Consider the following 115,343-nt stretch of genomic DNA (forward strand, 5'->3'; position numbering starts at 1 on the left):
ACGCTGCGGTACGGCCAGATCAACCTGCTGATAGCGGTGGCGGTGCTCTGGGACCTGACCCGCCGCGAGGGCAGCCGGTGGGCCGGCCTGGGCATCGGCCTGGCGACCGCGGTGAAGCTCACACCGGGGCTCTTCGTGGTCCTGCTGCTCGTCGCGGGCCTGCTGCTGTGGCGTCGGGACCGGTCCTGGAACCAGTGGCTGCGCACGGCGGTCACGGCGACCGGGGTGTTCCTGGGGACCACGCTGGCCGTGGCGCTGGTCCTGCCGGCGGACTCGAAGCGGTTCTGGACCCAGACGCTGTTCGAGACTGGCCGGGTCGGCTTCGCCGAGGAGACCGGCAACCAGTCCATCCGCGGCGTCCTGGCGCGACTGATGCACACCGACGACCCCGGCATGTGGTGGGCGGTGTCCGCGGCCGTCCTGGGCGGTGCGGCGATGGTCCTCGCCGTACGCGCCGCGGTGCGGGGCGACAAGGCGGTGGCCGTGGTCGTCTGCGCGTTCACGGCCCTGATGGTCAGCCCGATCTCGTGGTCCCACCACTGGGTCTGGTGCGTGCCGCTGCTGATCCTGCTGGCGGACCGCGCCACGCGCGCGTGGCCGGTGACGGGGGCGGTCGCCCTCGCCTTCGCCTCGTTCGCGCTCTGGTGGGTGCCCCACGACCCGGGCCGTCCCGAACTGGACCAGAACGCGGGGCAGATGCTGCTCTCGGCGATCTACCCGCTGACGACGACGGCGCTGCTCGTGGGGTACGCGCTGACGCTGCGGCGTCAGGCCGTGGCGAAGGAGTAGAACCGCTTGAGGGTGCAGTGCTCGTCCAGGAGCCGGCCGTAGATCGGCTCGCCCTCCAGCTCGCGGTACGTCTCGATCGGGTCGCCTTTTATGATCAGCGCCCGCGCGCACTCCTCGCACCAGTACTGGAAACCGGTGTTGACGGGATCCATGTCGCGCACGATGGGCGTGCCGCTGCCGCACCAGTCGCACTTCCGCCTGTGTGCACCCATCGATCAGCTCCAGCCGTGGCCGCAGGCCGTGCACCCACAGGACGCCCCGCCGTTGTCGCCGAGCACTTGGGTCACCCTCCCGTCCGGAGCTCGTCCCCCTCCGGCCGTCCGATTCTGCCATGGCCCCGCAAGAGGGTCAGCGTGCTCGGCGCGGCAGCCCCGCCGAGGCGGCGCCCACGACCGAGGCGGCGGCCAGGGCGAGGGTGGTGACCCACAGCGCGTCGGCGGAACTCTGTGCTCCGGGAGCGGCGAGGCGGCCGAGGAACAGCGTGCCGAAGGTGGCGACCCCGATGAGCTGGCCGAGCTGGGTGACGGTGGCGAGCAGACCGCTGGCGTCGGCCGCGTCCTCGGCCCGTACGGTGGCCAGCGCGCCGGTCAGTGCCGGGCTGAAGGCCAGGGAGAGGCCCGCTCCGAGCGCGCCCAGGGCCGGGTAGAGGCCCCAGCCGCCCGAGTCGCCGTCCCCGAGCAGCCCGCCGATGGCGACGACGGCCGCGGCCGCGAGCAGGAACCCGCCCGGGACCAGCGCGCGCTGCAGCCGGGCCGGCCAGCTCCGCCAGGTCAGCCCGACGGCACCGAACACCACGGCAGCGGGCCCGAACGTGAGTCCGGCGCGCAGGGCGCTGTGTCCGAGACCACCCTGGAGGTGCAGGGTGAGGGTGAACAGGAATCCCGCGTTGACGCCCATCGCCACGGTGATCCACAGGACGGCCCGCCCCATGCCCGGGATGCGCAGGACCCGCGGGGCGATGAGCGGCGCGCCGCCGCGGCGGGCGAGCCCCGACTCGTACGCGCCGAAGGCCGCCAGGAACACCAGGGAGGCGCCGAGGGAGAGCCAGGACCACAGCGGCCAGTCCTGCTCCTGGCCGAGGACCAGGGGGACGGTCAGGAGGGACACGGCGGCCGCGAGCAGGAGCAGGCCCGGCAGGTCGAGGCCACGCGCACGCGTGGGCACGCCGCGGGCGTCCCGGGGCAGGAACCTGGCGCCGAGGACGAGCAGGACGAGCCCGATCGGGACGTTGACGAGGAAGACCGGCCGCCAGCCGGCGCCGAAGAGGTCGGCGCTCACCAGGATGCCGCCGACGACCTGGCCGGCGGCGGCGCCGGTGGCCAGGACCGCGGAGTAGGCGCTGAGCGCGCGGACCCGGTGCTCGCCGGTGAAGTTGCGCTGGATGAGGCTCAGCACCTGCGGGATCATCAGGGCCGATCCCGCGCCCTGCACGAGCCGGAAGGCGATCAACTGGCCGGTTCCCGCCGCGAGTCCGCAGGCGAGGGAGGCGGCGGTGAAGAGGGCGAGGCCGCCGAGGTACATGCGCCGGTGCCCCAGCAGATCGCCCAGGCGGGCTCCGGTGATCAGCAACACCGCGTAGGCGATGGTGTATCCGGCGATGACGAGCTGGAGCGCGGCTCCGGAAGCGGCGAGTTCGGTACGGATGGTGGGGGCGGCGACGTTGACGATGAAAACGTCGAGGAGCGCCATGAACTGGGCGGCGAGCACCACGCCGAGCAGTACTCCGGGGCGGTTGTCGGTGCCACGGTCTTTACTGAGTACGGGACGTGTCGTGGTCGGGGTCATGCGACGAGCGTGACGGCGATCCGGTACGGGTAACGAGAGCCCGCTGATGCTGGTACTGACAGCACCTGGCAGCGGCGGCACGGGGACTCGACCATGGGGGTGTGACGATTGTGGCAGCAGCACCGACACAGCGGCGCCGACGGCCGGAACTGGCCGCGTTCCTGCGCAGCCGCCGCGCCAGGGTGACACCCGAGGACGTGGGCATGCCACCAGGCCTGCGCCGCCGCACGCCGGGGCTGCGCCGCGAGGAGGTCGCGCACCTCTCCGGGGTCGGCGTCACCTGGTACACCTGGCTGGAACAGGGCCGGCCCATCAACGCCTCCGCGCAGGTCCTCGACGCGGTCGCCCGCACGCTGCGGCTCGACCGGCCCGAGCGCGAGCACCTCTACCACCTGGCCGAGGTCCCCTACGCCCCGGACCGGCCCCCCGCGGCCTCCGAGGTGGTCAGCCCGGAGATCCAGGGCATCCTCGACGCCCTGGACCCGCACCCCGCCGTGCTCTACAACGCGCGGTACGACGTGCTCGCGACCAACGTGAGGTACGAGCGGCTCCTGATGCAGGGCGGGCAGGGCCTGGACACCGGCCCGTTCGGCATACGCAACGTGCTGTGGGCGCTCTTCAGCGTGCCGGGCCCCCGGTGTCCCGTCGTCGACCGGACGCGGGAGCTGCCGCTGATGGTGGCCCAGCTGCGCGGCGCGTACGGACGCCATGTGGGCGAGCCCGCCTGGGAGGAGTTCGTACGGCGCCTCGGGGACGCCAGTCCGGAGTTCGCCCGGCTCTGGCGTAGCGGCGACGTGGTGCCGCCGGGGACCCGGGTGAAGACCTTCCGTCACGAGCGGGTGGGCGAGGTCCGGTTGACCTCGGTCTCCCTCTCCGTCAACGGGATGCCGGAGTGCCGGATCGTCGTCTACACGCCGAACGACGAGGAGAGCCGCCTCGGGATCGAGTCCCTGCGCGAGGAGCCGTGACGGCGTGGGGTCACGCCTGCGAGGGGACGTCACATCGGGGCGACAGGACGGCAAGAGATCACAACGACGAATCCCGCCCCCTTGCGGGGACGGGATCCGGTAACTGTGGAGCTAAGGAGAATTGAACTCCTGACCTCCTGCATGCCATGCAGGCGCTCTACCAACTGAGCTATAGCCCCTTGTGTTCTTCCGTTCTCTGCGCTCTGCGCTGCGAACAAGAAGAACTCTAGCCTGTGACCTGCCGGAAAGTGAAATCCGGGTCCGACAGGCAGGCCTCCGGCGTCAGTCGTCGTCGCCGAGGACCGGCTCGGGCAGCGTGCCGGCGTTGTGCTCCGTCAGGCGCCACCCGCGCACGCCCTCGCCGAGGACGGACCAGCAGCAGTTGGAGAGGCCGCCCAAGCTCTCCCAGTGCCGGGCCTCCAGACCCAGGAGCCGACCGATGGTGGTGCGGATCGTGCCGCCGTGGCTGACCACGACGAGGGTGCCGTCCTCGGGCAGCTTGTCCGCGTGCGCCAGGACCATCGGAGCGGCCCGGTCGGCCACCTCGGTCTCCAGCTCGCCGCCGCCCCGGCGGACGGGCTCGCCGCGCTTCCAGGCGGCGTACTGCTCGCCGTACCGCGCGACGATCTCGTGGTGGGTCAGCCCCTGCCACTCCCCCGCGTACGTCTCGCGCAGCGCGGAGTCGTGGACGACGGTGTGGCCGGTCAGGGCGGCGAGCTCGGCGGCGGTGGCCGCCGCCCGCTTCAGGTCGGAGGCCAGGATGGCGTCCGGCTTCAGCGCGGCCAGCAGCCGGGCGGCACGGCGCGCCTGGGCGACGCCGGCCTCCGTCAGCTCGATGTCGGTCGAGCCCTGGAAGCGGCGCTCCAGGTTCCAGGAGGTCTGGCCGTGGCGCCAGAGCACGATGCGGCGGCCGCTGCCGCCCTTGGTGGTGCTCAGCTCAGCTCACCGTCCACCTCGTCGGGCAGACCGGCGGCGTGCTCGGAGAGGTCGACACCGGTCAGGGCGGCGTGCTCGGCGCCCTTGCCCCGGGTCTTCTGCGCGTCCTCGGGCAGCGGCAGCTCGGGGCAGTCCTTCCACAGCCGCTCCAGGGCGTAGAAGACGCGCTCCTCGCTGTGCTGGACGTGGATGACGATGTCGACGTAGTCCAGCAGGATCCAGCGCGCGTCCCGGTCGCCCTCGCGGCGGACCGGCTTGGCGCCGAGGTCCTTGTTCAGGCGCTCCTCGATCTCGTCGACGATCGACTTGACCTGGCGGTCGTTGGGCGCGGAGGCGAGCAGGAAGGCGTCGGTGATCGACAGCACGTCGCTGACGTCGTACGCGATGATGTCGTGCGCGAGCCGGTCGGCGGCCGCCTGGGCGGCGGCGTTGACGAGCTCGATGGAACGGTCCGTTGCGGTCACAAGCAGGCTTTCGTCGGCGGTCCAGTACCCCTCCAGGGTCTCACGGACCGCCGACGGCCCCGCCAACGTTTTCCGGAGCGCCGCTACGAGGCTCCCGGGACCTTGTAGTCCTGGCCGAGGATCACGGTGACCACGGCCGCTCCCACCGGCTTGCCCTTGGTGACGCTGCCGGCCGGCAGACCGAGCGTCTTGGCCACCTCGACCGCCGTCGGCTTCTGCGCGTCGTCACCGTAGACGACCTGCGACTTCGCCTGGGTGTTCCCGGTGCTGCCGCCCACGAAGGCGTAGCCGCCGTTGATCAGGACGACCCGGGCGGCCTCGGTGGCCTTCTTGCCGGAGCCGTCCCGCACCGAGACGCGGGGCACGTCGCCCGCCTCGGGGGCGGTGACCTTTCCGCCGAGGATGTCCTTCACCACACTGTCGCTCGCGCCCTCGGTCAGCGTGCCGTCCTGACCGACCGGAAGCAGGGCGGTCTTGTGGTCGCCGATCTTGGCGTGCTCGGCGAGCTTGGCGAGGGAGGCGGCGAGGTCCTTCTCGGGGAGCGAGGGGTCGAGGATCTGCTGGAGGGTCTCGACGGTGACCGTGGCGACCTCGGGGTCGGAGGAGATCTTGCGCAGCACCCCGTACATGACCTGGCCGAAGCGCTGGAGCTGCTTGGCCTCGGCCTCGCCGGGCGCCCGGTAGGTGGCGTAGGCGACGGCGGCGCGGCCGTTCAGGGTCTGCTTCTCGCCCTTCCTGACGAGCGGCTCGGCGCCCTTCTTCGGGTCCGGCACGTCCGTGTCGGTGTCCGTCTCGATGCTGCTGACGGCCTCGACGAGGTTCTCGAGGTACGGGGTGTCCAGGCGCCAGGTGCCGGTGATCTTCGTCCCGAGGAGGTTGTCGATCGACTCCCGGGTGCCGCCGGAGCCGTCGTCCTCGACCGACTTGCCGAGGGTGGTCGCGCCGCCCTCGCCGTCGGCGACGACGACGGAGTTGGGGAGCAGGATCGTGGTGCCCTGGCGGGTGGTCGTGTTGTCCACCAGGAGGGCGGTGGAGGTGCTGCCGCTCTTGAGGTCGTGGAGGTGGACGACGATCGTGTCGCGCTTCTGCGGACCGGTCGCGGTGTTCCCCTTCTGCTCCGGGGCGGACGTGCCGGGGAGCAGGCCGGCGGACCAGAGGTAGCCGACGCCGCCCACTGCGGCGAGCACGAGGACGACGACGAGCGCGGTGATCCGGTTGCGGCCCCGGCGCCTGGCCTCCTCGCGCCGCTCGGAGCGGCTCTCGGTGAACTTGAGCCAGTCGATGACGTCCTCGGAGTCCTCGTCGGGCTCCTCGATGAAGGAGAACTGCTCGGTGCGGTACTCCCGGTCGTCGTCGGCCTGCCGTGGCGGGGCGGGGCGCTCGGGGGCGGGCCGCTGGCCGGGCACGCCGGCCGGGGCCGCGACGGGCGCGGCCGGCGGGGCGGACGGCGCGGGGGCGGCCGGGGCGGCCTGTGCCGGGGCCGGCTCGGCCTGGGCGGCCCACTGCTGCCCGGTGTCGTAGGCCTGCGGGTAGGCGTAGCCCTGCTGCCCGTAGGGGTCGTACTGCGGCTGCTGGGCCTGGGCCTGCTGCGCCTGCGGCTGCTGGGCGTACGGGTCGTAGCCGTACGCCTGCTGGTCTTGCTGGGGCTGGTGCTGCTGCTGTTGACCGGCGTACGGGTCGTAGTGCTGAGCGGGCTGCTGGTACACCGGCTGCCCGTACTCGTCGTAGCCGATGATCTGCGGCTGCTGCGGATAGTACGGGTCGTACGGATGCTGCTGGTCGTTCACCGGTGCCCCTCCCCGAAGCTCACTCGCCGCGGTACAGCTGGCGTTTGTCGATGTAGCGCACCACGCCGTCCGGAACCAGGTACCAGACGGGATCGCCCTGCGCGACCCTCGCCCGGCAGTCGGTGGAGGAGATGGCCAGCGCGGGGACCTCGACCAGCGAGACGCCGCCCTTGGGCAGTCCGTCGTCGGTGAGGTCGTGACCCGGCCGGGTGACGCCGATGAAGTGGGCGAGTGAGAAGAGCTCCTCGGCGTCGCGCCAGGTGAGGATCTGCGACAGCGCGTCGGCTCCGGTGATGAAGAAGAGGTCCGAGTCGCTGTTGAGAGAGCGCAGGTCCCTCAGGGTGTCGATGGTGTACGTCGCGCCGCCGCGGTCGATGTCGATGCGGCTGACCGAGAACTGCGGGTTGGACGCCGTGGCGATGACGGTCATCAGGTACCGGTCCTCGGCCGCGGAGACCACCTTGTGGCTCTTCTGCCACGGCTCCCCGGTCGGTACGAACACCACCTCGTCCAGGTGGAACAGGGCGGCCACCTCGCTCGCCGCCACCAGGTGTCCGTGGTGGATCGGGTCGAAGGTTCCGCCCATCACGCCGACTCGGCGCTTGCCACGCCCGCCAGTAGGCACTTCCTGCTCTCCCATGCGTGCAGAGCCTACTGGCACGGCGGCGGGCGCCTGATCAGAGGTCGCCTGATCAGCGGTCGCGGTTGAAGCGGGTGGTGATCCACAGCAGCAGGAGCAGGGCGCCGAGGGCGCCGAAGCCGGTGAGGTACGGGTTGAGGCTGTCGTGGTTGCCGCCGCCGTGCTCGGCGCCCTCGGCAAGGGTGACCAGGTTGACAGCGGTGCTGTGGAGGCTCATCTTCGGCAGACCTATCGATCGGGGATGGGAGCGGAGACTTCGCGCACATCGTATGCGGGCCGTCCCGACGCGCTCACGCCGACTCAGGCGTTGGCGTCGCGGTCGGTGCCGCCGTCCGTGCGGCTCGCCGGTCCGCCGACCGCGTCGGCGGTGTCCGCGTCGTCGCTTCGGTACCCGCGCAGCAGGAACCAGGCGAGCAGAGCGCCGCCCACGAGCGAGACGATCAGCACGATCCGGATCGTGCTGCCCGGCCCTTGTGCGGCGGCTTCCGCGAGCAGGGCGGCGGCGTCTGCGGTGTCCGGCATGTCGGTCGTGCTCCCAGGTCGTCCTCGGTGCCCGAGTTATCCACAGGCCCCGGCACACGGTAACGCCAGCCCCTACGCTGGGTTCAGTCAGGGGGACGAGCACCGACTCGTACGAACAGGGGGCATCCATGACCGAGAACGACCAGGGGAACGTGCCGAGCAGGCAGCGGAAGCGGTTCCCGGGCATCTCCTCGCGGGCCTACGAACATCCGGCGGACCGATCGGCCCTGGTGGCCCTGCGGAAGCTCAGCGGCTTCGACACGGTCTTCAAGGCGCTCAGCGGCCTGCTGCCCGAGCGCAGCCTGCGTCTCCTCTTCCTCTCGGACTCCGTCCGGGTGAGCGACGCGCAGTTCAGCCATCTCAACGACATGCTGCGGGACGCCTGTTACATCCTGGACCTGGAGAAGGTCCCGCCGATGTACGTGGCGCAGGACCCGAAGCCCAACGCGATGTGCATCGGCCTGGACGAGCCGATCATCGTCGTCACCACCGGCCTGGTGGAGCTCCTCGACGAGGAGGAGATGCGGGCGGTCGTCGGCCACGAGGTGGGCCACGCCCTCTCCGGCCACGCGGTCTACCGCACGATCCTGCTCTTCCTCACGGGCCTCGCCCTCAAGGTCGCCTGGATCCCGCTGGGGAACGTGGCGATCATGGCCATCGTGACGGCGCTGCGCGAGTGGTTCCGCAAGTCGGAGCTCTCCGCGGACCGGGCCGGCCTGCTGGTCGGGCAGGACGTCCAGGCGTCGATGCGCGGCCTGATGAAGATCGCCGGCGGCAACCACCTGCACGAGATGAACGTGGACGCGTTCCTCGCCCAGGCCGACGAGTACGAGAAGTCCGGGGACCTGCGGGACTCGGTCCTGAAGATCCTCAACGTGCTGCCGCGCTCGCACCCCTTCACCACCGTCCGGGCGGCGGAGCTGAAGAAGTGGTCGGAGAACCGCGACTACCAGCGGATCATGGACGGGCACTACCCGAAGCGCTCGGAGGACAAGGACACCTCGGTCACGGACTCCTTCCGGGAGTCGGCCGGGCACTACGCCGACACGGTGCGGACCAGCAAGGATCCGCTGCTGAAGCTGGTCGGGGACATAGCCGGCGGTGCCGGTGACCTGGCGGGCGACCTGGGCGGCCGGCTGCGCAGCCGCTTCGGTTCGGGTCAGGGGCCCCAGAAGCCGGACGCCGGGAAGGACGGGGCGGGCGGCGCCCCGGACGGTCAGAGCGAGGGCTGAGCGCCCGGCGCGAGGGCTCCGCACAGCGAGGGTGCGGCGGGCCGACCCGTGGCGTACGGGTCGGTGACCGCCGGGCCGCCGCCCGTGTCGGAGCCCCGGGCTCCGGCGAGGAGCGGCTTCAGCGAGCCGGTGGTGTCGGCGCCGCACGCCTGCGGACCGGCCTCCACGGTGCTGGTCAGCAGCTCGGCCCGGTGCATGCGCAGGTCGTCGCGGTCGAAGCGGAAGTGCACCTGGCGGTGGACCGTGAAGAGGGACGCCGCGGCGACCGGTCCCGCGCCGTGGGCGGCCGGGCGCAGCGCGTAGGTGTACGTGTGGTCCGCGGTGACGTCCAGGGTGTCGGGGCCGGTCTCCTCGAAGCGCAGGGTGCCCTGCACGCGGGTGGCGGGATCGGCGAGGACGACCCGCTCGGGGTCGAAGCGGACGAGCCAGCCGGCGAGGGCGTGGCGGCCGTCGTCGGCCGGTGACTCGACGCTCCGGTCGAACTGCTCCAGCTGGTCCGGATCGAGCAGCAGCCGGGCGGGCCGGACGGTCTCCCCGGACAGGACGTCGGGCTCCAGGGAGGAGGCCACCAGGTACTCCTTGGCGATGCCGAGGGCGGCGACGACCTGGCTCTCGGCGAAGTGGGAGGTGCGCCCGGCGACGGGCAGGTTGATGCCGGCGGCCCCGGTGCGGTACTCGGCGGCCGGGCTGTGCGCGAAGAGTCGCGCGGGCTCGCCGCCGGGGACGGTGTCCCGGGGGGCGAGCGGGACCACCGTGGTCCGCAGCGGTTCGGCCCGCTGGTCGACGGGAGGCTGGTACGGGTTGCGGACGCCCAGGTAGATGGCGGTGCCGAAGGCGAGGAGGATCAGCAGGACGAGCAGGACCGCCTGGCGGGAGCCGGTGCGGCCCTCCCAGGCGGAGGGGCGGCTGCGGACGGCCCGGGCGTGCTCGCCCATCCGTTCCTGGGCCGAGAACTCCTGGAGGCGGGCAGCACGGACGAACGCCTCGTCGAAGACGACGGATCGGTACTCGTCCTCACCACCGCCGGGGAACCCCTCGGGTGTCCCCTCAGGCGGGTCGCCACGCCCTGCCATACCTTCAGGGTAGGTCTGCGGGGGCTTCGGTAAACGCCCAGGTACACGACAAGTTCGGAAGAATTCCGCCGTCGGGGTGTACGGGCGGCGGGGAGACCGGGCGGCGGGGGACCGGGCGGCGGCCGCTATTCGGGTACGGCGGACCGGAGCGCGGGCGCGACGGCCGCGGGCGGAGCGGGGAGCGGCTTCGGCGTGTCGACGCCGGTGGTGGCGGGCGGCGGGACCTGGTCGTCGCGATTGGCGGCGGCGCCGCGGTAGACGGCGCTGAAGGCGAGGGCGACCATGCCGATGCCCATGACGAGGGCGAGGATCCAGGCCACCGGGCGGTGCCAGCGCGCGCTGCCCCGGTAGGGGCGCAGGGCGCCGCCGTGGCGCCCGTAGGGGCTGGCGTCGTCGCCGACGTCGTCGGGCTCGTAGGTGAGGCCCAGGGGGTCGCGGCCGTCCTCGTACGGGTCGTCGTCGACCGCCCCGATCCCGGCGCGGGCGCGGGCGGCCTCGGCCTCCGCACGGGCCTGGGCCGCGGCGAGGAGCCGTTCCACCGCCGTCGGCTCGTGGACGGTGGCGGCCCGTACGAACTCCTCGTCGAACACCACGGGGGCGTAGACCTCGTCGGCGCCTCCGCGGTCGACACGGTCCTCGGGGTCCCCGCCGTCCTGGAACGGCCTGCCCCCCACGTCGTCCGGCACGGATTCAGAGTAGACCCGCGAGGTGGTTTTGGGCAGGGAGAGTGCGAACCCTCCCTGCCCGTACCGAAAGGAGGTGTTACCGCACGTGGCCGTCGCCGGTGACGATGTACTTGGTCGAGGTCAGCTCGGGAAGGCCCATGGGGCCCCTGGCGTGCAGCTTCTGGGTGGAGATGCCGATCTCGGCGCCGAAGCCGAACTGTCCGCCGTCCGTGAACCGGGTGGAGGCGTTCACGGCGACCGTGGTCGAGTCGACCAGCTGGGTGAAGCGGCGGGCCGCGGCCTGCGAGGTGGTGACGATCGCCTCGGTGTGACCGGACGACCACATACGGATGTGCTCCACGGCCTTGTCGAGGGAGTCGACGACCGCGGCGGCGATGTCGTACGAGAGGTACTCGGTCTCCCAGTCCTCGGCGGTGGCCGGTACGACGGTGGCCTTGGAGCCCTGGGAGAGGGCGAGGACGCGCTCGTCGGCGTGGACGGTGACGCCGGCCTCGGCGAGGGCGGCGAGGGCCTTGGGCAGGAAGGCCTCGGCGACGTCCCGGTGGACGAGGAGGGTCTCGGCGGCGTTGCAGACGCTGACCCGGGAGGCCTTGGAGTTGATCAGGATGTCGACGGCCATGTCGAGGTCCGTCTGGGCGTCGACGTAGACGTGGCAGTTGCCGGTGCCGGTCTCGATGACCGGGACGGTGGACTCCTCGACGACGGTCCTGATGAGGGAGGCGCCGCCGCGCGGGATGAGCACGTCGACGAGGCCGCGGGCGCGCATCAGCTCGCGGACCGACTCGCGGGACTCGCCGGGGACGAGCTGGATGGCGTCGGCGGGCAGTCCGGCGCCGCCGACGGCGTCGCGCAGGACGGTCACCAGGGCGGTGTTGGAGGCGTACGCGGAGGAGGAGCCGCGGAGCAGGACGGCGTTGCCGGACTTGAGGCAGAGGGCGGCGGCGTCGACGGTGACGTTGGGCCGGGCCTCGTAGATGATGCCGACGACGCCGAGCGGGACGCGGACCTGGCGCAGGTCGATGCCGTTGGGGAGGGTCGAACCGCGGACGACCTCGCCGACGGGGTCGGGCAGCGCGGCGACGTCGCGGACGTCGGCGGCGATGGCCCGGACGCGCTCCGGCGTGAGGGTGAGCCGGTCGATGATGGCCTCGCTGGTCCCGGCTTCGCGGGCCTTGGCGATGTCCTCGGCGTTGGCCTCGACGATCTCGGCGGCGCGGACTTCGAGGGCGTCCGCGATCGCCAGCAGGGCGTCGTCCTTGGCCGCACGCGGGAGTGGCGCGATTTCGGCGGCGGCGCCACGGGCCCGGTAGGCGGCCCGGGCGACCGGGGAGAGGTTGTCGAGGGGCGTGAGCGAGGTCATGCCCGCAGGGTACTTGCCCTCCTGCGGACATCCCTCACGTATCCCGCACTCCGAGACGTACCCCGGCAGGGGGACGGGCCCGGTTCCCGGGCCGTGTCCCCGGCGCCCGGCGCCCTGCCTCCGGTGCCCGGCGCCCTGCCTCGGGCACCCGGTGCCGGGCCCCTGGTGCTCAGTAGGGGTGGACGCCGACCGGGGCGGCCGGCGGCGGGCCGTAGCCCTCCGCGATCCGCTGGTGGTAGGTCTCGCGGTCGATGACCTCCAGGCCGACGATCTCCCAGGGGGGCAGCTTGGCGGTCTGCCGGTGCTCGCCCCAGAGGCGCAGGGCGACGGCCGCGGCGTCGTGCAGGTCGCGGGCCTCCTCCCAGTACCGGATCTCGGCGTGGTCGTTGGCGTAGCGGCTGGTCAGCAGGAAGGGGTGGTCGTGGGCGAGCTGTTCGAGCCCGCGCCGGACCTCCTTCAGGGGCGACTCCACACCGGAGACGCTGAGGGTGATGTGCCAGAGCTTGGACTCGGGCTGTTCCTTGGCTCGTGCCTCACGCGTCTCGCGCGACTCACGTGTCTCGGTGGTGGTCTCGGTCTTCCTGTCGGTCGACCTGTCCCGTGCCTCGTCGAAGTCGGCTCCGGCCTCGACACTGGTCAGGGCACGTTCGGCAGTCCCGCGGGGCGGTGCCCCTGGGCGCGCTCGTCTCACCGGCGGCCTCCTGTGTGATGCGTGTGGTGCTGTACCCCGCCTTGGTCTTACCCCCGAGACAAAGTTGACCAGCCCGAGGCGGCACATGGGGCGGTTTTGGTAAAGGTCCCTTCCGGATGGCCAGACTTTCAGCCGTTTCGGCGGGGGCGGTCAACCGGGTGTGGCGCGGTCAGCCGATGACGACCAGGTCGTCGCGGTGCACGACCTCGCGTTCGTACTCGGGTCCGAGCTCCGCGGCCAGCTCGCGGGTGGACCGGCCGAGCATGCGGGGGAGTTCCTTGGCGTCGAAGTTGACGAGGCCGCGGGCGACGGCGCGGCCGGCGGCGTCGCGCAGCTCGACGGGGTCGCCGGCCACGAATTCGCCTTCGACGGCCGCGACACCGGCCGCGAGCAGGGACTTCTTGCCCTCGACCACGGCGCGTACGGCTCCGTCGTCGAGGGTCACGGAGCCCTGCGGGGTGGAGGCGTGGGCCAGCCAGAGGAGCCGGTCGGCGGAGCGTCGGCCGGTGGAGTGGAAGTACGTGCCGGTGTCGCGGCCGGCGAGGGCGTCGGCGGCGCGGCTCGCGGAGGTGAGGACGACGGGGGTGCCGGCGGCGGCGGCGATGCGGGCGGCCTCGACCTTGGTGACCATGCCGCCGGTGCCGACGCCCGCCTTGCCGGCCGAGCCGATCTCGACATGGGCGATCGACTCGGGGCCGGTGACCTGCGCGATCCTCGACGTGCCGGGCTTGGACGGGTCTCCGTCGTACAGCCCGTCGACGTCGGAGAGGAGGACGAGCAGGTCGGCGCGGACGAGGTGGGCGACGAGGGCGGCGAGCCGGTCGTTGTCGCCGAAGCGGATCTCGTCGGTGGCGACGGTGTCGTTCTCGTTGACGACGGGGAGCGCGCCCATCGCGAGGAGCTGGTCGAGGGTCCGGTACGCGTTGCGGTAGTGCGCGCGGCGGCTGGTGTCGTCGGTGGTGAGGAGGACCTGGCCGACGCGGACGCCGTAGCGGGCGAAGGAGGCGGTGTAGCGGGCGACGAGGAGGCCCTGGCCGACGCTGGCCGCGGCCTGCTGGCGGGCGAGGTCCTTGGGGCGGCGGGTGAGGCCGAGGGGGGCGAGGCCGGCGGCGATGGCGCCGGAGGAGACGAGGACGATTTCCTTCTCGCCGCCGCTGCGGACCTTGGCCAGGACGTCGACGAGGGCGTCGACGCGGTCGGCGTCGAGGCCCCCGGAGGCGGTGGTGAGGGAGGAGGAGCCGACCTTGACGACGATCCTGCGGGCCTCCGTCACGTACTGCCTCGTCACGTCCGTCTGTCCCGTCACCTGCGTCGTCACCTGCGTCGTCCTCACTCGGCCCCACGGCCTCACCCGGCTGTCCACGGCCGCGTGCTCCCCGCCGCGGCTGCCAGGCAATCTACGCGAGCCGGGAGGGCCGCCGCTCGTCCGTTTCGCTCTCTGGACCGGGCGCGGCAGGGTTCTGCCGGGCGTTCCGGGGGACCAGGATCCGCCGGGAGACGAGGTAGGTGAAGGGGATCGCGACGACGGCGGCGACGAGTGGCGCGATCCGGTCGTCCATCCCGGCCCAGGTGACGAGCGCGTAGAGACCGACGCTCTGCACCAGGTAGTTGGTGACGTTGGTGAGGGGGAAGAGGGCGAACTTCTTCCAGGTCGGCCGGGTGCGGTAGGTGAAGTAGGTGTTGAGGAAGAAGGAGCCGATCATGCTGAGGAGGAAGGCGAGGGAGTACGCGGCGAAGTACGGCATCCACGGGTGGAGGAGCAGGTAGCACCCGAAGAACGTGCCGGTGTTGACCCCGCCGACGAGGGCGAAGCGGAGTATCTGCGCGAGCCGCTCCCGCCGTGGGGAGGCCTCCGGACGCGCACCGGCCTCCGGGCCCGCACCGGCCTCCGGACGCGAACCGCTCCCCCGGACCGGGGTCATCAGCGCTCCCGGTCGGCGGTCACGACGCGGATGCGTTCGGCGGCGGCGCGCTCGGCGGCCGCGCGGCCGAAGGAGCGGTGGGTCTCCTTGACGAGGAAGTGCGGGCGCCGCTTGGTCTCGTAGTAGATGCGGCCGATGTATTCGCCGATCAGTCCCAGCATCACCATCTGCACGCCGCCGAGCCCCACGATGATCGCCACCAGGGTGACGTACCCGGGGGCGGTGACGCCCTGGGTGAGGGCGGCCGCGGTCACCCAGACGGCGTAGAGGACGGCGAGGCCGCTGAGCGTCATCCCGAGCCAGAGGGCGATGCGCAGGGGCCGGTTGTTGAAGGAGATCAGCCCGTCCATGCCGTAGTTGACCAGGGAGCTGAACTTCCACTTCGTCTCGCCGCCCTCGCGTGCGGCGTTCTGGTAGTCGAAGGTGACGGTGTCGAAGCCGATCCAGGAGAAGAGTCCCTTGGAGAAGCGGTTGTACTCGGGCAGCGAGAGCAGGGCGTCGACGGCGGGGCGGGAGAGCAGCCGGAAGTCCCCGACGCCGTCGGTGAGTTCCACGTCCACCCAGCGGTTGACGGCCCGGTAGTACACGCGGCTGAGTGCCGAGCGGAGTTTCTTGTCGCCCTCGCGGGTGCGCCGGGCCATGACCTGGTCGTGGCCCTGGTGGTAGAGGTCGAGCATCCGGGCGAGCAGCTCGGGCGGGTGCTGGAGGTCGGCGTCCATGATCACCACGGCGTCGCCGGCGGATTTGCGCAGGCCCGCGAGCATGGCGGCCTCCTTGCCGAAGTTGCGGCTGAAGGAGGCGTACTGGGTGCGGTGCGGGTGCCGTGCGGCGATCTCTCGCAGCTTGCCCAGCGTTCCGTCGGAGCTGCCGTCGTCCACGTAGCAGATCTCGTAACCCACCGGGAGGGTGTCGAGCACCTGTCGCATACGGGCGTCGAACCGCTCGACGACGTCCTCCTCGTTGTAGCAGGGGACGACGACGGAAAGCCTGGTCATGGAACGGTCACTCCAGAGGAATGGGCGAGAGTACGTCCTGACGGACCGCCACCGAGCTCTCCTACGAGCAGCTCGGCCACGGTACGGAGCGGCGGTGACGACCTGGCGTCGCCCGAGTGACCGCCCCCGGTCGGCATGTCGTCCATGCAGCAAAGCATGCGGGGAAGATATTGATATACGTGGCATTTTTACCCATTCATCACCCATTAGGGCGACGCGCCACGGACCGTGGACGGCTGGAGCGATGACCGTTGAGCAGGACCACCATCTCGGAGCACGGTGACGCGCGGGTGCGGGAGGACGGAGCGGACGCCGACGGGGACGGCCTCCGCCGGGCGTCGTCCGGGGTCGCCCTCGTGGTCGCCGCCGGCGCGGCGGCCCTGCTCGCGGTGGGGGCCTTCCTCGGCCTCTACGTGCGCCCCACCTCGGACGACTGGTGCGCCCTCTGGAAGACCCGGGACATGGGCGTCCTGGGGATCACCGCCGACTTCTACAGCACCCAGAACGGGCGCGTCACCAACGCCTTCCTGACCGGCCTCCTCTACTCCGACGACATGCGGGGACCGAAGCTGCTGCCCGCCGTCCTCGTGGTCGCGCTCGGCGGCGGCCTGTTCTTCCTCGGCCGCGCCGCCCTGCGCGCCCTGGGCCTCCCCCGGCCGCCCGCCGCGCCGCTCGTGGCCGCCGCGGCGCTCCTCCCGGCACTGCTGTTCTTCGCCGGCACCCGCTCGTACCAGGTGCTGCTGTGGGCGCCGGCGACCATCTCCCACACCCTGCCGAGCGTGATCGGCCTGTGGGCCGTGCTCGCCGCCGCCCGGGCCGCGCACGGCGGGCCGCGGTGGGCCCGGGGCGCGGCGGTGGGATCCGCGCTGGTGACCGGGGTGGCGCTCGGCATGCTCAGCGAACCGTTCACCCTGGTGGCCGGGCTGCTCGCCGCCACCACCGGCGTCCTCTGCCTGCCCCGGCTCGGCTGGGCCAGGGACCGGTACGTCTCCACCTGGTGCGCGGCGGCCTGCCTCGGGCTCGCCACCGGCCTCACCCTCCTGTACACCTCGCCCGGCGCCCGGTGGCGGCGCGCGCAGCACCCCCAGGAGCCGCTGTCGACGGCGCAGATCGGCGAGACGTTCCACGACTGGTGGCGCGTCTGGCAGACGATCGGCGGCCAGGGGGCGTACGCGGGAGCCGTCGCCGTCGGCGTGCTCCTCGGCCTGGCCCTGGTCGCCGTCCGGCCCGAGCGGGACCGGACCGGCGGCCGCGACCGCCCCGCCGGCCTCCCCCCGCGCCGGCTCCTGCGCGTCGTGGCGCTCCTGCCGGTCCCGCTGATCGCCCTCGCGAGCCTGGCCGTCGTCCACGGGCTGCGCAGCGGCTACGGCGACACCGGCTGGGCCTACGGCCGCACCTGGACGAGCTTCCTGTTCCCGCTGCTGCTCGCCCTCTGCGCGTACGGCACGTGGGGCGGGTACCTGCTCGGCCGGCGCCTCCTGGCCCCCGTCCCGCGCCCCGCCGGACGGGCGGCCGCGCTGGTCGCGGCGGGCGCCGTCTCCCTCGGCGCCGCGGCCGCCCTGGTGCAGCCGGTGTACGGGCTGACCACGGCCACGGTGGTGCGGAGCGTCGCCTGGGACCAGCAGAACGCCCGGATCCGCGCCGAGGCGGCGGCGGGCGCCCGGGACGTCGCCTACCGCCCGCTCCTCATCGGCGGCCTCAGCGAACCCCTGTTCGCCTCCTCGTACCAGCGGGACTGGGCGGCGCGCTGCACCGCCACGTACTACGGCGTGGACCGCATCCACCGGCCGCCGGACACGCCCAGGACGCCCTAGCCCCCAGCGGGCACGCGAAGGCGGGGTGCCCTTTCGGGGGCACCCCGCCTTCGCGTGTGGACCGGCGGCGTCAGCCGGCGGCGCGGGCCGCGCGGTTCGCGCCCCAGCCCTCCCAGGCGGAGGTGATCATGGAGCGGACGTCGTACTGCGCCTTCCAGCCCAGCTCCGACTCGATGCGCTCCGCCGAGGCGACCACGCGCGCCGGGTCGCCCGGGCGGCGCGGGGTGACCAGCGGCTCGACGCTGTGGCCGGTGATCTCGTTGATGAGGTTCACCATCTCGCGCACCGACACGCCCTCGCCGCGCCCGATGTTCAGGGTCAGCGTGGCGGTCTCGCCGGCCTCGCCCGCCGCGACGAGCGCGCGGGCGGCGGCCAGGTGCGCGTCCGCGATGTCGGCGACGTGGATGTAGTCGCGGATGCAGGTGCCGTCCGGCGTCGGGTAGTCGTCACCGAAGATGCGCGGGGACTCGCCGGCGTCGAGGCGCTCGAAGACCATCGGCACCAGGTTGAAGACACCGGTGTCGGCGAGCTCGGGGGCCGCGGCGCCCGCCACGTTGAAGTACCGCAGGCAGGCGGTGGACAGGCCGTTCGCCCGGCCGGTGGCACGCGCCATCCACTCGCCGACGAGCTTGGTCTCGCCGTACGGGCTGAGGGGCAAGCACTCGGTGTCCTCGGTGACGAGGTCCACGTCGGGCATGCCGTAGACGGAGGCGGAGGAGGAGAAGAGGAAGCTCTTCACACCCGCGGCGGCCGCCGCCTCGAGGATGACCTGGAGGCCCGTCACGTTCTCGCGGTAGTAGTAGAGCGGCTTCTCGACGGACTCGCCGACCTGCTTCTTGCCGGCCAGGTGGACGATGCCCTTGATCCGGTGCTCGCGCAGCACGCGGTCGAGGAACTCGCGGTCGAGGACCGTGCCCTGCTCCAGGACGATGCCCTCGGGGACGCGCGCGGGGTTGCCGGTGCTGAGGTCGTCGACCACGACGACGTGCTCGCCGCCCTCGGTCATTGCTTTGACGACGTGGGAACCGATGTAACCGGCGCCGCCGGTGATGAGCCAGGTCATTCGGACAGTGTAGCCACAGCCTCCGGGCCCCTCCGGGGCTCCGGAAGAGGCCCCGGACACACGGGAGCCCCGCCCGGACGCCCGGCCGGAAAGGCTTCCGGCGGGCGTGCGGGCGGGGCTTCCGGTCGGCTCTAGCGGTCGATCTGCTCGAACGTCGACTCCCACTGGTCGAGCACGTGCGGCAGGGCCAGGTGCGCGACGTGCTCGCGCCCGGCGCTGCCGTACCGCTGCCGCAGCGCGCCGTCGTCCATGAGCTCGCCGAGCGCGGCGGCCAGGGCCGGCACGTCCGCCGGCGGGACCAGGGTGCCCGTGACGCCGTCCGCGACGAGTTCCCGGACACCGCCGGAGACGTCGAAGCTCACACACGGCACGCCGCAGGCGGCGGCCTCGGCCAGCGCCATCGGCCGGCCCTCGCGCTCACTGCTGATCGCGACGATGGACAGCTCGCGGTAGGCGGACGCCATGTCCTTGGCCGTGCCGCGGAAGACGACCTGGTCGGCGACGCCGAGGTCGGCGGCGGTCATCCGCAGCTCGCTCTCCAGCGGACCCTCGCCGAAGAGGTGCAGCTCCCAGCCCTCGCGGCCCTTGTGGGCCTGCGCGAAGGCCTCGATCATCCGGTCGTACCGCTTGATCGGGTCGAGACGGCCGACCGCACCGATCTTGCGGGTGTCGAGCGGGGCCTTCTCGTCCGGGTAGAACGGCAGCGGGTTCGGCATGACCCGCACGTTCGGCACGCGCTGGTTGACGAACTCGACCGCGTCGCCCTCGGAGAGCACCAGCGTCTGCTCGAGCTCCGGGTAGTGACGCCGGATCAGCGACAGGTTGGCGCTGCGCTTCGCCTGCGCGAAGGACTCGTGGTACTGCCCGATGCCCTTCAGGTGCCGCCACTTCAGCGGCATGGTCCAGTCCACCGCCCACGGCGAGCCGAAGACGATGTAGCCGTCCCGCACCTCGGCGAGCTTCCGCTCCAGCTCCGCGCGCGCGTGGTCGCGCTCGGCCCGGGCGCGCCGGGTCTCGGCGCGGCGCGCCAGGCTGAGCCGGTCGCCGACCGTCCGCACGGGCGACTTGGGCTCGACGGGCGCCGGGTAGAGCGTCGAGTGCCGGTAGGTGCGCTCGGCGTTGTACGGGAAGGGCTCGGGGCTCGGACGGATGCCGATCAGCTCCACCCGGTGACCGCGCTCCCCCATGCCCTGGGCGAGGGTGTGCAGCACCCGCTGGGATCCGCCCATCGAGTCGACGTCGATGCCGACGAAGAACACGTTCTTACGGGCAGGGGAGGCCTCAGTCATGGGTGCCGCCTTCGAAAAAAGCGTCGACCACCATCTTGCTGGCGTGGCCGGTCTCGTACGAGCAGAACATTTCCTGGAAGCGCGCGTACCGCTGCGCGTGCCGCTCCTGGACGCCGTCCAGGTCCCGCACGGCGGCCGCGAGGTCCTCGGTGGTCGTCAGCATCGGACCGGGCGCGATCTCTTCGAGGTCGTAGTACGTGCCGCGGTCGCCGCCCCGGTAGGCCTCGTAGTCGTCCGTGTAGAGCAGGATCGGACGGCCGGTGTTGGCGTAGTCGAACATCAGCGACGAGTAGTCCGTGAGGACCGCGTCCGACAGCAGCATCAGGTCGTTGATGTCGGCGAACGTGGACCCGTCACGGAGGAAGTGGCCCAGCTCCGGGGCGATCTTGAAGTTGTCGTACGGGTGGGTGCGCACCACGACGACCCACTCGTCGGACAGGTGCGGGGCCAGCTCCTCGAAGTCCACCCGGACCGACTGGCCGGTGCGGCGCGCCGCGTCGCGGAACGTCGGGGCGTAGAGCAGCACCTTGCGGTCGGCCGGGATGTGCAGGGCCTCGCGGGCGGCGGCCACCCTGGCCTGCTGCTCCGGCTCGGCCCAGCGCACCAGCACGTCGTTGCGCGGGTAGCCGGAGCGGATCAGGTCGGCCGAGACCTCGAAGGCCGGCACGAAGGTCCGCTCGAACTCGGCGCTCGGGCAGACCAGCGCGTCCCAGCGGGCCACGCCCGCCCGGAACTGCTCCTGCTCGGCGGCCGACGCCTGGCGCAGCGACGGCACGTCGAAGCCCATCGCCTTGAACGTCTGCCCGTGCCACGTCTGCAGGTACCGGGTGCCCTTGGGCTTCGGGTACAGGTACGGCAGGTTGTGGGAGTCCACCCAGTACGTGGCCCGGGCGAGCGCGCGACCGTACGCGAAGCTGCCGCGCCGGACGAGCGGGACGCCCTTCGGGAACGAGGTGCGGTTTCCGGAGTACGCCCAGACCACGTCGATCGGGAGGTTCCGGCGCTTGAGCTCCTCGTAGATGTAGCGGGGGTTGTCCGCGTAACCGCGGCCCTCCATCGCCTCGAAGACGGCGAGGCTGCGCTTGCGCGGCAGCTTGGAGACGACGTCGTACGCCGTGGCCTTGCCCTCGTTGCCGACGAGGATCTTCTTGACCTTGCCGACCTTGGCCTTCGCCTTGCGGGCGTACGGGCCGAGCGGTTCGAGCGACTTGAGGACGCCCGACCGCTGCCAGGTCACCTCGAGGCGGCCGGCACCCTTCTGCTCCGCCCTGACGCGGAGGTAGTGGATGCCGAACTTGTGGTACGTCACCGTGGCGCGGTAGTCGGGCTGGTCGTGCTCGGCCAGCAGGACGTCCGTGCGGCGGGCGCCGTCGCGCTCCAGGGCGACGACCGGGTGCCTGCGGGTCGCCACGCCGACCTTGCCGACCGGCACCTTGCGCAGGTCGAGCTCGGCCGCGGACACGTACTGGCCGTCGCCGTCGGGGCGGAGGACCAGCGGCACGGACAGCGGCTTCTTGTGGGCGGCCAGCTTGATCGAGGCCACGGTGCCGTCGGTGATCAGACCCGCCGGGTCGTACGTGCGGATCTCCAGGCACAGGACCGGGCCGCGCATCTTCACGGAGGTCAGCTCGTGGCGGAGGCGGCCGCTGGTGAGGACCTGGCGGCCCATGTGCCACTCGCTGATGTCCAGCTCGGTGCGGCTCGCGTCGTCGGCGGGGGCGACGGCACCCCAGTAGGCGACCTCGCCCACCTCGGTCACGAAGCGGGGGGCGAGCTGCGGACGGCCCAGCTGGCGGGCGGCGACCTGGAGCTCCTCCAGGCGGCCGGTGCGCAGCAGGTGGATGCAGACGCGCTCCTCGCGGGAGAGCCGGGCGTAGGTCTCGTCCGCGATCTCGTCGAGGTACGGGTTGACCACGTCGGCGAACTCGGCGATCCACTCGAGGTCGCGGAAGACCAGGTCGCCCAGGTACAGGCGGAAGTCGTGGCGGAGGAACTTGTAGTCCTTCTCGGCGCGCAGGCCCGCGCGGCCGGTCTCCTCGAACCAGGCGTCGATCAGCCGGGCGACGCCGATGCGGTCCACCACGTTCTGGATCTTGTGGCGGCTGGAGGAGATGGAGACGCTCTCCGGCGCGAGGCGCCAGGTGTAGACGGACCACGGGACGACGGCGAAGGACTCCGCGAGCGAGAAGGCCTGCGCGGAGAACAGCTGGTCCTCGTAGTGGATGCCCTCGGGGAAGGTGAGGGCGTTGTCCCGGATGAAGGCGGTCCGGTAGAGCTTGTTCGTCGACAGGTGGTCGAAGAAGTACTCGGGCCGCTCGGCGATGCCGTTCACGACCCGGCGCTCGGTGAAGAGGTGCGGGTACCAGAGGCCGGTGGTGTTCGTCTCCTCGAAGAGGCGGGTCACCTCGCCGGTCACGAAGTCGACGCCGGTCTCCTCGGCGACGAGGAGCAGGCTCTTGCAGGCGTGCCGGGGCAGCTCGTCGTCGCTGTCGAGGAACATGACGTGCGGGGCGCGCGCGACCTCGATGCCGCGGTTGCGGGGCGCGCTGCAGCCGCCGCTGTTCTGCTCCAGGCGCACGTAGCGCACGCGCGGGTCGGAGGCCTCCAGGGAACGCGCGACGTGCTCGGTGCCATCGGTCGAGCAGTCGTCGGCGATGATCACTTCGAGGTTGTTCAGGGTCTGGTCGAGCACCGACCGGACCGCTCGCGGGAGCCGTTCCTCATCGTTGTAGACGATGATGACGACGCTCACATCAGGGACGTCGTTAGTCGGCATCCAAGTCCTCTCACAAGTGCGTGCGGCCAATCCGGCACCTGGCCGACTCGCCACGGCGCTGCCCGCGCCCCGGGTCACGGCGCGTGTCGGCTTCGGTGGTGTCGGGTGCCGCTCCAGCTTGTCCGATCAGCGCCACCCAGCGACCGGCAAGACTACCGGCGGGATGAATTGTTCCATAATTGCTCCGCCGCACCTTCGGTGATGTTCACCGCATCGCAAGGAGCCTCTTGAACCGTCCCGACAGCACCTGGCGGGCGCCGACCGCGCCCCCGGCGAGCCGGAGGACGAGCCCGCGCCGCGCCGAGGCCACCACCTGCACGAGCAGGGGCCGCCCGAGCCGCCCGGCGACGACGCCCCGCCGTCCCGCGAAGCCCCGCGGGGCCCGCACCTCGACACGCCCGGTCGAGCCGTCCGCGTACCGCAGCTCGGCGTGGAGCGACCACGCGGCGAGCCGGCCCGGCCGGAGCAGCCGCGCCGTCGGCACCCGCACGGTGGCGGTCCAACCCCCGGCGGCGGGGACCAGCGGCGCCTCGACCGGCAGTTCCTCCGCCGACACCCGCTCGGTGAACTCCACCTTCAGGGCGGTGGGGCGCAGCGCGCCGACCCGCCCGTACAGGTCGTGCACGGTCAGGGTCAGCCGGGTCGTGGCGCCGACGGCCACCACCCCGTCCACGGCGACCGGCAACTCGGCCGGCGCCAGCTCTTCGAGACCGTCCAGCGGTACGTCGGCGGGGGCGGCGGCCAGCACCGGGGTGCCGTCCTCGGCACGGGGGTACGGAGGGACCAGCCTGGGCGTGGGCGCGGCCAGCTCGACGAACCGGGACAGCTCGCCGCCTTCGGGCGTGTCGACGAGGGCCGTGAGCGCGGCGTGCAGCCAGCGGGACGGCGCCTGCGCCGCCGCGACGGCGGCGGCGTCGAAGCCGGCCAGGTGGGCGCGGGTCGCCTTCCACCAGTCGGTCCGGTAGGAACCCGTCCGCTGCGGCAGTTCGCGCAGGTACATGGGGAGGTCGTAGTCGAGGAACTTCGTCTGCGCGGCGAGGGCCAGCGCGGGGCGGTCCGCGGCACGGAACACGTCGACGACGGCGGCGTGCGCGGCGATCCGGTGCTCCCAGTTCGCCAGCGAGGCGCGGCGCAGCGAGATCGACAGGGTCGCGGCCTGGCGCCGCACGTGCCACACGTACACCGGCGTGTCGGTGACCGCCAGGCGCGGGGCGGCGGCCTGGACACGGGCGCTGAAGACGAAGTCCTCGTAGTGGAAGGCGCCGTCGGGGAAGCGGATCGCGTGCGCGTCGAGGAAGTCGCGGCGGTACAGCTTGTTGACGGACAGCGTGTCGAGGACGAACTCGGGGTGCTCCTCGATGCCCTCCAGCACGGCCCCCGGGAGCGTCGCCCCGCGCGAGACGTCGTACAGCGACGGCGCCCACACCGTCTCGCGGCCCTCGGGCAGCTCCCGCCGCACGCACACGCCGGCGACGACGTCCGCGCGCTCCGCGGTCGCGACGGCGAGCAGCCCGTCGACGGCGCCGGGCACCAGCAGGTCGTCGCTGTCGAGGAACAGGACGTACGGGTGGACCGCGGCGGCCACACCGTCGTTGCGGGGCGTCCCGCAGCCGCCGCTGTTCTCCGTACGGATCAGCGGCCGGACCCTCGGATCGTCCGCGAAACCGGCGAGCACCCCGGGCGTGTCGTCCCCGGACGCGTCGTCCACGACGACGACCTCGCCGACCGCGTCCCCCTGCGCCAGGGCGGACCGGATCGCGTCACCGACGCACGCCGCGTCGTTGTACGCGATGACGACGACACTCACACGGTCCGCGACCTGCGGGGCAGCACTCTCACTCACCCCAGAATCCTACGGGAGCCCCTCCCCCGCCCGGCCCGCCCCCGAAACCACGGGGCGGACCGGGGCGGACCCGCCGGAAGGGCCGCGCCGGACTCCGACCGGCGGAGCGGCGCAGCGCCCGGACAGGGCCCGCTAGAACGGGTTGAACTCGTCGTACTCGCGCTGGGAGTCGTCGCGGGCGGCGTCGCGGTCGCGGCGGCGCTGGGCGGCGGGGCGCGGGGCTTCGAGACGGTGGTCCTCGCCGCGGCGGCCGAGCATCTCGGCGCCGGCCATCATGGAGGGTTCCCAGTCGAAGACGACGGCGTTGTCGTCGGAGCCGATGGCGACGCCGTCGCCGGCGCGGGCGCCGGCCTTGAGGAGGCGGTCCTCGACGCCGAGGCGGTTGAGGCGGTCGGCGAGGTAGCCGACGGCCTCGTCGTTGTTGAAGTCGGTCTGGCGGACCCAGCGCTCGGGCTTCTCACCGCGCACCCGGTAGACGTCCTCGGCCTCGTCGTAGGTGACGGTGAAGCCGGCGTCGTCGACGGCCTTCGGGCGGATGACGATACGGGTCGCCTCCTCCACCGGCTTGGCCGCGCGCGCCTCGGCGACGATGCCGGCGAGGGCGAAGGAGAGCTCCTTGAGGCCCGTACGGGCGACGGCGGAGACCTCGAACACCTGGTAGCCGCGCTCTTCGAGCTCCGGGCGGATCATGTCCGCGAGGTCCTGGCCGTCCGGGATGTCGATCTTGTTGAGGACGACGATCCGGGGCCGGTCCTCCAGGCCGCCGTACTGCTTCAGCTCCTCCTCGATGATGTCGAGGTCGGAGACGGGGTCGCGGTCGGACTCCAGCGTCGCGGTGTCGAGGACGTGGACGAGGACGGAGCAGCGCTCGACGTGGCGCAGGAACTCCAGGCCCAGGCCGCGGCCCTGGCTCGCGCCGGGGATCAGGCCGGGGACGTCGGCGATCGTGTAGACGGTCGAGCCGGCGGTGACGACGCCCAGGTTCGGGACGAGCGTCGTGAAGGGGTAGTCGGCGATCTTCGGCTTGGCGGCCGAGAGCACGGAGATGAGCGAGGACTTGCCCGCGCTCGGGTAGCCGACGAGCGCCACGTCGGCGACCGTCTTGAGCTCCAGGACGATGTCGCCGGACTCGCCGGGCTCGCCGAGGAGCGCGAAGCCGGGGGCCTTGCGGCGGGCCGAGGAGAGGGCCGCGTTGCCGAGGCCGCCGCGGCCGCCCTGGCCGGCGACGAAGGTGGTGCCCTGGCCGACGAGGTCGGCGAGGACGTTGCCCTGCTTGTCGAGGACGACGGTGCCGTCGGGCACGGGCAGGACGAGGTCCTGGCCGTCCCTGCCGGAGCGGTTGTCGCCGGCGCCGGGCTGGCCGTTGGTGGCCTTGCGGTGCGGCGAGTGGTGGTACTCGAGCAGCGTGGTGATCGCCTGGTCGACGACCAGGATCACGTCGCCGCCACGGCCGCCGTTGCCGCCGTCGGGTCCGCCGAGCGGCTTGAACTTCTCCCGGTGAACGGAGGCGCAGCCGTGGCCTCCGTTACCCGCGGCGACGTGCAGCTCGACGCGGTCCACGAAGGTGGTCATGGGTGTGCCTCCAGAGAGTTACGTGCTGAATGTCTATCTAGTAACACGCGAAAGGCGGACCCGCTTCCCGTACGGGAAGTGAGGTCCGCCTCCGCAAAGAGTTCCGATCAGGCGACCGGAACGATGTTCACGACCTTGCGGCCACGGTGGGTGCCGAACTGCACCGCGCCGGCCTGCAGGGCGAACAGCGTGTCGTCGCCACCGCGACCGACACCCGAGCCCGGGTGGAAGTGGGTGCCGCGCTGGCGGACCAGGATCTCACCAGCGTTGACGGCCTGACCGCCGAAGCGCTTCACGCCGAGCCGCTGGGCATTGGAGTCGCGCCCGTTCCGGGTGGACGATGCGCCCTTCTTGTGTGCCATGTCTCAGTCCCTCTTACTTCGCAGCCGCGGGGATACCGGTGACCTTGATCGCCGTGTACTGCTGGCGGTGACCCTGGCGACGGCGGTAGCCGGTCTTGTTCTTGTAGCGCAGGATGTCGATCTTGGCGCCCTTGTGGTGGTCCACGACCTCGGCCGTGACCTTGATGCCGGCCAGGACCCACGGGTCGCTGGTCACGGCGTCGCCGTCGACAACGAGCAGGGTCGAGAGCTCGACCGTGTCGCCAACCTTGGCAGTGGAAATCTTGTCAACCTCAACGATGTCGCCGACAGCAACCTTGTGCTGGCGACCACCGCTGCGCACGATGGCGTACACGCGGATCTCTCTCTCACTCGGGATGGAAACCTCTGAAGCCAGCCGCTCGCACGGGCCCGGGGGCCCGCGGCGTTCCGGAATCGGACGAGCGGCCTCTCCCGACGAGCGGGAGGGAGGTGCTCAGAGGCGCGACGTGCCGATCAGACACGCCGACGGTCTAGGTTACGGGCGGCTGCCACAAGGGGTCAAATTCGCCCGAGCGGGTGCGGGCCGCCCCCGTGGAGGGACGGCCCGCACCCGGTGGATCAGTCCTGGGCCGGAGCCGCGGTCTTCTCCGCCGCCTTCTTGGCCGGGGCCTTCTTGGCGGTGGTCTTCTTGGCCGCGGTCTTCTTGGTCGCCGCCGTCTTCTTGGTGGCGGCCTTCTTGGCCGTGGCCTTCTTGGCGGTCTTGCGGGCCGCCGTCTTCTTGGCCGGGGCGGCCTCGGCGTCGGCGTCGGCCGGCGCCTCGGGGGCCTCGGCCGGAGCCGTGGTCACCACGACGACGGCGGCCTCCTCGGCGCCCGCGGGCGAACCGGCGGGAGCGGTGGCCTTGCGGACCACCCGGCGGCGGGCACGCGGCGCGGCGGCCGCGGGGGCCTCCTCGACGACGGGCTCGGCGACCGGCTCCACGACGGGCTCCGGCTCCGGGGCGGTCTCGACGACCGGCTCGGCGGCGACCTCGGCGACCGTCTCCGTGGTGGAGACGACCGGGGAGGTAACCCGGCGGGTCGCACGACGGCGACCGCGCGGGGCCGGGGCGGCGGTCTCCTCGACCACCGGCTCGGCCGGCGCCTCGGCGACGGGCGCGGGTTCCACGACGGGCGCGGGCTCCTCGACCGGCGCCGGGGCGGCGACGGGCTCCGGCTCGTACACGACGGCCTCGGTCTCGACGACCGGCGCCGGGGCGGCCGGGGCGGACACCCGGCGGGTCGCGCGACGACGACCGCGACCGCGGGTGGCGGCGGCCTCGGCCTCGGCGGCGGAGCCGTACAGCTCCTCGTCCGCGGCGATCGGCTCCGGCAGGGCGATCGGGGCGGCGAGCTCCGCCGCGACCTCGGCCTCGGTCTCGACCTCGGTGTCGACCTCCGCGGCCTCCACCTGCTCGTGCTCGTGCTCGTGGACGTGCTCGGCGCCGCCGCGACCGCGCTTCTTCGAGCGCTTGCCGCCGCCACCGCCGCCGGCGGTGGCCGGCTGCTCCATGTGCACGATGACGCCGCGGCCGTTGCAGTGGACGCAGGTCTCGGAGAAGGACTCCAGGAGGCCCTGGCCGACCCGCTTGCGGGTCATCTGCACCAGGCCGAGCGAGGTGACCTCGGCCACCTGGTGCTTGGTCCGGTCCCGGCCCAGGCACTCCAGGAGGCGGCGCAGCACCAGGTCGCGGTTGGACTCCAGGACCATGTCGATGAAGTCGATGACGACGATGCCGCCGAGGTCGCGCAGGCGCAGCTGGCGGACGATCTCCTCGGCCGCTTCGAGGTTGTTCCTCGTCACGGTCTCTTCGAGGTTGCCGCCCTGGCCGGTGAACTTGCCGGTGTTGACGTCGACGACGATCATCGCCTCGGTCTTGTCGATCACCAGCGAGCCGCCGGACGGCAGCCAGACCTTGCGGTCCAGCGCCTTCATGAGCTGCTCGTCGATCCGGTAGGTCGCGAAGACGTCGACCTCGCTGGTCCACTTGGACAGGCGGTCGGCCAGGTCGGGCGCGACGTGCGAGACGTACCCGTGGATGGTCTCCCACGCCTCGTCGCCGCTGACGATGACCTTGGAGAAGTCCTCGTTGAAGATGTCGCGGACGACGCGGACGGTCATGTCCGGCTCGCCGTAGAGCAGGCTCGGCGCGGACGTCGAGATCTGGTCGGCCTTCTTCTGGATGTCGGCCCACTGCGCCTGCAGGCGCTCGACGTCGCGACGCAGCTCGTCCTCGCTCGCGCCCTCGGCGGCGGTGCGCACGATGACGCCCGCGTCCTCGGGGACGATCTTCTTGAGGATGGTCTTCAGACGCGCGCGCTCGGTGTCCGGGAGCTTGCGGCTGATGCCGGTCATCGAGCCCTCGGGCACGTACACCAGGTAGCGGCCGGGCAGCGAGACCTGGCTGGTCAGGCGGGCGCCCTTGTGGCCGATCGGGTCCTTCGTGACCTGGACGAGGACCGACTGGCCGGACTTGAGGGCGCTCTCGATGCGGCGCGGGCCGTTGCCCATGCCGAGTGCCTCGAAGTTGACCTCGCCGGCGTACAGGACGGCGTTGCGGCCCTTGCCGATGTCGACGAAGGCGGCCTCCATGGACGGCAGGACGTTCTGGACCTTGCCCAGGTAGACGTTGCCGACGTACGAGGTGGCCTGCTCCTTGTTGACGTAGTGCTCGACGAGCACGTTGTCTTCCAGGACGCCGATCTGGGTGCGCTCGCCGTTCTGGCGGACGACCATCACGCGCTCGACGGCCTCGCGGCGGGCGAGGAACTCGGCCTCGGTGATGATCGGGACGCGGCGGCGGCCCTGCTCGCGGCCCTCGCGGCGGCGCTGCTTCTTGGCCTCCAGACGGGTCGAGCCCTTGATGGACTGGACCTCGTCCGCGCCCGTGCCGGGCTCGGCCTTCTCGCGGGCCGGGCGGGGCTCGCGGACCTTGACGACCGTGCGGACGCCCTCTTCGTCGGTGCCCTCGGCGTCGGCGGCGGCGTCCCCGCTGCGACGGCGGCGGCGACGGCGGCGACGGGAGCTGCTGGAACCGCCGGTGAAGCCCTCGGCCTCGTCCGACTCCTCCTCGCCGTCCTCGGCCTCCTCGGCCTCGTCCTCGGCGTGCGGCTCCTCGCCCTCCTCGGCCTCCTCGACCTCGGTGAGCTCACCGCGACGGCGGCGACGGCCACCGCGGCGGCGGCGGCGGGACGGGCGGTCCTCGTACTCGTCCGTCTCCTCGGCCTCTTCGGCCTCCTCGACCTCGTCGGCGACGGCCTCGACCTCGGGCTCGTCGGCGACGGTGGCCGGGACGGGCTCGACGGCGACGGGCTCGCCGCGGCGGCGACGGCGACGGCGGGAGCCGGCCTCGGCGCGCTCGGGCTCCGGCGCCTCGACGACCTCGGCCTCGACGACCTCGATCTCCTCGACCGTCTCGTCCTCCTCCGGCTCCGCCGCGAAGGCGGCGGCGGCCGCGGCGGCGGTCTCCGGGGTCTGGAACATCGGCTCGGTGAAGACCGGCGCCTGGAAGACGGCGACGGACGGGCGCGCGGCACGGCGCGACTCCCTGGCCGGGGCCGGCTCGGAGGTGAACTGCGGGGAGGTCGCGCGGCGGCGGCCGCGGCCACGGGTGGCGGCGGTCTCGGCGGCGGCGACCTCGGCCTCTTCGGCGGCGATCTGCGCGACGGTGGACGACGGCAGCGACTCGCCGGTGGCGGCGGCCTCGGTGGTGGCCGCCTCGGTGGTCACCTCGGGCGAGGTGGCCTTGCGGGTGGCACGGCGGCGGGTACGGGCCGGCGGGGCGACCTCGGCCTCGACCGGGGCGGCCTCCACGACCGGCTCGGCGACCGGGGCGGCGGCCACGGGCTCCGCGGCCTCCTCGGCGACGTCCGCGACGACGGCCGGGGCGGTGGCCTTGCGGGTCGCACGGCGGCGGGTGCGGGCCGGCGGGGCGGCCTCCTCCACGGGCTCCTCGGCGACGACCGGGGCGGCCTCGGTGGGCTCCGCGGGCTCCTCGGCGGCGGCCGGGGAGGTCACGGGCGAGGTGGCCTTGCGGGTGGCACGGCGACGCGCGGGACGCGCCGGAGCGGCCTCGGCGGCCTCCTCGGCGACGACCGGGGCGGCGGCCTCGGCGACCGGGGCGGCCTCGGCCGCGGGGGTCTCCACGGCCGCGGTCTCGACGGCCGGGGCGGTGGCCTTGCGGGTGGCACGGCGGCGGGTACGGGCCGGCGGGGCGGCCTCGGCCTCGACCGGGGCGGCCTCCACGGCCGGGGCCTCGGGGGCCGCCGTGGTCTCGGTGGAATCGGCGGTCGCGCCCGTCACCGGCGGACCGGCGGGGCGGGAAGCGGCGCGGCGCCTGCGGCGCGGCGGCAGCTTGTCACCGGGGGCGTTGGTGTCTTCGTTGGACTCGAGCATGCGGGGTTCTCCCGTCACGCTCCCGGGCGCCGCGCCTGGTTCCGGTCCGGCGGCACGGTCGCGCCTGTGGCGCGGTGCCGCCGTCCGGGGCGCGGGCGCCGCACGGGAGCTCTGTGTCTGGCTCGCCGGTTCCGTACGCCCTGTGCGGACGGCCTGGCGAAAGTCTCCTGGTCAGTGCGCTGCCCGACCCAGGTGGCTCCCGAGTGCCAGGGCGGCGCTACAACGACCGCTCCCTACGCGGTACCCGCGCCCGGCGCCGTCGCAGAGGTGGTCGCGGCGGCCGTGGTAGAAGCGGCCGTGACTGCCTCGCGGTCGGGCGCGAGCGGGTCGGTCACCGTGCCGGACTCCTCGTCGAAGAGCCCCTGCGCCAGCCTGGTCACCGCAGCGGGGACCGGCGGCGCCAGGTCGGCCACAGCTCGGAGACCGGACAGGACGTCGTCGGGTCGCACGGCAGGTGTCACGTGCCGAACAACCAGGCGCAGTATCGCACAGGCGCTGTCCAGCGGCCTATCACCCTGGGGATCGCCCTGGGGACGGGCTGCCGTCAGTTCGGTGACCGCGGAGCGGGCGTCGAAGGTACGGACGCCGTTCTTGGTCTTGCGCTGTACTTCCACCGTCTCGGCCGCGAGAAACGCCTCGACGGCCTTCGTCGCGTCCTCGACCGTGACGCCTTCGAGCCGGAGCTCCCACACGGAGGCGGTGAGCCGGTCGGCGAGGCCGGAGGTCCGGGCCTCGACGGCGTCGGTGATGTCGAGGCCGGCCGGCAGGGACTCGTCGAGCAGGGCCCGCAGCGTCTCGGGGTCGCGCGCCTGGGTCAGCGCGATCTCCAGGTACTCGGCCTCGGAGCCGGTACCCGTCGGGGCGGCGTTGGCGTACGACACCTTGGGGTGCGGGGTGAAGCCGGCCGAGTACGCCATGGGCACCTCGGCGCGGCGCAGCGCACGCTCGAAGGCGCGCTGGAAGTCACGGTGGCTGGTGAACCGGAGGCGGCCGCGCTTGGTGTAGCGCAGTCGGATGCGCTGCACCGCCGGTGCGGGCGGCGGGCCTTCGGGCTGTCGCTTGCCCAGTGGTTCTTCTCCTCGGTGCGGGGCGGCGCGGGTGGCGCCGTCCACGAGCTGTACGGGTCGCCCTGGGGGTCCCGCCCGGTTCACCCCCGCTTTCGCAGGGAGATCTCGGGGGCGGGCGCCGCGCCGGGGACGTTCGTTGTACTACCCAGAGTACGCGCCCGGGCCACCTCCGGTTCCCCGGGCTCGGTCATCCGTGCTCCGCCGACCAGGGCGCGCCAGGTGTCCAGGCGGGCCTCCCGCACGGTCGCGCGCGCCGAGGCGAGCGCGTCGCGGACGGTCGCGCGGCCCGAGGCGAGCGCGCCCCGCACGCCGGCGCGTGCCGAGGCCAGTGCCTCCCGCGCCGCCCGCCCGACCGTGACCGCGAACCCGCGGGCCGGGGCCCACACGCGGTCCCGCACCCAGCGCCCCGCCGGCCGGGCGATCCGCGTCCACGCCCAGGCGGCGGGCCGCCCGACCAGGTTCCACGCCACCCACTTCACCGCGCGCCCGACGGCCCGCGACACGAACCCGGCGACCCGCCAGCACATCCCGAGCGCGTCCCGCACCTCCCGCGCGACGGGCACCAGCACCCGGGTCCAGAGCCACGCGGCGGGGACCACGACGCCGTACCGGCCCACCGGCACGACCACGTATCGCCACAGGCCGACCCACGGCCACACGAACAGGGCCTTCGCCAGCCACACCAGCGTGACCGCCAGCCCGTGCCCGACCCGCGGGAAGAACCACCCGAGGCCCCGCCCGACCTGCCGGAGCGCCCGGCCGGCGCCCCGCCCCAGCGGGCTCAGCACGTACCGGTCGAGCCACACGGCGGGCACGACCACGCCGTACCGGAAGAGCGGGACGAGGACGTGGCGGAAGAGCGCGGCGAGGGGGACGAGGACGAGCTTCTCCAGGAGGAACAGCAGCGCGGTGCCGAGCCGGGTGAGGACCTCCCGGTACAACCAGGCGGCGGGAACCGCGATCCCGTACCGGCAGACGGGCACGACCAGGTGGCGCCACAGCCCCACCCAGGGCCACACGAACACGGCCTTCCCCAGCCACAGCCCGGCCGCGGACAGTCCCCGCCACAGCCACCCGGCCCCGCCGGCGATCCCGCGGCCCAGTCCGGTGAACACCCACGCGAGCCCGCGGCCCAGTCCGGTGAACACCCACGCGAGCCCGCGGCCCAGGCCCGTGAGCGACCGGGCGAGCCCGCGGCCCACCCGGACGAAGAACCACGCCAGTCCGCGCCCGGCTCCGGTGAGCACCCGCGCGAGGCCCCGGCCCACCCCGGTGAACACCCACGCGATACCGCGGCCCACGGGTGCCAGGACCGTGCGGTGCAGCCAGCGGGACGGGCGGGCCACCGTGTGGTGGAGGAGCCGGCCGATGCCGTGGCCGACGGCGGTGAGGAGCCGGTGGAGACCGTGGTTCAGGCCGGCGAGCAGCCGGGTCAGGGCCCGGCCCGTGGGGCGGAGGAGGGTGCGGTGGAGGAAGTGGGTCGCGGCCGTCAGGGCGTCCCAGGCCATGCGGACGGGGAGCACGATCAGCAGCACGACGATCCGGACGGGGATGCGGATCAGTGCCGGCGGCGGCGACGGGTTCTCCATGGTCATGCCGAAAATGACGCGACGGCCCGGCGGAGGGTTTCCCCTCGCGCCGGGCCGTCGCCGGAGCGTTACCCGATCGGACTACTTGACGACCGACAGCGGCAGCAGCTTCTTGCCGGTGGGGCCGATCTGGATGTGGGTGTCCATCTGCGGGCAGACGCCGCAGTCGAAGCACGGGGTCCAGCGGCAGTCCTCGACCTCGGTCTCGTCGAGCGAGTCCTGCCAGTCCTCCCAGAGCCAGTCCTTGTCGAGACCGGAGTCCAGGTGGTCCCAGGGGAGGACCTCCTCGTAGGTCCGCTCGCGGGTGGTGTACCAGGCGACGTCGACCCCGAAGTCGGGGAGGGTCTTCTCGGCGCAGGCCATCCAGCGGTCGTACGAGAAGTGCTCGCGCCAGCCGTCGAAGCGGCCGCCGTCCTCGTAGACCGCGCGGATGACGGCGCCGATGCGGCGGTCGCCGCGGGAGAGGAGGCCCTCGACGATGCCGGGCTTGCCGTCGTGGTAGCGGAAGCCGATGGAGCGGCCGTACTTCTTGTCGCCGCGGATCTTGTCGCGGAGCTTCCGCAGGCGCTCGTCGGTCTCCTCGGCGGAGAGCTGCGGGGCCCACTGGAAGGGGGTGTGCGGCTTGGGGACGAAGCCGCCGATGGAGACGGTGCAGCGGATGTCGTTCTGGCCGGAGACCTTGCGGCCCTCGGCGATCACGTTCATCGCCATGTCGGCGATCTGGAGGACGTCCTCGTCGGTCTCCGTCGGCAGGCCGCACATGAAGTACAGCTTCACCTGGCGCCAGCCGTTGCCGTACGCGGTGGAGACGGTCCGGATCAGGTCCTCCTCCGAGACCATCTTGTTGATGACCTTGCGCATGCGCTCGGAGCCGCCCTCGGGGGCGAAGGTGAGACCGGAGCGACGGCCGTTCCTGGTCAGCTCGTTGGCGAGGTCGACGTTGAAGGCGTCCACGCGGGTCGAGGGCAGGGAGAGGCCGACCTTGTCGTCCGTGTAGCGGTCGGCCAGGCCCTTCGCGATCTCGCCGATCTCGCTGTGGTCCGCGGAGGAGAGCGACAGGAGGCCGACCTCCTCGAAGCCGGTCGCCTTGAGACCCTTCTCGACCATCTCGCCGATGCCGGTGATGCTTCGCTCCCGCACGGGGCGCGTGATCATGCCGGCCTGGCAGAAGCGGCAGCCGCGGGTGCAGCCGCGGAAGATCTCGACCGACATGCGCTCGTGGACGGTCTCCGCGAGCGGCACGAGGGGCTGCTTCGGGTACGGCCACTCGTCGAGGTCCATGACGGTGTGCTTGGAGACGCGCCACGGCACGCCGGACCTGTTCGGCACGACGCGGCCGATGCGGCCGTCCGGCAGGTACTCGACGTCGTAGAAGCCCGGGACGTAGACCGAGCCGGTCTTCGCGAGGCGGAAGAGGACCTCCTCGCGCCCGCCCGGCCGGCCCTCCGCCTTCCACGCGCGGATGATCTCGGTCATGTCGAGGACGGCCTGCTCGCCGTCGCCGATGATCGCCGCGTCGATGAAGTCCGCGATCGGCTCGGGGTTGAAGGCGGCGTGGCCGCCGGCGAGCACGATCGGGTGGTCGACGGTCCGGTCCTTGGCCTCCAGCGGGATGCCGGCCAGGTCGAGGGCGGTGAGCATGTTCGTGTAGCCGAGCTCGGTGGAGAAGCTCAGGCCGAAGACGTCGAAGGCGCTCACCGGGCGGTGCGAGTCGACCGTGAACTGCGGTACGCCGTGCTCCCGCATCAGCTCCTCGAGGTCCGGCCACACGCTGTAGGTGCGCTCGGCGAGGACGCCCTCGCGCTCGTTCAGCACCTCGTACAGGATCATGACGCCCTGGTTGGGCAGGCCGACCTCGTACGCGTCCGGGTACATCAGCGCCCAGCGGACGTCGGCGGACTCCCAGGGCTTGACCGTGGAGTTCAGCTCTCCACCGACGTACTGAATCGGCTTCTGCACGTGCGGGAGCAGAGCTTCGAGCTGCGGGAAGACAGACTCGGCAGCAGACATCTCGAACCTTCGTGAGCTGGCAGGGGGGCGACTCTCAAGCGTACCCCGGTGCTCAGCGGGTCAGATCCGCGCGAAGTCCGCGGGCCGATGCCCGGGCCCAGACCCGGGGCAGCTCGCGCTCGGCCGCGTCGGCCGCCGCCTCCTCGCGGCCGTACAGAAGTCCCCAGGTGAAAGCCGATTCGCCGACTCCGTGAGCCATGATCCCGAATTCGCGGAGGGCGGCGCGGGCGACGACGGCGTCCTGGTGTTCGCCGAGGAGGGACTGGACGGCCTTGACGCGTTTCGCGAGCCGCTTGGCGGGCTTGCCGAGGGTGGGGCGGGCCGCGTCGGCGGCGTAGCGGGCGCGTTTGGCGGCCTTGCGGGCCTCGTGCAGGGCCAGGTCGCGCTCGTGGCCGGGGGTCAGGGCGAGGGCGCGGTCGATCCTGCCGCCGAGGCGGCGGTGCTCCTTGCGCACGGCGCGGGCGAGGACCGCGCGGGCGTCGCGGCGGGCGGCCTTGCGCAGCGGCGGAGCGGCGAGGAGCGCTTCGGCGGTGTCGAGGAGGGCGAGGTAGCGGTCGGAGTCGAGGGCGGCGAGGGCCCGGCGCCGGGCGTTCACGGCGAGGGCGGCGTCCCTGCGGCGCAGCCGGGCCTTGACGGGGCCGAGGGTGAGGTCGGGGGGCAGCTCCTCGACGCGGGCGCTGAGCCGGGCGTCGAGGACCTCCTGGTCCCGGGCGACGCCGAGCTCCCCGGCGAGCCACTTCAGCTCGTCGCCGACGGGGTCGGTGACGTCCCGGTCGAGGACCTGGCGGTAGGACTTGAAGGCGCTGCGCAGGCGGCGGCAGGCGACCCGCAGCTGGTGGACGGCGTCGGGCAGGTCGCGCCGCACGGCGGGGTCGAGCGCGACGATCGCGTCGACCTGTTCCCGCGCGTAGGCGAGGACGGCGGCGCCGGCGGTGCCGCGTTTCGCCGGGGTGGGGGCCGCCTCGGGTTCCGCTCCGGTCTCCGCGAGGGCGCGGGCGAGCTTGGACGGGGACGCGGAGGGGAGGATGTCCGCCTTCCGGAGGCGTTTCCCGACGGCGTCGAGGAGGACCGGGTCGACGTCGTCCGCGAGTTCCACCTCGATCTCGGTCCAGGTGGTCTCCGGTCCTCCGGGCAGCCGTTCGGCGCGGACGGTGTCGACGGAGAGTTCGGCGAGGAGGGTGCCGTCCGCGGCGAGCAGATGGCGGACGTCGCGCGAGGAGCGGAGGCGGACGACGGGGACGACCTCGCCGTGGCGCACCCGGGAGCGCAGGAGCTCCGCGAGCTCGTGCGGCAGGGTGTCGGTCAGCGGGGCCCTGAGTTCGTCGCGCACTCCCGCGGCGACGGGGAACTTCGCGTGCCAGCCGGCGTCGCTCCCTCCGGTGCGCCGACGGAGGGTGAGTCCGTCGGCCGCCAGACGGAGGTCGGGCGTGTCGTAGTAGACGGCGTCCAGTTCCACGAGGCCCCGGTCCGCGACCTCGGAGACCCCGGGGACCTTGGTGAGGTCCGGTACCGGGGTCTCCCCGGTGGCTTCGTACTTCCGCTCGATCTCGCGCTTCGTCTCGGCCATACCTCGAATCTAGTCGCCGTCAGGCCGTCATCGGGCGTTGGACGCGGATCGATTGCAGCAGCCCGATCGCCACCCAGACGGCGAACATGGACGAGCCGCCGTACGAGACGAACGGCAGCGGCAGGCCGGCGACCGGCATGATGCCGAGGGTCATGCCGATGTTCTCGAAGGACTGGAAGGCGAACCAGGCGATGATGCCGGCCGCGACGACGGTGCCGTAGAGCTCGGTGGTCTCGCGGGCGATCCGGCAGGAGCGCCAGAGGATGACGCCGAGGAGGACGAGGATCAGTCCGGCGCCGACGAAGCCGAGCTCCTCCCCCGCGACCGTGAAGACGAAGTCGGTCTGCTGTTCGGGGACGAACTGGCCGGTGGTCTGGGAGCCCTTGAAGAGGCCGGAGCCGAGGAGGCCGCCGGAGCCGATGGCGATCCGCGCCTGGTTGGTGTTGTAGCCGACGCCGGCGGGGTCGAGGTCGGGGTTGGCGAAGGCGGCGAAGCGGTTGATCTGGTACTCGTCGAGCATGCCGAGCGCGGTGACGAGGACCGCGCCGAGGACGCCCGCGCCGATCAGGCCGAGGACCCACCGGTTGGAGGCGCCGGAGGCGAGGAGCACGCCGAGCACGATGACGGCCATGACCATGACCGAGCCGAGGTCGGGCATCAGCATGACGATGGCCATGGGCAGGGCCGCGAGGGCGAGGGACTTGGCGACGGTGCGGTGGTCGGGGTGGAGCTGGTCGCCGGCGTCGACCTTCGCGGCGAGCAGCATCGCCATGACCAGGATGATCGTGATCTTCACGAACTCGCTGGGCTGGAGGGAGAAGCCGCCGCCGACGACGATCCACGCGTGGGCGCCGTTGATGGTGGCGCCGAGCGGGGTGAGGACGGCGAGGATCAGCACGATCGAGACGGTGTAGAGGATCGGCACCGCGCCGCGCAGGGTGCGGTGGCCGAGCCAGATCGTGCCGATCATCAGGGCGAGGCCGATGCCGGTGTTGAGGACGTGCCGGAAGAGGAAGTAGTACGGGTCGCCGTTGTTGAGCTCGGTGCGGCCGCGGGTGGCGGACCAGACGAGCAGGGATCCGATGCCGGAGAGCGCGAGCGCCGAGAGCAGGATCGGCCAGTCGAGCCGGCGGAGCACCGAGTCGCGGGCCGCCAGCTTGGCGAGGGTCCCGCGCTCGGGTGCGTACCGGGAGACGGAGAAGCCGTGGGGCGCTGTCATGGTCTCAGTCCCTCCAGGCGGCGGGCGGGCCCGCGAGTGCCGGGTCGTCGTCCGGCTTCTTGGTGCCGTCCGGTGCCTTCGGGGGCGCGTTCGGGTCGACCTTCTGGGCTTCGGGGTCGTACGGCCCGATCTTCGGGGCGTCGATGGAGCCGTCGGCCTCGATCTTCGGCAGCGCCTTCTGCGGCTGCGGCAGCAGGGCGCGCTTGAGGTCCTGGTTGCCGGAGTCGTCGAGTCCGTAGAGCGCGTCGTAGATGTTGCGCACGGCGGGGCCCGAGGCGCCGGAGCCCGTACCGCCCTGGGAGATCGTCATGACGATCGAGTAGTCCTTGGTGTACGTGGCGAACCAGGAGGTCGTCTGCTTGCCGTAGACCTCCGCGGTGCCCGTCTTGGCGTGCATCGGGATCTTGTCCTGCGGCCAGCCGCCGAACCTCCAGGCGGCCGTACCGCGGGTGGCGACTCCCGCGAGCGCCTCCTCTATCAACGCCTGGGTCTTGGCGTCCATGGGGAGCTTGCCGTGGGACTTGGGCTTGATCTCGGTGACCTTCTTGCCGTCGGGGCTGACGATCGCCTTGCCGACGGTGGGGTTCCACAGGGTGCCGCCGTTGGCGATGGCGGCGTAGATGGTGGCCATCTGGATGGGGGTGACGAGGGTGTCGCCCTGTCCGATGGAGTAGTTGACGGAGTCACCGGCGCGCATGAGGTTGCCTTCGAGGCAGTTCTCGTACGAGAGCTGCTGCACGTAGGTGCCGCCGCGCTTGCCGATCTTGCACCAGTAGTCCTTGTTGGCCGCCCAGAAGTTCTGCTTCCACTTCCGGTCGGGGACGCGGCCGGTGACCTCGTTGGGGAGGTCGATGCCGGTCTCGGCGCCGAGGCCGAACTGGTGGGCCGTCTTGTAGAACCAGTCCTTGGCGTCCTTCTTCGGCTTCATGCCGCCGTCGTTGAGCCACTGCTGGTGGGACAGGGCGTAGTAGACGGTGTCGCAGGAGACCTCGAGGGCCTGGCCGAGGGTGATGGAGCCGTGGCCCTGGGACTCGAAGTTCTTGAAGACCTGGCCGCCGATGGAGTACGAGGAGGGGCACGGGTAGCGCCCGTTGAACTCGTATCCGGCGTTGACGGCGGCGGCCGTCGGGATGACCTTGAAGATGGAGCCGGGGGCGGCCTGTCCCTGGATCGCCCGGTTGAGCAGCGGGAAGTTGGAGTTCTTGCCGGTGAGGGCCGCGTAGTCCTTGGCGGAGATGCCGCCGACCCAGGCGTTGGGGTCGTAGTCGGGCTGCGAGGCCATGGCGACGATCCGGCCGGTCTTCGTCTCCATGACGACGACGGCACCGGCGTCGGCCTTGTAGTTCTCGTTGGTGTTCCGGTCGTGGACCTTGCGGGCCTCGACCATCGCGTTGTGCAGCTCCCATTCGGCGACCGCCTGCACGCGGGCGTCGATGGAGGTGACGACGTTGGAGCCGGGCACGGCGGGGTCGCTCTTGGCCTGGCCGATGACGCGGCCGAGGTTGTCGACCTCGTAGCGGGTGACGCCGGCCTTGCCGCGCAGTTCCTTGTCGTAGGTGCGCTCCAGGCCGGAGCGGCCGACCTGGTCGGAGCGGAGGAAGGGCGAGTCGGTGTCCTTGGCCTTCTCGATCTCGGCGTCGGTGACGGGCGAGAGGTAGCCGAGGACCTGGGAGGTGCGGGCCTTGCCGGGGGCCGGGTAGCGGCGGACGGCGGTGGGTTCGGCGGTGATGCCGGGGAAGTCCTCGGCGCGTTCCCGGATCTGGAGGGCCTGCTGGGTGGTGGCCTCGTCGGTGACCGGGATCGGCTGGTAGGGCGAACCGTTCCAGCAGGGCTTGGGCGTCTTGGAGTCGCAGAGCCTGATCTTGTTGATGACGTCGTCGGGCTTCATGTCGAGGACGTCGGCGAGCCGGGTCAGGACGGTCCTGCCCCGGTCCTTCATCTTCATCAGCTCGGTGCGGGACGCGGAGACCACGAGGCGGGTCTCGTTGTCGGCGAGCGGCACGCCGCGGGCGTCGAGGAGCGAGCCGCGGACGGCGGGCTGGACGACCTGCTGGACGTGGTTGTTCTTCGCCTCGTCGGTGTACTCCTTGCCGTTGCGGATCTGGAGGTACCAGAGGCGGCCCCCCAGGGTGAGCAGCAGCGAGAAGACCAGGATCTGGATGACGACGAGACGGATCTGGACCCGCGGGGTCCGCCCGGTCTCGGGGATGTTGCTCATACTGCCGGTGCCCCCTCGGTCACAGTCGCTTGACTCCCTTGATGCGTCCGGCCCGTGAGGCGCGGCTGCGGGCGGCCTTCACGCGCAGGCCGCCGCGCTGGTTGCCGATCCGCAGGCCGGTGCCTGAGGAGAGCCAGCCGGACGCGACGTCGGCGCCGTTGCCCCCGCCGGCGTCGGCGAGCGGATCGTTCTCGGCCCGTCTGGCCAGCGCCATGATGAGCGGCACCGTGAACGGCGCGAGGAGCAGGTCGTAGACGGCTGCGGTGAACAGCAGGAACCCGAGGCCGACATGGCGGGCGGCGGTGTCGCCGACGAGGGCGCCGACGCCGGCGTAGAGCAGGGTGGAGCCGACGGCCGCGGCGACGACGACCGCCATGGGGCCGGTCGCGGAGGTCAGTCGGCCGTTGTCGGGGCGGGCGAGGCCGACCAGGTAGCCGATGACGCAGAGCACGAGGGCGTAGCGGCCGGCGGCGTGGTCGGCGGGCGGGGCCAGGTCGGAGAGCAGTCCCGCGGTGAAGCCGATGAGGGAGCCGCTGACGGGTCCGTAGACGAGGGCGAGGCCGACGACGGTGAGGAGGACGAGGTCGGGGACGGCGCCGGGGAGTTGGAGGCGGGAGAGGACGGAGACCTGGACGACCAGGGCGACCACGACCAGGGTGGTGGAGAGGAGGATGCGGTTGAACTTCACGGTGTCGCGTCCCCCTGGTCCTGCGTTGCCTGCTGGTTCTGGTTCGGCTTCTGCCCCTGTGGTGTGCCGTCGGCGGCCTGCTGTCCGTCCGGTGGCGGCGGGGTGACCGTGACGGTGACGGTCGGCGCGGGCTTCGGCTTCTGCGGCAGGACCATGTCGCGGGGGTCCGAGCGGGGGGCCTGGACGACGACGCCGACGATGTCGAGCTTGGTGAAGCCGACGTACGGGCGGACGTAGATGTTGCGGGTCAGGCCGCCGCCCGCGGGGTCGACGCGGACGACCTCGCCGACCGGCACGCCGGGCACGAAGGGCTTGTCGGCGCGCGAGCCGAAGGTGACGAGCCGGTCGCCGGGCTTGACCTTGGCCTTGCCGTTGAGGAGCTGGACCAGGAGGGGGCTGTTGCCCTGGCCGGTGGCGAAGCCGAGTTCGTCCGACTTCTCCATGCGGGTGCCGACGGTGAAGTCGGGGTCGTTGGCGAGGAGGACCGTGGAGGTGGAGGGGCCGACGGTGGTGACGCGGCCGACGAGTCCGGAGCCGTTGAGCACGGTCATGTCGCGCTGGATGCCGTCGCGGGCGCCGACGTCGATGGTGACGGTCCAGGAGAAGCCCTGGGCCGCTCCTATGGCGATGACCTGGGCGCCCTTGATGCCGTACTGCCCGGCGCCGGCGGTCTTGAGCATGGTGTCGAGCTCGCGGAGCCGGTTGCGGTTGCGGTCGTCGCTGCCGAGCTCGGCCTTGAGCTCGGCGTTCTCCTTCTCCAGGGCGGCGATCCGGGTGTGCCGCTCCCCGGAGTCCCTGACGGCGCCTATGGCGTTGCCGATCGGATCGACGGCCGCCGCCACGCCGTTCTCGACGGGCCCGAAGACCGCGGCCGCGGCCTGTCGGGCACCGTCGACGGGTGACTCCTGGCCGCCGCGGATGTCCACCGTGATCAGTGCGAACGCGATGGCGATCAGCAGCACCAGGAGCAGCCGGCTCTCTCGTGTGTCCCTCACGTGCGGCGGCCGTGCCTTTCCTCGTGGTTCGGGTGTTCGGTTGTACGACTACGGGTACTGCGGGTGCCGCGGTCAGCGGCGCGGCTGGGCGTCCAGGACCTGCTGGAGGGCCTCGAACTCCTCGACGCACTTGCCGGAGCCGAGCGCCACCGAGTCCAGCGGGTCCTCGGCGATGTGGATCGGCATGCCGGTCTCGCGGCGGAGCCGCTCGTCGAGGCCGCGCAGCAGGGCGCCTCCACCGGTGAGAACGATGCCGCGGTCCATGACGTCACCGGAGAGCTCCGGCGGGCACTTGTCGAGGGTGGTCTTCACCGCGTCGACGATGGCGTTGACCGGCTCCTCGATGGCCTTGCGGACCTCGGCGGCGGAGATGACCACGGTCTTGGGCAGACCGGAGACGAGGTCGCGGCCGCGGATCTCGGTGTGCTCGTCCTTGTCGAGGTCGTACGCCGAACCGATGGTGATCTTGATCTGCTCGGCGGTCCGCTCACCGAGGAGGAGCGAGTACTCCTTCTTGACGTGCTGGATGATCGCGTTGTCGAGCTCGTCGCCGGCGACCCGGATCGACTGTGCCGTGACGATTCCGCCGAGGGAGATGACGGCGACCTCGGTGGTGCCGCCGCCGATGTCGACGACCATGTTGCCGGTGGCCTCGTGGACGGGGAGGCCCGAGCCGATGGCCGCCGCCATGGGCTCCTCGATGATGTGCACCTGGCGGGCGCCGGCCTGGGTCGACGCCTCGATGACGGCGCGGCGCTCCACTCCGGTGATGCCGGAGGGCACGCAGACGACGACGCGGGGGCGGGCCAGGTAGCGGCGCTTGTGGATCTTCAGGATGAAGTAGCGGAGCATCCGCTCGGTGATCTCGAAGTCGGCGATGACGCCGTCCTTGAGCGGGCGGACGGCGACGATGTTGCCGGGGGTCCGGCCGATCATCTTCTTCGCTTCCGCGCCGACCGCGAGGATGCCGCCGGTGTTGGTGTTGATCGCGACGACGGACGGCTCGTTCAGAACGATGCCCCGACCCCTGACGTACACCAGCGTGTTGGCGGTCCCGAGGTCGACAGCCATGTCACGGCCGATGAACGACATTGAGTTCCCCTTGATTTCCCATGGCTGAGAGTGGTGCGGCGATGGAGTTTTCCATCGTAGTGCCGCCCGCGCGGATGCCGCGCGTTGGTCCACCCCTGTACGTGGTGACGGCAGGACGCGGCGATCCGTTCCCGGGATTGGCGTTCATATGCCTGGGGGCGACCGAAATTCCTTCGGTCGCCCCACAGGGTGCTTCGTTTGGCTGACTCCGGGTCAGATCAGACGAGGCCGGGGAAGAAGATCTTCAGCTCGCGGAGCGCCGACTCCTCGGAATCCGAGGCGTGGATCAGGTTCTCCCGGACGATGGTGCCGAAGTCGCCGCGGATGGAACCGGGGGCGGCGGCGATCGGGTCGGTCGGGCCGGCGAGCTGCCGGACACCCTCGATGACCCGCTCGCCCTCGACGACGAGCGCCACGACCGGGCCGGAGGACATGAAGCCCATCAGCGGCTCGTAGAACGGCTTGCCCTTGTGCTCGCCGTAGTGCTGCTCAAGGGTCTCCTGGTCCAGCTCGCGCAGCTCCAGGGCCGCCAGGGTCCAGCCGGCCTTGCGCTCGATACGGCCGATGATCTCGCCGATCAGGCCACGGCGGACGGCGTCGGGCTTGAGCAGGACGAGCGTGCGCTGGCTCACGGGGTGACTCCTTCGGGAAAGCGGTGTGCGGGACCTCCGAGGCTACAGGTCCCGCACGTGCTTCGATTACGCAGCGTCAGGCCCTGCCGAGGCCCCCGCGGCCTGAGCCTCGGCCCAGCGCGCCTTGATGTCGTCGATCCGTCGCCCGTAGTGAACGGAGGCCCACCACAGGCCGGCGAAGACCGCGCCCAGGAAGAACATGGTGGGGACGAAGAAGCCGCTGAGGACCAGGCCGATCTGCAGGGCCCAGCCGAGCTGCACGCCGCCGGGACGGGTGACCATCCCGCACAGCAGCACCGAGAAGACCATCGCGACACCGCAGACCCACCAGACGGTGGACATCGCGAGGCCGTCGTCCTTCATGGCGACGAGCCCGGCGAAGCCGATGACGAAGAACTCGCCGATGAGCGTCGAGGAACAGAGCGTACGCATCGGATCAGCCCCTCCGCAGCAGCAGTCGGGCGTCGCCGACCGTGAAGATCGAACCGGTGACGAGGACGCCCGCACCGCCGTACTCGGCCTCTTCCTCCGCAAGGGTGATGGCGGCCTCGATGGCGTCGTCGAGCCGCGGCTCCACGACGACCCGGTCCTCGCCGAAGACCTCGACCGCGGTCGCGGCCAGCGCGTCCACGTCGGTGGCCCGCGGCGTGGAGTTCGCCGTGATCACGACCTCCGCGAAGATCGGCTCGAAGGCCTCAAGGAGCCCCTTGGCGTCCTTGTCGCCGCTGGTGGAGACCACGCCGATGAGCCGGGAGAAGCCGAAGGCCTCGCTGATGCCCTCAGCCGTGGCGCGCGCGCCGTGCGGGTTGTGCGCGGCGTCCAGGATGACCGTCGGGGAGGAGCGGACGATCTCCAGGCGGCCGGGCGAGGCCACCTGGGCGAAGGCCCGGCGGACCGTGTCCACGTCCAGGGTCCTGGCGTGCTCGGCGCCGATGCCGAAGAAGGCCTCGACCGCCGCGAGCGCCACCGCCGCGTTGTGCGCCTGGTAGGCGCCGTGCAGCGGCAGGAAGACGTTGTCGTACTCGCCGCCGAGTCCGCGCAGGGTGAGGAGCTGGCCGCCGACCGCGACCTCGCGGGAGACGATGCCGAACTCCATGCCCTCGCGGGCGACGGTGGCGTCGGCCTCGACGGCCTTCTTCAGCAGGACCTGGGCCGCGTCCACCGGCTGCTGGGCCAGGATCACGGTCGCGCCCTGCTTGATGATCCCGGACTTCTCGCCGGCGATCTCGCCGGTCGTCCCGCCGAGCCGGTCGGTGTGGTCCAGGTCGATCGGGGTGACGACGGCGACGGAGCCGTCGATGACGTTCGTCGCGTCCCAGGTGCCGCCCATGCCGACCTCGACGACGGCCACGTCGACCGGGGCGTCCGCGAAGGCCGCGTACGCCATTCCGGTGAGGACCTCGAAGAAGGAGAGCCGGTACTCCTCGCGGGCGTCGACCAGCTCCACGTACGGCTTGACGTCCTGGTACGTCTCGACGAACCGCTCGGCGGAGATCGGGGCGCCGTCCAGGCTGATCCGCTCGGTGATGGTCTGCACGTGCGGCGAGGTGTACCGCCCGGTGCGCAGCTCGAAGGCGCCGAGCAGGGCCTCGATCATGCGGGCCGTCGACGTCTTGCCGTTGGTGCCGGTGATGTGGATCGAGGGGTACGCGCGCTGCGGCTCGCCGAGGACGTCCATCAGGGCCGCGATCCGCTTGACCGAGGGCTCCAGCTTGGTCTCGCCCCAGCGGGTGGACAGTTCGGTCTCGACCTCGCGGAGCGCCTTGTCGAGCTCCGGGTCCTCGGGACGGCCGGGTACGGGGTCGCCCTGCGGCGGGCCGCCCTGCGTGCGCAGGGTACGGCTGCCGGCCTCGATCACCGCCAGGTCGGGGTCGCGGTTCGTCTCGGTGTCGACGATGTCGTCGAACTGGTCATTCGGGTCGCTCGGCTCGCTCACGGTGCCAGTCTACGGAGGGGGCGCCGCCGGGTTGTCCCGGGAGCGCTCAGAGGTGGCTCGGCTCGTTCGTGCGATCGGCCTTCGGGCATGCGGCGTCCTGGGCCGTTCGGGGCGTGCGGCTGAGTGGGTCCGCTCCCGCCCGGTCCAGAGGAACGGTGGGTCCATGCTCATCGCCGGCGGGCGGGGCCCGTAGCGGGCGGCTACCGGCCGCCGAGGCCCGTCGGGAGCAGGGCCGTGACCGTGTAGGTGCCGTCCTCGCGGCGGGCCCCGAGGGTGCCGCCCATGCTGGTGACGCGCTCCTCCATGGAGAGCAGGCCGGTGCCGGTGGAGACGGGGGACGGGGCGGGCGGGGTGGCGGGCAGCGGGTTGCGGACCTCGATCCGCAGGTCGGGCCCCGCGACCGTGATCGCGACCGTCACCGGGAGGCCGGGCGCGTGCTTGGCGGCGTTCGTCAGGCACTCGCGGACGACCCGGTGGACGGCCGCCTGCCGGAGCGGCGACAGCGCCTTGGCCTCCTCGGCGACCGTCAGGTCGACGGCGCCGCCCATCCGCTCGCTCTCCACGGCGAGCGCGGCGAGCCCTTCGAGGCCGGGGGTGGCGGCGTCCCGGTCGGCGCGGCGCACGATCGTCTCGTTGAGCATGAGGTGGGCGCGGCGGGCGGTGTCCGCGAGCTCCTCGAAGTCCTTCTGGTGGTCCTCTCCCGTGGCCCGTACGGCGAGGACCTCGGCCCGCACCGCGAGGACGGTGAGTTCGCGGCCGACGAGGTCGTGGACGTCGCGGCCGACGGAGATCCGCTCCTCCTGGACGGCCTGCCGGGCGGCGGCCTCGCGGCGCTGGACCTCCAGGGCGCGGACGAGGTCCTGGCGGTAGGCGGCGATGCCGACGCCGGCCGCGAGGACGCCGATGGGCACGACCAGGCTGAGGAAGTCGCTGAGGGTGTCGCCGTGCTCGGCGGGCCAGCCGGGCGTCAGGTAGAGCCCGTACGCCACGGCGACGTACAGCAGGGTCGCGACGATCGCGGCGCGCCGCCCCCGGAACCGGCCGATCGAGTACAGCGCGAACTGGATCATGGTCAGTTCGTGCAGCCAACCCAACAGGCCGAGCGCGACGACGTACGGCACCCACGGCAGCCGCCGCCTGAGCACCAGGGTGGCGGCGCCGGCCGCGAGGACCAGGGTGGCGGTGACGCCGGTGAGGGAGTTGTCGGAGCGGGCGAGCCCCGGCACGTCCAGGACCATCAGGCCGAAGGCGCTGAGCGCGGCGACGACGTCGAGGGCGCGGGGCGAGACCGCCCACCGGTCCACGCAACGGCGGAGCGCGGGGACGGCGGGGAGGCGGAGCATGCCCTCCATCATCCAGGGTCCTTCGTCCCGGCGCCGTGGACCGGAAGTCCCGTCTGCCGTGAGATCGGCCACTTCGTCCGGTTTGACGGGGTCTCAGGGATGCGGGAAGGGCCCGGAACCGTGACCGGTTCCGGGCCCTTCCTTCGTACGCGTCAGGCCTGCGGCAGGTTCGCCAGCTGGGTCTGGATGCGGGCGATGTCCTCGTCCGCCTTGGCGAGGCGGCCCTTGATCTTGTCCACGACGTTGTCCGGGGCCTTGGCCAGGAAGGCCTCGTTCCCGAGCTTGGCCTCGGCCTGGGCCTTCTCCTTCTCGGCGGCCGCGAGGTCCTTCGCGAGGCGCTTGCGCTCGGCGGCCACGTCGATCGTGCCCGAGAGGTCGAGCGCGACGGTCGCGCCGCCGATCGGCAGGGAGGCGGTGGCGGAGAAGCCCTCGCCCTCCGGCTGGAGGCGCAGCAGCTGGCGGATGGCGGCCTCGTGCGCGGCGAGCGCGGTGCCGCCGAGCTCCAGGCGGGCCGGGACCTTCTGGCCGGGCTGGAGGCCCTGGTCGGCGCGGAAGCGGCGGACCTCGGTGACGACCTGCTGGAGGTTCTCGATCTCCGCCTCGGCGGCCTCGTCCCGGAAGCCCGAGTCCTTCGGCCAGTCGGCGATCACGAGGGACTCGCCCCCGGTCAGCGTGGTCCAGAGGGCCTCGGTGACGAACGGGACGATCGGGTGCAGCAGCCGCAGCATGACGTCGAGGACCTCGCCGAGGACCCGGCCGGAGACCTTGGCCTGCTCGCCGCCGGCGAAGAACGTCGTCTTCGACAGCTCGACGTACCAGTCGAAGACCTCGTCCCACGCGAAGTGGTACAGCGCGTCGCTGAGCTTCGCGAACTGGTAGTCCTCGTAGTACGCGTCGACCTGGGCCACGGTCGCGTTGAGGCGCGAGAGGATCCAGCGGTCGGTGGCGGACAGCTGCTCGACCGGGGGCAGTTCGCCCTCGATGGTCGCGCCGTTCATGAGCGCGAAGCGGGTCGCGTTCCAGATCTTGTTGGCGAAGTTGCGGGACGCCTTGACCCAGTCCTCGCCGATCGGGACGTCGACGCCCGGGTTGGCGCCGTTGGCCAGGGTGAAGCGGACGGCGTCGGAGCCGTACTCGTCCATCCAGTCCAGCGGGTTGACCACGTTGCCAAAGGACTTCGACATCTTCTTGCCGTTCTGGTCACGGACCATGCCGTGCAGAGCGATGGTGTGGAACGGCGGGGTGCCGTCCATCGCGTACAGACCGAACATCATCATCCGGGCGACCCAGAAGAAGAGGATGTCGTAGCCGGTGACCAGGACGGAGTTCGGGTAGAACTTCGCCAGGCTCTCCGTCTGCTCGGGCCAGCCGAGCGTGGAGAACGGCCACAGGCCGGAGGAGAACCAGGTGTCCAGGACGTCCGTGTCCTGGTGCCAGCCCTCGCCCGTCGGCGGCTGCTCGTCCGGTCCGACGCAGACGACCTCGCCGTTCGGGCCGTACCAGACCGGGATGCGGTGGCCCCACCACAGCTGGCGCGAGATGCACCAGTCGTGCAGGTTGTCGACCCAGTCGAAGTAGCGCTTCTCCATCTCCTGCGGGTGGATCTTGACCTTGCCGTCGCGGACCGCGTCACCGGCGGCCTTCGCGAGCGGGCCGACCTTGACCCACCACTGCATCGACAGGCGCGGCTCGATGGTGGTCTTGCAGCGCGAGCAGTGGCCGACGGAGTGGGTGTACGGACGCTTCTCGGCGACGATCCGGCCCTCGGCGCGCAGCGCGGCGACGATGGCGGAGCGGGCCTCCAGGCGGTCCAGGCCCTGGAAGGGGCCGTGGGCCGTGATGACGGCGCGCTCGTCCATGACGGCGAGGTTCGGCAGGTTGTGGCGCTGGCCGATCTCGAAGTCGTTCGGGTCGTGCGCCGGGGTCACCTTGACGGCGCCGGTGCCGAACTCGGGGTCGACGTGGGTGTCGGCGACGACCGGGATCGAGCGGTCGGTCAGCGGCAGCTTGATCTGCTTGCCGACCAGGTGCTTGTACCGCTCGTCGTCGGGGTGGACGGCGACGGCCGTGTCACCGAGCATCGTCTCGGCGCGGGTGGTGGCGACGACCAGCGAGTCGTCCCCCTCGCCGTAGCGGATGGAGACGAGCTCGCCCTCGTCGTCCTGGTACTCGACCTCGATGTCGGAGATGGCCGTCAGACAGCGCGGGCACCAGTTGATGATGCGCTCGGCGCGGTAGATCAGCTCGTCGTCGTAGAGCTTCTTGAAGATGGTCTGGACGGCCTGGGACAGGCCCTCGTCCATGGTGAAGCGCTCGCGGGACCAGGCGACGCCGTCACCCAGGCGCTTCATCTGGCCCGAGATCTGGCCGCCGGACTCGGCCTTCCACTGCCAGACGCGCTCGACGAACGCCTCGCGGCCCAGGTCGTGGCGGGACTTGCCCTCCTTGGCGAGCTCGCGCTCGACGACGTTCTGGGTGGCGATGCCGGCGTGGTCCATGCCGGGCTGCCACAGCGTCTCGAAGCCCTGCATGCGCTTGCGGCGGGTGAGGGCGTCGATCAGCGTGTGCTCGAAGGCGTGGCCCAGGTGGAGCGAACCGGTGACGTTCGGCGGCGGGATGACGATCGTGTACGGCGGCTTCTCGCTCTTCGCGTCCGCCTCGAAGTACCCGCGCTCTACCCAGCGCTCGTACAGCGGCCCCTCTACCTCGGCCGGCGCGTACTGGGTCGGCAGTTCGGTCGTGGGCGCTGTCTGCTGCTGAGTGTTCTCGGTCACGGGCCCAGTTTAGGGGTGTCTCGGCCGTGTCCTGAAACGCTTTGGTTCGGTAACGGTGTGGGCCCCGCCGCACTTCCACGCCGCCGGTTCCGCCAGGATGTTCGGTAGGCATAAACATCCTGTGAGGGGAACCTGTCGATGAGCTACAACCAGCCGGGCCCGTACGGCGGCCAGCCGCCCCAGCAGCCCGGGCCCTACGGCGGCCAGCCGGGCCCCTACGGCCAGCAGCCCGGCCCGTACGGCCAGCCGCAGGCTCCCCAGCCCGGTTACGGGTACCCCCAGCAGGCCCCGCAGGGCGTCCCGCCGCAGCAGCAGCCCTACGGCTACCCGCAGCAGCAGCCCGGACCCTACGGCCAGCAGCCCCCGTACGGCGCCCCCCAGGGCCCCGGCGGCTACGTGCCCCACCCCCCGGCTCCCAAGAAGTCCAAGGCCGGCTGGGTCATCGGCGCCGTCGCGGTCGTCACGGCGATCGGCGTGGGCGCGTACTTCCTGCTCGGCGGGGGCGGTTCCTCCGTCGCCGACGACGGCCCGCACAAGCTGATCACCCCGGAGACGGTCCTCGGCGAGTACAAGAAGGTTCCCGACAAGGGCGGTTCCTCCTCCGGGGACGACTCGCTGGCGGAGGCCGAGAAGAACGGCGTCAAGAACGCCAAGAAGGTCAAGGCCTCCTACCAGGTGGAGAACAAGGCCAACCCGCTCGCCAGCAAGATGATCTCCTTCAGCGGTCTCTACGGCGAGATCGCCGACCCCGAGGAGGTCGTCGACGCCGTCTTCGCCAGCGCCAAGGCCGAGGCCGACAAGAGCGCCGGCAAGCCCGACGCCCCGCAGCTGGAGGGCAGCCCGCAGGCGTACGAGCCGGACGGCCTCGACGGCGCGGTCCTCAAGTGCCAGCAGGCCAAGGGCAAGGGCGACGCGTCCACCGGCATGCCCACGTTCACCGTCACGATGTGCGTGTGGGCCGACCACAGCACCGTGGGCTTCGTGGTCCCGGTCGACATGTCCGCCATGATGACCGGCAAGGGCGCCACCGGCGAGGAGGCCGCCGGCATCACGGCCAAGCTCCGCAAGGAGGTCCGCGTCAAGTCCTGACCGGCTGACCGGACATGAGTGAGGGGGTCCCGCCTTCGGGCGGGACCCCCTCACTCATGTGCGATCGGTGTCAGGCCGACTTCTCGTGCCTGCCGTCGTTCTTCACGATCCGCGGGACCAGCGTCGGGTTGACGTTGTTGCGGACGACGTCGGCCGTGATGACGACGCGGGCCACGTCCTTGCGGGACGGGACCTCGTACATGACCGACTGGAGGACTTCCTCCATGATCGCGCGCAGGCCGCGCGCGCCGGTGCCGCGGAGGATCGCCTGGTCGGCGATGGCCTCCAGGGCCGGGCGGTCGAAGTCCAGCTCCACGCCGTCGAGTTCGAAGAGGCGCTGGTACTGCTTGACCAGTGCGTTGCGCGGCTCGACGAGGATCTGGAGGAGCGCCTCGCGGTCCAGGTTGTGGACCGAGGTGAGGACGGGGAGGCGGCCGATGAACTCCGGGATCATCCCGAACTTCACCAGGTCCTCCGGCATGACCTCCTGGAACTGGTCGCTCGCCTCGATCTCGCGCTTGGAGCGGATGGTCGCCCCGAAGCCGATGCCCTTGGCGCCCGCCCGCGACTCGATGATCTTCTCGAGGCCGGCGAAGGCGCCGCCCACGATGAAGAGCACGTTCGTCGTGTCGATCTGGATGAACTCCTGGTGCGGGTGCTTCCGGCCGCCCTGCGGCGGTACGGAGGCGGTGGTGCCCTCCAGGATCTTCAGCAGGGCCTGCTGCACGCCCTCGCCGGAGACGTCACGCGTGATCGACGGGTTTTCGCTCTTACGGGCGACCTTGTCGATCTCGTCGATGTAGATGATCCCGGTCTCGGCCTTCTTGACGTCGTAGTCGGCCGCCTGGATCAGCTTGAGCAGGATGTTCTCGACGTCCTCGCCGACGTAGCCGGCCTCCGTCAGCGCCGTCGCGTCGGCGATGGCGAACGGGACGTTGAGCATCCGGGCCAGGGTCTGCGCGAGCAGCGTCTTCCCCGAGCCCGTGGGGCCGAGCAGCAGAATGTTGGACTTCGCCAGTTCGATGGCGTCGTCCCGGCCCTGCGCGCCGCCGTTCTCGCCGGCCTGGACGCGCTTGTAGTGGTTGTACACCGCGACCGAGAGGGCCTTCTTCGCGGGCTCCTGCCCGACGACGTACCCCTCGAGGAACTCGTAGATCTCGCGGGGCTTCGGGAGTTCCTCCCAGCGCACCTCGCTCGTCTCCGCGAGTTCTTCCTCGATGATCTCGTTGCAGAGGTCGATGCACTCGTCGCAGATGTACACACCGGGTCCCGCGATGAGCTTCTTCACCTGCTTCTGGCTCTTTCCGCAGAACGAGCACTTGAGCAGGTCGCCGCCATCACCGATGCGTGCCACGAGGTGCTTCCCCTTCGCCTGGGAGTGCTTGGTTCAGCGACTCCTGGTGCCTCATATTCGACGGTACCTTGCCGGGCCCCTCGTTCGGGCCCCCCTTGGCACGGTTCACATGGTCGCGATTCGGCCACGCGGACCGTGCCAGGGGAAGGTCGGGCGTCAGTGCGCCGCGGAGGCCGTGCTCTTGCGGGTCGAGACGATCTGGTCGACCAGGCCGTACGCCAGGGCGTCCTCGGCGGTCAGGATCTTGTCACGCTCGATGTCGTCGCGGATCTTCTCGATCGGCGTCGAGGAGTGCTTGGCCAGCATCTCCTCGAGCTGGCTGCGCATGCGCAGGATCTCGTTGGCCGCGATCTCCAGGTCGGAGAGCTGCTCACGGCCGGTGCCGCCGGAGGGCTGGTGGATCAGCACGCGGGCGTTCGGCAGGGCCATCCGCTTGCCGGGCGTACCGGCGGCGAGCAGCACGGCCGCGGCGGAGGCCGCCTGGCCCATGCAGACCGTCTGGATGTCCGGCTTCACGAACTGCATCGTGTCGTAGATGGCCGTCAGCGCGGTGAAGGAGCCACCGGGGCTGTTGATGTAGATCGAGATGTCGCGGTCCGGGTCCATCGACTCCAGGCACAGCAGCTGCGCCATGACGTCGTTGGCGGAGGCGTCGTCGATCTGCACGCCGAGGAAGATCACGCGCTCCTCGAAGAGCTTCGCGTACGGGTCGTACTCGCGGATGCCCTGCGAGGTGCGCTCGACGAAGCGCGGCACGACGTAGCGGTTGTCCATCGGCGCGCCGGTGTAGAGGCCGCTCGCGGAGAGGTTGTTAAGCATCGGGGTGTTCACCGTCCTGGTGGCGTTCGGCGGGGGGGGAGGGGGCTCTTCGGCGGCCGGCGCTCAGGCGCCCGTGCCGCCGCCGCCCGGAACACCCGCGGCGTGCGTGATGATGTCGTCGATGAGGCCGTACTCCTTGGCCTCCTCCGCGGTGAACCAGCGGTCGCGGTCGCCGTCGCGGATGATCGTCTCGACGGTCTGGCCGGAGTGCTGCGCGGTGATCTCGGCCATGCGCTTCTTCGTGCGAAGGAGGTACTCGGCCTGGATCTTGATGTCGGAGGCCGTACCGCCGATGCCGGCGGAGCCCTGGTGCATCAGGATGTCGGTGTTCGGCAGCGCGAAGCGCTTGCCGGGGGCGCCGGCGGTGAGCAGGAACTGGCCCATGGAGGCCGCCATGCCCATACCGATGGTGACGACGTCGTTCGGGATGAACTGCATGGTGTCGTAGACGGCCATGCCGGCCGTCACCGAGCCGCCGGGGCTGTTGATGTACAGGAAGATGTCCTTCTCCGGCTCGGCGGCCAGGAGGAGCATCTGGGCGGTGATCTTGTTGGCGATCTCGTCGTCGACCTGCTGGCCGAGGAAGACGATGCGCTCGCCGAGGAGCCGGTTGTAGACATGGTCGCCGAGGCCGCCACCGATGGACGGCTCACCCGCGGCGTAAGGCTTCAGATTCGTCACGTATCCACCTGCTCGTCTCCGACGGCCCAGGCCGTCTCAGCGTCTCGTTCAGAGGGCACTGCCCTCGTATTCATGGACCCTAACGCGCAGGTGGGACAACGCCATCCCGGTTCCCGAACTGTTCGCTGGGAGCGCAAGGTAGTTGGGGACGTGTAACGGGGTCCTGGTACGTCCACGGGCCCGTACGCACAGCAGTGCGTACGGGCCCGTGGGACGGGGTTCCGCGCCGGGGCGCGGAGCCGCTTACTTGTCCTCGGAGACCTCGGTCTCGCCGGTGACGGCCTCGACGGCCTCGGCGGCGGTCTCGACCTCGTCCTCGTCGTCCGAGAGGTCGACGACCTCGCCGTTGGTGTCGACGACCTTGGCGGCCTCGACGACGACCGCGAGGGCCTTGCCGCGGGCGACCTCGCCGACGAGCATCGGCACCTGGCCGCCCTGGGCCACGGCCTGGGCGAACTGGTCGGGGCTCATGCCGGAGGAGGCGGCACGGCGGAACAGGTGCTCGGTGAGCTCCTCGCGGGAGACGTCGAGCTTCTCCTTGTTGACGAGCTCATCGAGGATGAACTGCGTCTTGATGCCCTTCTCGGCCTGCTCCTTGGTCTCGGCCAGGAACTCTTCCTCGGTCTTGCCCTGGATCTCCAGGTACTTCGCGAGGTCGAGGCCCATCTGGCCGAGCTGGTGGTGCTCCAGGTTGTGCTTGCGGGTGTTGATCTCGTCCTCGAGAAGCTTCTCGGGCATCGGGACCTCGACCAGCTTGAGGAGCTCGTCGAGGACGCGCTCCTGGGCCTGGGTGGCCTGGTCGAACTGCTTCATGTTCTCGAGGCGCTTGCGGCTGTCGGCCTTCAGCTCGTCGAGGGTGTCGAACTCCGACGCCATCTGCGCGAACTCGTCGTCCAGCTCGGGGAGCTCACGGGCGGCGACGGTGGTGACCTTGACGGTGACCTCCGCGTCCTTGCCCTCGGCGGAGCCGCCCTTCAGCTGCGAGGTGAAGGTGGCCTCGCCACCGGCCTCCAGGCCCTTGACGGCCTCGTCGATGCCGTCGAGGAGCTCGCCGGAACCGATGGTGTACGAGACGTCGGAGGCGACGCCGTCGGGCAGCACCTCGCCGTCGACCTTGGCCTCCAGGTCGATGGTGACGACGTCGCCGTCCTGGGCGGCGCGCTCGACCGGGGAGGTCGAGGCGAAGCGCTCGCGGAGCTGCTCCACGGACTTCTCGACGTCCTCGTCGGTGACCTCGACCGCGTCGACGGTGACCTCGATGCCGGAGTAGTCCGGGATCTCGATCGTCGGGCGGATGTCGACCTCGGCGGTGAAGGCCAGCAGCTCGCCGTCCTTCAGCTCCGTGATGTCGACCTCGGGCTGGCCCAGCGGGTTGACCTCGGCCTCGTTGACGGCCTCGGTGTAGAACTTCGGGAGCGCGTCGTTGACGGCCTCCTCCAGCACGGCGCCGCGGCCGAACCGCTGGTCGATCACGCGAGCCGGGATCTTGCCCTTGCGGAAGCCCTTGACCGTGACCTGCTGGTTGATCTTCTTGTACGCCGCGTCGAGGCTGTCCTTGAGCTCCTCGAAGGGCACCTCGACAGTGAGCCGAACCCGGGTCGGGTTCAGGGTCTCCACGGCGCTCTTCACGGTTCGGTCTCCTTGTGGCTGATTCCTGGAATCCGCCGGTACCGCGTGTAGCGGCTCCGGCGGCTCGGCCCGGTCAGAAAGACACACGGGCACGCAGCTTGCATAGTAACCGCAAGCGGTATGACGCCCACAACGTGATCAAGAACGTGCGAGGCGGGCGCGTGATCGTCATGGTCGGGGTGGCGGGATTTGAACCCACGGCCTTCCGCTCCCAAAGCGGACGCGCTACCAAGCTGCGCCACACCCCGTCGGTGCGACACGTAGGGTACATGGACGGGGACTCTGCGGCGCCCCCCGTTTTCGGGGTGTGCGAAGAAGGTCCTCGACCGGCTACCATGCTCCTCGTGCCGCGGTCCCCGTGACCTGCGGCGCGATGCTGTGCGGGTGTAGCTCAATGGTAGAGCACTAGTCTTCCAAACTAGCTACGCGGGTTCGATTCCCGTCACCCGCTCCACGCAGGTCAGGGCCGGTCCGGAGACTTCTCCGGACCGGCCCTGACGCGTTTCCCGGGCCCCGTGCCCCCGCCCGGTCGGCGGGGGCACGGGCGGGTTCAGAACTTGATGGACGCGACCGTCTGCGTTATCGAGTCCAGGAAGCGCTGGATGTCGTCGGCCATGCCGGTGGAGGCGAGGAAGAAGCCGAAGAGGACGGCGACGACGGCCGGACCGCCCTTGAGGTTCCCCCCGCGGATCAGCACCACCAGGATGATTGCCAAAAGCAACACCACAGACAGTGAAATGGCCACAACTGATCACACCCTCGGTCGGTCCCACGTTGCCCACCAGGGAGCCCGTGTCCCGGAACACCCCCCGCTGCCTCCATCGTGCCACCAACCCCCCTGCCCTCGCTGCCGGGTGACGAATCGTCGTGGAGAAGATCACTTCGCCCCGGGGGAGTTGCCGCTCAGGCGGGGCGGGAGAGCAGGAGGAGGGCCCGGTCGTCGTTGACGTCCTTGGCGACGGCTTCGATGAGGTCCCAGGCGACGCCCTCGAAACCGTCGGCGACGCAGCGGTCGGCCTCGCCGGTGAGCCGGTCGATGCCCTCGGTGATGTCCCGGTCGGCGGCCTCGACGAGGCCGTCGGTGAAGAGCATGAGGACGTCGCCGGGGTGCAACGAGCCCTTGACGGGGTGGAACTCGGCGCCGTCGTAGACGCCGAGGAGGGGGCCTTCGGCGGCCTTCTCCTCCCAGCGGCCGCTGCCCGCGTGGAGCTGGAGGGCGGGCAGGTGGCCGGCGGAGTAGAGCTCGTAGTCGCCGGACTCCAGGTCGAGGACGAGGTGGATCGAGGTGGCGAAGCCCTCGTCCCAGTTCTGGCGGAGCAGGTAGCCGTTGGCGGCGGGGAGGAAGCCGTGCGGCGGGAGCGAGCCGAGGAGGCCGCCGAAGGCACCGGAGAGCAGCAGGGAGCGGGAGGCCGCGTCCATGCCCTTGCCGGAGACGTCGGTGAGGACGACCTCCAGGGTCCGGCCGCCGTGGGTGCGGGCGGCGACGACGAAGTCGCCGGAGAAGGACTGGCCGCCGGCCGGGCGCAGCGCCATCTCGCGGTGCCAGCCCTTCGGGAGGCGGGGCAGGGCGCTCTGGACGCGGATGCGTTCGCGCAGGTCGAAGAGCATGGTGCCGCCGCGCCGCCAGGGCACGCCGACCCGGGCCCGGAACTGGGCGATGAGCAGTCCGAAGAGGCCGCAGGCGGCGACGACCAGGACCGTGCCGGGGGTGACCCTGGCGGGGCCCTGGGTGTACGGCCCGAGGACGGCGGACTCGACGATGAGGGCGCCGGCGGCGGTGGCGTAGAGGCCGAGCAGGCTGGCGGGGCGCAGCAGCAGCCCGCCGGCCACGATGGGCAGGACGAGCGCGGCCGGCGCGCACCAGACGGGGTTGAGGACGGTGCCGCAGGCGATGGCCGGAATCATCAGGAGGAGTCCGGCGAAGGCGAGCCGGTCGGAGCCGTCCCCGCGGAAGTAGTCGACGCCGGACTTGCGCAGCGCGACGCGGGCCCGGCGGGCGCGCCTGCGCATCCGGGCCGCGTACGTGTTCACTCCGGCGCGGTGTCCCATTGGCCTGGACCCTATCCACACGGTCCGGCATCGCGCAGGGGTACCCCGGTGACAATGTGCGTGAAATCGGGTCGCCCCGGGCGGGCGCCGCTGATATCGATGGCATATGACGACGGAACTCCGGGTTCTCGACCCGAACGACTGGGACCGCTGGTTCGAGGTGTTGGACCTCGCGTTCGGAGGGTTGCACGAGCCGCCGGACGCGCGGGAGCTGTGGCGGGACCTGACGGAGTGCGAGCGGTCGCTGGGCGCCTGGGACGGGGACCTGTGCGTGGGGACGGCGGGCGCGTTCTCGTTCCGGCTGACGGTGCCGGGCGGGGCGCTCGTGCCGGCGGCCGGGGTGACGATGGTGAGCGTGGCGGGCACGCACCGGCGGCGCGGGATCCTGACCTCGATGATGCGGCGGCAGCTCGACGACGTGCGGGCGGCGGGTGAGCCGCTGGCCGTGCTGACGGCTTCCGAGCCGGCGATCTACGGGCGGTTCGGCTACGGCGCCGCGACGTGGACCGAGTACGCGACGATCGACACGAACCGGGTGGGGCTCGCGGTGCCGGACGGCACGGACGGGGTGGCGCTGCGGCAGGCGGACCTGGTGGGGTCCTCGGCGGCGTGCGAGGAGGTGTACGCCCGGCTGGTGCCGCTGCGGCCGGGGATGGTGGCCCGGGGGCCCGGCTGGGAGCGGCTGCCGCTGCTCGATCCGGAGTCGGAGCGCGAGGGCTCCTCGCCGCGGCTGTGCGTGCTCGCGGAGCGGGGCGGGGAGGTCGTGGGCTTCACGCACTACGCGATCAGGCCGAACTGGTCCTTCGCGGGGGCGGACGGTTCCGTGGTGGTGCAGCAGGTGCTCGCGCTCGACCCGGTGGCGGAGGCGGCGCTGTGGCGGTTCCTGTGCTCGGTGGACCTGACGTCGTCGGTGCGGATCCGGAGCAGTCCCGTGGACGGCGCCTGGCGGCACCTGGTGACGGACGCGCGGCGGTGCGAGGCGACGTCCCGGGAGGGGCTGTTCCTCCGGATCGTGGACGTGGGCGCGGCGCTGGAGGCGCGGACGTACCAGGCTCCGGTGGACGTGGTGTTCGAGGTGGAGGACGCGTTCTGTCCGTGGAACGCGGGGCGTTGGCGGCTGACCGGCGACGCGAAGGGGGCGAGCTGTGTGCGGACGGGGGACGCGGCCGATCTCGTGCTGACCGCGCGGGAGTTGGGGGCGGCGTACCTGGGCGGGACGCCGCTGGTGTCGCTCGCGGCGGCGGGGCGGGTGCGGGAGCTGCGGGCGGGGGCGCTGGTCGAGGCGTCGGTGGCGTTCGGGTCGCCGGTCGCGCCGTGGCTGCCGCACGGGTTCTAGCGGGGCGGTCCGGACGCGGTCAGCGCTGCTGGCAGGTGGGGCACCAGAAGAGGTTGCGGGCGGCGAGGTCGGCGGTGCGGATCTCGTCGTGGCAGACGAGGCAGGGCTGGTGCGTGCGGCGGTAGACGTAGACCTCGCCGCCGTGGTCGTCGACGCGGGGCGGGCGTCCCATGGCCTCGGGGGTGTGTTCGGGGCGGACGGTGTCGATGCGGTTGAGGCGGACGCCCTCGCGCATCAGCGCGGCGAGGTCGGTCCAGATCGCGTCCCACTCCCCCGGCGTGAGGTCCCTGCCGGCGCGGTAGGGGTCGATGCCGTGCCGGAAGAGGACTTCGGCGCGGTAGACGTTGCCGACGCCGGCGATGACCTTCTGGTCCATGAGGAGGGCGGCGATGGTCGTCCGGGACTTCGAGACGCGGCGCCAGGCCTTGCCCGGGTCGTCGCCCGCGCGGAGGGGGTCGGGGCCGAGCCGGTCGTGTATCGCCTGCTTCTCGCCGTCCGTGATCAGCGCGCAGGTGGTGGGGCCGCGCAGGTCGACGTACGCCTCGGGGTCGGCGAGGCGCAGCCGGACGGTGTCCGTGGGCGGCGGGGCCGGGGCGTCGCCGAAGGCGACCTTGCCGAAGAGGCCGAGGTGGATGTGGATCCATTCGCCGCCCCCGAAGCCGAGGAAGAGGTGCTTGCCGTGGGCCTCGGTGGTCTCCAGGACGGCGCCGTCGAGCAGGGCCGCCGAGTAGGCGAACTTGCCCTGGGGGCTGGAGACGCGCACGGGTCGGCCGCCGAACCGCTCGCGGTGGTCGGCGGCCAGCCGGTGGATGGTGTGCCCTTCGGGCATCAGGCGGTCGGCTCCTGCGGGTGGTGCGCCGGGATCGGGGGGAGCTCGCCGGTGTTCTCGTAGGCGGTGAGCATGTCGATGCGGCGGGTGTGACGCTCGTCACCGGAGTACGGGGTGCTCAGGAAGATCTCGACGAACTTGGTCGCCTCTTCCCGGGTGTGCATCCGGCCGCCGACGGAGATCACGTTGGCGTTGTTGTGCTCGCGGCCGAGGGCGGCGGTCTGCTCGCTCCAGGCGAGGGCGGCGCGGACCCCCTTCACCTTGTTGGCGGCGATCTGCTCGCCGTTGCCGGAGCCGCCGATGACGATGCCCAGGCTGTCCGGGTCGGCGGCCGTCTTCTCGGCGGCACGCAGGCAGAACGGCGGGTAGTCGTCGAGGGCGTCGTAGATGTGGGGTCCGCAGTCGACGGCCTCGTGGCCGTGTGCGGTGAGCCACTCGACGAGGTGGTTCTTGAGTTCGTAGCCGGCGTGGTCGGAACCGATGTAGACGCGCATGGTGCCGAGTGTGGCACGTCAGGGCCGGGGTAGCAGGCAGCGGGGTCGGGACCTTCACCCGGCCTGGTACGGACCTTCGACTCTCGCGCGGTCGCCCGTACAACGATCCGGAATGAGGGCTTCCGATCACCCCCGTCCACAGTGTTCAATGCTCGGGCTCGCGACCCGAGCACCCCCCACACACGAGGAAGCGTCGATGAACACGCAACCGACCCTGACGAAGGACGACCAGGAGACCGGCACCACCGGAACCCCGCAGTCCTCCGACGGCCTCAAGGCCGGACTCAAGAACCGCCACCTGTCGATGATCGCGATCGGCGGAGTCATCGGCGCCGGCCTCTTCGTCGGCTCCGGCTCCGGCATCGCCGCGGCCGGCCCCGCGATCCTCCTGTCGTACGCACTCGTCGGCGCCATGGTCGTCTTCGTCATGCGGATGCTCGGCGAGATGGCCGCCGCCCGACCGTCCTCCGGCTCCTTCTCCGCCTACGCGGACGTGGCCCTCGGCCGCTGGGCCGGCTTCAGCATCGGCTGGCTCTACTGGTTCTTCTGGGTCGTCGTCCTGGCCGTCGAGGCGACCGCGGGCGCCAAGATCCTGGAGAGCTGGATCCCGGCCGTGCCGCAGTGGGGCTGGGCGCTCATCGTCATGGTGGTGCTGACCGCGACCAACCTCGGCTCGGTCGCCTCGTACGGCGAGTTCGAGTTCTGGTTCGCCGGCATCAAGGTCGTCGCCATCGCCGCCTTCGTCGTCATCGGCCTGCTCGCCGTCTTCGGCGTGCTCCCCGGCTCGGACAACCCGGGCGCGGGATTCGCGCACCTCACCGACAGCGGGGGCTTCTTCCCGATGGGTGCGGGGGCCGTCCTCACCGGTGTGCTGATGGTCGTCTTCTCGTTCATGGGCAGCGAGATCGTCACGCTGGCCGCCGGCGAGTCCGAGGACCCGCAGAAGGCGGTCACGAAGGCCACCAACAGCGTGATCTGGCGGATCGGCGTCTTCTACCTGGGCTCGATCTTCGTCGTCCTGACGCTGCTGCCGTGGAACGACAAGTCGATCGTCGACAAGGGCTCGTACGTCGCCGCCCTCGACTCCATCGGCATCGCGCACGCCGGCCAGATCATGAACGTGATCGTCCTGACGGCCGTCCTGTCCTGCCTGAACTCGGGCCTCTACACGGCCTCCCGCATGGCGTTCTCGCTCGGCCGGCGCGGCGACGCGCCGAAGGCCTTCGCGAAGACCAACGCGCGGGGCGTGCCGACGGCGGCGATCCTCGGTTCGGTCGTCTTCGGCTTCGTCGCGGTCTTCTTCAACTACAAGTGGCCGGACACCGTCTTCGCCTTCCTGCTGAACTCCTCCGGCGCGGTCGCGCTCTTCGTCTGGCTGGTCATCTGCGTGACCCAGCTGCGGATGCGCGGCATCATCCTGCGCGAGTCCCCGGAGAAGCTCGTGGTCCGGATGTGGCTGTTCCCGTACCTGACGTGGGCGACCATCGTCATGATCGTCGGCGTCCTCGGCTACATGGTCTACGACGGCGGCAGCAACCGCGACCAGGTCGTGCTGTCCCTGCTCGTCGCCGCGCTCGTCATCGCGATCTCGCTGGTGCGCCAGCGCCTCGGCGCGGCCGACCGGCCCGCGGAGCTCTCCGAGCGCCCGTGACCGCATAGGTCCGCACGGCCCGCGCGGGCCGCGTGCGAGAGGGCCCGCCGTTCCCCGGGGAACGGCGGGCCCTCTCGCGTGCGTACGGGCTCAGCCCTTGCGGCCGACGAGCTTCCAGGCGGCCGGGAGGGCGCCCATGGCGAGGGCGGCCTTGAGGGCGTCGCCGATGAGGAAGGGGGTGAGGCCGGCGGCGACGGCCTGGCCGAGGGTCATGCCGGTGGCGAGGGCCAGGTAGGGCACGCCGACGGCGTAGATGATCGCGGAGCCGAGGGCCATGGCGCCGGCGGTGCGGAGCACCGAGCGGTCGGCGCCGCGGCGTGCGAGGGCGCCGACGACGGTCGAGGCGAGGAGCATGCCGAGGATGTAGCCGAAGGACGGCATGCCGTAGCCCGAGGTGGCCTGCGCGAACCACGGCACGCCCGCCATGCCGGCCACCGCGTAGAGCGCGAGGGCGAGGAAGCCGCGGCGGGCGCCGAGCGCGGTGCCGACGAGCAGGGCGGCGAAGGTCTGGCCCGAGACGGGCACCGGGGAGCCGGGGACCGGGACGGAGAGCTGCGCGGCGAGACCGGTGAGGGCGGCGCCGCCGACGACCAGCGCGATGTCGCGGGTGCGGCTCGACGGGATCAGGTCCGCGAGGACGGTGCCCGCACGGAGGGTACGGGCGGGGGCGGCGGCGGTGCTCATCGGTACTCCGCGAGGGTGAGGGTGGGAGGGACAGGTTGACGGTATGCCAGGAGTGAACGCTCGATCACCGTCAGCCGCCGACAAAGCGGCGGTCGAGCACTTCGTGGAGATCGAACAAACCCCGCCGATCATGCGATGCGCCACGTGACGCTTGTCACGTGGGACTCGTGCATCGAGGTCCCTTTTGCGCCAAGGGGCGTCCAGTGGAGAGACTGTGGAGTCTCCATAAACCTTCAGAGAGCACGAGCAGCCGCATGCACGACCGCCTCGCCCCCGAACCGGAGCCCCTCTCCCACGGACTGAAGCAGCGTCACCTGACGATGCTGGGCCTCGGCGGGGTGATCGGCGCCGGGCTCTTCGTCGGCTCGGGCGCGGGCATCGCCGTCGCCGGGCCCGGCATCGTGGTCTCGTACCTGATCGCCGGTGCGCTCGCGATGCTGGTCATGCGGATGCTGGGCGAGATGTCGGCGGCGATGCCCGCGTCGGGGGCCTTCTCGGTGCACGCCGAGCGGGCGCTCGGCCGGTGGGCCGGCTTCTCGGTGGGCTGGCTGTACTGGTTCCTGCTCGTGGTGGTCCTCGCCGTGGAGGCGACGGGCGCGGCGCGGATCGCGCACGGCTGGGCGCCGGGGGTCCCGCAGTGGGGCTGGGTGCTGGTCTTCATGGTCGTGTTCACCCTCGCCAACCTGGCGGCGGTGAAGAACTTCGGCGAGTTCGAGTTCTGGTTCGCGGCCCTGAAGGTCGGTGCGATCGTCCTCTTCCTGGTCCTGGGCGTGCTGGCGATCGTCGGGTGGCTGCCCGACACGGACCCGGTGGGCCTGGCGAATCTGACCGGGCAGGGCGGGTTCCTGCCGAACGGCTGGTCCGGAGTGGTCTCCGGGGTGCTCGCGGTCGTCTTCGCCTTCGGCGGCCTGGAGGTCGTCACGATCGCGGCGGCCGAGACGGACGACCCGGCGCGGAACGTGGCGCGGGCGGTGCGCAGCGCGGTCTGGCGGATCCTCCTCTTCTACGTGGGCTCGATGCTGGTCATCGTGACCCTGCTGCCGTGGACGTCGATGAGGCCCGGCGAGTCGCCGTACGTGGCGGTCCTGGACGCGATCGGGGTGCCCGCGGCGGGCCAGATCATGAACGTGGTGGTGTTCGTGGCGCTGCTCTCGGCGCTGAACGCGAACCTGTACGGGTCGTCCCGGATGGTGTTCTCGCTCGCGGAGCGCGGGGAGGCACCGAAGGGGCTGCTGCGGATCTCGGGCGGCGGCGTGCCGCGCCGGGCGGTGCTGGCCTCGGTGGCCTTCGGCTTCGTCTCCGTCCTGCTCAATCTGAAGTGGCCGGATTCCGTCTTCCTGTACATGCTCAACGCGGTCGGCGCGGTGCTGCTGTTCGTCTGGGCGCTGATCGCGGTGTCGCAGCTGCGGCTGCGGCGCCGGATCGAGCGCGAGGCGCCGGAGACGCTGACGCTGCGGATGTGGGGCTTCCCCTGGCTGACGTGGGTGGCGCTGGCCGCGATGGCGGCGGTGCTGGTCCTGATGCTGTACGACGACGGGGCACGGCCGCAGGTGCTGTGGTCGGCGGCGGCGACCGGTGCGGTGCTGCTGGTGGCGTGGGTGCGGGAGCTGCGCACGAAGCGGGCATGATTCTTCACTTTGTGTGAAGGTCGTGCCCGTATAGCGGACGCTTGTTCCCTCTGAGCGGTGTGCCCGCCCAGACTGTGGGCTGCTCCCGTCTCAGCTAGTGAACAGGGTTCGCCCATGTCTCGGACCAACGCGCCCGCGCCGGCCGACCGCAAGGACGGCGCGACCGCACCCGCCGAGGGCCTCTCGCACGGCCTCAAGCAGCGCCACCTCTCGATGATCGCCCTCGGCGGCGTCATCGGCGCCGGACTCTTCGTCGGCTCCGGCGCCGGCATCGCCGCCGCCGGACCGTCGATCGTGCTCGCCTATGCCGTCTCGGGCGTCCTCGTGATGCTCGTGATGCGGATGCTCGGCGAGATGTCGGCGGCGAACCCGGCCTCCGGCTCCTTCTCCGTCCACGCCGAGCGGGCCTTCGGCTCCTGGGCGGGCTTCACCTCGGGCTGGGCCTTCTGGTTCCTGCTCTGCGTCGCCGTCGGCCTGGAGGGCATCGGCGCCGCGAAGATCATGACGGGCTGGTTCCCCGGCAGCCCCGAGTGGGCCTGGGTCGCGCTCTTCATGGTGGTCTTCTGCGCCACCAACCTGGCGGCGGTGAAGAACTTCGGCGAGTTCGAGTTCTGGTTCGCCGCGCTGAAGGTCGGCGCGATCGTCCTCTTCCTCGGCATCGGCGTCCTCGCCATCGCCGGCGTCCTGCCCGGCACGGACGCCCCCGGCACCGCGAACCTGACCGGCGACGGCGGCTTCTTCCCGCACGGCTCCGAGGGCCTGATCGTGGGCCTGCTCGCCTCGGTCTTCGCGTACGGCGGCCTGGAGACGGTCACCATCGCGGCGGCCGAGTCCGAGCACCCCGTGCAGGGCGTCGCCAAGGCCGTCCGTACGGCGATGTGGCGGATCGCGCTCTTCTACATCGGCTCGATGGCGGTCATCGTGACCCTCGTCCCGTGGGACGACAAGGCGGTCGTGGAGAAGGGCCCGTACGTCGCCACCCTCGACCACCTGGGCATCTCCGGGGCCGGCCAGATCATGAACGTGGTCGTGCTGGTCGCCCTGCTGTCGGCGATGAACGCCAACATCTACGGCGCGTCCCGCATGGCCGGTTCGCTGGTCGCGCGCGGTCAGGGCCCGAAGGCGCTCGGCCGGCTCTTCGGCGGCGTGCCCCGCCCGGCCGTGCTCGTCTCCTCGGTCGTCGGCTTCGGCTGCGTGCTGCTGAGCTACTGGCGGCCGGACGACATCTTCATCTGGCTGCTCAACACGATCGGCGCGATCATCCTGGTCGTCTGGTTCTTCATCGCCGCCTCGCAGCTGGTGCTGCGCCGCCGCACCGAGCGCGAGGCGCCCGAGAAGCTGGTCGTGCGCATGTGGGCCTTCCCGGTCCTGACCTGGGTGGCGCTGGCCGGCATGGCGGCGATCTTCGTCCTGATGGCCCGCGAGGAGGGCACCCGCGTGCAGCTGTACTCGACGGGCGGGCTGACGCTGCTGCTGGCCGTCGTCGGCTTCGTGCGACAGAAGGCGGCGGGCCGGACTTCCTGACGGGCCGGGCTTCCCGACCCCTCCACCGAACGACGACCCCCGGACCACCGGTCCGGGGGTCCCGTCGTGTCCGGGGTCCCGTCGTGTCCGGGGTCCCGTCGTGTCCGGGGTCCCGTCGTGTCCGGGGCGCGAGACCTAGGGCGAAGGGAGGACGAGGGGCTGATCAACTTCTCTCGCACCTACTGATAGCCTGCACTTGCATATAGATTGCAATAAGCAGGAGCAGGCGAAGGGGCCGGGCACATGGCGATCTACACACTTCCCGAGCTGCCGTACGACTACGCGGCGCTGGAGCCGGTGATCAGTCCGCAGATCATCGAGCTGCACCACGACAAGCACCACGCCGCCTACGTCAAGGGTGCGAACGACACCCTGGAGCAGCTGGAGGAGGCGCGCGACAAGGACCAGTGGGGCGCGGTCAACGGCCTGGAGAAGAACCTCGCGTTCCACCTCTCCGGCCACATCCTGCACTCCATCTACTGGAACAACATGAACAGCCCGAAGGACGGGGGCGGCGGCGAGCCGCTGGCCGCCGACGGCGTCGGCGACCTCGCGGACGCGATCACCGGATCCTTCGGCTCCTTCGCCAAGTTCAAGGCCCAGCTGACCAAGGCCTCCGCGACCACCCAGGGCTCCGGCTGGGGCGTCCTCGCCTACGAGCCGGTCAGCGGCCGGCTGATCGTCGAGCAGGTCTACGACCACCAGGGCAACGTCGGCCAGGGCTCGGTCCCGATCCTGGTCTTCGACGCCTGGGAGCACGCCTTCTACCTGCAGTACAAGAACCAGAAGGTCGACTTCATCGAGGCCATGTGGCAGGTCGTCAACTGGCAGGACGTGAGCCGCCGGTACCACGCCGCCAAGGCCTCCGTACCACTGATCTCCTTCTGACCCCCGACTCCTGCTCGTGATCGTCTTCTCCACCTTCACCGGGCAGGCGGATGAAAGGAGAACCCCCGCGATGACCTGGATCGCGGGGGTTCTTCCGTGCCGGGGGCGGCGGACTACTCGAAGCTGGGCGCCGCCGTCCGGGTGCGCTTGATCTCGTAGAAGCCCGGGGTCGACGCCACGAGCAGGGTGCCGTCCCAGAGGCGGGCGGCCGCGTCGCCGCGCGGGGTCGGGGTGACGACGGGGCCGAAGAAGGCGACCTCGTCGCCCGTCGGGCCCGGTACGGCGATGACGGGGGTGCCGACGTCCTGGCCGACCTTGCCGATGCCCTCCTGGTGGGAGGCGCGCAGCTCGGTGTCGTACGTGTCCTTGTCGGCGTACTCGACCAGGTCCTCGGGCAGGCCGACGTCCGCGAGGGCGGCAGCGACAGCCTCGCGGGTCGGGCCCTCGCCGTTGTTGTGGAAGCGGGTGCCGAGCGCCGTGTAGAGCTTGCCGACGACCTCGTCGCCGTGCAGCTGCTGGGCGGCTATGACGACGCGGACCGGACCCCAGGCCTTGGTCTCCAGCATCTCCCGGTACTCGGCCGGGACCTCGTCGAGCCGGTCCTCGTTCAGGACCGCCAGGCTCATGACCTTCCAGCGCACGTCGACCGGGCGGACCCGCTCGACCTCCAGCATCCAGCGGGACGTCATCCAGGCCCACGGGCACAGCGGGTCGAAGTAGAAGTCGGCGGTGGTCCTGCTCTCGGACATGTCACTCCTCGGTACGGCCGTGGAAAGTAGGTGGTGCGCCGAAAGGAGGCAACGCCGCGCACGCGCGACGGCATTCCCCGCGCACCGGGATTCCCGTGTCGGCCGCGACAGCCGCACATGGGAGGATTGCTGCTGTTTCGAACGCGCCACGAAGGAGTGACCGTGCCCGGTGAGAATCTGTCCCGCGACGAGGCCGAGGAGCGGGCCGAGCTGCTGTCCGTCGACGGGTACGAGGTCCACCTCGACCTCCGCTCGGCCGTCGGCGACTCCGCCGAGCCGGTGCGCACCTTCCGCTCGGAGACGACGATCCGCTTCCGCCGCACCGGCGCGGGCGACTCGACCTTCGTCGACCTGATCGCGCCCTCCGTGAACGCGGTCACCCTCAACGGCCGCGCGCTCGACCCCGCCGTCGTCTTCGACGGCTCGCGGATCGCGCTCGACGGCCTCGCCGACGAGAACGTGCTCGTCGTGGACGCGCAGTGCGCCTACAGCCGGACCGGCGAGGGCATGCACCGCTTCGTCGACCCGGAGGACGGCGAGGTCTACCTCTACACGCAGTACGAGCCGTCCGACGCCCGCCGGGTGCACGCCGACTTCGAGCAGCCCGACCTCAAGGCCCCGTTCCGCTTCTCGGTGACCGCCCCCGAGGGCTGGACGGTCTGGTCGAACGGCGCCGGGGAGCGGGGCGCCGACGGCGTGTGGCGGTTCGCCGAGACGGCGCCGATCTCGACGTACATCACCTGTGTCGTGGCGGGCCCGTACCACTACGTGACGGACAGCTACACGCGCGGCGACCTGGAGATCCCGCTCGGCGCGATGTGCCGCAAGTCGCTGGCGAAGCACTTCGACGCGGACGACGTCTTCCTGATCACCAAGCAGGGCTTCGACTTCTTCCACGACAACTTCGACTACCCGTACCCCTTCGGGAAGTACGACCAGGCCTTCGTCCCCGAGTACAACCTCGGCGCGATGGAGAACCCGGGCATGGTGACCTTCCGCGAGGAGTACATCTACCGGGGCAAGGTCACCCAGGCCCAGTACGAGAGCCGGGCCAACGTCATCCTGCACGAGATGGCGCACATGTGGTTCGGCGACCTGGTCACCATGGTGTGGTGGGACGACCTGTGGCTGAAGGAGTCCTTCGCCGACTTCATGGGCTCCTTCGTGAACGCCGAGGCCACCCGCTTCACCAACAGCTGGGTGACCTTCGCCAACAACCGCAAGTCCTGGGCGTACCGCGCCGACCAGCTGCCGTCCACGCACCCGATCACGGCCGACATCCGTGACCTGGAGGACGCCAAGCTCAACTTCGACGGCATCACCTACGCCAAGGGCGCGTCGGTCCTCAAGCAGCTCGTCGCGTACGCGGGCCGGGACGCGTTCCTGGAGGGCGCGCGCCGCTACTTCAAGCGCCACGCCTACGGGAACACGCGGCTCGCCGACCTCCTCGCGATCCTGGAGGAGACCTCCGGGCGCGACATGAGGGCCTGGGCGAAGTCCTGGCTCCAGACCTCCGGCGTGAACACCCTGACGCCGGCCGTCACCTGCGACGTGGAGGGCCGGATCACCGAGCTCGCCGTGCTCCAGGAGGGCGGCGAGCCGCGCCCGCACCGGGCGGCGGTCGGCCTCTACCGGCTCTCCGGCGGGGCGCTCGTCCGGTACGCGCGGGCCGAGGCCGACATCACCGGCGCGCGGACGGTCGTCACCGAGCTCGCCGGCCAGGAGAAGCCCGACCTGGTGCTCGTCAACGACGAGGACCTCACCTACTGCAAGATCCGCTTCGACGAGGCCTCGCTCGCCACCGTGCGCGCGCACCTCGGCGAGATGACCGACCCGCTGGCCCGCGCCCTGTGCTGGTCCGCGCTGTGGAACCTGACCCGTGACGGGCTGATGCCCGCCCGGGACTTCGTCTCCGTCGCGCTCGCCTTCACGGGCAGCGAGACCGACATCGGCGTGCTCCAGATGGTGCACGCCTGGACGAAGGCGGCGGTCACCCACTACGCGGCGCCCGAGTGGCGCGAGGAGGGCGGGCGGCTGCTCGCCGAGGGCGGCCTGCGCGAGCTGCGGCTCGCCGAGTCGGGCAGCGAGCACCAGCTGACCTGGGCGCGGTTCTTCGCGGCGACCTCCTCGTCCGAAGCCGACTTCCAGCTCCTGGCGGGGCTGCTCGACGGTACGGCGAAGATCGACGGCCTCGACGTCGACCAGGAGCTGCGCTGGGCGCTGCTCACCCCGCTCGTCGTGCACGGCCTCGCCGACGAGGACCGGATCGGCGAGGAGCTGGCCCGCGACGACACGGCGACGGGCAAGCGCCACCAGGTCCGCCTCCTCGCCTCGCGGCCCTCGGCGGCGGTCAAGGCGCAGGCGTGGGCGCAGGTCGTCGAGTCGGACACGCTGTCGAACGCGCTGGTCGAGGCGACCATCACGGGCTTCGTCCAGCCCTCGCAGCGCGAGCTGATCGCCCCGTACGGGGAGAAGTACTTCGCCGCGATCGAGCAGCTGTGGGCCGATCGGTCGATCCAGATCGGCATGGACGTCGTCCGGGGCCTGTTCCCGGGCCTCCAGGACGACGCGGCGACGCTGGCCGCCACGGACGCCTGGCTGACCTCGCACGAGTCCGCCGCGCCTGCGCTCCGCCGCCTCGTCGTGGAGGCCCGCGACGACCTGGCGCGGGCGCTGCGGGCGCAGGAGTGCGACGGGCGCGCGGCGCTCTAGCCGGTACGCCCCTGGGGGCGGCGCCCTGCGGGTGCCGCCCCCTTCGGCTGTCGAACGCGCGTACTTTAGGGCGAGGTCGTCCCGGAATGTCGACGGGCGTGTAACAGGGGTTAGGGGAGCCTTCGGAAGCGGAAGACCCCCGTCATGAACCACAACACCCCCATCACCCCCCGCCCCCTCCCCCTCTCCTCCCGCACCGGCCGGGCGCAACGCCTCGCGTCGGCAGACCAGTTGAGGTCGCAGGGGATCCCCGCCGCCGAGGTCGCCGCGCACTGCCGGCCGGGCGGCTGGCAGCAGCTGCTGCCGGGCGTGTTCCTGCTGCACCCGGGGCAGCCGACCAGCGAGGACCGGCTGAAGGCCGCGCTCCTCTACGCCCGCAGGAGCACGGCCGTGCCCACGCAGGGGCCGGACGCGATGATCACCGGGATCGCCGCCCTGACCCTGCACCGCTTCGCGTCCGCTCCCCCGCTCACCGCCCTGGAGCGGATCGACGTGCTGGTGCCGCGCACCCGGCGGCTGCGGTCGACCGGCTGGGTGCGGGTGGTGCGCGCGTCCGAGGCGCCGGAGCCGGTGGAGCTCACGGGCCTTCCCGTCGCGCCGGTCGCCCGTGCCGTCGCCGACGCCGTGTCGGGCCTCTCGGACGCGGCGGAGGTACGCCGGCTGCTCACCGAGGCGGTCCGCGGCGGCCACTGCGAACCGGGAGCGGTGGTGCGGGAGTTGAATCGTGCCCGGCTGCTCACCCGGCCACACGTGGTGGACGCGGTGGACGCGCTGCTCGCCGAGGGGCGGTCGCTCTCCGAGGAGCGGCTGTACGAGATGGTGCGGGAGTTCGGCCTGCCGGCCCCGCTGTGGAACGTGGACCTGCGGCTGCCGGGCGGCCCGCACCTGGGCGGGGTCGACGCCTACTGGCCGGAGCAGGCGGTCGCCGTCGAGCTGGACACCCGGGCCCCGCGGCAGGACGACGACGCGCTCTGGTCCGAGTACACCCGCAAGCGGGAGCACCTGGAGCGGCTCGGCATCACGGTCGTCCACCTGACCCCGCGCAAGCTGCGCGAGGCGATGGACCAGCAGGCCGCCGTGGTCCGCACGGCCCTGATGGCCGCGCCGGACCGGCAGCCCGCCACGTACGTCGTCGTCCTGCCGAGGTGACGGCTACCGCTGGGGGGCGGTGCCGGTCGGGGCGGTGGTGCCGCAGAACTCGGCTTCGAGGACGCGCAGGCTGTCGCCCGTCCAGTCGGCGTTGAAGTTCACGGCGAGGGAGTGCCGGCCGTCCTTGGTGGTGACGGCCTGGGACGTGGAGCCGTGGATGCCGCCGCCGTGGCCCCAGACGTCCTTGCCGCAGCTCAGCTTGAGCTGCATCAGGCCGAGGCCGTACCGCAGGTTCGGGTCGATCCGCGCGGCGGAGACCGTGGTGGTCAGCTCCCGCTGTTCGGCCTTGGGGAGGAGCCGGCCGGAGAGCAGGGCGCGGAAGAAGGTCTGGAGGTCCCGCGAGTCGGAGATCATCTCGCCGGCCGCGTAGGCGAGGGTGGGGCTCAGCTCGCTGACGTCGTGGATCGGCGCGTCCGGCTCGTCGGTCAGCTGGGAGTAGGCCGGGGAGCTCGGGTTCGGCATGGTGACGTCGGTGCCGGGCACGCTGGTGGCGCGCAGCTTGAGCGGTTTGACGATGCGGTTCTCGACCGCCTTCCCGTACGGGCGTCCGGTGACCTTCTCGATGACCAGGCCGGCGAGCACGAAGTTGGTGTTGGAGTACTTCCAGTCCGTGCCGGGGGCGAAGTCCGGCGCGTGGGTCATGGCGATGGAGACGAGCTGCTGCGGGGTCCAGCGGTCGTAGCGGTGCTCGAGGAACGCAGGGCCGAAGACCTTCTCGGCGAAGCCCCGGTCGGAGGTGACGTCGTAGATGCCGCTGGTGTGGTTGAGCAGTTGGCGGACGGTGATCTTCCGGCCGTCGTGGCCGTTGCCCCGGACGACGCCGGGCAGCCACTTCTCGACCGGGTCGTCGAGGTCGATGCGTCCCTCGGCCTGGAGCTGGAGGAGGACGGTGGCGACGAAGGTCTTGGTGATGGAGGCGATCCGGTAGTGGTCGGCGACCCCGCGCACCCCCGCGGTGGCGGCCCACTGGCCGCGTCCGTCACGGGTGTGGACGACGGCGCCCGGCACTCCCTCGTCGACGGCGGCCTGGAGCGCCTGCCGGGTGGCCGTGTGGTCCCGCCCCTCCTTCGCGGGCGCCGGTGCCGCGAGGGCGGGCGCGGCGAGGGCGGTGCCGGCGAGGCCGGCCACGAGCGTGGCGGCAACGAGGGTACGGGCGGTGCGTACGACGGTCATACGGGCTCCCCTGGGACTCTGCCGTGCGAGTACTGCGGTCGCCGGGGAGGACCGGGGTTCCGACGGAAGGGTTCCGCAGGGCCTGGGAGTTGAGCCGTTTTCAGCCGTTTGCCGGGTCGGTGAGCCGGGAGCGGCCTACGGGGGGCCGCTCGCGCCACAGGTCGAGGCCGATGTCGACGAGTTCGACGCGGGGCAGGGCGGTCACGGTGCCGAGCGGGTGCCAGGCGGCGAGGTCCGTCGAACCGCCGGTCTCGTTGCGCAGGGAACCGCCGGTGAGCCGCACTTCGTAGATGATCCGCAGCCCCTGGAAGTCACCGGGGCCGGCGAAGCGGTTGATCCAGCCGCGGCGGATGGAGTCGATGCCGAGGAGGACGGTGGGTTCGGCGAGGTAGCCCGTCTCCTCCTCCACCTCGCGGACGACCGCCTGCACCGGCTCCTCGCCGTGGTCCATCCCGCCGCCCGGCAGCGTCCACCGCTTCGTGCCGTCCTTCGCGACCCAGCGGGCCAGGAGGATCTCGTCGCCCCGGACGCACACGGCGTAGGCCGCCACCCTCAACTCCTGCTGCATGGAAAGAGGTTAGATCCAGTACGTGGGATACGTCCGCCCCGTGGCACGGCCCGCCACGACGCCCACCGCGACCAGGAGCAGCGAGGCGAGCGCGAGAAGGCCGAGAAACGCCCAGAACGGCGGGGCCTGGAGCGCCACGATGACGGCCGTCGCCGCGGCGGGCGAGTGCGGGGTCCGCGCCACCGTCATCACCCCGAGGGCCAGACCGCCCGCGACGGCCGCGCCCCACAACCCCGGGCCCGCCACCGCGAGCACCGCGAACCCGGTGAGGGCGGAGAGCAGTTGGCCGCCCACCACCGAACGCGGCTGGCTCAGTGGCAGATCGGGCGCGCCCGCCACCAGCGCCATGCTCGCCGCGAGCGGCGGGATCAGCAGCGGCTCGCGCAGCACGGTTCCGACGGCGACCAGGAGGAGGAGGGCGGTGACGCTCGCGGCGGTGGAGGCGAGGAGGAGGGCGGGGCGGGGACGGGCGGGGGGCCGGGGGCGCGAGGGTGCTCGGGGCGCGGGCGCTTGCACGGTGGGCGCGGTGGTCACGGAAGGTCCTCGCTCAGGGAGTGGGCGGGTGGGCCGGGGAGTATTCAGGGGTGGACCAGCGGAGGGGGGTGGCGGAGGGGGTTTCGAGGATGCGGGTGGGGCGGAAGCGGGTGATGCGGCCTTCGGGGGTGTGGTCGGTGTGGGCGCGGCCGCTGAGCTGGAGGGTCGTGCCGGTCTCCCAGTCGAGGAAGAGCAGGCCGGCGCGGCCGTCGGACTCCAGGTTGCCCAGGGTCAGGAACATCGAGTTGCCCGCGTAGTCACGCCAGCTGAGCTCCCCGGACCCGTCGACCCGGACGAAGCCGGGCCTGCCGCCGCGGTGGCTCGCGTCGACGCCGTCGGGTGCGGTGGTGGCGATGAAGAAGGTGTCGGCGGCACTCACGAAGCGCACCTGGTCGGGGGTGAGCGCCTCTCCGCGGCGTACGGCGCCGGGCTCGCGGCCCGCGGGGTCGGAGCCGTACAACTCCCGTTTCTGGAGGTACTTCGGGCAGTTCGAGAAGACCTGCTGGGCCTCGATCGTGAAGCCGCGCGCGCTGGGCCGCGCGATGCCGTTGAGGCGCATGCGACGGCGGGTGCGCGGGTCGAGGGCGATCGTCCCCATGGGGGTGCCGTCGGCGGTGACGGCACCCGCCAGGGGATCGTGGGCGGGGATGCCGCCGGCGACGGAGACGGTGTGCGGGCCGGTGGCGCGGGTGAAGCCGGGCGGGCCGGTGAGGAGGCTCGACCAGACGCGGCCGTCGGGGTCGGCGGCGGCGACGGTCAGCAGGGGCTGGGCTTCCAGGAAGGCGGCGGCGATGGGGCGGATGCCGGGGGTGATGGAGCGGGCTACGTGGTCGGCCAGGTCGCGGACGCCGACGCGCTCTTGCACGGACAGGGAGCCGGGGTTGAAGGGATCCATGACAGGCCTCACTGGAGTGCGGGGTCGGTGGGTGCGGGGTCCTGGCGCGGGGGCGCGTTCCGGTTGTGCCCACCCTCCCCAGACTCCGTCCGGGGGGGACCCCCACGCCCCTGCGGAACGATTGCCCGCAACCGGGGGGCGCGGCTAGAAGAAGCCGCAGGTCGGGGCTGTGGGGGAAGGGGCCGGGAGGTTTTCGGCGCCCTGGGGGACGGAGATTTCGAGGCGGGTGCCGTCGGGGTCGTGGAAGAAGATGCCGCCGGAGGCGGCGCCTTCGCGGTGGGCGACGAGGCCGTCGTGGGCGAAGGTGGCGCCGCGGGCGGTGAGGGCGGCTTCGGCGGCGCGGACGTGGTCGAGGGACTCGGCCTCGAAGGCGAGGTGGTGGAGGCCGGCGCGGGCGGGGGCGTAGTCGCCTTCGGCCTGCTGCCAGAGGGTGAGGACGAGGCTGCCGTCCTGGCCGAGGAAGGCGAAGCGGCTGTCGCCCTCCTTGCCTTCGCCGAGGACGTCGAAGCCGAGGACGTCGCGGTAGAAGGCGAGGGAGCGGTCGATGTCGGTGACGTTGAGGCCGACGTGGTGGGTGGCGAGCTTGCCGATCGCGGACACGGGGTCCCCCTTTTTCCGGTGCGGTCACCCCTGCGGGGCTAACCTCTTAATTCGACTTTAGAGGTTAGGCGTGAAGCGCGTCAACCGCTCACGTACTCTTGAGGGGTTAGCTCACCGAGGAGGGTGTCCGCCATGACTGTCGTCGACCCGCGGCCGCTCGTCGGCGAGCCGCTCTCGCTCGACCTGCTCAACACCCGCTGGAACGTGGAGGGGGTCCGGCAGGACCTGCTCGACGGGGTCGAGGGGCTCGCGGTCTGGCTCGCCGCCAACAGGCTCCAGGGGCGGTTCGCCGCGGACGCCACCACCCTGCGCCACACGCTCGCCGCGCGGGACGCGCTCGGCGCGCTCGTCGACCGGCCCGGCGACCCCGACGCCACCGCCCGGGTCGACGCCGTCCTGGGACACGGCCGCATCCGGGCCACGCTCACCACGGCGGGCCCCGGCGAGGAGGCCGAGTTCGAGGACCCGTCCTGGGGGCCCGGCTGGAGCGCCGCCCGCGACTACCTCGACCTGCTGCGCACCGCGCCCGACCGGATCCGCGCCTGCGCCCACGAGGCGTGCATCCTGCACTTCTTCGACACCTCGCGGAACGGCACCCGCCGCTGGTGCTCGATGGCGGTCTGCGGCAACCGGGCCAAGGCCTCCCGCCATTACGCCCGTACGAAGGAGAGTTGACCCGCGGGATCGCCAAGTCGCCCCGTTCAGGGCGGTTTCGTCCCCACTGGCACATCCCGCGCACTGGCGGGTTTCCGCCGCGGCGGCAACCGGCCCCCCACTGACTCTCCACAAACCCCGGTCATTTACGAAAGGCTGAGCGGTCATCCGGCACCGAATTCCGGACCCTCTCCTTTCACCCACAGGGATGTAGATGACCACCCCCGAAACTCGGAGCTCCATACCCGGACGCTCGACGCCCGGGCACAGGCGTGCGGCGCGCATCGCCGCCGCCGCCGGGCTCGTCGCCGCACTGGTCGCGACCGGCGCCGCGCCCGTGCTCGCCACCGAAGCCCCGGACACCACTCCCCCGGTCAAGGCCTCGGACCCCGCCGACAAGCTCGGCGCGATCGATGCCCAGCGCCTCACCGAGGCCCAGGTCAGCGGCGAGAAGAACGTCACCGTCCTCGTCGCCACCGTCCCCGGCGCCACCGAGCAGGTCGCCGGCCAGCTCGACGCGGTCCCCGGCGCCTCCGTCGGCAAGCAGCAGGACGCGCTCGGCTACGTGCGCGCCACCCTGCCGACCGCGAAGGCCGCCGCCGCGATCAAGGCCGCCACGCAGCTCTCCTCCGTCCAGTCGATCGACCTCCAGGCCGAGATCCCGCTGGACGACCCGACCCCGGACGCGGGCGCCGCGACGGGTGCCGTCGAGGGCACCACGGTCACCTCGACCTACCCGGCCCCGAGCGCGAAGACCCCGGCGAAGAACCCGTACAACCCGTCCCACGAGACGGGCGCGGTCGAGTTCGTCGAGGACCACCCGAAGGCCGACGGCCGCGGCGTGACCATCGGCATCCTCGACTCGGGCGTCGACCTGGCCCACCCGGCCCTCCAGAAGACCACCACCGGCGAGCGCAAGATCGTCGACTGGGTGACCGCCACCGACCCGCTGACCGAGGGCGACTCCACCTGGCGCGCCCAGGTCACCCCGGTCGCCGGCCCGGTCTTCACCGCGAGCTCCCAGAGCTGGACGGCCCCGGCGGGCTCGTACCAGTTCAGCCGCTTCACCGAGGCGATCACCGCGGGCGGCGACCCGGCGGGTGACATCAACCGCGACGGCGACACCACCGACGTCTTCGGCATGCTGTACGACCCGGCCGCCGGCACCGTCCGCGTGGACACCGACCAGGACAACGACTTCACGGACAACGAGCCGATGAAGCCGTACAAGGACGGGTACCAGATCGGCTACTTCGGTACCGACAACCCGGCCACCGAGGTCGCCGAGCGCACCCCGTTCGTCGTGGAGATCCGCAAGGACGTCCCGATGGACCCGCTGGGCGGCAGCTGGGTCGGCCAGAAGCGCGACTTCGTCAACATCGGCCTCGTGGAGTCCTCGCACGGCACCCACGTCGCCGGCATCACCGCCGCCAAGGGCCTCTTCGGCGGGAAGATGAACGGCGCCGCGCCCGGCGCGAAGATCGTCTCCTCGCGCGCGTGCACCTGGACCGGCGGCTGCACCAACACCGCCCTCACCGAGGGCATGGTCGACCTCGTCGTCAACCGCGGCGTCGACATCGTCAACATGTCGATCGGCGGCCTGCCCGCGCTGAACGACGGCGACAACGTCCGCTCCCGCCTCTACACCCGTCTCATCGACGAGTACGGCGTGCAGCTGGTGATCTCGGCCGGCAACTCCGGCCCGGGCACCAACACGATCGGCGACCCCGGCCTGGCCGACAAGGTCCTCTCGGTCGGCGCGGCGGTCTCCCAGTCGACCTGGGCCGCCAACTACGGCTCGGCCGTCGAGAAGAAGTACGCCATGTTCCCGTTCTCCTCGCGCGGTCCGCGTGAGGACGGCGGCGCGGCCCCGCTGGTCACCGGCCCGGGTTCGTCCGTGAACACCATCCCGACCTGGCAGGCCGGTTCCGGCGTGGCCGAGGCCGGCTACGCGCTCCCGGCCGGCTACGGCATGCTCAACGGCACCTCGATGTCGTCCCCGCAGGTCGCGGGCGTCGGCGCGCTGCTGCTGTCCGCCGCCAAGCAGCGCGGCATCGAGCTGTCCCCGCTGACCCTCCGTACCGCCCTCACCTCGACCGCGCAGCGGATCCCGGGTGTCGCGGCCCACGAGCAGGGCGCCGGCCTCGTCGACGTCGACGAGGCCTGGGAGTCGATCAAGGACGGGGCCACCGCCCACTCCTACAAGGTCGAGGCCCCGGTCGACACCGTGATCTTCCCGGCCCCGCACACCGGCACCGGTGTGTACGACCGCGAGGGCGGCCTCAAGGTCGGCCAGAAGAAGGTCTACGACGTCACCGTCACCCGTACCAGCGGCCCGGACCGTGCCGTCGAGCACGAGCTGGACCTCAAGTACAACGACGGCACCTTCCGGATCCTGGGCGACGACGAGATCGACCTGCCGCTGAACAAGCCGGTCACCGTCAAGCTGGAGGCCCGCCCGCGCACCGCGGGCGTGCACAGCGTGCTCCTGGAGGCCGACGACGAGCGCACCGAGGGCGTCGACAAGCAGATCCTCGCCACCTCGGTGGTCGCGAGCGACCTGGTCACCCCCGGCTACGGCTTCTCCGCCTCGGGTTCGGTGCAGCGCAACAGCACCAAGTCGTACTTCGTGACGGTGCCGGCGGGCGCCACCTCCCTGGAGGTCGCGATCGGCGGCCTGAAGGAGAAGAGCCAGACCCGGTTCATCGCCATCCACCCGTACGGCGTGCCGGTGGACCCGACCGCGACGACCGGCTGCTACCCGCACTACAACCCGGCGAACACCTGCCGTCCGGACCTGCGCTCCTACGCGAACCCGCAGCCCGGCGTCTGGGAGATCGAGGTCGAGGCGCGCCGCACCTCGCCCGACCTGGACAACCCGTACACGCTGAACGTCGCCGCGCTCGGCGCCTCCTTCGACCCGGCCGTCCAGACGGTCGCCGAGGCGAAGGCCGGCGTCCCGTCCGCCGTCGAGTGGACCGTCACCAACAAGTTCGCCGCCCTCGACGGCAAGCTGAAGGGCGGCTCGCTGGGCTCGGCCAAGGTCGAGACCCCGACGATCCAGCACCACGAGCAGCACACGAAGACCGTCACCATCGGTGAGGGCGTCGAGCGGCTCGACATCGCGATCGGCAACACCTCCGACAAGGCCGCCGACCTCGACCTGACCGTCCTCCTCAACGGCAAGCAGGTCGGCCAGTCGGCCGACGGCGACTCGGAGGAGAGCGTCTCCCTGGTCAAGCCCGCCGCGGGCACCTACACCGTCGTGGTCGACGGCTACTCGGTCCAGGCCGCGGGCGGCACGACCTACGACTACAAGGACGTGTACTACTCCCCGGCGCTCGGCACCGTCCAGGTGGACGGCGCCAAGACCCACCCGCTGGCCAACGGCGCGAGCACCAAGGTCACGGCCGAGGTCGTCGTCGGCGGTCCGGCCCCCGAGGGACGCCAGTTCTTCGGCCAGGTCCAGCTGCTCAACGCGCGCGGCACCGTCGCGGGCACCGGCAGCGTCCTGATCGGCGCGGTCACCCCGTAGCACCGTACGAGTGAGGAGGGGCGGGCGCCGAAACCGGCGTCCGCCCCTTTCGCGTCCCGGTCCCCGGGTGCGACGCGTCCAGGACGCGTCCCGACCCTTGGACAATGGATTGGACAAGGCGGGCGGGGACATACGCATCATGGACCGGCAGCACCCTGCACACACGTACGGAGGAGTCCCCGTGAAGGTCGGAATCGTCGGAGCCACCGGTCAGGTCGGCACAGTCATGCGGAAGATCCTGGTCGAGCGGAACTTCCCCGTGGACGAGCTGCGGCTCTTCGCCTCCGCGCGTTCCGCCGGCACCGTCGTCGACGGGGTCACGGTCGAGGACGCCTCCACCGCCGACTACACCGGCCTGGACATCGTGCTCTTCTCCGCGGGCGGCGCCACCTCCAAGGCCCTCGCCGAGAAGGTCGCCTCGCAGGGCGCCGTCGTGATCGACAACTCCTCCGCCTGGCGCCGCGACCCCGAGGTCCCGCTGGTGGTCTCCGAGGTCAACCCGCACGCGATCAAGGACCGCCCCAAGGGCATCATCGCCAACCCGAACTGCACCACCATGGCCGCCATGCCGGTCCTCAAGCCGCTCCACCAGGAGGCCGGCCTGACCGCGCTGATCGCCACCACCTACCAGGCCGTGTCCGGCTCGGGCGTGGCCGGTGTCGCCGAGCTGCGCACGCAGGCGTGTGCCGTGGCCGAGAACGCCGACCAGCTGGCGTTCGACGGCGAGGCCGTCGAGTTCCCCGAGCCCGCCGTCTACAAGCGCCCGATCGCCTTCAACGTGGTCCCGCTGGCCGGTTCGATCGTCGACGACGGCTCCTTCGAGACCGACGAGGAGCAGAAGCTCCGCAACGAGTCCCGCAAGATCCTGGAGATCCCGGAGCTCAAGGTCTCCGGCACCTGCGTGCGCGTCCCGGTCTTCTCCGGCCACTCCCTCCAGGTCAACGTGCGCTTCGATCGTCCGATCAGCGTCGAGCGCGCCTACGAGCTCCTGAAGGACGCCGAGGGCGTCGTGCTCTCCGAGATCCCGACCCCGCTCCAGGCGGCCGGCAAGGACGCCTCGTACGTCGGGCGCATCCGCGTGGACGAGACCGTCGACAACGGCCTGGCGCTGTTCCTCTCCAACGACAACCTGCGCAAGGGCGCGGCGCTGAACGCCGTGCAGATCGCGGAGCTCGTCGCGGCCGAGCTCGAGGGCTGACCCGAGGCACCCTCCGGAGGGGCGGCTTCCCGTTGCGGGGAGCCGCCCCTCCGGCGTGCCCGCGCGTGCCAGAGTGCCTCCATGACCCAGATACCCAGGGGTGCGAACGTCCCGGTGCCCGCGCAGCCCCTCCACGTCGCGGTCAGCTGGCGGACCGGGCACGAGGTGCCCGACGTGGACGTGTCGGCGCTGCTGCTCGGGGCCGGGGAGCGCGTGCGGGACGACGCCGACCTGGTCTTCTACAACCACGCCGAGCACCCCTCGGGGGCGGTGCGGCACCTGGGCAGGTCGGCGCCGGGCGTGCCCGGCAGCCCGGCCGCCGACTGGATGTGGCTGGACCTCGCGCGCGTGGAGCCGGACGTCGGACGCCTGGTGATCGCCGCCTCCGCCGACGGGGGCGCCTTCGGGCGGGTCCCGGGGCTCGACGTGCGGGTCACGGACGCGGCCGGGAACCCCGTGGCGTACTGCGCGATCGAGAGCGCGACGACGGAGACGGCCTTCGTCTTCGGGGAGTTCTACCGGCACGGCGGCGGCTGGCGGTTCCGCGCGGTCGGCCAGGGGTACGCCTCGGGCCTGGCCGGGCTCGCGACGGACTTCGGCATCGTGGTGGAGTCCCCGCCGCCGCCGATCCCGGGCCCCGGCTACGTCCCGCCGCCCCCGCCGCCGGCGCCCGCGACCCCGCCCGTGCCGGTGGCGGACCCGTACGGCGGGGAGTTCCGGCCGGCCGTCTACCAGGGGCGCGGCAAGGAGACCGTGCACTGCGACCCGGCGCTGCCGCCGGGGCACTGGGTGCTCCTGGAGATCGAGTCGTTCCACTCGCTCTCCACCACGATCGAGACCTGCGACACCTACGGGCGGGCCGAGGGGTTCCTCCTCATGGCGTACGAGGACGACGTCCGCGCCCGGACGGTCGCCCTGGTCCCGCGCGCCCGCCCGCTGACGCTGCGGGTGGAGGCCGACGCGCCCTGGACGCTGCGAGTGCTGCCGCTGTCCCACGCCCGTCGCTTCGACAGCCACGTCGAGGGCCTCGCGCACGACCTGGTGATCTACGACGGGCCGCCCGGGGTGCTCGACTTCGCGCACCACGGGGAGTCCAACTTCACGGTCCACCAGCACACCCCACCGCGGGACCCGCTCTACGACGACGAGGAGCAGGACCTGCTGGTCAACGAAATCGGTGAGGTCCGGGTGAGCGCCCCGGTGCCGGGTCCCGGGCTGCTCCGGATCAGCGGCGACGGACCATGGAAATGCGCGGTGCGCCGCTGAGGCACCCCGTGGAAAGATGGCCCAAACGTCACGAAACCGAGGAGTTGACCGGGTGCCTGGCACAAACCTGACCCGTGAAGAGGCTCAGCAGCGGGCAGCACTGCTGACCGTGGACGCGTACGAGGTCGAACTCGACCTCACCGGTGCGCAGGAGGGCGGCACCTACCGGTCCGTCACCACCGTCCGCTTCGATTCCGCAGAGGCCGGCGCCTCGACCTTCATCGACCTCGTCGCGCCCGCCGTCCACGAGGCCGTGCTGAACGGCAAGTCGCTCGACGTCGCGGCCGTCTTCCGCGACTCGCGGATCGCCCTCGACCACCTGGTCGCGGGCCGCAACGAGCTGAAGGTCGTCGCCGACTGCGCGTACACCAACACCGGTGAGGGCCTGCACCGCTTCGTCGACCCGGTCGACGACCAGGCCTACCTGTACACCCAGTTCGAGGTGCCGGACGCGCGGCGGGTCTTCGCCTCCTTCGAGCAGCCCGACCTGAAGGCGACCTTCCAGTTCACCGTGAAGGCCCCGACCGGCTGGAAGGTCATCTCCAACTCGCCGACGCCGGAGACGCCGAAGGACGACGTCTGGGTCTTCGAGCCGACGCCGCGCATCTCGACGTACATCACCGCGCTGATCGTGGGCCCGTACCACTCGGTGCACTCCTCGTACGAGAAGGACGGCCAGACCGTCCCGCTGGGCATCTACTGCCGTCCGTCGCTGGCCGAGTTCCTGGACGCGGAGCACATCTTCGACGTCACGCGGCAGGGCTTCGACTGGTTCCAGGAGAAGTTCGCGTACGACTACCCGTTCGCGAAGTACGACCAGCTCTTCGTACCGGAGTTCAACGCGGGCGCGATGGAGAACGCGGGCGCGGTCACCATCCGCGACCAGTACGTCTTCCGCTCGAAGGTGACGGACGCGGCGTACGAGCGGCGTGCCGAGACGATCCTGCACGAACTCGCCCACATGTGGTTCGGCGACCTCGTGACCATGGAGTGGTGGAACGACCTGTGGCTGAACGAGTCGTTCGCCACCTACACCTCGGTCGCCTGCCAGGCCTCCGTGACGGGCACCCGCTGGCCCAACGCCTGGACGACCTTCGCCAACGCGGAGAAGACCTGGGCCTACCGCCAGGACCAGCTGCCGTCGACGCACCCGATCATGGCCGAGATCAACGACCTGGAGGACGTGCTCGTCAACTTCGACGGGATCACGTACGCCAAGGGCGCGAGCGTCCTGAAGCAGCTCGTCGCCTACGTCGGCCAGGACGAGTTCTTCAAGGGCGTGCAGGCCTACTTCCAGGCGCACGCCTTCGGCAACACGCGCCTGTCCGACCTGCTCGGCGCGCTGGAGGAGACCTCCGGCCGCGACCTGAAGACCTGGTCGAAGGCGTGGCTGGAGACGGCCGGCATCAACATCCTCCGCCCGGAGGTCGAGACCGACGAGAACGGTTTCATCACCGCCTTCGCCGTCCGCCAGGAGGCCCCCGCGCTGCCCGCCGGCGCCAAGGGCGAGGCCGTCCTGCGTCCGCACCGCATCGCGATCGGCTTCTACGACCTCGACGAGGCCGGCCGGCTGGTCCGCACCGACCGCCTGGAGCTGGACATCGAGGCGGCCGGCCTGACCGCCGTGCCGCAGCTGGTCGGCAAGGCCCGCCCGGCGGTCGTCCTCCTCAACGACGACGACCTTTCGTACGCGAAGGTCCGCCTCGACGAGGTGTCCCTCACCAACGTCACCGCGCACCTCGGCGACTTCGCCGAGTCGCTGCCGCGCGCCCTGTGCTGGGCCTCCGCCTGGGACATGACCCGCGACGGCGAGCTGGCCACCCGCGACTACCTGGCACTGGTGCTCTCGGGCATCGCCAAGGAGTCCGACATCGGCGTGGTCCAGTCGCTCCAGGGCCAGGTCAAGGCGGCCCTCGACCTGTACGCGGCGCCGGAGTGGCGGGCCGAGGGCCTGGCGCGCTGGGGCACCTTCGCCCAGGAGCAGCTGCGCGCCGCCGAGGGCGGCAGCGACCACCAGCTGGCGTGGGCGCGGGCCTTCTCGGCGACCGCCCGTACGGACGCCGAGCTCGACGTGCTCGCCGGGCTGCTCGACGGCGGCGTGGTGATCGAGGGCCTCGCCGTCGACACCGAGCTGCGCTGGGCGTTCGTGCAGCGGCTCGCGGCCACCGGCCGCTTCGACGAGGCGGAGATCGCCGCCGAGCTGGAGCGCGACCGGACCGCGGCCGGCGAGCGACACGCGGCGACCGCGCGGGCGGCCCGCCCGACGGAGGCCGCGAAGGCGGAGGCCTGGGCTTCGGTCGTCGAGGACGACAAGCTGGCGAACGCCGTGCAGGAGGCCGTCATCGGCGGCTTCGTCCAGGCCGACCAGCGCGAGCTGATCGCCCCGTACACGGCGAAGTACTTCGCGGCGATCAAGGGCGTCTCGGAGACCCGCAGCCACGAGATGATCCAGCAGATCGTGGTCGGCCTCTACCCGACGCTCCAGGTCTCCCAGGAGACGCTGGACGCGACGGACGCGTGGATCGCGGAGCACAACCCTGTTCCGGCGCTGCGGCGCATGGTGACCGAGTGCCGCGCGGGCATCGAGCGTGCGCTGAAGGCGCAGGCCGCCGACCGCGCGTGACGCCGGTCCAGTGACGTCGGTCCAGTGACCGGTGAAGGGGCGCCCTCCCCCGTGGGGGCGCCCCTTCGTCGTATCGGCCGCTTCGTCGTATCGGCCGCTTCGTCGTGTCGCCGGCTTCGTCGTGTCGGCCGCTTCGCCGTGTCGGCCGACTTCGCCGGGTCAGCCGCCGAGGGCCGCGTACCGGGCGCGCAGGTCGGCCGCGCCCTGTTCCGTGAGCGTGCCGTGGAGGCGCATCCGGGCGACGCCGCCGTCGGGGAAGGCGTCGAGGCGGACGTGGGTGACGACGGCCTGGGCCGGGAGCTTGAAGCGGTGCAGGGTGTCGGGCTGGAGGCGGGTCCTGGGGATGATCTCGAACCACTCCGCGCCGCCCGCGGGGTCGCCGTTGCAGCCCTGGAGGGCGATCCAGCCGGCCGAGTTGCCCTTGAGGTAGGCGGTGTCGATCTCGACGGCGCGGACGGCTCCCTGGGCGGCGAGGCGGAAGCGGACCCAGTCGTTGGTGCCGCGGACCCGGCGGCGGCGGTTCTCCCAGCCGTCGTCCATCTTGCGGGAGGTGCCGGGCAGGATGATCTGGGTGGGCGAGGAGTAGAACCGGTCCGACGCGTCCTCGTACGAACCGCCGTTGAGCACGGCGACGAGGTCGAGGGTGCCGAGGAGTTCCAGCCACTCGGGGTCGGGCACGACCTCGCCGTGGACGCGGAGGCGGGCGATGCCGCCGTCGGGGTGCTGGCAGACCCGGACGTGGGTCCAGCGGCGCTCGGCGTCGATCGGGAAGCCGTTGGCGGCGTGGCCGCGGACGGGGGTGGGCGGGACGAGCTCCTCCCACTTCGCGTCGAGCAGCTCGGCGGGGCCGGGCGAGCCCTCGACGGCGGTGGCCTGGATGCTCACCCGCTGCGGGTAGTTGCCGCGGAAGTGGGCGGTGTCGACGACGATGCCGCGGATGACGCCGGGGGCGCCGAGGCGGACGATCGCCCAGTCGTGGTCCTCGGGGGCGGGGAAGACGTTCTCGGCGTCGGCGCCGCGGCGTCGGCGGGTCTCCCAGCCGTCCATGATCTTGCCCTTGTGGCCGAAGTGCTCCGGGTCGAAGACGGCCGGCTCGCGGACGAGGAGGTTCTCCCGTTCGGCGAAGAACTCGTCGTTGGCGGCCACGACGCCGCCGCCGAGGCGGCGGTCGGCGAGGTCGACGAGCTCCGTGAAGGGGAAGTCGCCGGAGCGGTAGTCGGCGTACGGGTCGCCGCCGGCGTAGGGGGCGGCGTCGTTGGCGTGCGGGTCCTGGTCCTGGCTCGTCTCGAAGGTCATGTCCCGACTCTGCGCCCCGAGGACCCGGGCGGTCCATCGAATGTTTTCGACGCCATCGTTCAGTTCTGCTGAACGGTCTCCCGGGCCGCCGCCGCCTGGCGGAGCGCGGCCAGGACCCGGGACACCGCGGGGCCGCCCTCCGCCCCGCGCCGCACGGCCGCGACGACGTGGCGGCGCGGCTGGTCGGCGGAGAGGACGCGCATCACGACGCCGGCCCCGCCCCGGCGTTCGGCCGAGGCCATCCGGGGGACGAGGGCGATCCCCATCCCGGCCTCGACCATCGCGAGGATCGCGGTCCAGCCGGAGGCGCTGTGGGCCTGCTCGGGCACGAAGCCGGCGGCCTCGCACGCGGCGGTGGTGATCTCGGACCAGGGGCCGGAGCCGCCGAAGATCCAGGGCTCGGCGGCGAGGTCGGCGAGCCGCAGCCCGGGGGCGTCGGCGAGCGGGTGGCCGGCGGGCAGGGCCACGTCGAGCGGGTCGGCGAGCAGCGGCACCCGGCTGAACTTGGGGTCGCGCGCGGAGGGCGCGTGGGCGGCGAGCGAGAGCGCCAGGTCGACCTGGCCGGCCGCGAGCAGCTCGTACGCCTCCGCCGCCTCGGCCTCCCGGACGCGGACGTCGAGCCCGGGGTGCGCGGTGCGCAGCTGCCGTACGGCGGGGACGACGAGCGCGGGCACCGACGTCGAGAACGCCGCGACCCGCACCTGCCCCGCCTCGCCCCGCAGGTATCCGTCGAGTTCGGCGTCGGCGCGTTCCAGCTGCGCGAAGACGAGCTCCGCGTGCCGCAGCACCAGGTGGGCCGCGTCGGTGAGCCGGACCCGGCGGCCCTGGGCCTCCAGGAGGCGCACGCCGAGCTGCCGCGCGAGGTTGGTGAGTTGCTGCGACACGGCCGAGGGGGTCATGAGCAGGGCCTCCGCGGTCGCGGTGACGGTGCCGCGGTCGCGGAGGGTGCGGAGGATATGGAGCTTCTTGACGTCCCACTCGGTCATGGGGCGCAACCTATCCGGCCGCGCCCACCGCGAGGAGCGCCGGGAGCGCGCCGAGGCCGGCGCCCTCGGCGGGCGCCGGCCTCTCGGTGGCTGCGGGTTCGGTGACTGCAGGTTCGGTGGCTGCGGGTTCGGTGACTGCGGGTTCGGTGGTGTGGGCGGTGGCCGGGTGGCGGGCGGTGGTCGGCTGCGTGCCGCTTACCGTCGCACCGCCGAAACCTCCAGGTCCATCGAAACTTCCCGACCGTTCTTTTCAGTGGAGCTGAACGACTCGGCCTGCGGGACCTTCGGCGTACGGGGGTTCAGCTGGCCCGCCAGGGTGGCGCCGAAGGCGATCAGCATGCCGACGACCTGCACCGGACCGAGCGCCTGGCCGAGCGCCGCCCAGCCGATGATCGCCGCGGTGAGCGGGGAGAGCGGGCCGAGGAAGGTGACCGAGGAGGCGCTCAGGCGCTCGATGCCGCGGAACCAGAGGAAGTAGGAGATCGCGGTGTTGCCGAAGGCGAGGTAGGCGTAGCCGGCCAGGTTGGTGCCGGTCAGGGCCGGCGGGGCGCCCTCGATCAGGAAGGCGATGGGCAGGATGACCAGGCCGCCGGCGGTGAGCTGCCAGCCGGTGAGGGCGAGGGCGCCGACGCCTTCGGGGCGGCCCCAGCGCTTGGTGAAGACGATGCCGGCCGACATGGAGAGGGCCGAGAGCAGTCCTGCGAACACGCCGACCGCGTCGAGCGCGGCCCCCGCCTTGAGGACCACCAGGCTGACGCCGAAGGCGGCGACGGCGGCGGTGACCAGGGACTTCACGGTGGGCTTGTCGCCGAGGAAGAGGGCGGCGAGGCCGACGACGAAGAGCGGGCCGACGGAGCCGACGACGGCGGCGACACCGCCGGGGAGCCGGTAGGCGGCGAGGAAGAGGAGCGGGAAGAAGGCGCCGATGTTCAGGGCTCCGAGGACCGCCGCCTTGCCCCACCAGGCGCCCTTGGGGAGCTTGCGGGTGAGGGCGAGGAGCAGGAGGCCGGCGGGCAGGGCGCGCATGAGGCCGGTGAAGAGCGGCCGGTCGGGCGGCAGGAACTCGGTGGTGACGAAGTAGGTGGAGCCCCAGGAGATCGGGGCGAGTGCGGTGAGCGCGACGACTGCCGCCTTGCGGGACATGACGGTTCCCCCTGCTGTCGAGTGCCGGACTGGCTTGGCGGTAATTAACTTATCACTAAGCTACTTGCTTGCAAGTGGCTTTCTTGCCATCGACCTGAGGGGAAGGGGAAACTGGGGCCATGACGACGCAGAACCCCGGCCGCGACGCCGTCGACGCCATCGCCGACCAGTGGGCGGCCGTCCGCCCCGACCTGGACACCGTGCCGATGGCCGTCTTCGGCAGGATCTACCGGCTGTCCCACGCGATGCGCGGCAAGGTGGACAAGGCGTACGCGCCCTACGGCATGGCACTCGGGGAGTTCGACGTGCTCGCCACCCTGCGCAGGTCCGGGGAGCCGTACACGCTCTCGCCGCGCGAGCTGACCGCCACGCTGATGATCACCACCGGCGGCATGACGGGCCGGCTCGACAAGCTGGAGAAGGCCGGGCTGCTCACGCGCAGCCCCGACCCGAACGACCGGCGCGGGCTGCGGGTCACCCTCAGCGAGCGCGGCAGGGAACTGGTGGACCAGGCCGTCGGCGCCGGCCTCGCGGAGCAGCGGGCCGCCCTGACGGCCGCGCTCACCGAGGAGGAGGCGGACCAGCTGACCGCACTCCTCCGCAAGCTGCTCGCCACGACCGCCTGACGACGGCGGGCGGCGGGGGCCTCAACGCACGCGAGGGCGCCGCACGGTACCTCGTACCGTGCGGCGCCCTCGGCGGAGACCGATGAGGCGGTTACGCCTTCTTGGACTTGTCGAGCACCATCACCAGGCCGATGATGACCAGGAACAGCACCAGCGGGGCGGCCACGTAGAGGCCGAGCGTCTCGACGACACTCAGCTTGGGGGCCGGGTCGTCACCGTCGTCGCGGGTCAGCGCGAGCGCGGGGGACGACATGAGCAGCATCATCAGCGTCGTACCGGCCGCGACGGAGCCGGCGCGCAGTGCGTTCTTCTTGTCCACGGTGCAAACGTAGCGAACACCTAAACGGACCGCGCGCCCGGGGGTGCCGTACGGGCACTCCCCGCTCGCCGAGCCCCGCGCCGGGGCCCCTAGCCGGCCCCCTCGCCGGACGCCGTGCGGTCGCGCAGTTCGCGCAGCAGGGCGTGCGCCCGCGGGGAGGCGGCGAACTGCTCCAGGGTGAGCGGCTGGCCGTCCGGGCCCGCGAGCGGCAGCCGCCAGTTGGGGTACTCGTCCCAGGTGCCCGGCAGGTTCTGCGGCCTGCGGTCCCCCACCGCGTCCGGCAGCCACACCCCCACCATCCGGGCGGGCGTGGCGAGCAGGAACCGGTGCACGGCCCGGATGCCGGCCGCCTCGTCCCCCGGCCCCTCGGGCAGCAGCCCGAGCCGCTGGAACAGGGCGAGCCACTCGGCGGTCTCGGCCGCGTCGGCCGCGCGGTCGCGTTCCAGGTCGCCGTCGGTCAGGCCGAGCCGGTGCCGCAGGGCCACGTGGTCGCCGGACAGCCGGGCGGCGGTGGGGGGCAGGTCGTGGGTGGTGGCGGTGGCCACGCACTCCGGGCGCCACTCCGCCGGGGGCAGCGGGCGGCCGGTGCCCGCCCAGTCCCGCTCGAACCAGAGCACGGAGGTGCCGAACACCCCGCGCCGGGCCAGCTCCTCGCGCACCCCCGGCTCGACCGTGCCGAGGTCCTCGCCGATGACGAGGGCGCCGGCGCGGTGCGCCTCCAGGACGAGGACGGCGAGCATCGCCTCGGCGTCGTGGCGGACGTAGGTCCCCTCGGTGGGCGGCCGGCCCTCCGGAACCCACCAGAGCCGGAACAGGCCCATGACGTGGTCGATGCGCAGCGCGCCCGCGTGGCGCAGGAGTTCGCGCAGCAGGCCCCGGTAGGGGGCGTAGCCCGCGGCGGCGAGGGCGTCCGGCCGCCAGGGCGGCAGCCCCCAGTCCTGGCCGCGGGAGTTGAAGGCGTCCGGCGGGGCGCCGACCGACATGCCGGCCGCGAAGGCGTCCTGCTGGGCCCAGGCGTCCGAGCCCTCCGGGTGGACGCCGACGGCCAGGTCGTGGACGATCCCGATCTCCATCCCGGCCGCGCGGGCGGCCGCGGCGGCGTCGGCCAGCTGCCGGTCCGTCAGCCAGGCGAGCCGGCAGTGGAAGTCGACCCGGGCGGCGAGCTCCGGGTCGGCGCGCACCGCCGCCTCCGCCGTGCGCGGCCCGCGCAGCTCCTCGGGCCAGTCGCGCCAGTGGTGGCCGTGCCGCTCGGCGAGGGCCTGGTAGGTGGCGTGGTCCTCCAGGGCGCGGCCCCGGTCGGCGAGGAAGTCGTGGAAGTCGGCGCGCCGCCCCGGGCCGAGGTCGACGCTCCCCACCACGATCTCCAGGGCCCGCCGTTTGACGTCCCACACCGCGTCCCGGTCGATCAGCGCGCCCTTGCCGAGGACCCGTTCGCGCAGTTCGGCGGCGTCGGCGAGGATCCGGTCGAGCTCCTCGCGGCGCTCGGGGCCCACCAGGGCGTACTCGGGGATCTCCTCGATCCTCAGATGGACGGGGTCCGGGAAGCGACGCGAGGAGGGGCGGTACGGGGAGGGGTCGGTGGGCGCCCCGGGCACGCCCGCGTGGAGCGGGTTGACCTGGACGAAGCCCGCGCCGTGGACGCGGCCCGCCCAGCCGGCGAGTTCGCGCAGGTCGCCGAGGTCCCCCATGCCCCAGGAGCGGCTGGAGAGCAGCGAGTAGAGCTGGACGAGGAGCCCGTACGCGCGCCGCTCGGGCGCGGGCACGCGCGCGGGGCTCACGATCAGGGTGGCGGTGGCGGCGCGCCCGTCGGGGGCCTGCGCCGTGACCGTGTGGACGCCGAGGGGCAGCCGCTCCCAGTCCGGGCCGGTGAGGACGGCCCCCTCCTCGGTGGTGACCCGCAGGCGGGTGCCGGACGGCAGGTCCGCCGGGGGCCGGAGGGGCTCGTCGCCCCGCCGGTGGACCAGGGTCGGGGGCAGGAGGCGGTCCCGGTCGGCCCGCTCCGCCGCGCCGAGGGCGGCGGCGACCGCCTCCGGGGTGGCCGCGTCGACGCCCAGGGCGCCGAGGACGGCGACCACGGTGGCGTCGGGCACGGGAACGGTGACGCCTTCGGACGGGCTGTACGCGGTGGCGACGCCGTGACGGGCGGCGAGACGGGCCAGGGTCACTTCACACTCCGGGGGACTCCGTACCACCCGCACTGCCGGGGGCGGTGGGCTCGCTGGTGAGGGGGGCCGCCTCGGTCAGGGGCGGTTCACTGGTGAGGGGGGCCGCGTCGGGCAGCGGCGGTTCGCTGGTCAGCGGCGCGGCGTCGGGCAGCGCCTGCTGCGGAACGCGTATCCGTCCGAGGTGGCGGGCGGTCGTGGTCACGGGGGTCTCCCGGTTTCGTCTCGGCAGGTGGGACCTGGGCGTGCGACTGAGCCCTACCCACCGCACCTCGTTTTACCGGCGGAATGTGGCGAAGTGACGTCACCTCGCCGACGGCTCGCCGGGCAAAGGCGACACATCGCCCGCTCTCATTGACACTGCCGTGCGACGGGTGGTGGGCTCGTGACCCACTCGTGACCAACCCGGCGGAGCGGCCGGGCCTGTCCGGAGGGAGACCCCGTGCACGTCGGGCGCAGGAAGCGGACCGCGACGGCTGTCGCCGCCGCCGTCATCGGCGGCCTCCTGGGCGGCGCCGCGCCCGGCTCGGTGTACGCCGTCCCGGCGGCACCGGCCTCACCCGCGGCCCCCGCCCCGCCGGCGGCGCCGGCCTCACCGGCGGCTCCCCCGGGCCCGGGGGCTCCCGTCGCGGGGCGCGCGGGCACCGTCGCCGCGCCGGCCGTGCCCGCTGTGTGGCCCCGGCCGCAGTCCCTGACCGGCGCCGGGCCCTCCGTACGCCTCGGGGACGAGGTGACGCTGCTCGCGGACGACGACGCCGATCCGTACGCGGTCGCCGCCCTGCGCGAGCTGCTGAGGGCCGCCGGGGTGCGGACCGTCCACGCCGGTCTCCCGGGCCGGGGCCCGGTCCTGCGGCTCGCCGGGCCGGGCGGCGGGGCGGCGGAGGCGGCGCTGACGGCGCTGCGCGTGCCCGAGCGGCTCGACCTCCCGCGCGGCGGCTACCGCCTCGCGACCGGCCGCTACCAGGGGCGGGAGACCGTCGTCCTCGACGGGGTCGGCGAGGACGGCCTCTTCCACGCCGTCCAGACGCTGCGCCAGCTCGTCGGCACCGGTCGCGAGGTCCCCGGGGTCGTCGTCCGCGACTGGCCGGGCACGGTCGAGCGCGGGATCACCGAGGGCTTCTACGGCAGCCCCTGGACCCTCGAACAGCGGCTCGCCCAGATCGACTTCCTCGGCCGCACCAAGCAGAACCGCTATCTGTACGCGCCCGGGGACGACCCGTACCGCCGGGCGCAGTGGCGGGAGCCCTACCCGGAGGAGCAGCGGCGGGAGTTCCTGGCGCTCGCCGAACGGGCCCGCGCCAACCGGGTGACGCTCGGCTGGGCCGTGGCGCCCGCGCAGTCCATGTGCCTGTCCTCGGCCGGCGACGTGCGGGCGCTGACGCGGAAGCTCGACGCCATGTGGGAGCTCGGGGTGCGCGTCTTCCAGCTCCAGTTCCAGGACGCCTCGTACGACGAGTGGCACTGCGACGAGGACGCCGACGCCTTCGGTCGGGGTCCCGCGGCCGCGGCCGCCGCCCACGCGCGCGTGGCGAACACCGTCGCCCGGCACCTGGCCGAGCGGTACCCGGACGCCGAGCCGCTGACGGTGCTGCCGACGGAGTACTACCAGGACGGCGCGACCGCCTACCGCACGGAGTTCGCCCGGGCGCTCGACGCCGAGGTGCGGGTGGCGTGGACGGGCGTCGGCGTCGTCCCGCGCACGATCACCGGCCGCGAACTGGCCGGGGCGCGCGTGGCCCTGGGCGGCCACCCGCTGGTCACGATGGACAACTACCCGGTCAACGACTACGCGCAGGACCGGCTGTTCCTCGGTCCCGCCACGGGCCGGGAGCCGGCCGTGGCCGCCGGTTCCGCCGCCTTCCTCGCCCACGCCATGGAGCAGGCCGCGGCCTCCCGGATCCCGCTCTTCACCGCCGCCGACTACGCCTGGAACCCGCGGGGCTACCGGCCGCAGGAGTCGTGGCGGGCGGCCGTCGACGACCTCGCGGGCCCGGACCCCGCGGCCCGTGAGGCGCTGTGGGCGCTCGCCGGGAACGGCGCCTCGTCGATCCTCGACCCGAAGGGCGAATCGGCCTATCTGAAGCCGCTGCTGACGGCGTTCTGGGCCTCGCGCACCACCCCGGACACCCCGGCGGGCAGGGCCGCTCGGGAGCGGGCGGCGCGCGAACTGCGGGCCGCGTTCACCGTGATGCGCCGGGCCCCCGAGCGGCTCGCGGCCACCGCGGACTCCGCCCTCGACGACGAGGCGGGCCCCTGGCTCGACCGGCTCGCGCGGTACGGCGAGGCCGGCGAGACGGCGGTCGACATGCTGCTCGCCCAGGCCCGCGGCGACGGCGCGGCGGCCTGGCGGGCTCGGCTGGCCCTCGAACCGCTGCAGAAGTCGCTGGAGGCGGGCCGGGTGACGGTCGGCGCGGGGGTGCTCGATCCCTTCCTCACGCGCGCGGTGGCGGAGTCGACGGCCTGGACCGGCGCCGACCGCCCCGCGGCGGCGCGGGCCGACCGCGCCCCCGGCTCGTACACCGTGCGGCTCGACCGGGCGCGGCCCGTGGCGGCCCTCACGGTGATGACCCGGCCGGGCGGCACGGGGGCGGGCACGGACGCGCGCGTGGAGGCGTACGTCTCCGGCGAGGGCTGGCGGCCGCTCGGCCCGCTGTCGGCGTCCGGCTGGACGCAGACCGATCTGAAGGGACTGCGGGCCGACGCGCTGCGCGTGGTGTGGAGCGGCGACGACCGGGACCCCGGGGTGCGCTCGCTGGTGCCGTGGTTCGCGGACGGCCCCCGGGCCGGGCTCGAACTGGCCCGTACGGAGACGGACGCGGAGATCGGCGGGCCGGCGCAGCGGGTGGACGTGGAGCTGTCGGGCGTGCGCGCGGACGAGGTGCGCGGGGCGCTGACGGCGAAGGCCCCGAAGGGGATCGCGGTCCGCCTCCCGAAGGAGGTCGCGGTGGAGCGCGGCGCGCGGACGAGCGTGCCCCTGGAGGTGTCGGTGGGCGCGGACGTGCCGGCCGGGACGTACCGGGTGCCGGTGTCGTTCGCGGGCGAGGAGCGCGTCCTGACGGTGCGGGCCTTCCCCCGTACGGCGGGTCCCGACCTGGCGCGGGCGGCGACGGCGTCGTCCTCGGGCGACGAGACCCCGGACTTCCCGGCCGCGTCCGCGGTGGACGGCGATCCGGCGACCCGGTGGTCCTCGCCCGCGGAGGACGGCGCCTGGTGGCAGCTGGAGCTGGCCGAGCCGGCGCGGATAGGGCAGGTGGTGCTGCACTGGCAGGACGCGTACGCCTCCCGCTACCGCGTCCAGGTCTCCGCCGACGGGCGCGTGTGGCGCACGGCGGCGACCGTCGCGGACGGCCGGGGCGGCCGGGAGTCGGTCCGGATGGACGCGGCGGACACCCGCTTCCTGCGGGTGCAGGGCGAGGCGCGGGCGACCCGGTTCGGCTACTCCCTCTGGTCGGTGGAGACCTACGCGGTGGCCCCGCGGGAGCGGGCGGAGCAGCCTGCGGACACGGCGGAGGAGCGGCCCGCCCCGTAAGGGCGGCACCGCTCCCGTGCCCGACGGCCCCCGCGTACGCGAAAGGCCCGGCTCAACCCGTCGTCAGCGCCCTCACGGGGGCGTCGGCGACGGAGTCGATCCGGGCCATCGCGTCCTCGGCACCGTACGGCTGGAGGTACGGCAGCCAGCGGGGGTCCCGGTGTCCGGTCCCGATGATCCGCCAGGCCAGGCCGGACGGCGGGGCCGGTTGGTGGCGCAGGCGCCAGCCGATCTCGCGGAGGTGCCGGTCGGCCTTGACGTGGTTGCAGCGGCGGCAGGCCGCCACCACGTTGTCCCAGGCGTGCGTGCCCCCGCGGCTGCGCGGAATGACGTGGTCGACGCTGGTGGCGACGCCCCCGCAGTACGCGCAGCGCCCGCCGTCGCGGGCGAAGAGGGCTCTTCGGGTCAAGGGAACGGGCCCCCGGTAGGGGACCCGCACGAAGCGCTTCAGTCGCACCACGCTGGGCGCGGGGAGGACTTGGGTCTCGCTGTGCAGGAAGGCGCCGGACTCCTCCAGACAGAGGGCCTTGTCCTCCAGGACGAGGACGAGTGCGCGGCGGAGCGGTACGACGCCGAGCGGCTCGTACGACGCGTTGAGGACCAGGACATGCGGCACGGATGCCTCCTATGACGCCGGCGGCGCGTGGCTCGCGCCGGGACGAACTGCTCCCAGTCTCTCCTCAGGCCTGGTCGGAGCGCCACCACGTACCGGGATCGGGGTGGCGGGTCCGGAGTGTTCTCGACCACATCGGCGGCTCCTCCTCTTACCTGCCTCTTACTTGCCCAGGTGAGGTCGGTCTCTCCCTCGAACAGGGCAGCGGGGGCACATCCGATGCCCCGTTAGTGTGGATGGACTGCGTACGCGATGCCTGGAGGTTGCCCCGTGTCCTGGTCCGCCCTAGCGGCTGCCACCGATCCCGAACCCATTCCGGTGACCTTGGACGAGGCCGCGGAGAAGGCGACGAACGCGGCGAGCTGGGTGGAGGAGAACTGGTCCACCTGGCTGAACACCGGACTGCGCATCCTGCTGATCCTGGTCGTCGCGCTCCTGCTGCGGATGGCCGTCCGCCGCGCCCTGACGAAGCTGATCGAGCGGATGAACCGGTCGGCGCAGGCGGTGGAGGGGACGGCGCTCGGCGGTCTCCTCGTCAACACCGAGCGGCGCCGGCAGCGCTCGGAGGCGATCGGCTCGGTCCTCCGCTCGGTCGCGTCGTTCCTCATCATGGGCACGGCGGGCCTGATGGTCCTCGGCGCCTTCAAGATCGACCTGGCACCGCTGCTCGCCTCGGCCGGTGTGGCCGGTGTGGCGATCGGTTTCGGCGCGCGGAACCTGGTGACGGACTTCCTCTCCGGCGTCTTCATGATCCTGGAGGACCAGTACGGCGTCGGTGACTCGGTCGACGCGGGCGTGGCCTCCGGCGAGGTCGTCGAGGTGGGCCTGCGGGTGACCAAGCTGCGCGGGGTGGACGGCGAGATCTGGTACGTGCGCAACGGCGAGATCAAGCGGATCGGGAACCTGAGCCAGGGCTGGGCGACGGCGGCCGTGGACGTGACCGTCCGGCCGACGGAGGACCTGGACCAGGTGCGGTCGGTGATCGTCGCGGCGGCGGACTCCATGGCCAAGGAGGAGCCGTGGGACGAGCGCCTGTGGGGTCCGGTGGAGGTGCTCGGTCTGAGCGAGGTGCTGCTCGACTCGATGACGATCCGGGTCTCGGCGAAGACGATGCCGGGGAAGAAGCTGGGTGTGGAGCGCGAGCTGCGCTGGCGCATCAAGCGGGGTCTGGACGAGGCCGGCATCCGCATCGTCGGCGGGATCCCGGCGCAGGGCGAGGAGGCCGCGGCCGACCCGACGGCGGGCATGGCGGCGCCGTCGGCGTTCGCCTCGACGACCTCGCCGCAGTCGGCGGCGGCGACGCCGCTGCCGAAGTCCGACCTCTCGAAGTAGCTCCGCCCGTACGGCCCGACGCCCCCGCAGGTAACGCTTTGGTTGCCTTCGGGGGCGTCCCGCGTTCCCGGGTATTGACGCCTCCGCGACGGCCGCCTTACCTTCCTCCCACCGAATAGGAAACTTTCCTAACAGAGCAGTGGGAGAACGGGCCGGCCGACAGGCAGCACAATGGCCCCGACCATCGTGGAAAGGCAGGTGCGGACTCAATGGCCGGTACGACCCCGGGAACCCCCGGCACACCGCGCGTCCTGCGGGCCATGAACGACCGCGCCGCCCTCGACCTGCTCCTCGAACACGGCACGCTCTCGCGGACCCGCATCGGCAAGCTCACCGGCCTGTCCAAGCCGACCGCCTCCCAGCTGCTCGCCCGCCTCGAAGCGGCCGGGCTCGTCGTCGCCACCGGCACCACCGAGGGCAGGCCCGGACCGAACGCCCAGCTCTACGCGGTCAACCCGCGCGCCGCGTACGCCGCCGGACTCGACGTCGACCAGCACCGCATCCACGCCGCCGTCGCCGACGTCACCGGCGAGATCGTCGGCGAGTTCGAACTCCGCACCCCCAGCCGCGCCAACTCCGGCGTCGTCCGCCAGGTCACCGACGCCCTCGACGGGGCGGCCGCGGCCGCCGGACTCGCCCGCGAGGACGTCCGGCGCCTGGTCATCGGCACCCCCGGCGCCTTCGACCCGGCCACCGGCCGCCTGCGGTACGCCTCCCACCTGCCCGGCTGGCACTCCCCCACCCTCCTGGAGGAGCTGGCCGCCGTCCTGCCCATGCCGTTCGAGTACGAGAACGACGTCAACCTCGTCGCCGTCGCCGAGCAGCGCGTGGGCGCCGCCCGCGGCCACGAGGACTTCGTCCTGCTGTGGAACGAGGGAGGCCTCGGCGCCGCCCTCGTCCTCGGCGGACGGCTGCACCGCGGCTTCACCGGCGGCGCCGGCGAGCTCGGCTTCCTGCCCGTGCCCGGCACCCCGCTCGTACGGCAGGTCACCAAGGCCAACTCCGGCGGCTTCCAGGAACTCGCGGGCATCCAGTCCGTGCCCCGGCTCGCCCGCGCCGCCGGGATCGCGACCCCCGACCACCCCTTCGTACCGGTGGTGACCGGGCTGCTGTCCCGGGCCGCCGAGACCCACGAGGACGACCCCCGCTACGCGGAACTGCTCGACCGCTACGCCGAGCGCCTCGCCACCGGGCTCGCCGCCCTCGTGGCCGTCCTCGACCCGGAACTGATCGTGCTGTCCGGGGACGCCCTCGTCACCGGCGGCGAGCCCCTGCGCGCCCGCGTCCAGTCCGAACTCGCCGACCTCGCCCCGTCCCGGCCGCGGCTCGTCCTCTCCGCCGTACGCCGGAGCCCCGTCCTGCGCGGCGCCCTCGAAAGCGCCCTCGCCACCACGCGCGACGAGGTCTTCGACACCTCGCGCTGACCGTCCCCGCCCCTCCGCACGCCCCGACCCTCCGCACGCCCCGACCCGCCCCAGGGAGACACCGCCATGCCCGCACGCCCGCGCAGAGGCGCCGCCGCGCTCGCCACCACCGCCTCGATCGCCCTCTTCGCCTCCGCCTGTACGGGCTCCGCGAACAACGGGGCCTCCGACGACCCCAAGGCCGAGACCACCATCACCTTCTGGCACGGCTGGTCGGCGCCCTCCGAGGTCAAGGCGATCGAGGACAACGTCGCCCGGTTCGAGAAGGCCCACCCGAACATCAAGGTGAAGGTCGTCGGCAACATCAACGACGACAAGCTGGGCCAGGCGCTGCGCGCGGGCGGTTCGAACGGACCGGACGTCGTCTCCTCGTTCACCACGGCCAACGTCGGCAAGTTCTGCGCCTCGGGCGCGCTCGCGGACCTCAAGCCCTTCATAGAGAAGTCGAAGCTCGACCTGGACAAGACCTTCCCGAAGGTCCTCCAGGAGTACACGCAGTTCGAGGGCAAGCGCTGCACGATGCCGCTGCTCTCCGACGCGTACGGGCTCTACTACAACAAGACCGCCTTCAAGGAGGCCGGTCTCGACCCCGAGGCCCCGCCGAAGACCTGGTCCCAGTTCACCGAGGTCGCCAAGAAGCTGACGAAGCAGAAGGGCGACTCGTACGAGCGGCTCGGCTTCATGCCGAACTACCTCGGCTACGAGACCGTCGTCTCCCACTACATGTCGCAGTGGGGCCACCAGGGGTACTTCGGCGCGGACGGCAAGTCGACCGTCGCCTCCGACCCGGCGTTCGCCGAGATGATGACCTACCAGAAGTCCCTGGTCGACGCGCTGGGCGGGTTCCCGAGGCTCGACAAGTACCGCACCACCTTCGGCGACGAGTGGGGCGCCAAGCACCCCTTCCAGACCGGCCAGGTCGCCATGCAGCTGGACGGCGAGTGGCGGCTGAACTTCGTCAAGGAGGCCAAGGTGCCCTTCGACGTCGGCGTCGCGCCGCTGCCCGTCGCCGACGACGAGCTGAGCGAGTACGGCAAGGGCTACCTGTCCGGCACGATCATGGGCATCGCGCCGCAGAGCCAGAAGCAGAACGCGGCCTGGGAGCTGGTCAAGTACATGACCACGGACACCGAGGCCGTGGTGAGCTTCGCCAACGCCATCGGCAACGTGCCCTCCACCCTGGAGGCGCTGAAGTCCCCGAACCTGAAGCTCGACGACCGCTTCAAGACCTTCCTGGACATCGCCCGGCACCCGGCGTCCACCACCTCGGACGGCGCGGTCAACGGCTCCGCCTACCAGGACACCCTGCAGAAGTTCGCCCAGCAGTACGAGAAGGGCCAGGTCACCGACCTGAAGAAGGGCCTCGCAGACACCGCGGCCCAGATCGACCGCGACATCGCCGCGGCGAAGTGACGGCCGGGAACCACCCATGAGCACGGACACCCTGCCCGCGAAGGAGGCGGCCGCCCCGGCCGCCCCCTCCCCCGGGGGACGGAACACGCTGCGGTCCAAGCGCCGGCGCAACGCGCTGCGCACCCTGGCGTTCATGTCCCCCTGGCTGATCGGATTCGGCGTCTTCTTCGCCTATCCGCTCGTCTCCACGCTGTACTTCTCCTTCATGAAGTACGACGGCCTCAACCCGCCGACCTGGCGGGGCGTGGACAACTGGACGTACGTCTTCGGCGAGTTCCCGCAGTTCTGGCCGGCCCTGCGCAACACCCTGTGGCTCGCCGTCGTCATGGTGGCCTGCCGGGTGCTCTTCGGCCTCGGCGTCGGCATGCTGATCACCAAGATCAAGACGGCGGCCGGCGTCTTCCGGACCCTCTTCTACCTGCCGTACCTGGCCCCACCGGTGGCGGCCACGCTCGCCTTCGTCTTCCTGCTGAACCCCGGCACCGGGCCGGTCAACTCGCTCCTGGAGGCGGTCGGCCTGCCCGCCCCCTCCTGGTTCAACGACGCCTCCTGGTCCAAGCCCGCGCTGACCGTCCTCGCCGTGTGGGGCGTCGGCGACCTCATGGTCATCTTCATGGCCGCGCTCCTCGACGTGCCGAAGGAGCAGTACGAGGCCGCCGAACTCGACGGCGCGTCCGCCTGGCAGCGGTTCCGCTACGTCACGCTGCCGAACATCTCGCCGATCGTGCTCTTCGCCGTCGTCACCGGGATCATCGGCGCGATGCAGTACTACACGCAGCCGATCGTGGCCGCGAAGGTCGCCTCGGGGAAGATGGGCGGCTCCGGCGAGGTCTTCGTCCCCGGCTACCCGGACGACTCCACGCTGACCCTCCCGCAGCTGGTCTACAACCTCGGCTTCAGCCAGTTCAACTACGGCGCCGCCTGCGTCGTGGCGCTGGTGCTCTTCGCCTTCTCCATGGCCTTCACCGCGCTCCTGATGCGTCGGCGCGGCGGCCTGATCGGCTCGGGTGACTGACACATGACGACCGCAACCACTCCCGCCCCCGACCGCCTCGCGGCGAGCCCCGCCGAGAAGAAGGCCCGCCGCAGGTCGCTGCTGCACTGGATCGCCGTGCACTCGCTCGGCATCGCCGCGGCCCTGTTCTTCGTCCTCCCGTTCGTCTTCGTCTTCCTGACCTCCCTGATGAGCGACCAGCAGGCGCTCACCCGGGACCTGACGCCGAACTCCTGGCACTGGGACAACTACGTCAAGGTCTTCGAGACGCCCGGCTTCCTCACCTGGTGGAAGAACTCCCTGCTGTACGCGGGGCTCGGCACCGTCCTCGTCGTGGTGTCCTCGATCCCCGTGGCGTACGCGCTCGCCAAGTTCCGCTTCCGCGGCCGGCACCTGTCGCTGCTGCTCGTCATCTCGATGATGATGCTGCCGCCGCAGGTCGTGATCATCCCGATGTACCTGTTCTGGGCGAAGCAGATGGACCTCTCCGGAACGCTGTGGCCGCTGATCATCCCGATGGCCTTCGGCGACGCCTTCGCGATCTTCCTGCTCCGCCAGTTCCTGCTGACGATCCCGAACGAGTACGTCGAGGCCGCGCGGATCGACGGCTGCGGCGAGTTCCGCACCCTCGTCCGGGTCGTGCTGCCGATGGCGAAGCCCGGCATCGCCGCCGTGGCCCTGTTCCAGTTCTTCTACTGCTGGAACGACTACTTCGGGCCGCAGATCTACGCCTCCGAGAACGCGACGGCCTGGACGCTCAGTTACGGCCTGGAGTCCTTCAAGGGCGCGCACCACACCGACTGGAACCTGACCATGGCCGCGACCGTGCTGGTCATGGCCCCCGTGATCCTCGTGTTCTTCTTCGCGCAGAAGGCGTTCGTCGAGGGAGTCACCCTGACCGGAGTGAAGGGCTGATACGAAAGATGAAGCTCACTGTCGTGGGGGGCGGTTCCACCTACACCCCCGAACTCGTCGACGGCTTCGCGCGACTGCGCGACACCCTGCCCCTCACCGAACTCGTCCTCGTCGACCCGGCCGCCGAACGGCTCGAACTGGTCGGCGGGCTCGCCCGGCGCATCTTCGCCAAGCAGGACCACCACGGAAAGGTCACCACCACCACCGACCTCGACGCCGGGGTCGAGGGCGCCGACGCCGTCCTGCTCCAGCTGCGGGTCGGCGGACAGGCCGCCCGCGAGCAGGACGAGACCTGGCCCCTGGAGTGCGGCTGCGTCGGCCAGGAGACGACCGGCGCCGGCGGCCTCGCCAAGGCGCTGCGCACGGTCCCGGTGGTCCTGGACATCGCCGAGCGGGTCCGGCGCACCAACCCTGACGCCTGGATCATCGACTTCACCAACCCCGTCGGCATCGTCACGCGCGCGCTGCTCCAGGCCGGGCACAAGGCCGTCGGCCTGTGCAACGTGGCCATCGGCTTCCAGCGCAAGTTCGCCGCGCTGCTGGACGTGACCCCCGCCGAGGTCCACCTCGACCACGTCGGGCTCAACCACCTGACCTGGGAGCGGGCCGTACGGATCGGCGGACCCGAGGGCGAGAACGTGCTGCCCCGGCTGCTCGCCGAGCACGGCGACGCCGTCGCCGACGACCTGCGCCTGCCGCGCCCGGTCCTGGACCGGCTCGGCGTCGTCCCCTCGTACTACCTCCGGTACTTCTACGCGCACGACGAGGTGGTGCGCGAGCTCGGCACCAAGCCGTCCCGGGCCGCCGAGGTCGCGGCGATGGAGCGGGAGCTCCTGGAGATGTACGGCGACCCGGCACTCGACGAGAAGCCGGCCCTGCTCGCCAAGCGCGGCGGCGCCTTCTACTCGGAGGCGGCCGTGGACCTGGCGGCCTCGCTGCTCGGCGGCGGCGGATCGCCGTACCAGGTGGTGAACACGTACAACAACGGCACGCTGCCGTTCCTGCCGGACGACGCCGTCATCGAGACGCAGGCCGCGGTCGGCGCGCACGGCGCCACGCCACTGCCGGTAGCGCCGGTGGACCCGCTGTACGCCGGCCTGATCGCCAACGTCACGGCCTACGAGGACCTGGCCCTGGAGGCGGCGCTCCGCGGCGGCCGCGACCGGGTGTTCAAGGCGCTGCTCGCCCACCCGCTGGTGGGCCAGTACGCGTACGCCGACGGGCTCACCGACCGGCTGATCGCGCACAACCGGGAGCACCTCGCGTGGGCGTGACCGAAACCCTGCTGGCCGTCGACGCCGGCAACAGCAAGACCGACGTCGCCGTCGTCGCCGTGGACGGCACGGTCCTCGGCACGGCGCGCGGCGGCGGCTTCCAGCCCCCCGTGGTGGGGGTGGAGACGGCGGTCGACCGGCTCGCGGAGATCGTCGGGCGGGCCTGCGCGGAGGCCGGCGTGCCGACGCGGTTCGCCCACGTCGCGGCCTGCCTCGCCAACGCCGACCTGCCCGTCGAGGAGGCCGAGCTGCAGGCCGCGCTCCTCGCCCGGGGCTGGAGCCCGTCCGTACGGGTGCACAACGACACCTTCGCGATCCTGCGGGCCGGCCTCGACGAGCCCCGGGGCGTCGCCGTGGTGTGCGGGGCCGGGATCAACTGCGTCGGGATGACCCCGGACGGGCGGACCGCGCGCTTCCCGGCGATCGGGAAGATCTCCGGGGACTGGGGCGGGGGCGGCGGACTCGCCGACGAGGCGCTGTGGTTCGCGGCGCGCGCCGAGGACGGGCGGGGCCTGCCCACCGCGCTCGCGGACGCGCTGCCCGCGCACTTCGGACTGGGGTCGATGTACCTCCTGATCGAGGCGCTGCACCTGGGCGGGATCCCGATGGAGCGGCGGCACGAGCTGACGCCGGTGCTGTTCGCGGTCGCGGCCCAGGGCGACCCGGTGGCGCTGTCCCTCGTGCACCGGCTCGCCGACGAGGTCGTCGCCATGGCGTACGTCGCGCTCCGCCGGCTCGGGCTGCAGCACGAGGAGGCGCCGGTGATGCTGGGCGGCAGCGTGCTCGCGGCCCGCCACCCGCAGCTGGAGGAGCGGATCCTCGAACTCCTCGCGGAGCGGGCGCCGAAGGCCGCGGTCGGGTTCGTGACCGCGCCGCCGGTGCTCGGGGCGGGGCTGCTCGCCCTGGACGCGGCCGAGGCCGGTCCGGAGGCGAAGGCCCGGCTGCGGGAGCACTACGGGGCCTGAGGAGCGCCGTCGCGGGGTGTCTCGTCGTCTCGACGAGGCACCCCGCACGCATGTTCACCCGTTCGAGGGGTGTCCGAAAGGGAACCGATCTCCGGCGGGCGGCGTATTCAGAGTGAGGGGGTTCGCCTGCTGATGTGCCCGGGGCATGGGGCACGATAGGAACAAGATCGAGTCAATCCCGGTGTGCGGACGGCCCCCTGAGGCCATACTGCTGGCCGGGTGGTCGTCCACCGGAACCGGTCGCCACCGGGACACCGGACGGGCCGGCCGACGTCAGCGACCGAGGGGGAGGTCAAGTGACACACCCGCCGAACGCGCCCGCCGCCCCGGCGGCGCACGGCACGGCGCAGGCGCCCGCGCGCCCGGGCTCCGTGCCCGCGCAGCCGTCGCCCGTGCCCACCGCTGCCCCGCCCGCGGGGCGCGGCGCCTGGGCCGTGGGCCGCGAGCGACTGCGCGTGGCCGCGACGACCGAGCCCGGCCGGCTCCAGATCCTCGGCGCCGTACTCGCCCTGCTCGTCGTGGCATTCGGTGCGGTCAGCGCCCTGGAAGTGTCCGACCGGGCCTCCGCCGCCGACGACGTCGTCAGCCGCAGCCAGCCGCTGAGCGCCGACGCGGCCGCGATCTACCGCTCCCTCGCCGACGCCGACACCACCGCGGCCAGCGGCTTCCTCGCGGGCACCCTGGAGCCCGCGGAGTCCCGCGCGCGGTACACCCGGGACATCACCACGGCCTCGCGGCTCCTCGTCAAGGCCGCGGCGAACGCCGGCGGCTCGTCCGAGTCGGCCCGCGAGATCGCCACCCTCAACGAGCAACTGCCCCGCTACACCGGCCTCGTCGAGCGCGCCCGGGCCGCCAACCGGCAGGGCCTGCCGCTGGGCGGCGCCTACCTCCGGTACGCCAACCAGCAGATGGCCGACATCCTGCTGCCGGCCGCCGAGCGGCTCTACGCGGCGGAGACCGTACGGCTCCAGCGCGACGACGAGTCCGCCCGCACCTGGCCGTTCCTGTCGCTCGCGCTCGGCCTGCTCACCCTCGGCGTCCTGCTGTGGGCACAGCGCCGCAACTACGTCCGGACCAACCGGGTCCTCAACCACGGCCTGCTCGCCGCCACCGCCGCCACCGTCGTCGTGCTGCTCTGGCTCGCCGCCGCGCACACGGTCGCGCGCGCCGGGCTCGACACCGCGCGCGTGCAGGGCCAGGAGTCCCTCCAGGTCCTCAACACCGCGCGGATCAGCTCCCTCACGGCCCGTGCCAACGAGAACCTGACGCTGGTCGCCCGGGGCGCCGTCCTCACCGAGGACGGGAAGAACGACAGGTACGAGGCCGAGTACACGGCGAGCATGGGCGCCCTGACGGACGCGCTCGCCACGGCCCGCGAGTGGGCCGACGACGACGCCGGACGCGGCCCCGTCGACGAGTCCGCCGCGCGGGCCGCCGAGTGGCGGGAGCGCCACAAGGACGCCCGCGCGAAGGACGAGGCCGGCGACTACGAGGGCGCCCTCGGCCGGATCATCGGCGCGAAGGAGTCCACGGGTCGGTCCTTCGACCAGATCGACGCCGCCCTGGAGCGGGCCCTCGCCCACGAGCAGGCCGAGTTCACCCGCTCCGCCGGGGACGCCAGGGACGCGCTGACGGGTCTGCCGCTCGGCGCGGCGGCACTCGGCGTCCTGGGCGCGGCGGGCGCGCTGCTCGGCATCAACCGCAGACTGTCGGAGTACCGGTGAGAGGGGGCGGGATGCCGAACGGCGCGTACCCGCTGGTGCGGCGGACGGCGGGCCGGCTGCGGGGCTGGGGCGGGGTGGCCGCCATGGCCGTGGCCTGCGCGCTCACCGCCTCGCTCACCCTGCTGCCGCTCGCCCAGGACGGGACCGGCCCGGCGGCCGCGCCGTGGACGCCGGGACCCGGCGTCGGCACCGGCGTCCAGGTCAAGGCGGACACCTGCGAGCACCCCGAGGCCTCCCTCACGCCCTCGTCGGCGGACGGCCCGTCGATCCGGGCGATCAAGGACCGCGGGAAGCTGATCGTGGGCGTCGACCAGTCCAGCTACCGGTGGGGCTACCGGAACCCGGAGAAGGGCGTCCTGGAGGGCTTCGACATCACGCTCGCCCGGGCCATCGCCAAGGACCTCCTGGGCGACGAGAACGCGATCATCTTCCGCGCGATCCCGACCAACCAGCGGATCGCCGCCCTGAACAGCGGCAAGGTCGACCTCGTCGTGCGCACGATGACGATCAACTGCAAGCGGATCGAGCAGGTCGCCTTCTCCACCGCCTACTTCCAGGCCGGCCAGCAGGTCCTGGCGCCCAAGCTCGCCGAGGACATCACCGGCTACGACTCCTCGCTGCGCGGCAAGCGGGTCTGCACCGCCGAGGGCTCGACGGCCTACGACGCGCTGGCGGAGAACTCCTTCGGCGCGGTCTTCAAGGACGAGGCCGACGGCACCAAGGACGACAGGGACCTGCTGACCGTCCCCAACCAGCTGGACTGCCTGGCCCGGCTCCAGATGGGCGAGGTCGACGCCGTCGTCACCGACAACGCGCTCGCGGCCGGCCAGGCCGCCCAGGACCCGGCGGTCGAGCTCAAGGGCCGGCCGTTCACCGAGGAGTACTACGGGGTCGCGGCCAAGCTCGGGAACGACGACCTGGTCCGCCGGGTCAACCAGGTCCTGGTGGGCTACCGGCAGGGCCCCTGGCAGGCCGCGTACGAGGAGTGGCTGGAGAAGGACCTGCCCGGCATAACCGGGCCGCCCGCTCCGCTGTACAAGTAGCGCCGTACACGCCCCCGTACGAGCAAGCCCGTACACGACAGCGGAAGAGGTAAGAGATGGGCGTCACGGGACCCCCCGGGCCGGTGATGGACCGGGACGAGGTGGACCGTGCGCTGGCGCGGCTCGGCGCCGAGCACAAGGCGATCGAGGACTCGCTCCTCGCGCTGCAGGACCACGCGGGCCGCAGGCTGCTCGAAGGGGCCGAGCTGACCGGTACCACCCGGGACCGGTGGGCGGCGACGGAGCGCACCATCACGCTGCTCTGGACCTGCTTCGACGTGTACACCGGGGCCCTGCGGGAGGCCCGTGAGGTGCGCGGACGGCGGCGCTGGCCCGCCCGCGAGGAGCTGGTCGAGCTGACCGACCGGCTGCGCGGCGAGAGCGTGCTCGTCTCCGGCGGGGCGGGCGAACAGGCGCTGCTCACCGAGCGTTTCAGCCTGGAGGGGCTCGTCCGGCGGATGAACGAGCTGTACGCCGCCTCGCTCGACCTGGTCGTCACCGCCGACGCCGTCTGGTCGGCGCTGCCGGCCCGGATAGACCTGCTCGCCGCCGAGCTGGGGCGGACGCGTTCGCTGGCGCACTCGGTGGGCGTACGGCCCGGGGAGCATCCGGCGGGGGACGAGCTGGAGGCCATCACGGCCGAGCTGACCGCGCTGCGGTCCCAGGTGGTGACCGACCCGCTGGCCTTCTGGCGCCCGGCGGCGGGGAGTTCGGCACCCGGCGGGGGCCGTCCCGACACCGAGCGGTACGACCGGGCGGCGCTGGCGCTGGAGGACGTGCGGCGCGAGATCGAGGCCGTCCTTGCGGTCCGGCAGGACTCCGAGGACCGGCTGCTGCGGCTGCGCGACGTGCTCTCGCGGGCCGACCGGACGCTCGCCGAGGCGCGTTCGGCGCGCGGTGAGGTCCTCGCGAAGATCGCCGCCTCCGAGGTGCCGGCCGTCAGCGGGCCGCCGACGGTGCTCCAGGAGCGGCTCTCGGTGGCCGCCGAGTACCGCAGGCACGCCCAGTGGCACCGGCTCTCCCCGCTCCTGGACTCCCTGGAGCGGGAGGCGGAGGAGGAACTCCTGCGGGCCAGGGAGTCGTTGACCGCGGTCACGGCGCCGCTCGCGGTGCGGGCCGAACTGCGCGGCCGGCTCGACGCCTACAAGGCGAAGGTGGCCCGGCTCGGCGCGGCGGAGGACCCGCTGCTGGTCGAGCGCTACGACGCGGCCCGCAGGATGCTGTGGAGCGCGCCCTGCGACCTGCGGGTCGCGGAACAGGCCGTGCTGCGCTACCAGCAGGCGGCGGCGGACGTACTGTCCGGCCCGAGAGACGCGGGAGGACGACAGTGGTGAGCGGGGAGACGGGCGTGGGGAGCTGTCAGCGTCCTTCGTGCGAGGGATCGTACGAGGACATGGGAGGCGGCGAGCTGTACTGCGACACGTGCGGGCTCGCCCCGGTCGTCGCGCCCGGAGGGCTGATCGGTTCGACGCCGACCGGGATGGCCGTGCCCGGAAAGGGGACCGGCGGGGTCGGCGGGTCGGACTCGGGCTCCTCGCGGAGTGGTTCGCGCGCCTCGTCGCGGGCCTCGTCGCGCTCCTCGACCTCCCGCCGGTCGGTCTCCGGCCGCCTGTCGCGCGCGCTGTCCGGCGCGTCCACCGCCCGCTCGGTCTCGGTGCGCAGCTCGGGTTCGTCGACCGGCCAGTCCGCCAGGAACCGGCTGGGCGCGGGTCTGGTGGCCATTCCGGAGGTGCCGCGGCCCGATCCGCGGGCCGCGGTGATGGAGAACGCCGAGGTTCCCGAGCGGAAGCGTTTCTGCTCCCGCTCGGACTGCGGGGCCCCGGTGGGCCGCGCGCGGGGCGACCGGCCCGGCCGCACGGAGGGCTTCTGCACCAAGTGCGGCCACCCGTACTCCTTCGTGCCCAAGCTCCGCGCCGGCGACATCGTCCACGGCCAGTACGAGGTCGCGGGCTGCCTCGCGCACGGCGGCCTCGGCTGGATCTACCTCGCCGTCGACCGGGCGGTCTCCGACCGCTGGGTCGTCCTCAAGGGCCTGCTCGACACCGGCGACCAGGACGCCATGGCGGCGGCGATCTCCGAGCGCCGCTTCCTCGCCGAGATCGAGCACTCCAACATCGTCCGCATCTACAACTTCGTCGAGCACCTCGACCAGCGCACCGGCTCCCTGGACGGCTACATCGTCATGGAGTACGTCGGCGGCAAGTCCCTCAAGGAGATCGCCAACGACCGGCGCACCCCGGACGGCCGCCGCGACCCGCTGCCGGTCGAGCAGGCCTGCGCGTACGGGATCGAGGCCCTGGAGGCGCTCGGCCACCTGCACAGCCGGAACCTGCTGTACTGCGACTTCAAGGTCGACAACGCCATCCAGAGCGAGGACCAGCTCAAGCTCATCGACATGGGCGCGGTCCGGCGGATGGACGACGACGAGTCCGCGATCTACGGCACCGTCGGCTACCAGGCGCCCGAGGTGGCCGAGGTCGGCCCGTCCGTGGCGAGCGACCTGTACACGGTGGCGCGCACCCTCGCGGTGATGACCTTCGACTTCCAGGGCTACACGAACGTGTTCGTGGACTCCCTGCCCGACCCGGAGCACATCGCGGTCTTCCGGACCTACGAGTCCTTCTACCGCTTCCTGGTCCGCGCCACCGACCCCGACCCGGCCCGCCGGTTCGCCTCCGCGCAGGAGATGGCCGAGCAGCTGACCGGCGTCCTGCGCGAGGTGGTGGCGCTCCAGTCCGGGCGCCCGCGCCCGGCCCTCTCGACCCTGTTCGGCACGGAGGTGCGGGTCACCGACACCGCGCTCTTCGCCGAACTCACCGAGGACGTCTCGCTGCTCGGCGCCCGCCGCGGCCGCGGACGGCGGGGCGGGGCCGCCGGCGCGCCCGGGACCCCGGCCGCCGCCGGGCCGCCCGCCGGTGCGGGGCTCGCCGGACTGCTCGCCCCCGTCGACACGCCCGCCACCGCGCTCGCGCTGCCCGTGCCGCGCGTCGAGCCGGGCGACCCCAACGCCGGATTCCTCGCCGGCCTCGCCGCCGCCGCGCCCGGCGAACTGCTCGCGGCGCTCCAGGCCGCGCCCGCGCCCTCCGTCGAGCTGCGGCTGCGCACCCTGCGGGCCGAGCTGGAGCTGGGCGACCTGCGGTCCGCCGCCGGGACCCTCGCGGGTCTGGAGGAGCGGGACCCGGACGACTGGCGGGTCGTCTGGTGCCGGGGCGTCGCCTCCCTGGTGACCGGCGACCACGAGCAGGCGGCCCTCGCCTTCGACGCGGTGTACGACGCCTTCCCCGGCGAGCCCGCGCCGAAGCTGGCCCTCGGCGTCTGCGCCGAAGTGCTCGGCCAGTTGGACAACGCCGCCGAGTACTACCACCTCGTGTGGACCACCGATCCGAGCTTCGTCAGCGCGGCCTTCGGACTCGCCCGCGTACGGCTCGCCGCGGGTGACCGCACCGGGGCCGTCCAGGCCCTGGAGTCCGTGCCCGAGGCGTCCATCCACTACACGGCGGCCCGAGTCGCGGCCGTGCGGGCGCGGCTGCGGCGGCGCCCCGCGCACGAGCCGCTCGGCACCGATCTGACGGCGGCCGCCGCGCAGGTCTCCGCGCTCCAGGGCTTCGGTCTGGACGCGGTGCGCCGCGAGCAGTTGTCGACGGAGGTCCTCGGAACGGCCCTGGACTGGGTACTCTCCGGGAGTCCCGGTGCGGCACCGGGCGGCGGCGCGCTGCTGCTCGGAAGTGAACTGGACGAGCGCGGACTGCGCTTCGGCCTCGAACGCTCGTACCGGGTGCTTGCCCGACTCGCCCAGCAGGGCGACGAGAGGATCGAACTGGTGGAGCGGGCCAACCGCTTCCGCCCCCGGACGTGGGTGTGAGGATGTCCCAGAAGCCGAAGCCGTCGCACGGACTCGCCGCCTGCCCGGGCTGCGCGGAGCCGCTGGACTCGGGTGACCGGTTCTGCGGGGCGTGCGGCTACGACCTCTCGGCCCTGCCGGCCGCCGAGGCCGAGCCGGACCGCCCGACCGTGGCGATCGTCACCCCCGTCACCTGGCCGGACGCCCCGCCCCGGGACCCCGGTTCGCTCTCGACGATGACCCAGCACCCGGGCGACCTCCCCGGCACCGACTCCGGCGGCCAGGACCTGCCCACGATCGAGGTCCGCACGGACGGCCCGGTGCCGGCCCCCGCGCCCCCGGCCCCAGCGCCCCCGGCCGCCGCGACCGCGTCCGGGACCGGGACCGGGACGGGCGGCGACTTCGAACTGGCCGCCCCCGATCCCCGTACGGCCGTGCGGACCGATCCGCCCGCGGCCCCCGCCCAGGCACCGGCCGCGGCCCCCGCCCAGGCACCGGCCGACCCGGCCGCGGCCCCGGCCCCGGCTGCGGCCTCGTCGGCGGCGCTCTGCGTGGCCTGCCGGGCCGGCCGGGTGGACACCGACGGCTACTGCGAGAACTGCGGGCACGCGCAGCCGCGCGAGCGCGACCACATGGAGCGGGTGGCCGGCCCCGCCGCCGCCGTCAGCGACCGGGGGCTGCGCCACCACCGCAACGAGGACGCGTTCGCCGTCTCGGCGACCACCCTCCCCGACGGCTCCCCCGCCCTCCTCGCGATCGTCTGCGACGGCGTCTCCTCGGCGACCCGCCCCGACGACGCCTCCGCCGCCGCGGCAGCCGCGGCCGACGCCTCGCTGCTCGCCGCACTGCCCCGGGGCACCCACCCGCAGCAGGCCATGCACGAGGCGATCGTGGCGGCCGCCGAGGCCGTCAACTCCCTGGCGGAGGAGCCGGGTCAGGACGGCGCGGAGCACGACCCGCACCGCCACCGGAACGCCCCGGCGTGCACCATCGTCGGCTCGATCGTCGCCGACGGCCTGCTCGTCGTGGGCTGGGTCGGCGACAGCCGCGCCTACTGGGTGCCGGACGACCGGGGCACCCAGTCCGTCCGGCTGACCGAGGACGACTCGTGGGCCGCCCAGATGGTCGCGGCGGGCCTGATGAACGAGGCCGAGGCGTACGCGGACGAGCGCGCCCACGCGATCACCGGCTGGCTCGGCGCCGACTCGTACGAACTGGAGCCGCACACAGCCTCGTTCAAGCCGGACCACTCCGGCGTGGTGGTGGTCTGCACCGACGGCCTCTGGAACTACGCGGAAGGACCCGAGGACATGGCGAGGGTCGTCCCCGCCGACGCGGCGGAGCGCCCGCTGCACGGCGCCCAGGTCCTGGTCGGGCACGCCCTGGACGGCGGCGGCCACGACAACATCACGGTCGCCCTCGTGCCGTTCACCGTCACTCCGCACGGGACGGGATCCGCCTGAGCGGTCGCCGGTCCCCCGTCCCTTCACCGCCGTTGCCCGAGGAGCCCGAACAGATGGCCAACTTCTCCAAGTCGACCGTGCCCCAGTTCTCGGTGGACGTCTACCAGAACGAGTTCCTGCCGGAGGGCGGCCGGGACGTCAGCGCGATCGTCACGGTCACCTCGACCGGGGGCGGCACCGGCGGCGCGGGGCTCGGCGTCTCCGGGGGCTTCGGCGGCGGCACGGCCGGTGTCGTGATCATGGTCGACTGCTCCGGCTCGATGGACTACCCCGCCACCAAGATGCGCGGCGCGCGCGAGGCGACCGCCGCCGCCGTCGACACCCTGCGCGACGGCACCTCCTTCGCCGTCGTCGCCGGCACGCACGTGGCGAAGGAGGTCTACCCCGGCAACGGCGGCCTCGCCGTCGCCGACGCCCGGACCCGCGCCGAGGCCAAGGAGGCGCTGCGCCGCCTCTCCGCCGGCGGCGGCACCGCGATCGGCACCTGGCTGCGCCTCGCGGACCGGCTCCTCTCCTCCACCGACCTGCCCATCCGGCACGGCATCCTGCTCACCGACGGCCGCAACGAGCACGAGGCGCCCGAGGAGCTGCGGGCCGCCCTGGACGCCTGCGCGGGCCGCTTCACCTGCGACGCGCGCGGGGTCGGCACCGACTGGGAGGTCAAGGAGGTCACCGGGATCGCGTCCGCGCTCCTCGGCACCGCCGACATCGTCGCCGACCCGGCCGGACTCTCCGCCGACTTCACGTCGATGATGGAGACCGCGATGGGCAAGGGCGTGGCGGACGTCGCGCTGCGCCTGTGGACCCCGGTCGGGGTCGAGATCGCGTTCGTGAAGCAGGTGGCGCCCTCGGTGGAGGACCTCACCGGGCGGCGCACCGAGGCCGGTCCGCGCGCCGGGGACTACCCGACGGGCTCGTGGGGCGACGAGTCCCGCGACTACCACGTGAGCGTGCGGGTCCCGCGGGCGGCGGTCGGCCAGGAGATGCTCGCCGCCCGCGTCTCGCTGATCGCCCCGGACCCGGCGGGCGGCGACCCGCGGCCGCTGTCTCAAGGACTGGTACGGGCGGTGTGGACGGACGACCTCGCGATGTCGACGTCGATCAACCCCCAGGTCGCGCACTACACCGGGCAGGCGGAGCTCGCGGACGTCATCCAACAGGGTCTCGATGCCCGCAAATCGGGCGATCGCGACGGCGCGACGGCCAAACTGGGCCGCGCCGTGCAGCTCGCGGCGGCCTCCGGCAACGCGGATACGGCGAAACTCCTTTCGAAGGTGGTCGACGTCGTCGACGCGGCGACCGGTACTGTGCGTTTGAAGGCGAAGGTCGCGGAAGCGGACGAGATGACACTCGAGACCCGCTCCACCAAGACCGTTCGCGTCAAGAGGTAGCCCGGCCACCGGGCCGGACGACGAGAGGGGGAAGCACCGACATGCCGACCTGCCCGAACGGACACCAGTCGGTCTCCGACGACTGGTGCGAGGTCTGCGGCCACCGCATGGCCGGGGCGGGCGCGCCTGCGGGTGCCGTACCGCCGCCTCCCCCGCCGCCGCCCCCCGCGTACGGATACCCCGGCCCCGGCCAGGCCCCGGCGGGCCCGCCGCCGGGCACGCCGGGCGGCTTCGACGGCCCCCGTGCTCCGGGCGCTTTCGACGACCCCGGTGCGCACGGTGCTCCGGGCGGCTTCGACGACCCCGGTCCGCGCCGCGGCTTCGACGGCCCCGGTCCGCGCGGCGGCTTCGACGGCCCCGGCGGCTTCGGTCCCGGCGCGCCCTCGGCCCCCCCGGCTCCCGGCGGCTTCGGCCACGGGGGCGATCCGAACGCGACGGCCCAGGCGGAGCTCTGCCCGCAGTGCCGTACGCCGCGCGAGCACATGGCGCCGTTCTGCGAGGAGTGCCGCTGGAACTTCCTCACGAACACGGCGACCTCGTACACGCCGCTGGCCCCGCACAACCCGCCGGCGCAGCAGCCCGGGCCGCCGCCCGGCCTCAACCTGCCGCCGGGCTTCCAGTCCCCGCCGCCCGCGCCGCCGCAGCACCAGCAGCCGCCGGCGCAGCAGCCCGACCCGTTCGGCTACCAGGGGTCGCGGCCCTCGCAGGTGAACCGGCCGGCCGAGCCGCTGGGCGCCGAGCCCACGCACCACCAGGCACCTCCGCAGCGCCCGCCGGTGCAGCAGCCGGGGACGCAGCAGCCGCCGGCCCCGCCCGCGTACCTCCAGGCCCCGGCGCCCCCCGCGCCGCCGCAGCCGCGCGCCGACGACGACTGGGTCCTGTCCCCGCCCTCGCAGCCGCACGCCCCGCAGCCGCCGGTGCAGCAGCCGCCGCAGCCCCCTCAGCACCAGGGGCCTCCCCCGCACCAGGGACCGCCTCAGCACCAGGCGCCCCAGGGGCCTCCGCAGCAGTTCCAGCCGCCGCGGCAGCCGCTGACCTGGACCGCGGTCATCGGTCCCGACCGCGAGTACTTCATGGCGATGATGCACCGCAGCGGGCCCGAGGCCTCGGGCCTCAACCTGCCCGCGTTCTCGCCGGACAAGCACCTGCCGCTCCAGGGCAACCAGGTCTCCATCGGCCGCCGCCGGCACTCCACCGGCGAGTCCCCCGACATCGACCTGTCGGTGCCGCCGGAGGACCCGGGCGTCTCGCACCAGCACGCCGTGCTCGTGCAGCAGCCGGACGGCTCGTGGGCGGTGGTGGACCAGAACTCCACCAACGGCACCACGATCAACGGCGGCGAGGAACCGATCCAGCCGTACGTCCCGGTCCAGCTCCAGGACGGCGACCGCGTGCACGTCGGCGCCTGGACGACGATCACGATCCGGCTGGGATAGCCCCGGCCTCAGGCCTCGGGCAGGGGCCAGGCGTACGGCCCCGCGGGGTCGTCCAACCAGGCCCACTGCCGGTCGCCGCTGACCGTCACCCCGAAGCGCTCCCGCTCCGGCCGCCGCTCGCGCAGCCAGAGCGAGAGCGCTTCGCGCCTGTCCAGGACCTCGCCGGCCAGCCCCCAGAGGAAGCGGAAGCCCTCGTCCCCGGCCGGTCCGCGGCGCGGGACGCGGGCGGCGAGGCCCCGGAGCGCCACGAAGTACGCCGAGGTCGCCAGGAACCGGCCCTCCGCGTGGGTGGCGTCGCGCACCCGCAGCAGGACGAGGCCGGTGGAGAGCGGGGCGAGGACCAGGGCGTCCGGTCGGCCCTGCGCGAGCCAGGGGTACGGCACCGAGGGCACCGCGCAGGTCGCGACGATCCGGTCGTAGGGGGCGTGCTCCGGGCAGCCGCGGGCGCCGTCGGCTGTGACGACGGCCGGCCGGTACCCGGCGGCGGCGAGGTGGGTCCTGGCGGACTCGGCGATCTCCTCGTCCAGGTCGACCGTGGTGACGTGCGCGTCGCCGAGCCGGTGGCAGAGCAGGGCGGCGTGGTAGCCGGTGCCGGCGCCGATCTCCAGGACGTCGTCCCCGTCGCGCACGTCCAGGGCCCGGAGCATCAGCGCCATCAGCGACGGCTGGCTGGCCGAGGAGACCAGCTCGCCGTCCCGGACCCGGGTGGCGATCGCCGTGTCCCCGTACGCCCCGCGCAGCCAGCGCTCCCGGCGCTCTGCGTCGGGGTCGCCGGACCAGAGCCGCTCGTAGCCGCCCGACCCCGCGACGTAGTAGTAGGGAACGAACAGATGGCGCGGGACCTCGTCGAAGGCGGCGCGCCAGGCCGGATCGGCCAGCTCTCCCTCCGCCTCCACCTCGCGTACGAGCGCCCGTCGCGCCCGCGCGCCGGCCCCGGCGAACTCGTCCCACGGCTCACCCATGCCTCCACTCTCCCGCCGCGGGGCGGGCCCGGCGAGCGCTCCCGGGGTGCGGTCCTAGACCTCCGGTCCTCCGTCGGGTCATCTGAG

At 72.4% G+C, this 115,343-nt stretch carries 93 protein-coding genes and 3 tRNA genes (1 of these 96 only partly in view); 34 read left to right on the forward strand and 62 right to left on the reverse strand.

Annotation, left to right across the window (positions count from 1 at the left end; translation table 11 throughout):
* Positions 1 to 789: the 3' portion of a glycosyltransferase 87 family protein gene (locus ACIQFX_RS11330; RefSeq protein ID WP_402461103.1), read on the forward strand. Its footprint begins 432 nt before the window's first position; only the last 789 of its 1,221 coding nucleotides appear in the window; the start codon falls outside the window, past its left edge; its stop codon occupies positions 787 to 789.
* Here ACIQFX_RS11330 and ACIQFX_RS11335 read toward each other — a convergent pair.
* Together ACIQFX_RS11335 and ACIQFX_RS11340 are read right to left on the reverse strand one after the other, a co-directional pair.
* The gene (locus ACIQFX_RS11335) at positions 768 to 1,001 is read right to left on the reverse strand and encodes a hypothetical protein (RefSeq protein WP_017239283.1); all 234 of its coding nucleotides are present in this window, start codon (positions 999 to 1,001) and stop codon (positions 768 to 770) included. The genes ACIQFX_RS11330 and ACIQFX_RS11335 overlap by 22 nt on opposite strands.
* 136 nt (positions 1,002 to 1,137) lie before the next feature.
* Complete coding sequence (locus tag ACIQFX_RS11340; protein WP_402461105.1) at positions 1,138 to 2,574, reverse strand: MFS transporter; 1,437 nt, start codon at positions 2,572 to 2,574, stop codon at positions 1,138 to 1,140.
* 101 nt (positions 2,575 to 2,675) lie between these two features.
* On the opposite strand from ACIQFX_RS11340, the gene ACIQFX_RS11345 reads away from it, so the two are divergent.
* On the forward strand, positions 2,676 to 3,542 hold the full coding sequence (locus tag ACIQFX_RS11345; protein WP_402461107.1) for a helix-turn-helix transcriptional regulator: 867 nt from the start codon (positions 2,676 to 2,678) through the stop codon (positions 3,540 to 3,542).
* 106 nt (positions 3,543 to 3,648) lie between these two features.
* Here the strand turns inward: ACIQFX_RS11345 and ACIQFX_RS11350 are convergent.
* From ACIQFX_RS11350 to ACIQFX_RS11380, 7 genes are all read right to left on the reverse strand, one after another.
* Positions 3,649 to 3,721, reverse strand: a tRNA-Ala gene (locus ACIQFX_RS11350).
* A gap of 103 nt (positions 3,722 to 3,824) precedes the next feature.
* Positions 3,825 to 4,478, reverse strand: a complete 654-nt coding sequence (locus ACIQFX_RS11355) for a histidine phosphatase family protein (RefSeq protein ID WP_402461575.1) — start codon at positions 4,476 to 4,478, stop codon at positions 3,825 to 3,827.
* Positions 4,475 to 4,942 carry a ribosome silencing factor gene (rsfS, locus tag ACIQFX_RS11360; RefSeq protein ID WP_402461109.1) on the reverse strand — a complete coding sequence of 156 codons (468 nt, stop codon included), beginning with the start codon at positions 4,940 to 4,942 and terminating at the stop codon, positions 4,475 to 4,477. Before rsfS ends, ACIQFX_RS11355 begins: the two co-directional genes overlap by 4 nt.
* Positions 4,943 to 5,025: 83 nt before the next feature.
* Entirely contained in the window at positions 5,026 to 6,729 is a 1,704-nt protein-coding gene (locus ACIQFX_RS11365; protein WP_402461110.1) for an LCP family protein, read from the reverse strand.
* Between the two features lie 19 nt (positions 6,730 to 6,748).
* Complete coding sequence (nadD, locus tag ACIQFX_RS11370) at positions 6,749 to 7,369, reverse strand: nicotinate-nucleotide adenylyltransferase (RefSeq protein ID WP_376486072.1); 621 nt, start codon at positions 7,367 to 7,369, stop codon at positions 6,749 to 6,751.
* 52 nt (positions 7,370 to 7,421) lie between these two features.
* The gene (locus ACIQFX_RS11375; RefSeq protein ID WP_402461113.1) at positions 7,422 to 7,586 is read right to left on the reverse strand and encodes a hypothetical protein; all 165 of its coding nucleotides are present in this window, start codon (positions 7,584 to 7,586) and stop codon (positions 7,422 to 7,424) included.
* An 83-nt stretch (positions 7,587 to 7,669) separates the two neighbouring features.
* Positions 7,670 to 7,891: a hypothetical protein gene (locus ACIQFX_RS11380; protein ID WP_402461608.1), complete on the reverse strand. Its 222-nt coding sequence runs from the start codon at positions 7,889 to 7,891 to the stop codon at positions 7,670 to 7,672.
* Between the two features lie 128 nt (positions 7,892 to 8,019).
* On the opposite strand from ACIQFX_RS11380, the gene ACIQFX_RS11385 reads away from it, so the two are divergent.
* Positions 8,020 to 9,123, forward strand: a complete 1,104-nt coding sequence (locus tag ACIQFX_RS11385) for a M48 family metallopeptidase (RefSeq protein WP_402461114.1) — start codon at positions 8,020 to 8,022, stop codon at positions 9,121 to 9,123.
* On the opposite strand, the gene ACIQFX_RS11390 is transcribed toward ACIQFX_RS11385, so the two are convergent.
* From ACIQFX_RS11390 to ACIQFX_RS11420, 7 genes are all read right to left on the reverse strand, one after another.
* Positions 9,108 to 10,196 (reverse strand): hypothetical protein, encoded by a 1,089-nt coding sequence (locus ACIQFX_RS11390; RefSeq protein ID WP_402461116.1) that lies wholly within the window; start codon positions 10,194 to 10,196, stop codon positions 9,108 to 9,110. The two genes, ACIQFX_RS11385 and ACIQFX_RS11390, sit on opposite strands and share 16 nt — an antisense overlap.
* A gap of 125 nt (positions 10,197 to 10,321) precedes the next feature.
* Positions 10,322 to 10,882, reverse strand: coding sequence for a hypothetical protein (locus ACIQFX_RS11395; protein WP_402461118.1), 561 nt, complete (start codon positions 10,880 to 10,882; stop codon positions 10,322 to 10,324).
* A gap of 76 nt (positions 10,883 to 10,958) precedes the next feature.
* Positions 10,959 to 12,242, reverse strand: a complete 1,284-nt coding sequence (locus ACIQFX_RS11400; protein WP_402461119.1) for a glutamate-5-semialdehyde dehydrogenase — start codon at positions 12,240 to 12,242, stop codon at positions 10,959 to 10,961.
* Positions 12,243 to 12,411: 169 nt separating this feature from the next.
* Entirely contained in the window at positions 12,412 to 12,933 is a 522-nt protein-coding gene (locus ACIQFX_RS11405) for a hypothetical protein (RefSeq protein ID WP_402461121.1), read from the reverse strand.
* Positions 12,934 to 13,102: 169 nt separating this feature from the next.
* Complete coding sequence (proB, locus tag ACIQFX_RS11410; protein ID WP_402461578.1) at positions 13,103 to 14,206, reverse strand: glutamate 5-kinase; 1,104 nt, start codon at positions 14,204 to 14,206, stop codon at positions 13,103 to 13,105.
* A gap of 124 nt (positions 14,207 to 14,330) precedes the next feature.
* Positions 14,331 to 14,855 carry a GtrA family protein gene (locus ACIQFX_RS11415; protein ID WP_402461123.1) on the reverse strand — a complete coding sequence of 175 codons (525 nt, stop codon included), beginning with the start codon at positions 14,853 to 14,855 and terminating at the stop codon, positions 14,331 to 14,333.
* Positions 14,855 to 15,850: a glycosyltransferase family 2 protein gene (locus ACIQFX_RS11420; RefSeq protein ID WP_402461124.1), complete on the reverse strand. Its 996-nt coding sequence runs from the start codon at positions 15,848 to 15,850 to the stop codon at positions 14,855 to 14,857. Before ACIQFX_RS11420 ends, ACIQFX_RS11415 begins: the two co-directional genes overlap by 1 nt.
* 251 nt (positions 15,851 to 16,101) lie before the next feature.
* Between ACIQFX_RS11420 and ACIQFX_RS11425 the strand changes: the two genes are divergently transcribed.
* Positions 16,102 to 17,664, forward strand: coding sequence for a hypothetical protein (locus ACIQFX_RS11425; protein WP_402461126.1), 1,563 nt, complete (start codon positions 16,102 to 16,104; stop codon positions 17,662 to 17,664).
* A 70-nt stretch (positions 17,665 to 17,734) separates the two neighbouring features.
* On the opposite strand, the gene galE is transcribed toward ACIQFX_RS11425, so the two are convergent.
* The 22 genes from galE to ACIQFX_RS11535 all read right to left on the reverse strand — a co-directional run bounded on the left by galE (position 17,735) and on the right by ACIQFX_RS11535 (position 50,094).
* The gene (galE, locus tag ACIQFX_RS11430) at positions 17,735 to 18,727 is read right to left on the reverse strand and encodes a UDP-glucose 4-epimerase GalE (RefSeq protein ID WP_402461128.1); all 993 of its coding nucleotides are present in this window, start codon (positions 18,725 to 18,727) and stop codon (positions 17,735 to 17,737) included.
* 131 nt (positions 18,728 to 18,858) lie between these two features.
* The gene (locus ACIQFX_RS11435) at positions 18,859 to 20,016 is read right to left on the reverse strand and encodes a glycosyltransferase (protein WP_402461130.1); all 1,158 of its coding nucleotides are present in this window, start codon (positions 20,014 to 20,016) and stop codon (positions 18,859 to 18,861) included.
* The gene (locus ACIQFX_RS11440) at positions 20,009 to 22,792 is read right to left on the reverse strand and encodes a CDP-glycerol glycerophosphotransferase family protein (protein WP_402461132.1); all 2,784 of its coding nucleotides are present in this window, start codon (positions 22,790 to 22,792) and stop codon (positions 20,009 to 20,011) included. Before ACIQFX_RS11440 ends, ACIQFX_RS11435 begins: the two co-directional genes overlap by 8 nt.
* A gap of 205 nt (positions 22,793 to 22,997) precedes the next feature.
* Positions 22,998 to 24,635: a glycosyltransferase family 2 protein gene (locus tag ACIQFX_RS11445; RefSeq protein ID WP_402461134.1), complete on the reverse strand. Its 1,638-nt coding sequence runs from the start codon at positions 24,633 to 24,635 to the stop codon at positions 22,998 to 23,000.
* Positions 24,636 to 24,767: 132 nt separating this feature from the next.
* Positions 24,768 to 26,207 (reverse strand): GTPase ObgE, encoded by a 1,440-nt coding sequence (gene obgE / locus ACIQFX_RS11450; RefSeq protein WP_402461136.1) that lies wholly within the window; start codon positions 26,205 to 26,207, stop codon positions 24,768 to 24,770.
* Between the two features lie 107 nt (positions 26,208 to 26,314).
* Complete coding sequence (rpmA, locus tag ACIQFX_RS11455; protein WP_015033582.1) at positions 26,315 to 26,569, reverse strand: 50S ribosomal protein L27; 255 nt, start codon at positions 26,567 to 26,569, stop codon at positions 26,315 to 26,317.
* Between the two features lie 13 nt (positions 26,570 to 26,582).
* Positions 26,583 to 26,903: a 50S ribosomal protein L21 gene (rplU, locus tag ACIQFX_RS11460; protein WP_015033583.1), complete on the reverse strand. Its 321-nt coding sequence runs from the start codon at positions 26,901 to 26,903 to the stop codon at positions 26,583 to 26,585.
* A 245-nt stretch (positions 26,904 to 27,148) separates the two neighbouring features.
* Positions 27,149 to 30,964, reverse strand: a complete 3,816-nt coding sequence (locus ACIQFX_RS11465; RefSeq protein WP_402461138.1) for an Rne/Rng family ribonuclease — start codon at positions 30,962 to 30,964, stop codon at positions 27,149 to 27,151.
* A gap of 233 nt (positions 30,965 to 31,197) precedes the next feature.
* A complete protein-coding gene (locus ACIQFX_RS11470) occupies positions 31,198 to 31,989 on the reverse strand; it encodes a TIGR03936 family radical SAM-associated protein (RefSeq protein WP_376486084.1) in 792 nt (263 codons plus the stop codon).
* A 122-nt stretch (positions 31,990 to 32,111) separates the two neighbouring features.
* Complete coding sequence (locus ACIQFX_RS11475; RefSeq protein WP_402461140.1) at positions 32,112 to 33,626, reverse strand: hypothetical protein; 1,515 nt, start codon at positions 33,624 to 33,626, stop codon at positions 32,112 to 32,114.
* A 75-nt stretch (positions 33,627 to 33,701) separates the two neighbouring features.
* Positions 33,702 to 35,630, reverse strand: coding sequence for a TIGR03960 family B12-binding radical SAM protein (locus ACIQFX_RS11480; protein ID WP_402461142.1), 1,929 nt, complete (start codon positions 35,628 to 35,630; stop codon positions 33,702 to 33,704).
* 52 nt (positions 35,631 to 35,682) lie between these two features.
* Entirely contained in the window at positions 35,683 to 37,197 is a 1,515-nt protein-coding gene (locus tag ACIQFX_RS11485; RefSeq protein ID WP_402461143.1) for a CHAD domain-containing protein, read from the reverse strand.
* 19 nt (positions 37,198 to 37,216) lie between these two features.
* Positions 37,217 to 38,416: a rod shape-determining protein RodA gene (rodA, locus tag ACIQFX_RS11490; protein ID WP_402461145.1), complete on the reverse strand. Its 1,200-nt coding sequence runs from the start codon at positions 38,414 to 38,416 to the stop codon at positions 37,217 to 37,219.
* Positions 38,417 to 38,420: 4 nt separating this feature from the next.
* Positions 38,421 to 40,634, reverse strand: a complete 2,214-nt coding sequence (gene mrdA, locus ACIQFX_RS11495) for a penicillin-binding protein 2 (RefSeq protein ID WP_402461147.1) — start codon at positions 40,632 to 40,634, stop codon at positions 38,421 to 38,423.
* Between the two features lie 19 nt (positions 40,635 to 40,653).
* Positions 40,654 to 41,322 carry a rod shape-determining protein MreD gene (gene mreD, locus ACIQFX_RS11500; RefSeq protein WP_402461149.1) on the reverse strand — a complete coding sequence of 223 codons (669 nt, stop codon included), beginning with the start codon at positions 41,320 to 41,322 and terminating at the stop codon, positions 40,654 to 40,656.
* Positions 41,319 to 42,317, reverse strand: a complete 999-nt coding sequence (mreC, locus tag ACIQFX_RS11505) for a rod shape-determining protein MreC (protein ID WP_402461151.1) — start codon at positions 42,315 to 42,317, stop codon at positions 41,319 to 41,321. The genes mreD and mreC overlap by 4 nt, the downstream gene beginning before the upstream one ends.
* Before the next feature lie 72 nt (positions 42,318 to 42,389).
* Positions 42,390 to 43,409: a rod shape-determining protein gene (locus ACIQFX_RS11510; RefSeq protein ID WP_402461152.1), complete on the reverse strand. Its 1,020-nt coding sequence runs from the start codon at positions 43,407 to 43,409 to the stop codon at positions 42,390 to 42,392.
* Positions 43,410 to 43,627: 218 nt separating this feature from the next.
* Positions 43,628 to 44,041, reverse strand: coding sequence for a nucleoside-diphosphate kinase (ndk, locus tag ACIQFX_RS11515; protein WP_015033594.1), 414 nt, complete (start codon positions 44,039 to 44,041; stop codon positions 43,628 to 43,630).
* 66 nt (positions 44,042 to 44,107) lie between these two features.
* Positions 44,108 to 44,473, reverse strand: coding sequence for a DUF4233 domain-containing protein (locus ACIQFX_RS11520; protein WP_402461154.1), 366 nt, complete (start codon positions 44,471 to 44,473; stop codon positions 44,108 to 44,110).
* A gap of 4 nt (positions 44,474 to 44,477) precedes the next feature.
* The gene (locus ACIQFX_RS11525) at positions 44,478 to 45,977 is read right to left on the reverse strand and encodes a bifunctional folylpolyglutamate synthase/dihydrofolate synthase (protein WP_402461155.1); all 1,500 of its coding nucleotides are present in this window, start codon (positions 45,975 to 45,977) and stop codon (positions 44,478 to 44,480) included.
* 200 nt (positions 45,978 to 46,177) lie between these two features.
* Positions 46,178 to 47,320: a sensor histidine kinase gene (locus tag ACIQFX_RS11530; RefSeq protein WP_402461157.1), complete on the reverse strand. Its 1,143-nt coding sequence runs from the start codon at positions 47,318 to 47,320 to the stop codon at positions 46,178 to 46,180.
* A gap of 152 nt (positions 47,321 to 47,472) precedes the next feature.
* Positions 47,473 to 50,094 carry a valine--tRNA ligase gene (locus ACIQFX_RS11535; RefSeq protein WP_402461159.1) on the reverse strand — a complete coding sequence of 874 codons (2,622 nt, stop codon included), beginning with the start codon at positions 50,092 to 50,094 and terminating at the stop codon, positions 47,473 to 47,475.
* Between the two features lie 138 nt (positions 50,095 to 50,232).
* Here ACIQFX_RS11535 and ACIQFX_RS11540 point away from each other — a divergent pair, with 138 nt between their 5' ends.
* A complete protein-coding gene (locus ACIQFX_RS11540) occupies positions 50,233 to 51,183 on the forward strand; it encodes a hypothetical protein (protein WP_402461161.1) in 951 nt (316 codons plus the stop codon).
* Between the two features lie 70 nt (positions 51,184 to 51,253).
* Here ACIQFX_RS11540 and clpX read toward each other — a convergent pair whose 3' ends face one another.
* The 5 genes from clpX to ACIQFX_RS11565 all read right to left on the reverse strand — a co-directional run bounded on the left by clpX (position 51,254) and on the right by ACIQFX_RS11565 (position 55,914).
* On the reverse strand, positions 51,254 to 52,537 hold the full coding sequence (gene clpX, locus ACIQFX_RS11545) for an ATP-dependent Clp protease ATP-binding subunit ClpX (protein WP_015033605.1): 1,284 nt from the start codon (positions 52,535 to 52,537) through the stop codon (positions 51,254 to 51,256).
* A 156-nt stretch (positions 52,538 to 52,693) separates the two neighbouring features.
* A complete protein-coding gene (locus ACIQFX_RS11550) occupies positions 52,694 to 53,356 on the reverse strand; it encodes an ATP-dependent Clp protease proteolytic subunit (protein WP_362572546.1) in 663 nt (220 codons plus the stop codon).
* Between the two features lie 63 nt (positions 53,357 to 53,419).
* Positions 53,420 to 54,037 (reverse strand): ATP-dependent Clp protease proteolytic subunit, encoded by a 618-nt coding sequence (locus ACIQFX_RS11555; RefSeq protein WP_362572549.1) that lies wholly within the window; start codon positions 54,035 to 54,037, stop codon positions 53,420 to 53,422.
* Between the two features lie 243 nt (positions 54,038 to 54,280).
* Positions 54,281 to 55,666, reverse strand: coding sequence for a trigger factor (gene tig / locus ACIQFX_RS11560; protein ID WP_017239322.1), 1,386 nt, complete (start codon positions 55,664 to 55,666; stop codon positions 54,281 to 54,283).
* 171 nt (positions 55,667 to 55,837) lie between these two features.
* A tRNA-Pro gene (locus ACIQFX_RS11565) sits at positions 55,838 to 55,914 on the reverse strand.
* Positions 55,915 to 56,046: 132 nt separating this feature from the next.
* On the opposite strand from ACIQFX_RS11565, the gene ACIQFX_RS11570 reads away from it, so the two are divergent.
* Positions 56,047 to 56,120 (forward strand) — tRNA-Gly (locus tag ACIQFX_RS11570).
* 96 nt (positions 56,121 to 56,216) lie between these two features.
* Here ACIQFX_RS11570 and ACIQFX_RS11575 read toward each other — a convergent pair.
* Positions 56,217 to 56,411 (reverse strand): hypothetical protein, encoded by a 195-nt coding sequence (locus ACIQFX_RS11575; protein WP_015033610.1) that lies wholly within the window; start codon positions 56,409 to 56,411, stop codon positions 56,217 to 56,219.
* Between the two features lie 158 nt (positions 56,412 to 56,569).
* Entirely contained in the window at positions 56,570 to 57,715 is a 1,146-nt protein-coding gene (locus ACIQFX_RS11580; RefSeq protein WP_402461164.1) for a PP2C family protein-serine/threonine phosphatase, read from the reverse strand.
* Between the two features lie 106 nt (positions 57,716 to 57,821).
* Between ACIQFX_RS11580 and ACIQFX_RS11585 the strand changes: the two genes are divergently transcribed.
* A complete protein-coding gene (locus tag ACIQFX_RS11585; protein WP_402461165.1) occupies positions 57,822 to 59,051 on the forward strand; it encodes a GNAT family N-acetyltransferase in 1,230 nt (409 codons plus the stop codon).
* 19 nt (positions 59,052 to 59,070) lie between these two features.
* Here the strand turns inward: ACIQFX_RS11585 and ACIQFX_RS11590 are convergent, their stop codons facing one another.
* The gene (locus ACIQFX_RS11590) at positions 59,071 to 59,880 is read right to left on the reverse strand and encodes an Fpg/Nei family DNA glycosylase (RefSeq protein ID WP_402461167.1); all 810 of its coding nucleotides are present in this window, start codon (positions 59,878 to 59,880) and stop codon (positions 59,071 to 59,073) included.
* Positions 59,880 to 60,374, reverse strand: a complete 495-nt coding sequence (locus ACIQFX_RS11595) for a ribose-5-phosphate isomerase (protein WP_402461169.1) — start codon at positions 60,372 to 60,374, stop codon at positions 59,880 to 59,882. Before ACIQFX_RS11595 ends, ACIQFX_RS11590 begins: the two co-directional genes overlap by 1 nt.
* 196 nt (positions 60,375 to 60,570) lie before the next feature.
* On the opposite strand from ACIQFX_RS11595, the gene ACIQFX_RS11600 reads away from it, so the two are divergent.
* Complete coding sequence (locus ACIQFX_RS11600) at positions 60,571 to 62,025, forward strand: amino acid permease (RefSeq protein WP_402461171.1); 1,455 nt, start codon at positions 60,571 to 60,573, stop codon at positions 62,023 to 62,025.
* Between the two features lie 90 nt (positions 62,026 to 62,115).
* On the opposite strand, the gene ACIQFX_RS11605 is transcribed toward ACIQFX_RS11600, so the two are convergent.
* Positions 62,116 to 62,709, reverse strand: coding sequence for a biotin transporter BioY (locus ACIQFX_RS11605; protein WP_402461172.1), 594 nt, complete (start codon positions 62,707 to 62,709; stop codon positions 62,116 to 62,118).
* Positions 62,710 to 62,963: 254 nt separating this feature from the next.
* On the opposite strand from ACIQFX_RS11605, the gene ACIQFX_RS11610 reads away from it, so the two are divergent.
* The 3 genes from ACIQFX_RS11610 to ACIQFX_RS11620 all read left to right on the forward strand — a co-directional run bounded on the left by ACIQFX_RS11610 (position 62,964) and on the right by ACIQFX_RS11620 (position 66,749).
* The gene (locus ACIQFX_RS11610; protein ID WP_402461174.1) at positions 62,964 to 64,337 is read left to right on the forward strand and encodes an amino acid permease; all 1,374 of its coding nucleotides are present in this window, start codon (positions 62,964 to 62,966) and stop codon (positions 64,335 to 64,337) included.
* 114 nt (positions 64,338 to 64,451) lie between these two features.
* Positions 64,452 to 65,861 (forward strand): amino acid permease, encoded by a 1,410-nt coding sequence (locus ACIQFX_RS11615; RefSeq protein WP_402461175.1) that lies wholly within the window; start codon positions 64,452 to 64,454, stop codon positions 65,859 to 65,861.
* A gap of 243 nt (positions 65,862 to 66,104) precedes the next feature.
* Positions 66,105 to 66,749, forward strand: coding sequence for a superoxide dismutase (locus ACIQFX_RS11620; RefSeq protein ID WP_402461177.1), 645 nt, complete (start codon positions 66,105 to 66,107; stop codon positions 66,747 to 66,749).
* A 113-nt stretch (positions 66,750 to 66,862) separates the two neighbouring features.
* Here the strand turns inward: ACIQFX_RS11620 and ACIQFX_RS11625 are convergent, their stop codons facing one another.
* On the reverse strand, positions 66,863 to 67,498 hold the full coding sequence (locus tag ACIQFX_RS11625; protein WP_402461179.1) for a DsbA family protein: 636 nt from the start codon (positions 67,496 to 67,498) through the stop codon (positions 66,863 to 66,865).
* Positions 67,499 to 67,660: 162 nt separating this feature from the next.
* Here ACIQFX_RS11625 and pepN (ACIQFX_RS11630) point away from each other — a divergent pair, with 162 nt between their 5' ends.
* Both pepN (ACIQFX_RS11630) and ACIQFX_RS11635 read left to right on the forward strand, forming a co-directional pair.
* Positions 67,661 to 70,210, forward strand: a complete 2,550-nt coding sequence (gene pepN, locus ACIQFX_RS11630; protein WP_402461181.1) for an aminopeptidase N — start codon at positions 67,661 to 67,663, stop codon at positions 70,208 to 70,210.
* 144 nt (positions 70,211 to 70,354) lie between these two features.
* Positions 70,355 to 71,359, forward strand: coding sequence for a hypothetical protein (locus ACIQFX_RS11635; protein WP_402461183.1), 1,005 nt, complete (start codon positions 70,355 to 70,357; stop codon positions 71,357 to 71,359).
* A 3-nt stretch (positions 71,360 to 71,362) separates the two neighbouring features.
* On the opposite strand, the gene ACIQFX_RS11640 is transcribed toward ACIQFX_RS11635, so the two are convergent.
* The 5 genes from ACIQFX_RS11640 to ACIQFX_RS11660 form a co-directional block, all read right to left on the reverse strand.
* Positions 71,363 to 72,532, reverse strand: coding sequence for a serine hydrolase domain-containing protein (locus ACIQFX_RS11640; RefSeq protein WP_402461185.1), 1,170 nt, complete (start codon positions 72,530 to 72,532; stop codon positions 71,363 to 71,365).
* Positions 72,533 to 72,632: 100 nt separating this feature from the next.
* Positions 72,633 to 73,100 carry an NUDIX hydrolase gene (locus ACIQFX_RS11645; RefSeq protein ID WP_402461186.1) on the reverse strand — a complete coding sequence of 156 codons (468 nt, stop codon included), beginning with the start codon at positions 73,098 to 73,100 and terminating at the stop codon, positions 72,633 to 72,635.
* 9 nt (positions 73,101 to 73,109) lie between these two features.
* Entirely contained in the window at positions 73,110 to 73,634 is a 525-nt protein-coding gene (locus ACIQFX_RS11650) for an HPP family protein (protein ID WP_402461187.1), read from the reverse strand.
* Between the two features lie 13 nt (positions 73,635 to 73,647).
* Positions 73,648 to 74,529 carry a pyridoxamine 5'-phosphate oxidase family protein gene (locus ACIQFX_RS11655; RefSeq protein WP_402461189.1) on the reverse strand — a complete coding sequence of 294 codons (882 nt, stop codon included), beginning with the start codon at positions 74,527 to 74,529 and terminating at the stop codon, positions 73,648 to 73,650.
* 144 nt (positions 74,530 to 74,673) lie between these two features.
* Positions 74,674 to 75,129, reverse strand: a complete 456-nt coding sequence (locus tag ACIQFX_RS11660) for a VOC family protein (RefSeq protein WP_402461191.1) — start codon at positions 75,127 to 75,129, stop codon at positions 74,674 to 74,676.
* A 132-nt stretch (positions 75,130 to 75,261) separates the two neighbouring features.
* Between ACIQFX_RS11660 and ACIQFX_RS11665 the strand changes: the two genes are divergently transcribed.
* The 5 genes from ACIQFX_RS11665 (at position 75,262) to pepN (ACIQFX_RS11685) (ending at position 84,405) form a co-directional block, all read left to right on the forward strand.
* Complete coding sequence (locus tag ACIQFX_RS11665) at positions 75,262 to 75,804, forward strand: CGNR zinc finger domain-containing protein (RefSeq protein WP_402461193.1); 543 nt, start codon at positions 75,262 to 75,264, stop codon at positions 75,802 to 75,804.
* Between the two features lie 193 nt (positions 75,805 to 75,997).
* Complete coding sequence (locus ACIQFX_RS11670; RefSeq protein ID WP_402461195.1) at positions 75,998 to 79,318, forward strand: S8 family serine peptidase; 3,321 nt, start codon at positions 75,998 to 76,000, stop codon at positions 79,316 to 79,318.
* Between the two features lie 181 nt (positions 79,319 to 79,499).
* Positions 79,500 to 80,516: an aspartate-semialdehyde dehydrogenase gene (locus tag ACIQFX_RS11675; protein WP_402461197.1), complete on the forward strand. Its 1,017-nt coding sequence runs from the start codon at positions 79,500 to 79,502 to the stop codon at positions 80,514 to 80,516.
* Between the two features lie 81 nt (positions 80,517 to 80,597).
* Complete coding sequence (locus ACIQFX_RS11680; protein ID WP_402461199.1) at positions 80,598 to 81,782, forward strand: TerD family protein; 1,185 nt, start codon at positions 80,598 to 80,600, stop codon at positions 81,780 to 81,782.
* Positions 81,783 to 81,834: 52 nt separating this feature from the next.
* Positions 81,835 to 84,405: an aminopeptidase N gene (gene pepN / locus ACIQFX_RS11685; RefSeq protein WP_402461201.1), complete on the forward strand. Its 2,571-nt coding sequence runs from the start codon at positions 81,835 to 81,837 to the stop codon at positions 84,403 to 84,405.
* Positions 84,406 to 84,564: 159 nt separating this feature from the next.
* On the opposite strand, the gene alc is transcribed toward pepN (ACIQFX_RS11685), so the two are convergent.
* From alc to ACIQFX_RS11700, 3 genes are all read right to left on the reverse strand, one after another.
* Positions 84,565 to 85,701: an allantoicase gene (gene alc / locus ACIQFX_RS11690; RefSeq protein WP_402461203.1), complete on the reverse strand. Its 1,137-nt coding sequence runs from the start codon at positions 85,699 to 85,701 to the stop codon at positions 84,565 to 84,567.
* A gap of 59 nt (positions 85,702 to 85,760) precedes the next feature.
* A complete protein-coding gene (locus ACIQFX_RS11695; protein WP_402461205.1) occupies positions 85,761 to 86,687 on the reverse strand; it encodes a LysR family transcriptional regulator in 927 nt (308 codons plus the stop codon).
* Positions 86,688 to 86,882: 195 nt separating this feature from the next.
* Positions 86,883 to 87,830 carry an EamA family transporter gene (locus tag ACIQFX_RS11700; RefSeq protein ID WP_402461207.1) on the reverse strand — a complete coding sequence of 316 codons (948 nt, stop codon included), beginning with the start codon at positions 87,828 to 87,830 and terminating at the stop codon, positions 86,883 to 86,885.
* A 119-nt stretch (positions 87,831 to 87,949) separates the two neighbouring features.
* Between ACIQFX_RS11700 and ACIQFX_RS11705 the strand changes: the two genes are divergently transcribed.
* On the forward strand, positions 87,950 to 88,456 hold the full coding sequence (locus ACIQFX_RS11705) for a MarR family winged helix-turn-helix transcriptional regulator (RefSeq protein ID WP_402461209.1): 507 nt from the start codon (positions 87,950 to 87,952) through the stop codon (positions 88,454 to 88,456).
* Between the two features lie 91 nt (positions 88,457 to 88,547).
* Here the strand turns inward: ACIQFX_RS11705 and ACIQFX_RS11710 are convergent, their stop codons facing one another.
* From ACIQFX_RS11710 to ACIQFX_RS11720, 3 genes are all read right to left on the reverse strand, one after another.
* A complete protein-coding gene (locus tag ACIQFX_RS11710) occupies positions 88,548 to 88,775 on the reverse strand; it encodes a hypothetical protein (RefSeq protein ID WP_367828080.1) in 228 nt (75 codons plus the stop codon).
* 89 nt (positions 88,776 to 88,864) lie between these two features.
* Entirely contained in the window at positions 88,865 to 90,940 is a 2,076-nt protein-coding gene (gene malQ / locus ACIQFX_RS11715) for a 4-alpha-glucanotransferase (protein WP_402461211.1), read from the reverse strand.
* 1 nt (position 90,941) lies between these two features.
* Positions 90,942 to 91,142: a hypothetical protein gene (locus ACIQFX_RS11720; RefSeq protein ID WP_402461611.1), complete on the reverse strand. Its 201-nt coding sequence runs from the start codon at positions 91,140 to 91,142 to the stop codon at positions 90,942 to 90,944.
* A 237-nt stretch (positions 91,143 to 91,379) separates the two neighbouring features.
* Here ACIQFX_RS11720 and ACIQFX_RS11725 point away from each other — a divergent pair, with 237 nt between their 5' ends.
* Positions 91,380 to 94,466, forward strand: a complete 3,087-nt coding sequence (locus tag ACIQFX_RS11725) for a beta-N-acetylglucosaminidase domain-containing protein (RefSeq protein WP_402461212.1) — start codon at positions 91,380 to 91,382, stop codon at positions 94,464 to 94,466.
* 52 nt (positions 94,467 to 94,518) lie between these two features.
* Here the strand turns inward: ACIQFX_RS11725 and ACIQFX_RS11730 are convergent, their stop codons facing one another.
* Positions 94,519 to 95,082: an HNH endonuclease gene (locus tag ACIQFX_RS11730; protein ID WP_402461214.1), complete on the reverse strand. Its 564-nt coding sequence runs from the start codon at positions 95,080 to 95,082 to the stop codon at positions 94,519 to 94,521.
* 249 nt (positions 95,083 to 95,331) lie between these two features.
* Between ACIQFX_RS11730 and ACIQFX_RS11735 the strand changes: the two genes are divergently transcribed.
* From ACIQFX_RS11735 to ACIQFX_RS11800, 14 genes are all read left to right on the forward strand, one after another.
* Entirely contained in the window at positions 95,332 to 96,411 is a 1,080-nt protein-coding gene (locus ACIQFX_RS11735; RefSeq protein ID WP_402461216.1) for a mechanosensitive ion channel family protein, read from the forward strand.
* Positions 96,412 to 96,620: 209 nt separating this feature from the next.
* Positions 96,621 to 97,835, forward strand: coding sequence for an ROK family protein (locus ACIQFX_RS11740; RefSeq protein ID WP_402461218.1), 1,215 nt, complete (start codon positions 96,621 to 96,623; stop codon positions 97,833 to 97,835).
* A 66-nt stretch (positions 97,836 to 97,901) separates the two neighbouring features.
* Positions 97,902 to 99,248, forward strand: a complete 1,347-nt coding sequence (locus ACIQFX_RS11745) for an ABC transporter substrate-binding protein (RefSeq protein ID WP_402461220.1) — start codon at positions 97,902 to 97,904, stop codon at positions 99,246 to 99,248.
* Positions 99,249 to 99,381: 133 nt separating this feature from the next.
* A complete protein-coding gene (locus ACIQFX_RS11750) occupies positions 99,382 to 100,263 on the forward strand; it encodes a carbohydrate ABC transporter permease (protein ID WP_402461581.1) in 882 nt (293 codons plus the stop codon).
* Between the two features lie 3 nt (positions 100,264 to 100,266).
* Entirely contained in the window at positions 100,267 to 101,157 is an 891-nt protein-coding gene (locus tag ACIQFX_RS11755) for a carbohydrate ABC transporter permease (protein WP_402461221.1), read from the forward strand.
* An 8-nt stretch (positions 101,158 to 101,165) separates the two neighbouring features.
* Positions 101,166 to 102,431 (forward strand): 6-phospho-beta-glucosidase, encoded by a 1,266-nt coding sequence (locus ACIQFX_RS11760; RefSeq protein ID WP_402461223.1) that lies wholly within the window; start codon positions 101,166 to 101,168, stop codon positions 102,429 to 102,431.
* Complete coding sequence (locus ACIQFX_RS11765; RefSeq protein ID WP_402461224.1) at positions 102,422 to 103,396, forward strand: N-acetylglucosamine kinase; 975 nt, start codon at positions 102,422 to 102,424, stop codon at positions 103,394 to 103,396. The genes ACIQFX_RS11760 and ACIQFX_RS11765 overlap by 10 nt, the downstream gene beginning before the upstream one ends.
* A 296-nt stretch (positions 103,397 to 103,692) precedes the next feature.
* Positions 103,693 to 105,120 carry a hypothetical protein gene (locus tag ACIQFX_RS11770; protein WP_402461226.1) on the forward strand — a complete coding sequence of 476 codons (1,428 nt, stop codon included), beginning with the start codon at positions 103,693 to 103,695 and terminating at the stop codon, positions 105,118 to 105,120.
* 11 nt (positions 105,121 to 105,131) lie between these two features.
* Positions 105,132 to 106,163, forward strand: coding sequence for a glutamate ABC transporter substrate-binding protein (locus ACIQFX_RS11775; protein ID WP_402461228.1), 1,032 nt, complete (start codon positions 105,132 to 105,134; stop codon positions 106,161 to 106,163).
* 56 nt (positions 106,164 to 106,219) lie between these two features.
* Positions 106,220 to 107,497: a hypothetical protein gene (locus ACIQFX_RS11780; protein WP_402461230.1), complete on the forward strand. Its 1,278-nt coding sequence runs from the start codon at positions 106,220 to 106,222 to the stop codon at positions 107,495 to 107,497.
* Positions 107,498 to 107,556: 59 nt separating this feature from the next.
* Positions 107,557 to 110,025 carry a tetratricopeptide repeat protein gene (locus ACIQFX_RS11785; RefSeq protein ID WP_402461232.1) on the forward strand — a complete coding sequence of 823 codons (2,469 nt, stop codon included), beginning with the start codon at positions 107,557 to 107,559 and terminating at the stop codon, positions 110,023 to 110,025.
* Positions 110,022 to 111,467: a PP2C family serine/threonine-protein phosphatase gene (locus ACIQFX_RS11790; RefSeq protein ID WP_402461233.1), complete on the forward strand. Its 1,446-nt coding sequence runs from the start codon at positions 110,022 to 110,024 to the stop codon at positions 111,465 to 111,467. The genes ACIQFX_RS11785 and ACIQFX_RS11790 overlap by 4 nt, the downstream gene beginning before the upstream one ends.
* A 53-nt stretch (positions 111,468 to 111,520) precedes the next feature.
* Positions 111,521 to 112,858, forward strand: coding sequence for a VWA domain-containing protein (locus tag ACIQFX_RS11795; protein ID WP_402461235.1), 1,338 nt, complete (start codon positions 111,521 to 111,523; stop codon positions 112,856 to 112,858).
* Between the two features lie 41 nt (positions 112,859 to 112,899).
* Complete coding sequence (locus tag ACIQFX_RS11800; protein WP_402461237.1) at positions 112,900 to 114,294, forward strand: FHA domain-containing protein; 1,395 nt, start codon at positions 112,900 to 112,902, stop codon at positions 114,292 to 114,294.
* 8 nt (positions 114,295 to 114,302) lie between these two features.
* Here ACIQFX_RS11800 and ACIQFX_RS11805 read toward each other — a convergent pair whose 3' ends face one another.
* Complete coding sequence (locus tag ACIQFX_RS11805) at positions 114,303 to 115,256, reverse strand: methyltransferase domain-containing protein (RefSeq protein ID WP_402461239.1); 954 nt, start codon at positions 115,254 to 115,256, stop codon at positions 114,303 to 114,305.
* Positions 115,257 to 115,343 lie beyond the last annotated feature (87 nt).

Origin of the sequence: Streptomyces sp. NPDC093089, assembly GCF_044754405.1 — a bacterium.
GTDB lineage: Bacteria > Actinomycetota > Actinomycetes > Streptomycetales > Streptomycetaceae > Streptomyces.

Bases quoted from the DNA above. Each gene is read 5' to 3' on its own strand.
- ACIQFX_RS11335 (WP_017239283.1), bottom strand. From the start codon at position 1,001: ATGGGTGCACACAGGCGGAAGTGCGACTGGTGCGGCAGCGGCACGCCC.
- ACIQFX_RS11340 (WP_402461105.1), bottom strand. From the start codon at position 2,574: ATGACCCCGACCACGACACGTCCCGTACTCAGTAAAGACCGTGGCACC.
- nadD (WP_376486072.1), bottom strand. From the start codon at position 7,369: ATGGGAGAGCAGGAAGTGCCTACTGGCGGGCGTGGCAAGCGCCGAGTC.
- ACIQFX_RS11375 (WP_402461113.1), bottom strand. From the start codon at position 7,586: ATGAGCCTCCACAGCACCGCTGTCAACCTGGTCACCCTTGCCGAGGGC.
- ACIQFX_RS11380 (WP_402461608.1), bottom strand. From the start codon at position 7,891: ATGCCGGACACCGCAGACGCCGCCGCCCTGCTCGCGGAAGCCGCCGCA.
- ACIQFX_RS11385 (WP_402461114.1), top strand. From the start codon at position 8,020: ATGACCGAGAACGACCAGGGGAACGTGCCGAGCAGGCAGCGGAAGCGG.
- ACIQFX_RS11390 (WP_402461116.1), bottom strand. From the start codon at position 10,196: ATGGCAGGGCGTGGCGACCCGCCTGAGGGGACACCCGAGGGGTTCCCC.
- ACIQFX_RS11400 (WP_402461119.1), bottom strand. From the start codon at position 12,242: ATGACCTCGCTCACGCCCCTCGACAACCTCTCCCCGGTCGCCCGGGCC.
- ACIQFX_RS11415 (WP_402461123.1), bottom strand. From the start codon at position 14,855: ATGACCCCGGTCCGGGGGAGCGGTTCGCGTCCGGAGGCCGGTGCGGGC.
- ACIQFX_RS11420 (WP_402461124.1), bottom strand. From the start codon at position 15,850: ATGACCAGGCTTTCCGTCGTCGTCCCCTGCTACAACGAGGAGGACGTC.
- galE (WP_402461128.1), bottom strand. From the start codon at position 18,727: ATGACCTGGCTCATCACCGGCGGCGCCGGTTACATCGGTTCCCACGTC.
- ACIQFX_RS11435 (WP_402461130.1), bottom strand. From the start codon at position 20,016: ATGACTGAGGCCTCCCCTGCCCGTAAGAACGTGTTCTTCGTCGGCATC.
- ACIQFX_RS11440 (WP_402461132.1), bottom strand. From the start codon at position 22,792: ATGCCGACTAACGACGTCCCTGATGTGAGCGTCGTCATCATCGTCTAC.
- obgE (WP_402461136.1), bottom strand. From the start codon at position 26,207: ATGACCACCTTCGTGGACCGCGTCGAGCTGCACGTCGCCGCGGGTAAC.
- rpmA (WP_015033582.1), bottom strand. From the start codon at position 26,569: ATGGCACACAAGAAGGGCGCATCGTCCACCCGGAACGGGCGCGACTCC.
- ACIQFX_RS11465 (WP_402461138.1), bottom strand. From the start codon at position 30,964: ATGCTCGAGTCCAACGAAGACACCAACGCCCCCGGTGACAAGCTGCCG.
- ACIQFX_RS11475 (WP_402461140.1), bottom strand. From the start codon at position 33,626: ATGACCATGGAGAACCCGTCGCCGCCGCCGGCACTGATCCGCATCCCC.
- ACIQFX_RS11480 (WP_402461142.1), bottom strand. From the start codon at position 35,630: ATGTCTGCTGCCGAGTCTGTCTTCCCGCAGCTCGAAGCTCTGCTCCCG.
- ACIQFX_RS11485 (WP_402461143.1), bottom strand. From the start codon at position 37,197: ATGGCCGAGACGAAGCGCGAGATCGAGCGGAAGTACGAAGCCACCGGG.
- rodA (WP_402461145.1), bottom strand. From the start codon at position 38,416: ATGACAGCGCCCCACGGCTTCTCCGTCTCCCGGTACGCACCCGAGCGC.
- mrdA (WP_402461147.1), bottom strand. From the start codon at position 40,634: ATGAGCAACATCCCCGAGACCGGGCGGACCCCGCGGGTCCAGATCCGT.
- ACIQFX_RS11510 (WP_402461152.1), bottom strand. From the start codon at position 43,409: ATGTCGTTCATCGGCCGTGACATGGCTGTCGACCTCGGGACCGCCAAC.
- ACIQFX_RS11520 (WP_402461154.1), bottom strand. From the start codon at position 44,473: ATGCGTACGCTCTGTTCCTCGACGCTCATCGGCGAGTTCTTCGTCATC.
- ACIQFX_RS11530 (WP_402461157.1), bottom strand. From the start codon at position 47,320: ATGCTCCGCCTCCCCGCCGTCCCCGCGCTCCGCCGTTGCGTGGACCGG.
- ACIQFX_RS11540 (WP_402461161.1), top strand. From the start codon at position 50,233: ATGAGCTACAACCAGCCGGGCCCGTACGGCGGCCAGCCGCCCCAGCAG.
- ACIQFX_RS11550 (WP_362572546.1), bottom strand. From the start codon at position 53,356: ATGCTTAACAACCTCTCCGCGAGCGGCCTCTACACCGGCGCGCCGATG.
- ACIQFX_RS11580 (WP_402461164.1), bottom strand. From the start codon at position 57,715: ATGGGACACCGCGCCGGAGTGAACACGTACGCGGCCCGGATGCGCAGG.
- ACIQFX_RS11585 (WP_402461165.1), top strand. From the start codon at position 57,822: ATGACGACGGAACTCCGGGTTCTCGACCCGAACGACTGGGACCGCTGG.
- ACIQFX_RS11590 (WP_402461167.1), bottom strand. From the start codon at position 59,880: ATGCCCGAAGGGCACACCATCCACCGGCTGGCCGCCGACCACCGCGAG.
- ACIQFX_RS11595 (WP_402461169.1), bottom strand. From the start codon at position 60,374: ATGCGCGTCTACATCGGTTCCGACCACGCCGGCTACGAACTCAAGAAC.
- ACIQFX_RS11600 (WP_402461171.1), top strand. From the start codon at position 60,571: ATGAACACGCAACCGACCCTGACGAAGGACGACCAGGAGACCGGCACC.
- ACIQFX_RS11605 (WP_402461172.1), bottom strand. From the start codon at position 62,709: ATGAGCACCGCCGCCGCCCCCGCCCGTACCCTCCGTGCGGGCACCGTC.
- ACIQFX_RS11610 (WP_402461174.1), top strand. From the start codon at position 62,964: ATGCACGACCGCCTCGCCCCCGAACCGGAGCCCCTCTCCCACGGACTG.
- ACIQFX_RS11615 (WP_402461175.1), top strand. From the start codon at position 64,452: ATGTCTCGGACCAACGCGCCCGCGCCGGCCGACCGCAAGGACGGCGCG.
- ACIQFX_RS11620 (WP_402461177.1), top strand. From the start codon at position 66,105: ATGGCGATCTACACACTTCCCGAGCTGCCGTACGACTACGCGGCGCTG.
- ACIQFX_RS11625 (WP_402461179.1), bottom strand. From the start codon at position 67,498: ATGTCCGAGAGCAGGACCACCGCCGACTTCTACTTCGACCCGCTGTGC.
- ACIQFX_RS11635 (WP_402461183.1), top strand. From the start codon at position 70,355: ATGAACCACAACACCCCCATCACCCCCCGCCCCCTCCCCCTCTCCTCC.
- ACIQFX_RS11640 (WP_402461185.1), bottom strand. From the start codon at position 72,532: ATGACCGTCGTACGCACCGCCCGTACCCTCGTTGCCGCCACGCTCGTG.
- ACIQFX_RS11645 (WP_402461186.1), bottom strand. From the start codon at position 73,100: ATGCAGCAGGAGTTGAGGGTGGCGGCCTACGCCGTGTGCGTCCGGGGC.
- ACIQFX_RS11655 (WP_402461189.1), bottom strand. From the start codon at position 74,529: ATGGATCCCTTCAACCCCGGCTCCCTGTCCGTGCAAGAGCGCGTCGGC.
- ACIQFX_RS11665 (WP_402461193.1), top strand. From the start codon at position 75,262: ATGACTGTCGTCGACCCGCGGCCGCTCGTCGGCGAGCCGCTCTCGCTC.
- ACIQFX_RS11670 (WP_402461195.1), top strand. From the start codon at position 75,998: ATGACCACCCCCGAAACTCGGAGCTCCATACCCGGACGCTCGACGCCC.
- ACIQFX_RS11680 (WP_402461199.1), top strand. From the start codon at position 80,598: ATGACCCAGATACCCAGGGGTGCGAACGTCCCGGTGCCCGCGCAGCCC.
- alc (WP_402461203.1), bottom strand. From the start codon at position 85,701: ATGACCTTCGAGACGAGCCAGGACCAGGACCCGCACGCCAACGACGCC.
- ACIQFX_RS11695 (WP_402461205.1), bottom strand. From the start codon at position 86,687: ATGACCGAGTGGGACGTCAAGAAGCTCCATATCCTCCGCACCCTCCGC.
- ACIQFX_RS11700 (WP_402461207.1), bottom strand. From the start codon at position 87,830: ATGTCCCGCAAGGCGGCAGTCGTCGCGCTCACCGCACTCGCCCCGATC.
- ACIQFX_RS11705 (WP_402461209.1), top strand. From the start codon at position 87,950: ATGACGACGCAGAACCCCGGCCGCGACGCCGTCGACGCCATCGCCGAC.
- ACIQFX_RS11735 (WP_402461216.1), top strand. From the start codon at position 95,332: ATGCCTGGAGGTTGCCCCGTGTCCTGGTCCGCCCTAGCGGCTGCCACC.
- ACIQFX_RS11740 (WP_402461218.1), top strand. From the start codon at position 96,621: ATGGCCGGTACGACCCCGGGAACCCCCGGCACACCGCGCGTCCTGCGG.
- ACIQFX_RS11745 (WP_402461220.1), top strand. From the start codon at position 97,902: ATGCCCGCACGCCCGCGCAGAGGCGCCGCCGCGCTCGCCACCACCGCC.
- ACIQFX_RS11750 (WP_402461581.1), top strand. From the start codon at position 99,382: ATGTCCCCCTGGCTGATCGGATTCGGCGTCTTCTTCGCCTATCCGCTC.
- ACIQFX_RS11755 (WP_402461221.1), top strand. From the start codon at position 100,267: ATGACGACCGCAACCACTCCCGCCCCCGACCGCCTCGCGGCGAGCCCC.
- ACIQFX_RS11760 (WP_402461223.1), top strand. From the start codon at position 101,166: ATGAAGCTCACTGTCGTGGGGGGCGGTTCCACCTACACCCCCGAACTC.
- ACIQFX_RS11775 (WP_402461228.1), top strand. From the start codon at position 105,132: ATGCCGAACGGCGCGTACCCGCTGGTGCGGCGGACGGCGGGCCGGCTG.
- ACIQFX_RS11780 (WP_402461230.1), top strand. From the start codon at position 106,220: ATGGGCGTCACGGGACCCCCCGGGCCGGTGATGGACCGGGACGAGGTG.
- ACIQFX_RS11785 (WP_402461232.1), top strand. From the start codon at position 107,557: ATGGGAGGCGGCGAGCTGTACTGCGACACGTGCGGGCTCGCCCCGGTC.
- ACIQFX_RS11795 (WP_402461235.1), top strand. From the start codon at position 111,521: ATGGCCAACTTCTCCAAGTCGACCGTGCCCCAGTTCTCGGTGGACGTC.
- ACIQFX_RS11800 (WP_402461237.1), top strand. From the start codon at position 112,900: ATGCCGACCTGCCCGAACGGACACCAGTCGGTCTCCGACGACTGGTGC.
- ACIQFX_RS11805 (WP_402461239.1), bottom strand. From the start codon at position 115,256: ATGGGTGAGCCGTGGGACGAGTTCGCCGGGGCCGGCGCGCGGGCGCGA.